The sequence below is a fragment of the Virgibacillus sp. MG-45 genome, assembly GCF_036409425.1.
In the GTDB taxonomy this organism is placed as follows: Bacteria; Bacillota; Bacilli; order Bacillales; family Amphibacillaceae; genus LDC-1.
This window is the reverse complement of the sequence record NZ_JAXOFU010000004.1, coordinates 57,672-173,014: the sequence shown is the minus strand read 5'-3', so window position 1 is coordinate 173,014 and position 115,343 is coordinate 57,672. Positions and strand designations below refer to the sequence as shown.

Below are 115,343 nucleotides of genomic sequence, written 5' to 3'. Positions count from 1 at the left end.
TCTTACGTTCTATGATTTCATTGTTTTCATTAAGTGTAATCGTATCTTTGATTGATCCACCCCAGGTATTAATGATTTCCCACAAGGACTCAATTCCATTAATCCAATAAAAGTTAGCTGTTGCTAAACCTAAATCAACAGTAACCTCTCCTACATAGCGAGTGCCTAACAATACACCATCTAATGCGTTCTGCGCCAACTTGTTTATGAATCGTCTATCCTCTATCAAGTGATCGTATAATTCCAAAAAGGATGGTTCACATATTGCTTGGATATTGTAGCTAACAAATCCTCCTCTAGACGAGCTGACCTCACGCAAACCTTTAATGCGCATTAAACGCAATTTGTTGTCGCGGTCGTGAAATGCTACTTGGTTTTCTTCAGCAATATGTTTTAGTAGAGGACTATTTTTTTTCACATTAAAAACAAAGGACTCTTCGGGTATATGGTTTTCATAATCTTTAAACCACGTACTTACGAGTCCAGTTTCTTTCGATAATATTGTTATAAAGTTATCGTCTTTATCAAAAATATACAGCACAGTTTATCACCACTTTTCATAGCAAAGAAAAAGCATCCTCGAAAGGATGCTTTATGTTGACTCTAAAGTCGATAATTCTTTTTGTAAATCATGAAAATATTTATCTTCGAAACGTTTTCTATTCATGTGAACCACTTTAATACGTATCCTAAATGGCTTTTTAGTATACCATTTTTTAAGGTTCATCATTAACTCTGAGTAAGATAGTTCTCCCAATCTATACAACATAAAAAACAATTTAGGTCTACTCTGAACATTTTTAATAATTAATTCTTGTTCTTGAATAGATAATTGTGATTTTTTTAACTTTCTAATTATCTTTTCTTTCTCCCCATATATTCTATTCACGGCTTTAAACGGCATTCTGAGGAAAAGATCAAAGAAAATTATTGTTAAGAATACACCGGTAAGAAAGTCTCTAGTATAAACTAAGATGTTCGCGAATGTAAACAATATGAAAAACAATACTGCGACAACCAATGCAATGAATACATTCTCAAGTATGAACACTTTTAGCCAACTCCTTTCCCGATTGTTTTTTCTCAATCTGATATGATTCATTTAAGTTATGCATCATAGTTATTGTTCCCGTAAACACCATAGCATAAACTATTGAGACCATCTTCAGATAATTACTCACTTCAAATTCTAATGAGAATACAGGAATGTAATTAGATGAAAAAGTAACGACTTCTTCATGATTAACTATAAGAATACCTGCTACACCTAATATATTCAACATTAGAACAATAATTCCTGCTATAAACACTGGAATTATGAAAAATTTTAAAAAAGTTTTTACAGATAACAACCGATGAAAATCTACTAAATAAGGAGCTACAAAAATTGTGTGAGTTATAAATAAGTTGCGGGCATCATGGGGAACACCACCAACATAATTTATTAAGAAAATCCCTATAAAAAAGATAATTATTTTGACTGTTTTCATGACTACCCACCTTCTATAAAGAAGAAGTTATATGTCTAAATATATCATACTATGGATTATTTTGGTAGTTAGCAATCAAGTAATCTTCTAATTAGTAAAATCTCTCATTATAATAAAATTCCGTATTATGATTCGCTGAAAATTCCACCTGGCCAATTGGTAGCTTCATAAAATTACTCTGTAATATCACCACTGCATTCGTAATGTCGCTTCCATTTACAGTTACTTTTCTTTTGGAATAGTCAATTTGAAGTACGTCTCCTGCAATAAAATTATAATTAAGTTTAATCTTTCCTATATCATGCAGTTCTGTTTTACCAGGAGACTTAAAAATAATTTCGTATCCACTTTGGTTCGTTGCGAATGTTGTTTTGGTTTTCCAATTAGTGCTTCGATAGCCACCGATTATATTGGTAGATGTTAAATTAACTAAAAGATATTTCTCTTTACTGTACTTTTCTTTACAAATAAACTCTATTTCACCTTCAGCCCAATATGAATACTCTTCAAGCCTCATCTCGCTTTCAACTTTTGCTAAATAAAGTCGATTAGGCTCATCATGGAATTCTAACTTCTTGTATTCTTCATGAATTAACCAACCAGCCATATCTTCCTTTTTTCTCTGTAAATCAGTAAAACCGTCATGTTTTATTAATACTGGAACTTTAACAAACTTTAATTCACCCTTAGATGTCCAAGCTGGTCTTGTCCTACCTCGTAAGACGGTAATATAATCTTTTTGTATTCCATTAAAAATCATTCTTACCGCCTCCTTTGTTTGAATTGACTATATTGATCTTCTTGGAATCGTTGCTTTATAGGTTGATAAACCGATTCAAAAGCAACTTCAGCTTTAAATTCTTTTTGCAATATCTGCATCAATATTTGATTCTGTTGTAAGACGGCTTCCAGTAACTCTTTACCATATTTATCTTCTTTGGGTCCTGCATCTTTTTTATTTACGTTTGTTCCACTCAAACCCTTTGCCAACAATGCCAACAACTTCATAAATCCATTAGCATTCTCTAAGTTAAAAAGGCTTTGCCAGTTGCGAGTTCCATTTGCATAATACCTTTTAGGCTTTAACAGTTGTTTGGTTGTCTTAGCAGGAACAACCTGTGTTCCTCTTGGCAAATTCGGATATAAAGTTGGCTTGTCAGAGCTTAAAAACATCTTTCCGCCAGGAAGCTTTACTAACTCTCTACCAGCATTTAACCCTTTCCCATCACCTAGAACAGCATTACCCCCTGGATGACCAGATGGCGGTGTGCCCTCAGCGTACGCGAGCATTTGACCGCCACGATGCAACTTAACACGCTTTGTTACGTCAGTTGCAATGCGCCTTTCTAGTTCGTCTATGGTTGGGGATGTTCGTAAACGTAAGTCTTTATAAACTGTTTTTCCCGCAACCTTATTCATTTCTTCTAACTTTTCTCTTGCTTGATCTAACTTTCTCTGTTGTTCTCTTATCTTATCGTTTTGCTCCTGGTACTCCGTGGTGTTTCCTTTTCCCGCTTCTTTCATTTCTTGTAGTTTCTTTTTAGCTGTATCGATGTTTTTCTGTTCTGCCAAAATAGCTTCGTTTGCTTTTCCTTTTTCAGAAACGATGCCTTGTTCATACAAAATCATTTGTGCATAGTCTGCTAACAAATCATCAAACGCTTCAAGCTCTTTGTTGGTTTCTTCAAGAGATTTTTGTTTCTCCTTAATCTCCTTTTCCGTTTTTGCGATGATGATGTCTTTGTCCTCAATAACGTTTTTTAAGCCTTGCCGTTCAATTCGAAGAAAATCTTCTTTTTCTTTGATGATTTCTAATTCTTCAGATGTTGCTCCGATTTTATTGGTTTGCAGGTCAGCGACTTCTAAATCGATTTCTCTAATTCGATCGTGGAAACCTAGCTTCTTTTCGATTTCTTTTGTTCTGTTCTTTTCGAGCGTGTCTAATTCTGACTGTAATTCTTTTTGTTCTGCTAGGTTCTCTTTTTGCTCTTTTAGTTCTTCGGTGATAGCTTGGTAAGTTTCATCTGTTAAACGTTCTCTTTCTAATCGATTCAGTTCTTTTAATTCGTCTAATTGGTCTGCGTATGCTTTTCCTTGTTCAGATACAGCTTTGACCACGTTAGGTGACTTCTCGATTATATAATCGTTGAGTTCTAAAAACTTTTCCATTTCTTTATTCGTCAATCCAGACTTTTTCAAGAGGTCTTCTTGTTCTGTTGTTAAGTTTTTGATAGCTTCGTCTGACTTTGCTTCTTTTAACTCAGCCAGCACATCCATGTAGCGTAGCATTTCATCTTTAGTGAGTTCGTTTTTATTCCTTAATTTCTCATACGCTTCAATGGTTTTGTCGAGCGAATCAATTTCTTCTCGGCGTTTTTCAATGCCTTTTTGTACCTCAACCACACTATCGCCAGTAGCTTTACTTAATGCGTAGATTCCAGCGCCTAATGTAGCGACTGTGCCAATGGCGATGCCAACGGGACCCGATGACACTCCCATTAATCCAATACGACCTAGCAATCCTTTTCCACTAGCAACTCCGATAGTTTTGGATAGCGCACCCATGCCCTGCATTAAACCGCCAATTCCAAATGTTAGCTTTCCGGTCAAGCTTAAAACGGGGCCTGCAGCTGCAGCTAATAATCCAAACTTAACAATATTCTCTTGTGTTTTTGGACTGAGTTTAGCAAACCAATCAGTTAAATCCTTAGCACCTTCAATTAAATTATCTAGTGTTGGTCTTAAATTTTTATAGCCGGTTATAAATAAATCTTCCATTTTGGATCGTAACTCTTTTAAACTACCAGCTAAATTATCCTGCATCGTATCTGCCATATCGCCGGCTACGCCTTCGCTATCTTTAATAGCTTTGGTCAGCTTTTTGTAATCCTTTTCAGATGCGTTTATAATAGCCAAAGCACCAGACATGGCTTCTTTACCGAATATTGTGGCCGCAGCTGAAGCTTGTTGTTGCTTATCTAATTTTCCTAGATTTTTACGTAAGTCCAGCATTACACTGTCAAATGCTTTCATGTTACCTTTGGAATCCGTTAGGGCAATGCCATACTTCTTCATTTCCTTATTCATAGATTTAGTAGGCTTGGATAAGTTGGTCATCATAGTACGTAAAGCTGTACCAGCTTTTTCGCCTTTTATACCAGCGTTAGCCATTAATCCAATAGCCTTTGACGTATCTTCAATGGTATAACCTAACGCACCAGCAACTGGAGCTGCATATTTAAATGCTGCACCTAAACCACGTACATCTGTGTTTGCATTACTTGATGCCGCAGCTAACACATCGGCCATTCGACCACTGTCTTTGGCGGCTAATCCAAACGCAGTAAGTCCATCTGTTAAAATATCAGAAACACTTGCTAAATCTTCACCGGATGCCGCAGCTAAATCCATCGTACCGCCGATTCCATCTACCATATCTTCAGCTTTCCAACCAGCTAATGACATATAATAGAATGCATCAGAAGCTTCTTTTGCACTGAATACAGTCGATGCTCCCATTTCACGCGCTTTAGCTTCAAGCACTTTCATTTGCTTAGCACTTGCTCCGGAAACTGCACCTACTTTAGACATGCCCGATTCAAAGTCAATGCCAGTTTTTACAGCTGCTCCACCTAACAAAGTTAATGGTAAGGTGACTTTTTGTGTTAACTGTCTTCCGGTGTTATCCATGCCTGTACCAAAAGCTTTCATCTTGGAGCCAGTATTATCGAGGACAGTGCCCATCTTTGTCCAATTAGAGTTGGCAATCCGTTGTTCTTCTTTTAATTTAGCGAGTTCATTTTTGGTACCTTCAATATAACGATCTAAATTATTCAAAGCTGCAGCTTGCTTGTTGTATTCAGTTGCTGCCTTTTCAGCTTCCTTAGAGCCTTCCCCGTGCGCCTCAACCATCTTGTCATAGGTTTTTCTAGCATTTTCGGTGACAGCTTTTTGTACTTCAAGCTTTTTGTTTAGGCCTTTTAATCGAGTCTCATATTTCCCTACTGATTTATCACCGCGATCAAAGGCAGACATATTGGCTTTCATTTCACTGTTAACCAGAGTTAACTTTGACTTTAAATCTTTCAAGCCACTGTCTACCTTCATTGTCTCTAAATCAAGACCGATCGACAGACCTTCTATTCTTTCCATTGGTTACCTCCTTTCTTGGAGATAATTAAAAATCCTTAACCACCACCAAACGCAGCGATTAAGGATTTTTCTTTTCTTGGTTTATTCTTTTCTTTCATTAATTCCATGACAAAATGGATTGGCATATCTAGTATTTCATTGATGTCCTTTCCATTTTTCATCATTTCTACGATGAGCTTATCCATATACTCCGCATGTTTGGCGACAGAAAAGTCCTCATCGCTTAACTCTTCTTCGCCAGGAATTTTTTTGTTTCATCTGACTGCTGACCTTGTGCAACGAAGATTAATTGATCCATTAATACATCTTTGCCTCCAGGTGCGTGAAGACGATTATAAATATCATCTTTCGTGATTTTACCTGCGTATATGTCATTGGCTACAAAATCTGCTATCTTATCAAATTTATCTGACTCAGACTTTTCAATGTCTACTTCAATTTCGTTGTACAGCTGGATAGCATCTCTTGCTACCCTCAAAGGGATAAAAGCAGGAGTCCATACCTTTTCAATTTCAGCTTCTTCACCTTTCATAGCAGCTTCTGGATTTTTAACAAGCTCCAACATGTTTCGTTTCAAATTTGCCATTCATATTCCTCCTAATATAAAAAGAGCAGGGAATTAATCCTGCTCTTCTACTTTTTCGATCAACGCTTTACCTTGTTTATTTTTAGCAGATGCTAGTTCATTAATCCGCTTCTTAGATACTTTCTTTCCTTCTACCGGAAAAACGTCTCCTACGTTATAAGGTCTGCTCTCATCTTGCAGATCTTCAAAATAATGTATCACTACATATTTCACATCGTACACCTCCTCAATAGCTTTGACATATTCGTATGATGCTTTACTTTTATCTACAGTTAAATCCTCATCAAAAGGAGTATGTGTAACGTATTTACCTTTGAAAAATAAGTGTTGGTTATCATCTATAACACCCGCGTTATGCAATATCTTGGTTTCCTGGCACCGATTTATATCATCTGTTGGCCAGCAAAAATCTAGCTCTTTTGGAGTTTCAACTTTTATTCCAAAGTGATAAACATTCCATAGTTGAGCCCACATTTCAGCTGTCCATTTTTGAATGTCGGTATTTGATTTACTTAGCAACTTATAAAGTGTATTTGAATCCTCGTAGACCTTTTTCCAATAATCATAAGTTGGGTTTTTAATAACCCATTGCGCTCCACCAATTGGATTGTTTTTTCTGATAAGAGTAGGATCGATTCCGATGGCATTGCACATATCATTCAGCAAGTTTTCATCCTTGCTGTCGATATAGTCATTGCCGATATACCAAGTGCAATCTGATGCATACCACGTTGTTTTTGTAGGTTTTACGTTAGGGATGTCTCGTAATATAACATCGCTGTCCAAATAAAAATATGTGTCCTTTTCTCTTGATGGATTTTCTTCTAAATACCGCATCCATAAATAAGGTTTAACAGATGGGATATAGCTTTTGTCTTGCCGTTTGTCATCATAGATATGGACTTCGACTTTATATTTTTCTTTTAAAAAACTCGGTACACGATCGTCTTCCCGAGTAAACAGTAGGACGATATCACGTATACCGAGTTTTTGTAATCTTGTTAAACAAACTTCTAATTCCCACTCAAACCGCTTTATAGCTGGTTGGCATAGAATATACTTCATATTTTATTATGCTCCAGCACCAGTTGTTGTGGTCGTTGTAGAGCTTGTTGTAGTTGTCGTGGTTGTTGTGCTTGGATGTGGTTTTCCAAAGATCTTCATAAATAGGGCATCCCGGTTTTTGGTTTGTCCCTTCGCATCTTCAGCGAAAATAACTGACTTCTCTTTAGAAAAGCCGTCCACTTGGCGATCCATAAATTGTGCTACTATTTCTTCGCTCGAAAATTCTACGCCCTCACCTTTTGTTTTTCCTGTAATATTTGGACGCGTAAACATCCCCTTAGGCAACCCCACATATTCGCTGGATCCGTCTTCAAAGGTCTTAGCGAAGATTACTGCTACATATGGTGAGTTATCGTCACTTCCGGCAGCAGTCAATCCATCTATCGTTTCCCATCCTAGTAATCGTTGCTTATCTTGAATAGGAATTTTATGAAATTGCGAGGTTACCGAAATGTCGCCGTTTGAAGTAGCCATTTCTGCTGTTTTATTACTTCCATAAGCTCTTACAATTTCCTGCGGCATTTCTACGTTAATATCTTGTAAAAAGTCAACATGTTCAATATATTGCGCTACAACGGCATCCCCTACTTCACCATAATAAAACTCATCTACACCAGTTGAAGCATGGTAATTTTTCTTTTCTTCTTGTGGCACTATAATCACTCCTTGTTATTTATCTTTAAAATCTGATCGATACAATTTTCCTCTATACCTACGCGCATCGCGAAATACACCTTTGTCATATTCCTTAGGTCCTGTCTTTTGAGCAAAACCAAATTGCTCCCACATAATATCTCTTACCTTATCCGCAACAGCATCTGTTAGCTTTCTATTTGGAGACCAAACTTCTACTTGTAAAAGGTAGTCTAATTTAGTCCACGTATTATCTGCATAGTCGGATGGCGTTGGAGGTCCAAGTGGGTCAATAATAATAAACGGTTTACTTACATCGCCAGTTTCAGGATACTCATAAAACTTAATCCGTCCCACTACATTCAGTTGGATGTATTCATCTGCAATCAAGGCGTTGTAAACTTCATCTAAAATGTCCATTACAATCCCTCTTTCAATGCCTTTCGAACTGCATTCCGGTATGCAGTTTCACTATTTCTCATCGCTCTAGCAATGGCACCTTTACCTGCTGGATTAGGATTATTAACAGTACCCCACTCGTTTAGGTGGATAATACGATAGCGCCCGTGTGGTCCTTTCCAATGTATCGCCACTGTACGGACACCATTCTTCCAAATAGGACCCTTTATTGTGATTTCCTCAATGCTATATCCTTGATCTTTAAATCGTTCAAACTCTGATTTTAAGGCTTTCACAAATTCATTCGCCGCATCCATCAAAGCTTTATCACTTATTCGTTGCATTTTATCTTTTCCAAACCTGGACTCCAGTTCGGTCAGTAACTTTTCAAGACCCGTAATTTTAACACTCATGATTTAATACCTCCCACAATTTTTATAAATGCATTGTTTTGTGGATCGGGAAAATCAGCTTTGACATTAAAATGCTTTCCGCGATATCCCCTGGCATCAATTTCAATATAGTGTTTATTCGATGGGATATAATCATCCAATGGATCACGAATAGTGATCGTGACGTCTTCAACAGTTCCATTGGTTTTTGCTTGTTCCAGATCTTTCATCCAAACATTATCCACCTTCGCAAAGCACTCATATAATACTTTTTCCGGTTTTTCACCAGGCTCTGGACTATTATTAGGTGCATACTCAAAAAACGTAACCGGAACTCGTAAATCACCTGTATTGACTCGTGGTGGTTTATATTTAAAGTCCCGCATCTTTCATACGCTCCATTTCAATAGCTAATCCTAAGCTAGTAATCTCACTCAAAAAGTTTTCTTTAAAATATTCAAGTGCATCATTGTAGGCGTATCTGGTTCGTTCGAAAACAAGTTCTCTTGCTTGGATATCAATATCCGTATTTCCACTAATCTCAAAAGGTCCACAACTCTTTTTGATAGCGATAACAGAAGAGGACAACAAACTCTTTAAGTTGTCGTCCTCATTATGCGAAATGTGCATCCGCTCTTTAAATTTGTTTAAAACTTCCGGTGTGATTGTCAATCACATCAGCCCCTTAAGCCCCAGCGCCAGTTGTTGTGGTCGTTGTAGAGCTTGTTGTAGTTGTTGTTGTATTGCCATTAAGATTTAGATCGTATACTTGTGATGCGTACTTATCCTTTGGCTTTCCAGTTGCGTATTGTTTTTGGATAAATAGTGTAGCATCTTCTAGTGCCATCGTTTGATCATACTTCTTTATTGGTTCACTTCCGCCAAGTGCAGCAATATACTCCCCTTTAACAAAGAAAAGCAATTTCCCTTGTGGCACAAAGACGGATTCAGATGTAATTGGATTAAAAGGTAAATTGGTTACGTAAGCACCAGATGCATTTTGAACAGTAGCATTTGCCTTGATATCAAACGTGTCAAATGGGTTGGAAACCATAACCACCTTACCTTCAATTAGCTTTGGTTCATCAGCTTCTGTTTTTCCATCTCCTTTTAACTTCTTAGCAAGAAGCTTCATAACGTCCTTCATTTCATTGATTGTTACACGACCTGGCTCGAATGTTAAAGTGCCTGCTGAATCCTTATCAGGATATACTCCATCAACTACACTACCGTTTGGATCTTTCAATAGCCCGATAGGTTGGTTTTTCCCTGTACCGGCAACAAAGCCACGCTCAAGTCCAACAGCCATTGCCTCTTTAATAATTGTTCGAACATAACGTTCAACCCACTCTGGTCCTAGCTTTAACATATCGTTTGCTAGTGGGATAAACGCAGTTAATTTAAGCTGCGTGATTGATTCTTTACGGAATGCCGCATTTAGTTGTCCTTTAATACCATCAAACAATGGTCCCCATACAGCCGCACCAGATGGATCAGAAAATATGAATTCGGTAACTGCACCCAAGTTTTCTAGTCCAAGATGTTGTAAAAGAGGATGCTCTTTTTTCAGTTCCTCAAAAATTCGCTCTTGCGTTGTTTTAGGCAGAGTTTCTGTTTCCTTAAATCCTCCAGTTTCCACAACTGCATTAAAGAACTTGTGCTCTTCACTGGTGAGTACGTTTTGACCGCGAGACTGCAGCACTGCATTATCAGCCATACGCGTATTTACTTCATTTAAAATATCTTTCTGTACATCGTTGGCTAATGCATTCAGCATTTTATTTAATGCTTCTGTTTGTTCTTCAGGAGTTCCTTCCTGTGTTGCTTTAGCAAATGCTAATTTTTCTTCTTCAAAATTTGTAAATGTAATTGGCATTGTCATTCTCCTTTATTTTAAATTTAAAAAGAGCTCTGATAGATTCTGCTTTGGAGCAGTTTCTTGATCAGGCTCTTTTGGTTTTTGATTATTCGATTGAGCTGCATATTTTGCAACTAGACTTTCTTTAATGTTTTCTGGTTCATTTTGTTCCTCTTCAAGCTCTTCGATTTCAATTTCATCTGCGATAACATCTGCAAAACCTAATGCAACTGCTTCATCAGCATTTAACCAGGTTTCTTCTTTTAGCAGTTCAGACAGTTCTTCCTCACTTCCTACAAATCGTTTTCGATAAGATGCGGTTACTGCCTTATCAACTTTTCGTAGGTCTTTCGCTGTCTTCTCGAATATGTCTGCATTGCCATACTCAAATGTACTTGCCTGGTGAATCATCATCATCGTATTACCTGGCATTATGACTTCATCTCCTGCCATAGCAATAATCGAAGCTGCACTTGCTGCCCAACCGTCAATATGAATAATAATCTTTGCTTTATGGTTCTTTAGGATATTTCCGATAGCAATTCCATCAAATGCAGAACCACCACCACTATTGATGTGCACGTGAATTTCTTCCACATCCGCATTTTCAATTTGTTGTAAGATATTCTCTGCACTATTTCTCCAACCGCCGATAAAGCCATAAATTGATATTTTCAAGCTGTGTTCTTCCTGGTTAACAATATCAAATCCTTGTTTGGTGTTAAGCACTTTGTTTAAGTCGAATTTACTCACTCATTCTCACCTCCTTCTAAGTCGTCTGTATAGTTTTTGGTAATGTAATATCTTTCGAGTATTGGATTATCAACTTCCTCCCAACCCAACTTGTCACGTAAATCATTACCATTTGCCACCCCAGATGCACGTAACTTATCAACTGCTGCCGCAACGTCAAATATGTCACGATACGACGGTCTGCGAATATCCATTTTCTTGCCATTGAAATATTCGGTACGAGTAAATAATTGCCCATTAAACTCATCACCAATAGATTTAATAAAAGGATCGATACAAAACAACATATAGTTACGAGTAGGTTTCTCTATATCAGCCATTTCTCCAAGTATTAAAGCTGGAGGTATATTTAAAGCTCTAGCAACTTGTTTTAAGAAACCATCTGCAACCTTGTCCACTTCTTCCACGGACTGTGCTTTTGTCTCTTTGGAATGTTCTTGGTAGGCGAATCCCTTTTGCTGTGGTACAACTGCAATGTCTTTCTTGGAAAAAGCATTATATAACTTATCAATAAACGTTTGTAGCCTTTCAGTGGTCTTTGGATCTTTACCCAAAACATCATTGACATCAACTGTACCTCGAATTTGATTCTTTCTTTTCTGAGCATCAACAATTCGACCAAACAATTCCCCATAATCCTTATAAAGTCCGTCTAGCAAAGGCGTTAATTTCTCATTGCTGTACTCCAGGTAAAGCACATCTTCTCGCTTAAATGATCGCTTAAACTCGTGATCTTTAATAATTACATCTTTAAACACATCTCCATAGACAGCATATTTAACCCTAGTAAACGAATCGGCAACCAACAGATCCTGCGTGTCAGATTGAATAATAAGACACTCGTTATCATAAATCAGCTTGTAAATCACTTGCTGCCAAAACGTTGCAGCTGATTGGTTTATGTTTGGTCTTACATTCAACCGGTAATAGAGTTCACCTTTTAGCGATTTATCGCCATCCCTTATGCGAAACTCTGACATACTAATTGTTCGTGAGATAAAATTAATACATGTTTGGATTGCTAACTTTTTCATTTGGATCCGATTCGATGTATCTTCTATCAAATTTATATCCAGCATTAAGTCTATTTCGCTATTTCGTTTGAGGATATTTCCTAGGAATCCCAAATTTTAATCACCTCCCTTTAAAGTTATTTGTGGAATACCTAATCGATCTCTATTTTCATTTATTCGACTCATCCCCTGTAAACAGTATTCTTTTTTTAGCTCAAATCCTATCCAGTTTCTTTTTGTATTATCACAAGCAACCGCGGTAGTAAAACCACCCATACAACTATCAAGAACAACCTCACCTTCATTAGTGTAAGTGCGAATTATATACTCAAATAATGATTCGGGTTTTTGTGTAGGATGAAACGTATTCCTATCCCTCGGAAAAGACACAACCGACTTTGGAAAATTGGTGTACCTTACAACATGGTATTTATTTAAGGTGTCGTTTTGTTTTCCCAATACCTGCATATTTGTTTTTCTTTTTACCTTTTTAGGTTTTATTTTTAATAACCCTTGAGGATTGTAAGTTGGTAATTTTTTATAAAACACACAAATATTTTCATGGTTTTTTAATGGCATCCTGTTTGCATTTGGAAAACCAGTTACATGATTCTTTTTCTTCCAAATCCACTCATAACGAAACCATTTTAAATTTGAATTAATCAACTTAGTTGTAAATGGTTGACTTGCAGTTAAAACAATTGCGCCATTTTCTTTAATAACTCGTTTATACTGTTCCCACAGTTTCTCAAAAGGGATAATTTCATCCCAGCTGCAGTTGGTTGTACCATAAGGTAAATCGCATAAAATTAAATCGACTGTCCCATCAGGAATATATTTCATTCCTTCTAAACAGTCCATGTTATAAATCGTATTTTGTTCTATGTTCATTTCTTTTCCCCTCTCGACATGATATAATTCTAAAGGGGAACGTTTGTTCTCTTTGTGTATAGAGATCTGTTAAAACAGGTCTCTTTTTAAAAATCAATCTCATCTAAGAAAAACCCTTCATCATCTACTAATTCATTCGCACGATATAATGCATGGATAAAGGCCTGGAAACCGTCAGTCTTTCGTTTTACTTCTTCTTTCTTCAAAAACTGCTTTCCAGCTTGTGTTTCTTTCACATAAACATTATTAGTAAACCAGCGCATTAAAGGATTATCTCCAAAAATAAACTTATGGTTTGCAAATCCATCTTCTACTCTTGGGGCTAATAACGGATGTATGCTGGAAGGTCTACGAATTGGTTCCACTTCAAAACCTTCTGCTTCTAGCAGTGGTCTTAATATGTCCAACTTATAATTATCAGCAATAATTTTCTCAACTCCATATTCTTCTCGCATTTCAATAAACCAATTAACGATATGCATTGGGTTTAATGACGGCTCATCTATCACCTTCATTAATTTTTGTTTTTCCCATTCTTTTATAGGTGCCTTTTTTCCTGTGCCGGAATTATTGGCAGTGTTTGAATATCCATAATGGATATCGCAAAAATGCTTAATCGCAAACGTGAATGATTTGAAAGCAAACTCTTCATCTTTTTTAAATAAAAGACCACACGTGGCAAAGTCTCTAACGCTTCCGAAGTCTAATGATCCAATTGGCTTTGAATCGAGTTTGAAAAATGGTCTATTAGTAGCTTCGATTTCTTCCCAGCTAGCAACAGAATGTTCCATGTCATCTTCTAAAAAGTTCATTCGTTTTGTTACAAACGAAGCCCGACCAGAAGGCTCTCTTGCTAATTTCTCATACTGTTTCATAACTTTGTTTAAGAGTCGTTTGCCTCGTTTATTTAAAGGTTCTTGTAATGCGGGATTAGCCTTAGCCCAGTTTTTAGGATCGTCCATTTCTTCAATTACATCTAATTCACAAATGTATGGGAATACTCCTTTAAAGGCTGTTGTTCCATTCAATATGTCTTCACATTCGCGATATTTTATATCAAAGTATCCGTCACGAACAAACCCTTTTGTACCAATAAAAAATTGCCTACCGCAATCAACTTTACCAAGTCCGCCAGAGAAGACGTCTACAATTTCAGTTGTCTCCATCTCATGGTATTCATCGTAAATGACTGCACCTTCTCTACCACCATCTTGGGATCCAGCATTGCTGGTCTTATATTCAAATACGCTTTGAGTAGTTACCCCCGTAATGCTACTCTTATAAGCTTCAAACTCTTCTTGTAAATCTTCGTTACCTTTTTTGGTGATGACACGGTAGCATTCTTGAAAACTACGTTTTGCCTGCTTTTCAGAGTTTGCCACAATAGATACATCATAGTAATCGATTCCGTGTAAGGGACTAATAAAATAATTAGCAAGCGTTGATATAAAACCGTTTTTCCCTCCGCCGCGTCCCATATTAATAACGAATTCATCAAAGACAGGTTCATCATCTTCTTTATAAAATAAAAAAATGAACGGGGCTATAAACTTCTCCCATTCATCTAATTCGAAGTACCATTTCTCGCTAAACTCGATGTAATTCTCAATCTGTTCTTCATCGAAATAATACAGTTCTTCATAAGGTAGAATATATTTTTCAATCAAGCAAATTAGTTGTATCCGCTTTTTATTAAGTAGAATCTTGCCACATTTCCATTTCTTTATATAATCCTCAACATATTCATTGTGCAGCATATGCTATCGACCTAATAATTTTGATTTCCTATCCGGCTTCGATTGTGGCAATAAGTCGGTTAGTTGCTTAATGATTGACTGGTATGTCTTATCCCGGTTGTCATAATTTTCAACGATAGGTCTTTTACGATCATAAGGAACCTGGTTTTCACTCTGCGAAAACTTTTCATATTCCCCATTTTCCAGGATATCTTTCCAATTGTCGTCTAGCAAAACTTTAAGTCGAGCAGCTTGGGTGATTAATCCTTCCGCAACATCAAGCTGGTTTTTAGGAATGCTTTTAAAGAGTTTCCTTAACCGATTTACTTCTTCTTCAACCCGATTTTCCATATCGTCAATTCTATCGTTTATCAAATAAAGTATAGATACATCCAACGCTTTTGCTATCTTGTGTAAAACTTCTAAACTTGGAGAGTTTTTTCCTTGTTCAATGCTGGCATAATAATTTGTCGAGATACCCGCTTTCTTTGCAAAATCAACCTGAGTCAGCTTTTTCTCTTTTCTTTTTTCCCGCATTCGAAACCCAACTTTTTGTTTATCCAAACTAATCACCTTCTTTCTAAATCCCACGGGGGTGGGAGGGGGTAATTTATTGCAGTGCATTTGCAGAGTTGAGCCCACGCCCCGGTCTCCCGGGAAAGAAAAATCACTGAAATATTTTGCCGGGGGGTAATGTTTTTTCTAATTCTGCTTTTTCTTTTTCCAGTTCTCTCAATGTATCTATTTCTTTTTGCGCTATTATTTCTAATTCGTCGAGTTGCTCTTTTGATATTTTAATTTGTCTATCAATGATGCTCAATCTTTGTTCAATTAAAACTTGTACGTATTTCATTCCTCTACCACCTTTCATCATCCCACCGTTTCTTCTTTGATCTCGGTCTAATCTTATCGAATGTTCTTCCTTCTTTTATGTTGTGATGGTTAATACATAGTGTCTCTAGGTTATCCAAGACAAGTGCAAGCTTGGGATAAAACTCAATAGGATACTTATGGTCAACGTTCAAGACGACTTCTTTCTTTTGTCCTGGGATCTTTACTGAATCAACCGTAACATTCCCTTCCTTCTTGCAGTGCTGGCATTCATAGTTGTCACGTTCCAATGCTTGTAATCTTAATAATTTCCATGCAGCAGAATTATAGAAAGATTTCTTTTGCTCAGGCGTTTTGTATTCTGTCAAAGCACCACCTCCAACAAAATCAAAAAGCACCCACTAAGTGAGTGCCTCGTATTCTAGTTTTAACTTTTGTGATCGTTCATCCAGGTCACTTGTTCGTTTATTAATTCGTTCCCAGAGTTTATCTGTCTGCTTTAATAAATGGTCAGCTTGTTGACCAGCTTTACTTAGCGCCATGTAACGTTTATTTAAGTTACCTATTTTAATTCGATCTTTCCTGTTCTCTTCCATCATCCTTCTTGAAGTTTTGTCCATTACTACAATCGTGTGTTTCTCATTGCAATGTGGACATTCCCATAGTCTTGCTTGTATTCCTGGCTTTAAATGTTTGTCATAGACTTTTATAGTATTTGAATTTATAAGTCTATCACATGAATCACAACGGATTAGATTCTTAATTTTAATCATCTCCTTTCTCAAAATAAAAAGGCATCCTGATTTAGGATACCTTTGTTTATAATTTATTTAGAAATTGCACCTTTAGAAATGACTAAATATTGTCCTTCTTTTACGTTTACAGAATACCTTCCGTTAAAATTTTCATTATCAACAATGTCACTGTTTCCAACAGGCCCGCTCATAACTGCAACGTACCCTTCTCCATAGCTTTCAATCACGTATTCTCCAGGATCTAAATCTGTCCCTACTTTATACCATCCTGATTCTGTATAATTTTCTGTTTCATTCAGTATTTCATAAAGTTCTTTTGCGCCAGATACTTCTAGCTGCTTCAATGATTCTACCTTTACTAATACGCCATCAGCCGTGACATTACCTGCTTCATGTACTTTTACATATCCAAAACTATCAAAGTTTTCATTGTCTATAATGTTTCCTGCTGAATCTTCTTCCGAGAAATAATGCCCACTACCTTCAAAAGTAACAAATGCGTAATCTCCTTTGGGAATATCTCCCTTCACGTATGATCCTGTATCAAATGCTTCTCCACTATCAATTAGTGCCGTTATAGCTATTATCATTTCTTCTCGAGGAGTGTATTCTATGGATTGTTCGACTTCTTCCGTTTCAGTTTCTGTTTCAGTATAGTCTGTTTCGCTTTGATAGCTTGAATCTTCTTCAATTTTACTTTCTTCTTCATCGTTGGTTGCACTTGCTTCTTGTGATGGTTCTTCGTTACTACAGGCTACCAGTGTAATTCCTAAGAAAAGAATAAATAATAACTTTTTCATATAATCTCCCCCTACACATTATGTATAGGTTCATTATGCCTAAACTGTTAATAATTTGCAACAAAGCATCCGACTATTGTCAGATGCTTTGTTGAAAAATTTATATTTATTTCACACTATCACTATAACACATAAATAGTTGCAATGTGGTTGCAGATTTATTGCAGGTCAATTTTCAAACTTAATTGCCTCTACTCCAAAAAATATAACGGGTAATTCTTCAATTGCTCTTTTTAAATATCGGTGCACTGTTGTTTTGTCAATACTTTCTCTTTCGGCAATATCTTGAATCGAATATTTTCGTGGTGTAATGTACTTCATTTCCAGAACACGGAAGTATTTCAACTCATCACTGTTGCAAGATCTCTTGTAAGCTTCCATTTTGCCCCTGACAAAGTACACCATGGCTAGTGATTTTGTCTTGCTTTTTTTAATAGACTCGATACTCTCAAGGTTTATCTCATCTATATCTAATGCTTGGATAGATGTATCTTCAAACTTTAATAAATCATCTTCTAGCTTTTCGCAATGTAGCACCAGTGCTCTGTAATGTTTCAACAACAGCTTAATATTCCGTAACCGCATATCATGTTTTGCTTTATTACGTTTGCTCTCATCCTCTTTGTATGCCTTAATTGCTTCACGGGAAGCGGTCTCAGTGATTATTTTTATTTGTTTTTCTGTCAGATGCATATGTCTAAGCCTCCTCATTTTCCCCCATCAACTGGGTTTATTCTCCTTTGACCTTTTCGATTCTTGCTTTTAATGCCGCTAGAAGTTGATCTTGAGTTGCTGCTTTATTATCAAGTGCTAGGTCTACGTTTTCATCCATTCCACCTTGTACGATTAATTTATGGACAAAAACTTTTTCCGTTTGTCCTTGCCTTGCTAGTCTCGCATTCGCTTGAAGATATAATTCTAGATTCCAATTTAAGCCGTACCAAATGACGTGATTTCCACCTTGTTGTAAATTTAATCCGTATCCAGCCGAAGCTGGATGTGCTAGTAAAATATCAATGTCGCCGTTATTCCAATCATTTTCATCTTCAGCTGTCTTTAACTCTCGTACCCTTAACTTAGTCTTTTCCAAAGCTTTTATTATCCTTGTTTTATCGTGTTGAAAGTTATAAAAAACTAAAGCTGGAGAACCGTTCAAGGCCTCAATCAACTCCGTAAAAGCTTCCGTCTTGTTGTTATGGATATCTATAATGTTTCTATCTTCATCGTAAACAGCTCCGTTACATAGTTGCAAAAGCTTGTTACCAAGTACAGCTGCAGAAGTCGCGGTAATCTCTGCCTCATCTACTTCCAAAAGCATTTCCTTTTCTAATTTCTCATATGCTTTCCTTGCCCTGTCATCTAGGATTACTGGAACTGAATTGTAAGTGACCGGTGGCAATTCGATATAATCACTGGCTTTCATGCTAACAACGATATCTCCAATTAATTCATGTATCCTTTTATCGGCACCATCTTTTGGCGCGTAAGAGAAAACTCGATCTCGGTTACGTTGATCCGGTTCAAAATATCTTTCACGAAAACCAGTAATTTTTTTTCCTAATCTTTCTCCGCCGTCCAATAGATATATTTGCGACCATATATCTATTAATCCATTCGGTGAAGGTGTTCCGGTTAATTGTACTTGTCGTTTGATGTGTGGCCGGATTCCCTTTAATGCTTTAAATCGTTTGGATTGGTGATTTTTAAAACTAGAAGATTCATCAATCACTACCATGTCAAATGGCCAACTGTTTCGATAATAGTCAACTAACCAAACAACGTTGTCTCGGTTGATAATATAAACATCTGCCGGTGTATTTAATGCTTTAATCCGTTTCGATTGAGATCCAAGCACAATGGAGAACCGTAACAGCTGTAGGTGTTCCCATTTCTTAGCTTCATTCGTCCATGTTCCTTGTGCTACTTTCTTAGGTGCTATTACTAATACTTTGTTAACAGCAAACCGGTTATATTTCAGATCATTGACAGCTGTTAGTGTAATTACTGTTTTCCCAAGTCCCATATCTAACCACAAGGCGATGTTTGGATTCGCTAGTATGCGGTTGATGTTGTATTTCTGATAACTGTGCGGTGTAAACTTCATAATCTTTTCATTAGATCAACAAACTGATCCACCCTTTTCTTGCTATCCAGTACAGAAACACTGCATCCAAAATTCGTTAAATCCCGCATTTGCTTAACCTGTAATGGCCTTGGCTTTTCACCTGGCGCCTTTAACTCAACAAAGAATATATTATTACCTGGGAAAATGACTATCCTGTCTGGTACGCCATCGTTTCCAGGAGATTCAAACTTATAAGCTTTTCCTCCGGCTTTTTTAACTTCTTTACGTAAGTACTCCTCTATATCTTTTTCTCTCATTCGGGCAACCTCCAAAACCATTCAGTAGTACCATTTTCGCTCCAATTTGCATTGCTGATAGTCTCAACCCCGATGTTTTTTCTTGCGGCTTTAAATTCAGATTTTTTAAAACCTTGTTTTTTAGCTTCTTCTCTTACTACGTCGCATAGGACGAAATCTTTACCTTTTAAAAATTCGTATAGCCAAACTTCACAAGAATTCATTTACGCAAACCTACCTTTCAATGCATACTTTTATCTCTATCATGTGTATATAGTTTAAAATTAGGCTATTTAGGCATATTAGATAATACTCTATATTATCTATTTACCTATATTTATACTTTATATAGTTATTAGGTTGACAAGGTTGACATAGTAGTATAAATATAGATATATCAAGGGTTTAGCTGTCAACCTTCCCCGTCAACCTTCTCAATTTTCAAAGTTGACAAGGTTGACATTTCCATTTTTTACAAGGTTGACAAAATGGACAAAGTTGACTTAGAAGGTTGACACTTTTTACTCTCGAAAATACCCACCTTTTACCCTTCCATAAGGTCCGAAACGAAACGCATTTGTTCTCTTTTGCCAACCTTCCATGTTGGCTAAAATATCATTTATTCGCATTGTTTCTGACCGTTTTATCCGGTTAACCTTCTCATTAAAACACTCCACCCATATTTCAGCTGCACAAATGCGGTCTCGCTCCACAGTGGCTACTAACTCGTTTCCAAACTCATTGGACCAATACAGCTTTCTGGAAGCTATGTCCTTCTTATTCCAGTCCACGGGAACTGGTCTTTCCACAAACTCCCGTACAACACTTTCCCATGGATCTTGTTCCGCATGGCCTTCCTGCTGTCGCTTTGCCTCTTCTAACAATTCCCCCGTTAGAAACAACGACTCGCCAAGCCGCCAATTCCACACTGCTTCCGCCCATAACTGATTTATTTCTGCATCTAAATGGATGAATACACTTTTACTTGGTTCCTGGACACCTACATCAACAGGCAAAAAACGTCTGCCTCCTGTTGTATCTCTTAAATAGTCACTTCTATTACTAGTACCAAAGAAAACACATCGTCTTGGGTGTTTCTCTGTTTTCCGTGCGTAGGCAGCTCGATATTGATCTTCTGTTCGACTTAAAAACCCTTTTATCGTTTGTACGTCACTTTTGTTGTAGGCACTCATTTCACCTATTTCGACAATCCATACACCCTGTAACAGTTCTGCAGCTTCTTTCCCTTCAAACGATTCAATACTATTCGTGAACCAATACTTCCCTAGCTTTTGTATTAACGTGGTTTTTCCTAAGCCCTGCGCTCCAGTAAGTACAGGCATGGTGTCATGTTTTATACCCGGCTCCATTGCCCGGGCAACAGCAGCTGTGAAAGACTTTCTAGTCACTGCTCTTGTGTAAGGTGTATCTGCAGCCCCAAGGTAATCAATAAATAAAGTATCTAATCGTTTAACACCATCCCATTGAAGGCTATTTAAATACTGCATTACCGGATTGTAACTGTTACGTGCTGCGCATTGATTTAATGCATGTGTAATTTTCTCACGTGATTGAAATCCTAGAATCTTTTCCATATAAATTGCCAAGCCAGAATCATCGTTTTCTGTCCATTTGAATTCGCCTTCTTCGTTCTCTCGTGGAGCCCAAGGCAATGGGGCAACACCGACAATCGCATCAGCAAATGCATCTAGCTTTATACGACCTTTCAAGTTTGCCTCGCCTTCCAAAGCAATCAATACGTTTTCGATTGTCTTTGTGGGCTGTCCAGTAGAAGGGCTTATCTTTAAATGTTGAATCCAGTTGTAATCTTCTTTAGTTGCAGGAGGACCCTCATCTGAAGGACCTCCAAAGTCTTCGACAGCCTTTTCATACCGCTCTTGGTTCAAAATAGCTGCCACTCCTGCATCGTTTAATGCAAAAGATGCCATTTGCATGAATGAAGGCAACTTATTCACCGGTGTATCTGCTTTTGCATCGTCGTCTTCTTCTCCATACTTGTGGAGCCTAACTAAATCAAAAGCATTTACTAATCGACCGCTACAAGGATCCGTTGCGTGGTGTGAGTACAGGAAAAGTCCATTATCATAAATGACAGCACCGCCCACCGTTGAACCGTCCACAAAGGTATAACGCCCATCATCAGTAGCTTCATACACTCCAGGTAAGAAAGCTCTAATCGCTTCATGTATATCGTATTGCCTACAAAAAGCTCCAACTACTCCGCGCTTTTCTAACGGATTACCTTGCTTAGCTGCAAGCCTTACATGCGATTGACTTGCACCAGGCACTTCTGGCCACTCTTGAATGTCACGCCAGTCATTGTATGTACCTAGCAAACCGTCCGCATCAAGAAAAGGCTTATCAGATGACTGAAACACATATTGGCTATCTGCTGAACAACTTGGCCAATACATTAATCGAGAAGCTTCAAAAGTTGTTGGATCAGCCAAACTCATACCAATAATAGAAGCGAGTTTTCGAGCTAACGGCTCATATTCATCAGCTGAAGCCGAACGGTTCAAAGGAGCTAATACACGTAACCTTGGAGCTCCTGGATGATGTTTCCGTGTGGAATACGTTACATAAGCACAACCTAAACCATCCAGCCGTCTGAGTACGTCCTCTGTTCCACCTGCAGGGATATTATCAAGATCAAGTGTTATAACATCCCTAGAAATGACGTTGTTTGCCTTTCTGCGGTTGTTCTTTAACTCCCCGGCTACAAACCCTCCAACGTCCTTCAACTCATCCTGCTGACGTTTTGGTAATTTCAGATAAGCCTCAAGTGTTTCCTTGCCTCTACTGGCTACCTTTAGCTTTTCAACAAGCTCAGACCAGTACATTGTTTGCGCTGGCCACAAGGTAGCTTTACGATTCCCAGCTGTAGATATAGTTATTTGTCTATCGTTTTGCATAGTTAGCACCTACTCAACTCTTGCATTTTTACTTCCACAACTTCTAGGAAGGACCCTATTTGATGTAAGTTTTGATTCCTCATTCCTAACACCCCTTTCCTCCGATAACTTTCCAGCCTTTACGCTTCCTTGCAATCAATTCGTATCTTTTCAACGGCTCATAAAGAAAAACCTTATCTCTGCCCTCTTTACGATAAAGAAGCATCCACCTAGCTTTACTCATCTACTATCACTGCTCTTGGAAAGAATTTCATGCCTTCTAACTTATAACTAATATTGTAGAGTTCTAGTTTTCCATTATGAGAATTGTTGCTATAATAGAGGGTAAGCTTATTGCCATTGAGAAAACATTCTACTTGATACCCTTTGAGTTTTTTCATAAAGCGTTGGTACAGCTTGTAATTAATGCATATGTCACCAACAAAGACTGGAGCCATCTCAGAGACTCTGAAAAAGTGAATAAAGCTTTCCCATTGATCCATCACTTCTTTATTCGCACCTGTTCTTTCAGATGGTTTTACAGTTCTTTTGTATTTGGATAGTCTAGCTTGAACAGTTTTTAATACTGATTTCATTTCTTCTTTCGCTTCTTCGAGAGAACCTTCTACAATTTGAAGCATTAATTTACCCCTCCCCTAATTTAATTGCGACTGTGCATTTATCAGGATTCTTCCTTGATGCAAGCCTTCTTTTTGCTGTAGGCATCGTTAGCCAATAGATATATTCTGGTTGAACTCGCATTTTTTCAGCACATTCTTCTTTCGTACCAATAACTATCAGGTCTTCACCTTTATAAACTGCGTATTCAGTTGACATCTCTAAGCCTCCTAATCTTTCATGTAATAGTCCGAGATAAATCCATCTGCATTTAAAGGAAGTCCTGGAGCCCAATCGATTAATTGCTTCATAATGTTTTCTACACGTTCAAGATCTGCGCTTTCATTAGGAACATCCAAAACAACTTCATCATGAATATGCATTACTGTTTGATAACCAGCTTTATCTAATCGGTTTAATGTTTCTGCCAAGCAATCTCGGGCAATAGCTTGTACTACGTTCTCCGTAAACTTTCCACCATAAGATGATATCTTCTCGAATTTTTTAGTAGTTTGATTCATTCCCCAGTAATGAACCGCTTCTTTTCCAAAATCATTCTCTGCAAGAAAAGGTTTTACGTAATATAATTTCCTACCGCTTGGAAGCGTGATAGTTAAGAAGTCTAGACCATTTACAATGTCACTTTCTCTTTGCAGTAATAAACCCTTCACTCCTTGCGGTTGTCCAGTACGAAGAACAGCTAATGCAGCATTTTCAATCGCATACCATAGATCTACAATTCGTCTATTTGACGATCTCCAACGCTTCACAATGTCAGGAAGTTCCTCTTCTGCTAGGCCCATGTTAAGAGCTCCCATACTAATCAATGCGCCAGTTGCCCCCTGGTAACCTAGAGCGAGTTCTGCAACCTTCCCTTTTTGCCTTAACTCATATTCCGGGTTACCTTTTTTAATTAGGTGAATATCTACCCCAAACATTTGCGATGCTGAAGCTTCATATATCTTTCCGTGCGTATTAAACACATCTAATCGCCACTGTTCACCTGCAAGCCAAGCAATTACTCTAGCTTCAATAGCCGAAAAATCCGAAATAACGAGACGATTTCCTTCACTTGGTATGAAAGCTGTTCGGATTAATTGAGAAAGTGTATCTGGAACATTTCCGTAAATAAGTTTTACTGCTTCTACCTTCTTCTCTTGCACGAGTCCCCTTGCATGCCCAAGCGTTTCAAGGTAGTTTCTCGGCAAGTTTTGGACTTGAACCAATCTGCCTGCCCATCTACCAGTACGGTTCGCCCCGTAAAACTGCAGTAATCCTCTCACTCTGCCATCCATACATTCTGCAGCTTTCATAGCCTCATATTTTTTAATACTTGTTTTGGACATCTCTTGCCTAAGTTCAAGCATTCGTTTCACATCACCAGAAGTTTTTTCAATTAGCTCTCCCACAGTTTCTTTTTGTAAATTTTCAACTTCCAAACCGTTTTCAGCCAGCCACTTTTTCAGTTGAGGTGCGCTATTAGGATTGTTAAGCCCTGTAATACGAATCGCTTCTTCGGTTAATTCACCTGTTGTAACTTTGTCTATATATAAAGCCCCTTCAATTAACTCTTGGTCCACATTCACGCCAAAAGCATTTATCCGTTGATCAAGCTCCCAAAGTTTCTGTTCGTGATTTGGTACAGGAAAGTTAGATAATTTTTGCTGGATAGCTTTTTCCACCTCTACATCCTGGATGCAATACTCTTTAAAAAGATCCCATTTTTCCGGCTCATGATGCGGAAGAGTCCTTGAACGGTTTCCATTCTTCTTTGTTGGTTTAGTCGGTGTACAGAATAACTTTATTAATGAGTTACCAACTGACATTTTGCGTTTATCTCGGGGCAATCCTAATGCTTTAGCTGTTGCGTCTAACCCTGCAGTATATCCACAATACAAACCTTGTAGCATTGTATCTCTCCATTGAGGTAACCAAGTATAAGGATGAGACTGCCATCCCAAATATTTATTAAGGCAATACCATTCAAATGCGGCATTGTATGCATATTTGATTACACTGTCACTAGCTAGTGCGATTCTGATGTCTTTAGGAATTTCCTCACCCTGTGCAATGTCTATGATTTGAGTAGGCTCCCCATTAACTGAGTAAGCAAATAGTAATACTTCAAAATCGGGAGACTGCACATATTTGTACAGTCCCGATTTTTTAATGTTTACACTACTAAACGTTTCAATGTCGATTGATAAAGAGTTGATCATATGCCATACACGCCACCATTGATTGGTTGACCTGTTATCGGATCAAACTGTTGGGGTTGACCTTGCGGCTGTTGACCATAATTAGGTTGTTGCACCGGCGGTTGTTGGTAGCCTTGTTGAGGTTGTTGGTATTGCGGTTGCTGACCATACCCCTGTTGCGGTGCTTGCTGTTGTCCATAAGCTGGTGGAGCAGTGGTACCAAGTGAAGCAAAGTCAGCACTTGCATCTGGTGCACTTGCTCCTAAAGGCTCGCCGTCCCGTGTTTTTTGAACATTCGTGCTTATATAGCACCCTACCCCCTTCTTACCTGCAAAAGAATAAGGGCTAAAATTAATCGCGATTTTACCATACATACCGCTATAAACCTCAGTTGCATCCATAATTGGATTTAGATCTGGACCAACAATTTTAGGTGGATAATCAATACCAGTCGAAGCTGTGAATACCCAATGACCTTTACACTCGGGACCAAAAGGCATTCCATCAGATGGCTTTACTCCATCCCCATCATGAATAGGTACAGAAACATTCGGAGGAACAACTCCGTTCCATTTCTCTGCTTTACCTTTTTGCTTTGCAGCTTCTACTGCAGCATCAATTTTTTGTTTGGTTGCCGTGTCTGACTTCGGAAGAAGAATTGTAACAGTATATTTCTCTTCTCCCCCGAATTGATTTGCTCTAGGCTTTAAAAGACTTACAAAACTAAACCTAACTTCCCCTGTTACAACTCTTGTATTTTGAACGTTTTGATTAGACATAATTTCATTTCTCCTTTGATGGTTTTTAGTTGATATTTTTCTTTTCCTTACTTCAAAACGCCATCTATAAGCGTCTTTTCCAATTTTATTATGAAGTGATTGCCATGCTTTTCGCTTAGAATATTCTCGAATTCCGAACACATCTTGTTTAGATACGGAACTGAATATAGTCCAATAATGGTCTCGAGGCATTTCTACTTAAAATCCTCTGCAGGATCTACTGCATTTGTAACTGCTTTACGTTTATCGCCGGCAGGTGCAAGTGTAGGTTTTCCTGGAGTCTTTTCAACCAGCTTCGATTCTTCTAACAGTTCACGGTACTGCTTTTTTCCAAGTTCCTTTTCTAGCTTTGGAACAGTCAATGGAACACGATCATACAGTACAGCTTCATCAATGCCGTTTTCCTTTAGATGTGCGAAGGCTTTATCAAGGTCTACATAGTTTCTGCTCCCTCTACCTTCTACGGCTTTCCATCCCTTTATTTCATTACCCTTCAAGCTTTCAGAAAGCGCATAATCCTTTAAAGCTTTAATCCATGATTCGATATGCTGCCCCTTTCCCAAAAACTCTCCTACCTCTTCATTTGTAATAAGGGGTGGCTTTAAATTTTTAAAATCATCTAATGCGGTAAACTGTTCTGCTCTCGCTCGACATACGGCTTTCGCCTTACAGAACTTACAGTGTTCTCCTGGAACGAAGTCACCTTCACCACTGAATGCTTTTTGAGCAATAGGCTTAATTTCTTCGCCCCAGGCAGTCAACTCTTCTGCAGATAAATCAAATTCCGAAATATTATCAAGCCTTGGTTGAATGATTGCTAGTTTGATAGTTTTAATTGGGTACAAGAAACTGTACTCCGAGTAAGCACCTAAGGCATAAAGTTTCATCTGCGGATTATCCTCTGCACTCACAGCAACACCTTTACCGTATTTAAAGTCCGTAACGTATAACGTATCACCCCCAATAATTAGGCAGTCCACTGTTCCAAAACTTTCTGGAACATATCTGCTAAGATCTAGTCGTTTTTCAACAGCTACATAAGGAGTTAAACCCATTCCAAGCGTAATTTCTTTCAAATAATCTAGATAAGTGTCCGTATGCTTTAACATTTCATCCTGATACAATTCATGCTTTTTCATTTTGTTCAGGCGTCTAGTGAACGTGCTTTGCGCCATAGGTTCTGTGTAATATTTTCGAAGCTTCAATTCGGCAATCTCATGAGCAAGAGTTCCTTCTGCAGCATAAGTTGAACCTTTATCTTCAAACTGCTCCTCTAACCTTGCTGACGGTGTGCAAGCGAGCCACCTATTGGCTCCGCTAGCCGAAAGAAGTGCATGAGCACGATCACTATGCTTAATCTCCTTTGGCATTAAATTTTCGCTCCCATCTCCCTAAGTTTTGTAGCAAACGCCCCATACTGTTCTTGTGGCAATGCAGTTAAGGCTTGTACATTAAATTGGCCAAGTAAAGACATTAAATCTTGTTGTTTACCTGCATCCATCAGCTGTGTTGCCGCAACAGCCAATTGGTCCATTGTATATGTTGTCGCGCTAGTAGGAACCCCCTGTTGAGGTTGAACCTGCGGTTGTTGCGTTGGCTGTTGAATAGGTTGCCCTGTAGGTACTGCGCTTGGTGCCTGCTGCATTGGCGCCTGTTGATCTGTAGTAGTCGAAACCTCCGAACCATTAGTATTAACTGGTAATTGGTAATTTGCTAAAACTTGTGCAAGTGTATGAATTGCCCCCTCTAATCCCGGAGCATTTATGTTAACTTTGATTTCCATTTTCTAAATTCATCCTTTCGTGATATGATAATTACAACGTGTTATACATCTGACTCACTGTTGCAGCAGTGGGTCTTTTTACATAATTAAAGCTAGGACTAAACCTAATAACAGTGGTAAAGATAGATTCATAATGAATGATTCTCTGTCGTACAATTTGATTCGCCCCCTTAAAGTTCTATTCCGCAATCATGGCAAATTGCTATGGCTTCATCAGTTCCGCAGATTTCAATAATTTCGTGGTTTTCATGTCCACACATGTTCATCACCCCCTTTCAAGCGTTTACTAACACCAAATATAGAAACACTAACACAGCTACAAACAACATCTGATACACTCTATCCAGTGTCATAATTTACCTCGTATCCGATGCAAAAACTCTTTTTGTTGTTGCTCTCCTTGTAGTTGTTTAAGTAGTAGCCAAGCTTCATCTTCCATTTTTTTTGAGTTTTTTAACTGCTGAAGTTGATCTAAGGTATGTGCCATGTTTTGGTGATACACAGATGCCTTATCAAAGTTACCTTGTAATACGTGATTAATTGCATTTTTCATGTTGTAGTCATAAGCATCTAATAGTTTCCTAGCTTCATCTTGATCAGACTTTTTAAACATTGATAAGTTGGTCAATTTAATTCTCCTCATCTTCGATTAGAATTTTGCAATCTTCCCATTCTGCTCCACAAGAACTACAAACTTTATCGCCACCTACTGAAACTGGAGGAAAAACATTGTCGCAATATCGACATTCCCAATGCATTTACATCACCTCTCAAAAGCTTCTCGCCATACTAACCTTCCTGTATAGATTCATCACTTCAGGATTGTTATGCTCGTACACTTCATTTCTAACTAGCGGAATATTATAAGCACACTCCATATCCTCCATCAGGATGACTAACCTTTTGTCGCGAATCTGCTCCGGTGCTTTTTTGATATCATTAAAGCGAACTTCAAAACCTTGCAGCTCTTCATGAGTCAATTTGACTCACCTCCCAAATAGATTATCTAATGAGGTATTAAAAATTATTGCTAACTTTTTTCCTTCGCTAATCGTAAATTCACGCTTTCCACTTTCTTTTAAGTGATAAGACTGTGGATGAATATGTAGCTTTTTAGCTACATCCTTCTGTTTCATTCGACTTTCTCGGCGTGCAGCATAAAGTTGATGATTCATGTGCATCCCCTCCTTGCTCAAATGCTTAATATTTTTTTGATATGTTCGATGTGCCCTTGAGCTTTAGGACCATCTTTTCTTCCGTTTATGATGTCTGATAAATAAGGTCCAGAAACACCAAGCATTTTAGCCAAATCTTTTTGCTTCATTTTTCTCTTAAAAAGCTCTGATCTCACCTGTGCTCCTAAATCGTTTGGCATAGGAATTCTCCTTTCTTTTGGTATAATCTCCTATCATTTGGAAAAATAAGCTATGAAGTTAGCTAATTTACTAAAATCAATTGACATATTTTAGTCTTTAATATAGAATACAGACATAGCTAAATAAGACTTATAAAAGCCTGTAATGAATACATTTTATCCGTTCCCCAACGCAATAATTGTATCTAGATAGGTCGTATTTTTTATTGTCTTTTAGCTAACTAAATAGCTTATGAACACAGTATATTAATCTTTTTACTAATTGTCAACTGTTTTTAGTAAATAGATTAAATAAGATTGTTTATAAGTAGCTAGGATGGTTGATATGACGACGTTTGATAGGTTGAAAAAACTTTGTGATGAACAGAAAATTTCTTTTGTTGAATTAGAGGAAAAGTTAGGTTTTGGAAGAAATTCTCTTTACAATTGGAAGAAAAAAACTCCCAATGGAGCTAGCCTTAAAAAAGTAGCTGACTACTTTAATGTATCTGTTGATTATCTTCTTGGCCGTACCGATAAAAAGTATCTAGAAGATACAGATACGATAGCAGCTCACCATGATGGAGAAGAATGGACTGAAGAAGAACTGGAGGAAATAAAACGATTTAAAGAATTTGTAAAGCTAAAGAGAAAACAGCAGGGGGATTAATTATGCATTTTGAAAGGCTTCTGAAAGACGCTACTTCTCAAGGGATTGATGTTAATGAAAGACCTTTAACTGGGCATATTAAAGGCCTTTATTGTGATAATGTCATATGGATCAATAAAAACCTTTCTACAACTAAAGAAAAATACTGCGTACTCGCTGAAGAACTTGGCCATTATCACACAACAGTAGGAGATATACTGGATCAATCAAAGTTAAGTAATCGCAAACAAGAGCAACGAGCTCGATCTTGGGCGTATGAACGTATTGTTCCATTAGCAAAAATTGTACAAGCCCATAAAGAACATATTAGAAACAGATTTGAGCTTGCAGAATTCTTAGGTATAACCGAAACGTTTCTCGATTTTGCTTTAGATAGATATAAAGACAAATACGGTAAGGCGGTTGACTTTCAAGGGTACACCATTTGTTTTGAACCGCTCGGAGTAATTGAGTGGTTCGATAAAAATTTTTAACCAAAAACAGAACATACATTCTTATTAAGGAGGAGAAAGTATGACCATTTACAAGGATAAAAAGCGCGGCACCTATTATTATAGCGTGTATGTAGATTTACCCAATGGAGAAACAAAGCGATATATGAAACGAGGTTTTAAATCTAGAAAAGAAGCAAGAAATGCAGAAATAGAATTTCTATTTCATTTTGATGTGGAAGATGAAGAAAATATCACATTCGGAAAAATCGCAGATATGTATCTAAATTGGTATGAGAAAAGAAGAAAAAAATCTTCTTACACAAAAATAGAAAGTGTGGTGCGCATACATTTGAAACCACGCTTCGAACATAAAAGAATAAAAGACATTCTAAAAAGGGACATCGTTCGGTTTCACGATGATCTATTAGATGTTTTATCTGCAGCAAGTGCAAAAAAAGTTCACACCGTATTATCTGCTATTTTAAATTATGCTATCAGCCTTGAATATTTAAGTATTAATGTTGCAAGAGAGGTTGGAAATATTGATGTGAAAGAAAAGAAGAAAATGGATTTCTGGACTATTCATGAGTTTAAAAAATTCATCCAAGTAGTAGATGATTTAATGTATCAATCGTTATTTATGGTCTTGTTTTACGGAGGATTAAGAAAAGGAGAAGCACTAGCTTTAACTTGGAAAGACATCGACTTTAACAATAACATCATTAATATCGAGAAAACAGTTTACCACAGAAGAGTTACATCACCTAAAAATGAATCATCTGTTCGAAAAATTAAAATGCCTCAACACACCATAAATTTATTAGGCGAGCTGAAGCTCCAGTCTAAAAATAAAAAAGACTATGTAGTATTCGGTGAATTTTATGATCATGTACCGGAAACCACCATAGATCGTTTCTATAATTATTATGTTGGCCAAGCAAAAGTAAAACGCATCAGAATACACGATTTTAGACACTCTCACGCATCTTATTTAATCAGCCAAGGTAATGACATTCAAATTGTAAGCAAACGTCTAGGACATGCAAATACGTCAACTACTTATGACATTTATAGTCATCTATATCCCAATGCTGAAGAAGAAGCAATTGCAAAAATGGAAGATGATTTTAAGCCTGCAGATGTAATCAAAATAAGTGACTATAAGTGATTTACAGTATCACAAATCGTATCACGAAATTACAAATACTTACACACCAACACTTAACTATGTATTGGTGGAGACGGTGGGAATCGAACCCACGTCCAGAGATATCGCCACTAAGGCATCTACGCGTGTAGTTGATATATTATCTTTCACTATCATGTCGGCCTATCAACAGGCTTTCATGCAGCTAGTCTGATTCATTTCAACCAACATCCTCAGACGGCGAATGGTGGTGTAGCCCGCTCTAGTTGAGACCCTTCAATCTGCACCACGGGCGAGCGCAGGAAGGATCCTTTAGCTAGTGCTTACGCAGCTGCTAAAGAAAGATTACGTTCTTTGCCAGTTATATTTAGGCGATTAACGTTTTACGAGCCGTAACCTCGACGCGCAACCAAAGCTCGATCTACCCCTGTCGAATCCGTAACGTCCCCATATAATAGGAGTACGTCGAAGGATATATCAGCTTTACTTTCCTTCTGACTTCTCCTATTATAACATATTAGTCGATGAAATCAACCAACCACACGGCTGGTACATAATGGAGACGACAACTAAAAGTAGAGCGCTTTATTTCTGCAATACATATTGAATAACACGATTCGTTAAATTAGGAACAATTTCAAGTGAATACGTCATTTCCATCCGCTCCAGCTTTTTATGGCCATCCATTCCATATGGACCAACATTAATGACTGGAATATTTAAATCCTGGATATCTTCATAATTCGCATATAGCTTTGTACCCCAGGCAGGATTATTTTTTGTTGTCCAAGCAATATCCTCCATCGCATCACTCATGGCGATAAAGCTCATATCTGAAATATGCGGAAAAAAATTACGCATTTTAATCGGAAAACGATAATGGTCTTGCATATCCGAAACCGCTTGATCGAGTGCTTGTATCAAATTCGTCTCTGCTTTATCCTTTCCTGTTAACGCAACTCTTGGTGAGTACAAGGAAGAATAAAAAACAAAAATAGCCGGACTTTTATCCTCCATCCAACGCCAAGCTTCTTCAATTACGCGCGCAGCAAACATGCGTATATCCAATGTCTCATCATATAATAAATCTTGTTTAAACTGCTCCATATGCGTGCTATACGATTCTCCGTATTTCGAAACGAGCATTGTATCCATCTCTTCATACGTAAAGACTCGCGGCTTCCACGGTAGTGGACGACACACCTGCCCATTTGCCGAACAATATTGCTCATAACGTGCTTGAAATAATTCCAGTGCATTTTGAAAGGCTATCTCTGCCTGATCTTTTAGTAAAGCTAATACTTTTTCTGGTGTCCAAGAATGGACAAAAAAATTATAATAAACGAAAGCAGATAATGCGGTTTGCACCGTATAGGTTGGCTTTAAATCGGTTTGCTTTAAGGATACAGGTGGAACTGTCCGTTCTCCTAAGCTAACATCACATAAATCAGGATTATAATTAATTTGTCGCGTTAGCTCAGAAGCAATAAAATTCGGATCAAGCCCATCAAAGCAGGAGCCTACATGTGTTTCATCGCCAGTTATAAAAAATGACGGAAGGAGCTTACCTACCGTTCCTTTGTATACATAGCGATTTTCGTCTCCTTCAAACGCAGGTGCAACAAAATCACTGTTAATTGCTGCTACATAGTCAAAGTCATGGTCCTCACGCCAATGCTTTAACGTTTTTAAAGAAGACAGAATACCATTCGAGCTATCCTCTTCATCACATTCTGCTAAAAATACGATATTGCCATCTAATTGCTCTGGGTGGGTTGCGTAGTGGGATAGTAAGTATAAGTTACTGGCAATGCCACTCTTCATGTCTAGCACGCCTCTTCCAAAAAGCCAATCACCTGATTCTAACTGGTCTTTCACTGACCCGGATAGCTCTTCTTTGCGTAAAAACTCCATCCAAGCATCTGGATCAAAAGCGAAGTCCTGTTGCTGATTAAAATCATCGACACCAACTGTATCCATGTGCCCCATTAAAACAACGGTTCGATTACTTGTTCCTTTTGTTCCTTTTACAAAAGCTAGAACATTGTATCGTTCTAATTCATCGCCAATTGTTTGTTCAATCGTAAGGTGTGTTGGATTCTCGGTATAATAAGGTAAAGCAGATAAGTACGTGAATATCGAATGTGCAATTACTTTTTCCCCTTCTGTATTCACAATACTGTTAATGCGAACAAGCTGTTTCGTTAAAGCTAATAACTCCTCGCGACAATCAAACCACTCGTGCTTCTCATCCATACCGTCTTCCTCCCTTTACGCTTATTACATGTAAACAAAAACCATCAGCATGATAAAGTCTGCTGATGGTGTATTCCCTGATGTGTGTCTATCGAACCTAAACGAAATCATTTTTACGAATATTATTGCATGCGATCCTTAATCGCTCTGTCGATATCTCGTTTCATTTGTTTTTGTTTTAAATCCTCACGTTTATCGTATTTCTTCTTTCCTTTTCCAAGGCCAATTAAAACTTTAGCAAATCCATTTTTTATATAAACCTTTAGTGGCACGAGTGCATATCCTTGCTGCTGTGTTAAACCAATTAACCGATCAATTTCCTTGCGATGTAATAAAAGCTTACGAGTCCGTGTTGGATCATGATTAAATCGGTTTCCTTGTTCATAAGGCGCAATGTGCATGTTAATGAGCTGTACTTCACCACGATGATTTATTCGAGCGTGGGCATCTTTTAAATTGATCCTTCCTGCTCGAATGGATTTAATCTCGGTTCCTTGCAACACAATGCCAGCCTCATATGTATCTTCAATAAAATAGTCATGTGATGCTTTTTTATTTTGTGCAATTACTTTTCCAAGTCCTTTAGGCATAAACGTATTCCTCCAACTTCATGCGTGCCATAATTTTAGCAAATAATCAGGAGAAAGCCAACCCATATTCCATGATAAATGCAAAGTCGAAGTCACCCTCACTTTTATTAGAGGAGACTTCGACTCGTAAATTACTTATTTTCCCCCAAGTCCATCCGTTATCATATCTAAATTCCATTCAATCATTTTAATATACGTATCTCCGTCCTCACCAGACTTTCCAATCGAATCGGTAAAAATCTTTCCAGCAATCTCAACACCTGTTTCATTGGATACCGTCTCCATGCTACGTGGATCTACACTTGTTTCCACAAACAGCGCAGGTACTTTCTTTTCATGGATTAAGTCGACAATCGTCTTTATTTGCTCTGGTGTACCTTCGTTATGTGCATTTATTTCCCAAATATAGGCGGCATGAAAGCCGTATGCCGCTGAAAAATACTTAAAGGCGCCTTCACTTGTTACAAGAATTCGTTTTTCTTCAGGTAATGCGGCAACTTCCTTTTTAATTTTCGCGTCGAGCTCCTCTAGTTTCTTTATATATTCGGCAGCATTTTTTTCATAGTCTGCTTTATGATCAGGATCTACTTGAATGAGCGCATCCCTCGCATTCTCTGCATACGTTATTCCGTTTTGTACATCTAGCCATGCATGTGGGTCTTCTTCTCCCTCATGACCACCAGAGGTTAGGTATTGAGGTGTCACGCCTTCACTAATTCGGAATACCGGCGCATCTTTTCCATCCTTACCAGCCGTTTCGATCATTTTCTGAAACCACGAATTTCCGGTTTCTAAATTCAATCCATTATAAAATACAAGGTCAGCATCCGTAGTAGCTTGAACGTCTGCTGGTAATGGCTCATAGGAATGAGGGTCTTGCCCAATCGGTACAAGACTTTTTACATTCGCGTGTTCTCCAGCAATGTTTGAAACGATATCGTAGACGATAGAATACGTTGTAACAACTTGCAGCTTCCCATCCTCCGTACTCGTGCCTTCTTTGCTATCGTTGGAACAGCCCGCAGCAACGAACAAACCAATAGCTATAAAACCAAGTAACCATTTTTTCATATTTATAGTCCTCCACAATCATTTGTTTTAAGAATAAGTCGTACGCTTTTGACGGGTACGAATCGCTCTCCATAGCACACCTTGCTTTGGTGAAAAGATTAACGTTAGCAAAAATAACGTTGTTGCTACTAGAACAATCGTTGCACCTGAAGCAAGATTCGCGCGAAAGCTAATATAAAGTCCTAACACACTCGACAAGCTACCAAAGCACGCAGCTAAAAATATCATGCTTGATAAACGGTTCGTTAATAAATATGCGGTCGCAGCTGGCGTAATCAGCATTGCTACAACAAGAATTATCCCTACTGTTTGTAATGAAGCTACCGTTACCATCGTCAACAACGTCATCAAGAAATAATGGATCAATTTATTTGGTAACCCGTAAGCCTGTGCCATCGTTGGATCAAAAGAAGTGATTAATAGCTCCTTATAAAAAGCAAATACACTAATCAACACAATTACTCCAATGATCATCGTCATCCACATATCTGATGGTCGAACAGCAAGCACATTCCCAAATAAAATATGGTAAAGATCTGTACTACTCTTTAAGAGCGTAATTAATATAATCCCTAAGGCAAATGCTGCCGTAAACATAATACCAATTGAAGAATCATTCTTTATCCGACTGTTTTGACTAATATAACCAATACCAACCGCAGTGAGCACACCAGTTACTACTGCTCCGAAGAAAAAGTTAATTCCGAGAAAATATGATACAGCAACACCAGGTAAAACCGCATGAGAAATCGCATCTCCCATTAACGCTAGCCCTCGTAGAACAATAAAGCTTCCGATGACACCGCTTATAATACCGACCATAATCGACGTCAATAACGCTTTTTGTAAATATTCATACTGCATTAACGCTTCTAAAAACATCATGGTTTCACCGCCAATTCTTTTAGAAAGGAAAGCTGCCCCTGGTATGCTTTAGCAATTTGCTCTGGTTGAAGCACATCCTCGACCTTCCCAAATTCAATCAATTCCTGATTAAGCAAAATTAATTCCTGAAAGTATTCTCTTGCTTTGCTTAAATCGTGGTGAACAACGAGTATTGTTTTTCCTTGATCTCTAATTTCCTTTAAAATCCGGACAATCGTTTCTTCACTGCCAATATCAATTCCAACAAATGGTTCATCGAGAAAAAACATATCCGCTTTTTGCGCGAGGGCTCTAGCAAGAAAGACCCGTTGCTGCTGCCCACCTGATAATTCACCAATTTGCTTTTTACTATATGCTTCCATACCTACTCGCTGAAGGCATTCCATTGCCCATTGCTTATGTTCCTTTTTCGGTCTGTGAAAAAATCCAAGCTTTGGATACGTACCTAACAGCACCGTATCTAATACATTAATCGGGAAATCCCAATCTAAATTATTCCGTTGTGGAACATAGGCAATTTGTTTCCGTACTTCTTTTAACGGTCTTCCATTAATGATTACCGTTCCTTTATCCTTTGGTATTAATCCGAGCATGGCCTTCATTAATGTGGATTTACCAGCTCCATTTGGACCGATAACACCAATTAATTTTCCAGTATCAAAGGAAAACGAAATGTTTCGAACAACTTCTTTTCCATAATACGAAACGTGTAGGTCCTTGACAGATAACGCTTTTTCCATTCTATTGTCACCTTCCTGCCTAATATTACATATATTATTTACTTAACCTATAATAGTTTCCTTAATGCAACTTTTAAATTAAAAAAATAGCTTTTATAAAAATATAATCATTCACCTATAAAAATGTACCAACTACATTTAAATTAGGCGTATATCTTTCCCTTTACTTAATAAGTAGTATAACGGTCAAATAATTACCTGTCAACAATTAATTTTCCCTAATGCAACTTTTGTTTTTTACGTTTCTTGCACCATAAAAAAAACCGAAGTTCATTGCTATCGCAATAAACTCGGTTTCCTTTTTATTTTGATTTCTTTTTTTCTTTTTTTGCTTTCAGTTTTTTTCCGTTCCCATTCTTTGCTGAGGCAGTTACAAGTTCAAAATCAACGATATGCTCTTCTTTATTCACACTAATTACTCTTACATCGACTGGCTCGCCAATCCGATACACCTTTCCTGTTCGCTCACCAATTAAAGCATAGCTACGCTCATCAAAGTGGTAATAGTCATCGGTTAAATAACTTACATGAACTAATCCCTCAACTGTATTTTCAAGTTCTACAAATAATCCAAAGCTTGTTACGGAGCTAATAACCCCTGAGAAGATTTCACCAATTTTATCTTCCATATATTCCGCTTTTTTCAAATCATCTGTATCTCGCTCTGCATCAACAGCTCGTCTTTCTCTTTCAGAGGTATGGCGAGCAATTTCTGGTAGCGTATCCTTCCAAGCTTTGATTGTCTTGCCCTGAAGGTTATTTTCAATTAAATACGTTCGAATTAACCGATGGACAATCAAATCCGGATAACGACGAATCGGTGAAGTAAAATGGGTATAAAATTCAGTAGCAAGTCCAAAATGCCCGACACTTTGCGGATCATATTTTGCCTGCTTCATCGACCGTAGCATGAGCTTTGACAAAATCATTTCCTCTCGTGTTCCCTTTGCTTCCTCCAATACTTTCTGTAATGCTTGTGGATGAATGTCATTAGCAGTCCCTTTCACGATATAACCAAGTCCCGCTAAAAATTCAAAGAAATGCCCCAGCTTGCCTTGATCAGGGTCTTCATGGATACGATGTATAAAAGGAACATCCATCCAATGAAAATGCTCTGCTACCGTTTCATTGGCGGCCAGCATGAATTCTTCTATTAGTTTTTCGGCAACTGAGCGCTCTCGTAACACCACATCAATCGCTTTTCCTTCATCATCAACGAGGACCTTTGCTTCTTTGAAATCAAAATCAATTGCTCCTCGACCCATTCGCTTTCCTCTTAAGATAGCAGCTAATTTCTCCATCCGCTCAAACATTGGTACAAGCCTATCGTATTTGTCTCGAAGTGCTTGATCTTGATCAACTAAAATTTTATTTACATCTTGGTAGGTCATTCTCTCTGTTGTTTTTATAACGCTTTGAAAAATTTCATGATGCACTACTTTTCCACTCGGATCAATTTCCATTTCACAGCTTAAGGTCAATCGATCTACTTGTGGGTTTAACGAACAAATTCCATTCGATAGTCGATGAGGAATCATCGGTATGACCCGATCAACAAGATAGACGCTTGTCCCACGCTCAAATGCCTCTTTATCAAGCGGACTTCCCGCTTTTACATAATAGCTTACATCAGCAATGTGAACCCCAAGCTTATAGTTGCCATTTTCAAGCTGTTGAACTGTTACCGCATCATCTAAATCCTTCGCATCTGCACCATCAATCGTGACGATCGTTTGGTCACGTAAATCACGTCGATCTTCCATATCAGCTTCTGAGATTGTTTCTGGTGTTTCTGAGGCCTGCTGTAACACTTCATTCGGAAAATCAATTTGAATGCCATGCTTATAAATAATTGAAAGAATATCTATTCCTGGATCATTTTTATGACCAAGAATTTGTACGATTTCTCCTTCTGCACTCATCCGCCCCTCAGGATATTTCGTAATTCTAGCAATGACCTTATGTCCACCGACAGCGCCATTTACATTTCCTTTTGGGATGAAAATATCATTTGGGATACGTTTATCATCTGCAATAACAAAGCCAAAAGAGCGATTATCCTCATATGTACCGACAACCTCGGTTACTGCACGCTCTAAAATGCGGATAACTGTTCCTTCTGGTCTGCTATCTTTTTCATCCTTCTTTTCAATCCGAACAAGGACCTTATCATTATTCATTGCAGATGCTAAGTCCGAATGATGAATATAAATATCAGATTGCCCTTCTTCATCCGGTATTAAAAAAGCAAACCCTTTCGCATGCATCTGAATACGTCCTCGGATAAGGTTCATTTTTTGCGGCAAGCCAAACCGGTTTTTTCTCGTTCGCACGAGTTCACCTGCTAATTCCAATTCATTTAAAGCCTTTACTAATGCTTTAAATTGAACTGCATCCTCTAACTGAAGCTCTTCTTCTAGTTCATTAACGGCAAGTGGTTTTGTTCCATTTTCTTTAAAATAATTGCGTATCGTTTCTTTCATTTGTTCTGTCATCCATTACACCTTCTTTCTATTTATATCATCGGTATCCATCTATTCTTTTTTATTCTTCCCAATTTAGCGATTCTAAAAACTGAAAAATATCCTCATGAAGCTTGTCTTTTTCTTTATCTAATGTAATCACATGTCCTGATTCTTCATACCAGGTTATTTGCTTTGTATCTGTTTCGACATGGTCATAAATATAGTTTGCACTTTCCGGATTAATCATTTCGTCTTTTTGAGCTTGAACGACGAATGTCGGCGTATAGATTGTATCTACTTGCTTTTGTACCGTTTGAATAAATGCTCCAAGCGCTTTAAACATATTCGCTGAATCTGAAAGTAATGCTTCTACCTCGGTTTTAATCGTTTCTTCCTCTTTACCCTCTAGCTGCTTGTATTCTTTAGCAAAAAGTTTAAACCCTGCTGTTAATTGTGCTTCATTATCAAAAAACATCGGTGCACACATTGGAATAACTGCTTTCACCTGCTCGGAATAAGCAAGCTTTAATCCTAATACACCACCTAATGATAAGCCGGCTACTGCTATTTCATTATGCCCTTCATCTTGCAAAAAACGATACGCCGTTAACACATCCTCCCACCATTCATCAGGATTAGCTTTAATTAATTCTTCTGGTGGAAGTCCATGCCCGCGATAAATTGGCGCATGAGTTGTGTAGCCTTTTTTTTCTAAAAATCGTCCTAGCATTCTTACATCTGCTGAATGGCCTGTAAATCCATGGAGAAGTAATACTGCGCGCGGACCTGCTTTGAATGTAAAAGGTTGGGGTTGTTTTATTTTCATGATTGTTCACCTTCACTTTTAATCTAGATCATTTATTCTATTAATCGATTTTTATTCAAAAGAAAAACCCTCATCATTAACTATGATAAGGGTTGTCTCTATTATATTACATATGCACCAACAAATGCCAATATAAAGAATAACGTTCCTGTAATAACCGTTCCACGGTGTAACACTAAGTCTATTCCACGGGCCTTTTGCTTACCGAATAGCTGCTCTGCACCACCCGAGATTGCTCCTGAAAGACCTTCACTTTTACCACTTTGTAACAATACTAGAACAATTAAAATGATTACATCAATGACTAATAACGCATTAATTACAGTAGCCATTATTCAAACACCCCCACTAAAATAACCACATACTTTAAGCTCGAATTCCGAATAACACCTCGAAGCTTGTCACGTATATATCTAATCTTTACTTTAGCATAATCTTTATTTGTATAGCAAGTCTTATTTATAAATGGATGTTTCTCGTTGTTGGATTTATACTGGAGTTGAATCTTAACTTGATTTCATCAGCTTATGTTGAATGAAACCATAGAGCGAGAAACTCATTAAAAAGGGGATCGGTTAACCATGAAAAAATCATATTGGCTCTCCATGAAAGATGGCGTAGACGTCCATGTTGTAAGCTGGACAAATCCACAGGAACAACCAAAGGCAATTGTTCAGCTCTCACACGGAATGGTAGAACACATTGAACGCTATGATGAATTTGCTAATTTTTTACTAAACGAACGTATTTTTGTTTTTGGAAATGACCATCGCGGACATGGAAAAACTGGTCAAAAACAAGGAATTCTTGGTTATTTTGCGGCTGAGGATGGTTTTACCAAGACTGCTTCAGACTTATTTACCATTACAACGGATATTAAATCAACCTATCCGAATATACCGCTCTTTTTATTAGGTCATAGCATGGGCTCTTTTCTAGCACGTAAGTATATTCAAACGCATAGCCATGCCATTAAAGGCGTTATTTTAGCTGGAACAGGCTATTATCCAACATCACTTACAATGGTAGGAAAACAAATGGCAAGCATTCTTCCCCCAACAAAAAAATCAAAACTTATGAACCAACTCGCTTTTGGCTCGAACAACAACCGCATCAAAGGTAAAATTACGAAATTTGATTGGTTAACACAGGATAAAGAAGCTGTAAAAGCATATATCGAGGATCCATTAACCGGTTTTGTTCCTACAGCACGTTTTTTTTACGACCTAATGTCAGGCTTACAGGATATTCATCAAAAACAAGCCAATGGGTCAATCAGAAAGGACTTACCTATGCTTCTCATAAGTGGAGATGCTGATCCAGTCGGAAGCTATGGAAAAGGCGTGTGGAAAACCGCACAGCTTTACGAAGAAGCAGGACTAGAAAAAGTTACAACGATGTTATACGAAAATGGTAGACATGAGTTACTAAATGAGTTAAATAAAAAGGAAGTTTATCAAGCAATAAGCGGCTGGATTTCACATATTTTGGAATAGGTGTGTCGAAAATGATAACATTGTAGTCCAAGTGACCAACAATCTTTGAACTATGATCAGAAAAAGCTTAAAATAGAAAGTATACGAACAGGGACACCTGGTATCGGTAGCAAGCTTTCGTAATACTAATTTCTTATTCAACTGAAGACAGAAAGGTGGACAACAAATGAACTCTATGGAAGGAATTGCAGCTTCATCAGGCATTGCAATTGCAAAAGCGTATCAGCTCATTACACCAGATTTATCGTATGAGAAAGTAAAAAGCGAGGACCCAGAATTAGAATTAAAACGATTGGATAATGCACTAGCAGTTTCAAAGGAAGAGCTTGAAAAGATTAAAGCTCATACAAAAGAAGTACTAGGTGACGAGCACGCAGAAATATTTTCTGCACACCTGCTTGTGCTTAGTGATCCAGAGCTAGTCAATCCAATGAAAGATAAAATTAACAATGAAAATAAAACGGCAGAAGCAGCACTAGAAGAAATCGCCAACATGTTTATTGACATGTTTAAAAACATGGATAATGAATATATGCGTGAACGTGCAGCCGACATATCTGACGTAACCAAAAGAGTGATGGCACATTTACTTGGCGTTAAGTTTCCTGATCCAGCCTTAATCGATGAGGAGGTTATCGTGATTGCCCATGATTTAACTCCTTCTGATACAGCACAGTTAAATCGACAGTTTGTAAAAGGCTTTGCAACAGATATCGGAGGCAGAACCTCTCATTCCGCTATTATGGCTAGATCCTTAGAAATACCAGCAGTAGTAGGAACAAAAGATATTACATCAAAAATCACACATGGAGATACCATTATTGTCGATGGAATTGAAGGCTTCGTCCTTATTAACCCAAGTGAGAACGAGCTACAAACCTATCGCAAAAAACAAGAAGCATTTGCAAATCAGAAAAAAGAATGGGAAAAACTAAAGGATGAACCGACATTTACAAAAGATGGGGAACAAGTAGAGCTTGTTGGTAATATCGGGACACCTGAAGATGTTGCCGGTGTAATTAATAATGGTGGTGAAGGTGTCGGGCTTTACCGCACAGAGTTTTTATATATGGGAAAAAGCGAGCTTCCAAGCGAAGAAGAACAGTTTAAAGCTTATAAATCTGTTCTTGAGCAAATGGGGGACAAGCCTGTTGTCGTCCGCACACTTGATGTCGGTGGCGATAAAGAATTAAGCTATTTAAGCTTACCAAAAGAGTTAAATCCATTTTTAGGATTTCGGGCAATCCGTTTTTGTTTAGAGAATGAAGACGTATTTCGTCCACAGCTACGAGCGTTGTTACGAGCAAGTGTTTATGGAAATCTAAAGATTATGTTCCCGATGATCGCAACCCTTGAGGAATTTCGCCAAGCAAAAGCGATTTTATTGGATGAAAAAGAAAATCTTCTAAAAGAAGGAATTGCCGTTTCCGATTCAATTGAAGTTGGGATTATGGTTGAAATTCCAGCTACTGCAGTACTTGCAAAGCAATTCGCCAAAGAGGTTGACTTTTTCAGTATCGGAACAAACGATCTGATCCAGTACACAATGGCAGCAGATCGAATGAATGAGCGCGTTTCTTACTTGTATCAGCCATATCACCCTGCTATTTTAAACTTAGTAAACAACGTCATTGAAGCAGCCCACAGTGAAGGTAAATGGGCTGGAATGTGTGGCGAAATGGCTGGGGACCCACTTGCTATTCCATTACTACTTGCTTTAGGTTTAGATGAATTCAGTATGAGCGCAACATCCATTCTTCCAGCACGTACACAGTTCCGTACACTTTCAAAAGAAAAGCTTGCTTCCTATAAGGACAAGCTACTCTCCATGGGAACAGCAGAGGAAGTAATTGAATTTATTAAAGAAAAGACCGAATAGAAGCATTAAAAAAGCGTCTGCAACGGATATTTCCGCTAGCAGGCGCTTTTATTTCACAATAAAGTCCAGCTTATGCTGAATGGGAGTTCGGCCTTTACTTATTGGCGTCTTTTCCGGATAGCCAATTTGCAGCACTGCCGCTATTTTAATCGTTTCATCCTGCAACCCAAGACTAGCCGGAAATTCAGGGTCATGCATATACGGTGTAATCGTCCATAGCATTCCGACTCCATAAGCCCATGCAGCAAGCTGCGCATTTTGAATAAAGGCGCAAATGGAAGCATACTCCTCCTCATAACGAATCGGATCTTCCTCTTTATGAAAATAGATTAATGCATGGTGTGGGATGTGTGTTAAAAATTGGCGCATTGACTGCATCATTTTCATTGTTTTCATTTCTTTATTTTGCGGAATCATACCAATCCGTTGGTAGCTTTCTAGGATCTCGTCTACTAGCCTCTCTTTTCCAGCTCCCTGATACACCTTAATATTCCATGCCTCTTTCATATAGTGGGTCGGTGCCCAAGATGCATGCTCAAAAATCGCTTCAAGCACCTCCTGTTCTACTTCCTCTCCTTTAAAGGAATTAATCGATCTTCTATTACGAATCACATCCAAAATATCCACTGACATCTCCACCCTATGTTTCATTTTAAGTCATCGCATTTATATACTTTATTTTTTAGTATACTATGTTTATATTTAGAGTTAAAATCCAACTACATTTGCCTATTACCTGTTCATGAAAAGAAAGAGGGATATCTATGATTAGAAATCGCCAATTAGAAATTTTACTTTACTTACTAAAAGTTAAAAAATCAACTCATCGAGAGCTTGCCAATCAATTTGAAGTAAGCGTCAAAACCATTCAACGCGATATCGATCAGCTTTCAATCATGGGTATCCCTGTAACGTGTAAACAAGGAAACCAAGGTGGCATCTACATTGATGAGCAGTATAAATTATCGAGAAGTTTATTAAGTGATGCTGATCTTCAAAGCATCATCTTCGCCTTATCGCTGTATGATAGTATATCTGCCAAAAAGCATAAAGAAAGCGTATTAAAAAAGCTCGTACTGCTTTCTCCTGATTTAATCTATTTGCTCGAAAATGATGCAAATGAATATTTTGTCGTGGACATGCCATTCGACAAAATAAACATGAAGGAAGAACGGTATGCAAAAATTAATGCCTGCTTAGACGAAGAATACTATTTACAAATCGACCATCTTGGAAAGCAAAAGACCATTGCACCAATCAGCTATGTACTTCGCCCTGATGGACTTTATCTTTATGCATTTTCAACAACATATGAACTGATTAAGACGGATGAAATAGAAAATGCTGTTGTCACAAATCTTCCTTTTGAAAGAAATTTCATCCCTTATAAAGAAAATAAAACAATAGCATTCAAATAAGACATACTGTGTCTTGTTTTGAATGCTATGCTTTCTTTTGGAGGGATAGACATGAATGAACTTATTTATGATCGCTATTCGATCAATCGTCTTATTTTCACATTTTCATTACCAGCGATCGCGTCTTTAATTATTGAAACAATGACATCGATTGTTGATACATCCTTTGCTGGACATTTAGGAGAACAAAGTGCGGACGCATTAACCGCAATGGGACTTATCGCTCCATTACTAGCCGGATTTATAGCATTGCAAACACTGTACGCTTTTTCTACATCGATTATGATTTCGACCTTCTTAGGCGAAAACAAAACAACAACATTAAACAACTATTTTCAAACCGGATTTCTCATGACGGTCGTATTAAGTGCTAGTACGTCCTTCCTTATCTGGTTATTCATCGATCCAATTCTCCTATTCTTAGGTGCAAAAGGAGCTGTCTATTCACTAGCATATGATTACTTAATGATTATTCTTATTTCCAATATTTTTAGTTCTATCGGTTATACATTAACAAGTTCGATTCGAGCGTTTGGAAAACCAAATGTGGAAGCAATTATTATTTCGCTTTCAGTCGTTAGCAACATTGTGCTCAACGCGCTGTTAACGTTTGGCTTACAATTAGGCATTACAGGCATTGCACTTGGAACACTAATTAGCGAAATTGTTTGTGCGGTATTGTCCGTAATGTATCTCATAAAAATGAAGCGCTGGTTTCCGCTGCAACCACTATCATTAAAATCAAATCTTTCCATCGCTTATCAATTGTTTAAATTAGGACTCGCCCAAACCATCATTCAATTATTGGCAGGGATCACTGCATTTATTGTAAACCACCAGCTTATTAACATCGGCGGAAACAACTATGTTGCCAATTGGAATATTGCAAACAAACTATATATGCTCATGCTGATGCCGATCATTGGAATAACGCAAGCAATTCAAACAATTATTGCCTTCTTTAATGGAAAAAAGGAGAGGGAGAAACAACATATTACGGTAAAGAAAACCATTAAGTTCTGTTTTATATATGGAATTGGAAGTATGCTTGTCGTCTTTGCTTTTGGAGAATCGATTCTCCGTTTATTCACTCTCGATCCTGCAATTATTACGGCTACATTAGCGATTACAAAGGTTATTTTCATTACCTTTCCACTGCTTGGAATTACGTATACCATTATGACGGTATTACAAGTTACAGGTGGGGAAATGTATGCCGTCCTGCTTGGCGTCATGCGGCAAGTTATTACAGTAATACCGCTTGTCATCCTCTTACCACTTGTATTCGAGAAACAGTCTAGTTTAGGGGTAGAACCAGCATTTACAATTTTCTTTGCAATTCCATTAGCCGATCTTTTAACACTCATAATTGCGATCATTATTCATCAGAAAAAGCGAAGATCAATTCAATAACTGCCTATAAAAAACACCTCCAAATCTTCTACGATTTGGAGGTGTTGTTGCATACACACTTACTATTTTTTCAAGTTATAAAAAGCACTTAGACCAGCATATTCGCCCATACCAGCTAATTCGTCTTCAATACGAAGTAATTGGTTGTATTTCGCTACACGGTCTGTACGTGACGGTGCTCCTGTTTTAATTTGACCTGCGTTTGTAGCAACAGCAATATCAGCAATGGTTGCATCTTCTGTTTCACCAGAACGGTGAGAAATAACAGCCGTATAACCTGCACGTTTTGCCATTTCAATTGCTTCAAATGTTTCAGTCAGTGTACCAATTTGGTTTACTTTTACTAAAATAGAGTTACTAACTCCTTGCTCGATTCCTTGGGCAAGACGCTTCGTATTCGTAACGAATAAATCATCCCCTACGAGCTGTACACGATCGCCAAGACGTTCAGTTAGTAGCTTATGTCCTTCCCAGTCATTCTCATCTAATCCATCTTCAATGGAAATTATCGGATACTTGTTCACCATTTCTTCATACCAAGTAACCATTTCCTCAGAAGTACGAACAACGCCCTCTCCTTTTAGATGGTATTTACCATCTTCGTACATTTCAGAGGAAGCAACGTCCATAGCTAGTTTTACTTCTTCTCCTGGCTTATAGCCTGCTGCTTCGATTGCTTCAACAATCGTTTGAAGCGCTTCTTCATTTGAGCCAAGGTTTGGCGCAAATCCACCTTCATCTCCAACAGCAGTATTGTAGCCTTTATTTTTCAGTACATTTTTTAAGGAATGGAAAATTTCTGTTCCTGTACGTAATGCTTCTTGGAATGTAGGTGCAGCAACTGGCATAATCATGAATTCCTGAATATCCACATTATTATCCGCATGCTCTCCACCATTTACGATATTCATCATTGGTGTTGGCAATGTTTTTGCATTGAATCCACCAAGATAATTGTAAAGTGGGATCTCGAGATAGCTTGCTGCTGCATGTGCGACCGCCATGGAAACACCTAATATCGCATTTGCACCAAGCTTTCCTTTATTTTCTGTGCCATCTAGCTCAAGCATAATTTGATCAATGATGTTTTGGCGTGTAACATCAATGCCTAATAGCTCAGGTGCAATAACCTCGTTTACATTTTGTACTGCTTTAAGCACACCTTTTCCATTGTAGCGTGCTTTATCTCCGTCACGAAGCTCTACTGCTTCATATTCCCCAGTGGATGCACCACTTGGAACTAATGCTGCGCCAAAAGCGCCAGATTCTGTAAAAACTTCTACTTCAACTGTTGGGTTTCCTCTTGAATCTAAAACTTCACGTGCGTAAACATCTGTAATATAAGGCATATTAATTCTCTCCTTTTTGTTTGATTAAGCTTGTGCCAGTCATTTCTTCTGGTTTATCAACATGCAGTAAATCCAATAAGGTCGGTGCTAAGTCTGCTAGCTTTCCGCCATCGCGCAGTTCAATAGCCTCTTTTGTTACAATCACAGGAACTGGGTTCGTTGTATGTGCTGTCATCGGTTTTCCGTCTAATGTTAATACTTCATCGGAATTCCCATGATCTGCAGTAATAATCGCATGGCCACCTAGCTCCAAAATCTTATCTACAATTTTACCAAGACATTCATCAACCGCTTCTATCGCTTTAATTGTCGGTTCTAGCATACCTGAATGTCCAACCATATCTGGATTGGCAAAATTTAATATAATCGCATTGTGTGCTTTTGCATCTAATTCCTTCAATAATGCATCCGTTACTTCATATGCACTCATCTCTGGCTTTAAATCATACGTTGCTACTTTCGGTGAGTTGATTAATATGCGCTTTTCACCAGGAAATTCGGCTTCTCGACCACCACTCATAAAGAACGTAACATGTGGATACTTTTCTGTCTCTGCAATACGTAATTGCTTTAAATGATGTTGTGACAGAACTTCTCCAATTGTATTGTCCAGATTAACTGGTTCATAAGCAACATAGCCATCAACGGTTTCGCTAAAATTCGTCAGCATGACAAAATCAAGATTTTTAGGTGGATGCTCGCCACGATCAAAATCGCGAAAATCTGCATCGGTAAATGTTCTCGAAATTTGAATCGCTCGGTCAGGTCTAAAGTTATAAAAAATAATCGAGTCTTCATCTTGAACTTTTCCTACTGGATTACCTTCTTTATCTAGAATAACAGAAGGAAGGACGAATTCATCATATACGCCGTTTTTATAGGAATCCGCAACAACATCCAATGGATTTTTATATTGAGGTCCCTCTCCATAAACCATTGCATCATATGCCTTTTCTACGCGATCCCAGCGTTTATCACGATCCATCGAATAATAACGTCCAGAAATTGTCGCAATCTCTCCGACACCATATTCTTTAATTTTGGCTTCCGTTTGCTCTATATAATTTTTAGCTGTTTGTGGACCAACATCGCGTCCGTCTAAAAATGCATGGATATATACCTTTTCCAAATTTTCATTTTTCGCCAGCTTTAATAAGGCAAATAAATGGTTTATATGGCTGTGCACGCCACCATCGGAAAGTAATCCAAATAGATGCAGGGCTTTCCGTTTTTCCTTTGCATGTCTCATCGCCTGCAGAAATGCTTCTTTTTCAAAGAACTCTCCGTTTTCAATCGATAGGTTTACTCTGGATAGACTTTGATATACCACTCTACCTGCACCAATGTTTAAATGACCAACTTCTGAATTACCAATTTGTCCTTCAGGAAGACCAACTGCATTCCCACTTGCTTGTAATTGACTATGTGGATACGTATTCCAATAGCGGTCAAAGTTTGGCTTTTTTGCTTGCTTTACTGCATTTCCTGATACTTCATCTCGTATAGCGAATCCGTCCAGTATAATTAATGCAGCAAGTTTTGACTCCGTCATTTTGCACCAGCCTCCACTAATTTGACAAATGAAGCCGCTTCTAAGCTTGCTCCGCCAACAAGTGCACCATCAATATCTGATTGGGACAGCAATTCATCAACATTTGCTGGCTTGACACTACCACCATATTGAATGACGACTTTCTCTGCTGTTTCTGCATTGGTTACTTTTTCTACGACTTTACGGATATGAGAACAAACCTCATTCGCATCCGCACTGGAAGCAGTCTTTCCTGTTCCAATTGCCCAGATTGGTTCATATGCAATAATTGTTTCCGCAACTTGCTTCTCATCAAGACCACCTAGTGCAAGTTCAACTTGCTTTTCTACATGTGCTTTTGTTTCATTTGCCTCACGCTGTGCTAGCGTTTCACCAACACAAACAATTGGTGTCAAGCCATGCTTGAATGCGGCATGAATTTTTTTGTTTACGGTCTCATCAGTTTCTGCAAAATATTCACGGCGCTCTGAATGTCCAATAATTACATGAGTAACGCCAATATCCTTTAACATAACAGGACTAACTTCTCCTGTGTAGGCTCCATCATCCGCAAAGTGCATATTTTGCGCACTCACTTTTAATGTTGTTCCCTTTGTTTTTTCGACAAGCAACGTCAAGTATGGAAAAGGTGCACAAACAATTGCTTCCACTGCTTCTGAATTTGGAAGGCTTGCAACGGCTTCCTCCACAAATTGCACGACATCCGTCGTTTCCTTATTCATTTTCCAGTTACCAGCAATAACCTTTTTTCGCATATGATCACCTCTCTGTTTTATTTCTGTCCATTTCTTGCTCGTTTTTATTTGTCATCCAGTGCTTGCAAGCCCGGAAGTAGCTTACCTTCCATGAACTCTAGGGAAGCACCGCCACCAGTTGACACATGATCCATTGCAGCCGCAAAACCAAACTTTTCAACCGCTGCTGCAGAATCTCCGCCACCGATGATTGTATAGCCTTCCGTTTCCGATAACGCTTCTGCTACAGCTTTCGTTCCACCTGCAAAAGGTTCCATTTCAAACACACCCATTGGACCATTCCAAATAATGAGCTTCGAAGCTTTTACAATGTCACGATACGTTTCACGAGTTTTAGGACCGATATCAAGTGCCTCCCAATCTGCTGGGATTTGATCAATATCAACTGTTTTAATCGAAGCTTCCTCAGAAAAGGCATCTGCTACTATAGCATCCTCTGGAAGTACAAAACGAACGCCCTTTTCTTTTGCCTTCTCGATAAATTCTTTTGCAAGTGAAATCTTATCTTCTTCAAGTAGTGAATTACCGATTTCATATCCTTGCGCTTTTACAAACGTATATGCTAATCCGCCACCAATAATTAAATTGTCCACTTTATCTAACAGGTTATCAATGACACCAATTTTGTCCTTTACTTTAGCACCGCCAATAATGGCCGTGAATGGTCGTTCTGGATTTTCTAACGCCTTGCCGAGAACTTCAATCTCTTTTTGCATCAAAAAGCCAGCAGCAGCAGGGAGCTTCTCAGCGACACCAGTTGTCGATGCATGTGCACGATGTGCCGCGCCAAAAGCATCATTTACATACAGGTCTGCCATTTGGGCAAAAGCATCCGCTAAAGCAGGATCGTTTTTCGTTTCGCCTGGCTCAAAGCGAACATTTTCGATAAGCAATATGTCACCATTCGACATTTGGGCAATTGCGTTGTTTACTTCTTCCCCATAGACGGCATCTGTTTTTAGCACGCTTTTCCCAATAAGATCACTTAGTCGTTCCGCAACAGGATCAAGTCGGAGTTCTTCTACTACTTGTCCTTTTGGTCTTCCTAAGTGACTCGCTAAAATAACTATGGCTCCATTATCTGATAAATATTTAATCGTTGGTAAAGCAGCTTTTATTCGCGTATCATCCGTTACTTTACCATCCTTCATTGGGACATTAAAATCAACTCTACAAAAAACTTTTTTTCCACTTACATTTACATCTTGAAGTGTTTTTTTATTCACGAGAAACCCTCCCAATTAAAGTATGTACCAACATCATTATAGTCGGTTTCTTTCTTAATTGCTTTTAATATCATGTGAATTTGCGGAAAAATCATGAGTCTAAACTATTTTAACGCATAAACGTTTAAAAAAGGAGGAGGAATACCCCCTCCTTTTCGAAGATAGCATGTCTACTATATTATAAACCTTTTTCCTCCATATAAACCGCTAAATCAATACAACGAGCAGAATAACCCATCTCATTATCATACCAAGAAACAACCTTTACTAAGTTGTCTTCCAGTACCATTGTTGATAAAGCATCAAGAATAGATGAATGTGTATTTCCAATGATATCTCTTGAGACTAATGGCTCTTCCGTATATTCAAGAATTCCTTTTAGTTCTCCTTCTGCTGCTGTTTTAAATGCTTTATTTAACTCCTCAACCGTTGTATTTTTCTCTAATTCCACAGTTAAGTCGACGATCGAACCGTCTGGAGTTGGAACACGCATTGCCATTCCGTTTAATTTCCCATTTAATTCAGGTAATACTTTACCTACTGCTTTAGCTGCTCCAGTTGTTGTTGGAATAATGCTTTCAGCAGCCGCACGTGCACGACGATAATCTTTATGTGGTAAATCCAATATTTGCTGATCATTAGTATATGCGTGAACAGTTGTCATTAACCCGCGCTTGATGCCGAAGTTATCTTGTAGTACTTTTGCAAACGGTGCTAAACAGTTTGTTGTACATGAAGCATTGGATACAACATGGTGGTTTGCAGCTTCATATTCATTTTCGTTAACTCCCATAACTACTGTTACATCTTCATTTTTACCTGGTGCAGAAATAATTACCTTTTTAGCACCTGCATCAAGATGCTTTTGACAAGATTCGCGATCTACGAAACGACCAGTGGATTCAATTACGATGTCAACACCTAATTCACCCCATGGAAGCTTTGCAGGCTCACGTTCTGCTAGAACCTTAATTTCTTTTCCACCTACTATTAACGCAGTATCAGTTACCGTTACTTCTTCTTCTAATTTTCCGTGAACAGAATCGTACTTCAATAAATGTGCTAGCATTTTGGCATCTGTTAAATCATTGATTGCTACTACTTCTACCTTATCATTCTTTAATGATTGACGGAATACATTACGTCCTATACGCCCAAATCCATTAATACCAATTTTTACTGCCATTTTATACTCCTCCTGTTTTGTGTATTTATATATTTAAAGGGATAAATCCCTTAAAATCTCTTCTGCTGCTGCTTCATCAGTAATAAGTAAATCACTTTTTCCTCTTTGAAAATAAGAGGATATCGCTTGTCCTTTTGATTTACCTCCTGCAACTGTAATAACCGTTTTCGCAGCATCTAAATCCTCCAAATGGATACCTACTGTGTTTACTTTGTGAACGATTTGTCCAGCTTGATCAAAGTAATACCCAAATGCTTCACTTACCGCATTGGTTTCTTGTAACAATGTAATAACTTCACTTGCTGTTTTCCTACGATAAGCCATTTTTAATGCGTTCCCTACTCCATGTAACACAATGTCTGCTTGTTTTATTTGCTTTAAAATTTCATCAATAGAAGGCTCGCTAATGATCGATTGGTAGGAGGCATCACTAAGTAAGTCGGGTACATATAATAGTCGATAATTTCCGTTTGCCTTTTTCGCCATTTCTGAAACAATGGTGTTTGCTTGGTTTTCCATTTTTTCACCAATACCACCGCGGGCGGGGACAAACAATAAATTTCCCTGTTTATCAAAAGGCGTCATTACTGCCGCTATCGCTGCCATTGTTGTACCACCTGTTACAGCGATTGTTGAATTAGGATTAACAATAGATTTTAGATAAGCGACACAGGCCTTTCCCATTTCCTGCTTTACCCAAGCATTTTCATCACTATTACCAGGAATAATGATGACATTACTTAATTTAAGCTTATCCTTAATCTTATTTTCTAAAACACTTAAACCCATTACTTCACCCATGAGCTCTGCTAATTGTTCCAAAATTATTTTACCCTCATTTGCAATAAGCATCCCTTTTGCGGTTACATGGATAAGCCCTTGCTCCTGCAAAAAATCAACTTCACTTCGAATCGTCCGTTCTGTCAAATTAGAATTATCAGCCAATGCTCTTCTTCCGATTGGTTGAAAGCGGGCAATATTGTGAAGAACCGCATATCGTTGCTGCATAACTGCTAACACTTCAGGGTATAATCTCTTTTGTAGCTCAATTAAATGTCTCACAGGTATTGCTCCTTTTCTTTTGGACATTTTTAGTCCCAGCCGGATAATTATCGTCCCACTAAGTGTAAAAAAATATGAAGCTTCTTTACACTTAGATTATACCACACTACTAAAAATATACAATAAAAATCACTTTTCTCTTTGTACTGTATTTTCCTGACAAAAGAAAAATGATAACTTCATTTGTCAGGATCCCTTTGAAACGATAGCGCTTCTTAAGTTTTTAACAATGCTTCTTCCATCACATCAAGCTGGATAGAGCGACAATCGAATTCAGTTTCCCCAATAACAATATGTGGAATTGTTAATTGGTAGGTTTCTAACCATGAATCATTGCTATAAATATCCCGTTCTTCGATAGAAAATGAATAGTCCGTTTGAAGTAGCTCTAAAAGAGTTTTTGCTTCATCGCATAATGGACAATTCGCTTTTGTATATAATATAACCTGCTTCATCATGTTCTTCCTCCCTGTCTTCTTTTTGTTGATGCACGTATGTGTAACAGCTCACGATATTTCGCAATCGTTCTTCGAGCAACCTGGATTCCATAAGCCGATTCTATCTCCTTTTTTATTGCTTCATCTGAAAATGGTTTATGTTTATCTTCAAGTTGAACAACCTCTCGGATAAAGTATTTTAACGCAAAGGCTGAAATCGCACTCCCATTCTTTTGCTTTATTCCCGGTTGAAAAAAGAACTTTAGCTCGATAATTCCCTGTGGTGTTTGTACATATTTACCTTGAATTGTTCGACTTACGGTGGAAATACTTACACGGATACGTTCAGCAACTTCTTTTAATGTAAGTGGCTTTAGCCATGTAGCTCCATGCTCAAAGTACATCATTTGTTTTTCTATAATCGTCTGGATAATACGCTGAATAAGGGTAGATCGATAGCCGATTGCTTGGTTAATCCGTTCAATTTGCTTCTTTTTTTCTTCTATGAATGCCAACGTTGGTGCATCATACCCGTCGAGCTGTTTATATGTCTTGTTTAAGGAAATGGTAGGCGTGCTCCAATGAAAGAATTTAATCTTCCAAGCTCCCTTTTCCTTTATAATGGAGGCTTCAGGAATAATATAGGTTGCCCTTTTTGATGACAATAGTTGTCCAGGCTTGGGATGACTGGCTTTAATCTGTTCGATAATATTTTCGGCATCCGACTTTGCTATTGCGTACGTTTCAGATATTGCGCTCGTATTTTCATCCGCAATCCAATCTAAGTGTTCGTTTAAAAGGATATGAATTGCTTTTTCTTCGTGGGACTTCACTGTTAACTGTAATAAAATACATTCCTGAAACGATCTCGCTCCGATACCAGGTGGATCTAGCTGTTGAATATAATCGAGTGCTTGCTCTACAATTTCAACAGAAGTATTACATGCAGAAGCCCAATCCTCAAGACTGATTTCTAGATACCCATCCTCATTTAATGAATCAATTCCGAATAATACAACCGGCAATATTTCCTGGGGAATATCTAATGTATAAAGCTGTTTTTTCAATTGTTCATACATAGAAATGGCGCTTTCTTTTGTTTCCCCAATCGGTAAATGATTGATTGCTGTATCTTTATATGCCGAGAAATCAAAATTATATTCAACATCTTCTATTAATGGATTCTCTTTGGAAAGCTGCTTCAAGTAATCGACTAATTCCACACTTGAAAGCTGCAAGATGTGAATCGCCTGCAGCAAAGACTGATTCATCTTCCATTGAAGTGATTGTTCTTGAATAAGCTTTGGCTTCATCTAATCCTCTCCAAGTAAACCATGCTTTTTTTCTATTTTGCCATAACTAACTGGAAAACGCACGAGACTGTAATTGGTAAATATATAAAATTAAAACCTATCCACCTATTTTGTTATTTCAAAAATTTATAATACAATGACATAAAGATTATAAAAAGGTAATTTAATGTTTTAAGGGGGATATGAAATGGAAGGAAGCTATTATGTTGGCTGGGGTACACTTGCGTTGATCAATGCAGGATTGGCACAAGGAAAAAACAGAACCGCTTTCAATTGGTTTTTACTCTCATTGTTTTTGGGGCCTATTGCTACATTAATACTCCTATTTGCTGAAAAGCGGTAAAAGCAGTGATAGAAAAGAAAGACAGACTTATCTTATCTATATAAAAAAGTCAGATTGCCCATCGAAAAATGAACGATCTGACTTTTTTACATTCCTGGGTTTCCGCCATACTTCTTCTTAAAGTAAATCCTTATAAATTTCAGCACTTGATTTATTCGTCATAACTGACAAAGGAATATCAAATGCCGTTTTTGCTCCCGTTTCGCCTCTTTTGTTTAAATGATAGGCTGCTCTTGCATATGCAACTAATACACTAGCCGTAAATTCTGGGTTACTATCCAACGCTAAAGCGAACTCAACCGTTGCTTGATTATCATCACTTGTATTTCCAGAACGAATCACAAAGCCTCCATGCTTCATCTTGCTATGATTTTGCTTTAGCTCTTCTTCACTTATAAAATGAACCGTCGTATCATATGGTGCAAAATAGTCTGGCATTGTTTTAATTTCGTTTTCAATCCGCGTTTGATCCTTTTCATCAGCTACCACATAACAAACTCTTTTATGGCGATCTGCGCCAGTTAGTTCCGCACCTTCACCAGCTCTTGCTTTTTCAAGAATTAGATCAATTGGCACCGTATATTGCACTCCAGCTTTTACACCTTCAATACGTCTCACTGCCTCAGAATGCCCTTGGCTTAGTCCTTCTCCCCAAAAAGTATGTGTGCCACCTGTTGGAAGTACGATTTCTCCTAGTAAACGATTCATGGAGAAGAGTCCTGGATCCCAGCCTACCGAAACAACACCGACTTTTCCACTTTCCTTTGCAACACGATCTACTTTTTCGATATGTGCTGGAATTTTTGAATGATTATCAAAGCTATCTACGATATTAAACTTGGCTACAATTTCTGGACTCATCGTAGGTAAATCACTTGCTGAACCACCACAAAGTACCATAACATCAATTTTATCTGTAAACTTTTCCATTTCATCATATGTGAACACTTCAACACCAGGAAATACAGTTTGAATAGTTGAAGGATCTCTTCTAGTAAATACTCCTACTAATTTCAAATCTGGATTTCGATGGATTGCGATTTCTACACCTTTTCCTAAATTACCATAGCCTACTATTCCTACTCGGATGCTATTTTCCACTTTCTCCACTTCCTTTATCCAAAATTTCTATCTTTCGAGTATAAGGGTTTTCCTAAAATTGTTCAAAAGTTTTCTACTCTGGTGGTACTAATTTTATTCATCATTAATGAATAGGGTCGTCTTCATTAAGGAGCTTCATATGTTATAATAATGCAAACATTGCACGCCAGATAGAAACTGTTATCAACAAAATGCTGAAGGAGGTTATTAGGATGAAACATTCATTTTCTGTACTTATTATTGGGGGAGATGACCGTTACCTAGAAGTCATTCATCAATTAATAAAACAAAATGGGACCATTTATTTAGCCGGCTTTGAAAATGTTCAGGTACAGCTTCAGCACAATCGGATTCATCATGTCAAACTGGATAAGATGGATGTTAGCCAATTGGACGGATTGCTCCTTCCAGTAAGTGGAACAAGCGCACAGGGAAGAGTTGAACATGCTCGTTTTACAAATGAGCCCTTGATTGTGACTGAAGAGTTAATCAAAAATACGCCAAGTCATTGTAAAATCTTTACGGGAATATCAAATGGGTATTTAAATGCAGTGATTCAACGAACAGATCGAACATTAGTGGAGATATTCAAACGAGATGATGTTGCCATCTTAAATGCTATTCCAACGGCAGAAGGTATATTAGCTCTAGCGATAAAACATACAAACTATACAATCCATGGTGCGCGTGTTATGATTCTTGGATTTGGACGTGTCGGGATGACAGTAGCCCGACTGTTTGCTGCGATTGGAGCCTCTGTTTACGTTGGAGCACGTAACCCTACAGCGTTTGCTCGAGCAAAAGAAATGGGACTAATACCTTTTTCTATCCTAAACGAAATGGACAAAGCAAAAGAGATGGACATTATAATTAATACCATTCCTACTGAAATCCTAAATACAACAGTGCTTTCCACTTTATCAGACTCGACACTTATAATTGATATCGCATCCAATCCCGGAGGCACAAATTTTCAATTTGCGAAAGAGAAAGGAATAACAGCAATCCATACTCTTGGGCTTCCTGGAAAGGTAGCACCAAAAACTGCTGGTACCATTATTGCAGATGTTATCATTAAAAATTTAATTGAGCAGTAGAAATATAGAACTTCCTTATTTCGCTTTTCGACCCCCTGATTATTATTTTTTTCTTCGTACTAATTAAATAGCCGTTACGTATTTCCCCTAATCCCCACGTAACGGCTGGGGAGTTCTGCGCTCCCCTTTTTTAGTTTATGAACTATCCCAATATCTTTCCTTCAACTGAAACAAATCCTATTTTTTGCTAGGTTTTAGAACAACCAAAAAGGACTTTCCATCACAAAAAAAGAGATACAAAGATTGTATCCCTTGCTAAAACGATATTATAGCGCGCTCGAGAGGAATCGAACCCCCGACACATGGCACCGGAAACCATTGCTCTATCCGACTGAGCTACGAGCGCATTTAATAAAATGTAATTAACACACATAGGCTATTATAACGCGACAATAACAACAAAACAAGTATTTTTTCTACCTGTGTTTATGTTTTATTCCATTAGGGAATGCTTGAAATGTGCTATGTTGGTGCGTATATTTAATATAGAAACCGATTAAAATTAAATGTTGTACATAAGAACTTTTTGTTTGACCTTTATTGACCTTTTCGTTATGATAAATTTACAACCTAATAAAAGGGTTATGGCAATCGAAAAAAGGAGGATTTTTATGAATTTAATTCCAACAGTTATTGAACAAACAAACCGCGGTGAACGTGCATATGATATTTACTCTCGTCTATTAAAGGACCGTATTATTATGCTTGGCAGTGCAATTGATGACAATGTTGCAAATTCCATTGTAGCTCAATTGCTTTTCCTAGAAGCAGAAGATCCAGGTAAGGACATTTCGCTTTATATTAACTCCCCTGGTGGTTCGATTACTGCAGGTATGGCTATTTACGATACGATGCAATTTATCAAATCTGATGTATCGACGATTTGTACTGGAATGGCTGCTTCGATGGGTGCATTTTTACTCGCAGCGGGCGAAAAAGGAAAGCGTTATGCATTACCAAACAGTGAAGTAATGATTCACCAGCCGCTTGGAGGTACACAAGGCCAAGCAACAGATATCGAAATTCATGCTAGAAGAATTATTGAAATGAAAAAGAAAATGAATCAAATCCTTTCTGAACGTACTGGACAGCCGCTAGAAGTTGTCGAGCAAGATACAGAACGCGATAACTTTATGACTGCTGAAAGAGCAGTAGACTATGGATTAATTGATAAAATCCTAGAGCGCAAACCAGATACAAAGTAATCCAAAAAAACATAAAAAGCTACCTTCTAAACGTCTCAGCCATTTGGCAAATCGTTTAAGGTAGCTTTTTTATTTGCAGTTCAATTATGTACGCGAAACATATGCTACAAGATGATTTAATGCCGCTTCTTCATCTAATCCATCTGCAAGTAGTAAGATTGTTTCTCCATGACTAACCGCTAAACTCATTAATCCCATAATACTTTTCGCATTAATACGTTTTTTGTCCTTTTCAATAAATAAATGCGCTGCATAACGATTTGCTTCTTGTACAAATTGTGCAGCTGGTCTTGCTTGGAGTCCTGTTTCTAGTTCTACTCTTACCGTTCGTTCAAGCAACCTATTCACCCTCCCCATATTCACCGAAATATAAAAAACGCGTTCCAACTAAAATACCTCTTTTTACCCAGATTCGTCTCTGTTTGTAAATTATCGATATTATAACATGGAACACGCTTTATGAAAATGAAATTTTCCAGAATATTTAAATGTTTTCTCCGCGTCTTATCTTATCGGCAAATTCATCGATTTTCTTTAACCGATGATTTACACCAGATTTAGAAATTTTACCTGAAGCACAAAGTTCCCCTAGCTCCTTTAATGTAACATCATCATGCTGAACACGTAATACAGCAATTTCACGAAGCTTTTCAGGTAATGCATCCAAGCCAACTGTGTTTTCAATTAACTGGATATTTTCAATTTGTCGATAGGCTGCTCCAATCGTTTTATTTAAATTTGCTGTTTCACAATTCACAAGACGATTTACCGAGTTGCGCATATCTCGTACAATGCGAACATCCTCAAATTTAAACAACGCGTTGTGGGCACCAATAATACTTAAAAATGCCGTGATTTTTTCCGCTTCTTTAATATAGACGATATAACCATTTCTTCGTTCTAGCTTTCTCGCATGTAATTGAAATGCATTGAATAACTCACATAATGCATTATTATGCTCCTCATAAAAATTAAAGATTTCTAAATGATAGGAGGAAGTTTCCGGATTATTAATCGATCCACCAGCTAAAAAAGCTCCTCGCAAATATGACTTTTTGCAGCAGGATTTCTTTAGATACGTATCGGATATCGTACGAATGAAAGAATATGGTTCTTCTAAGATATTAAGATCTGCTAGCATCTTTCGGACGCCATCCTTTAATCGAACGATATATACATTGTTTTTTTTCAGCTTCATTTTCCTGCGAACTAAAAGCTCAACAGGCATCGCGTATCTCGATTTGATTAACATATAGATTCTCCGAGCAATCGCAGCATTTTCTGTTTGCACATCAAGCATGTATGCCTGCTGTGAAAAAGAAATCGTCCCATTCATTCGGATTAATGCAGCTAGCTCTGCCTGTGCACAGCACGTATCTACTTCAATACTTGTTAGTTCTTTTTTTATTTCTGATGCGAAGGACATGATGATCCCTCCTTTACCAAAAAACTACGTTTAACTAATTTAATACAATAGAATGTAGTAATTTGGATATTTTATGTGTGTCATGTCGTAATGTAAAGTGGTGCTGTGTAATGATATCTCCCTCAATAATCTGTAGACCCATTTCTAACAGTTTTTCGATATCATATTGCACTGGAACAGCATTTTCTTCTGCATAAACATGGAGAATTCTTTCATTGATTGGTTCATTATGAACGACAACTGCATCCACACAGTCTTCTCCGATATGGTTCCAAATTGCTTTCACATGATCGGATGCCGCATATCCCGTTGTTTCTCCTGCTTGTGTCATTACATTACAAACATAAATTACTTTTGCTTTTGTTTGTCTTATCGCCGCATCAATACCTGGAATAATTAAATTCGGAAGAATACTCGTGTATAGACTTCCAGGTGAAATAACGACAAGATCCGCTTCATTTATTGCTTGAATTGCATTAGGCAACGGTTGAACTGGTTCAGGACGCAAAAAAACACGCTTTATTTGCTTGTTTGCAAGCGGAATATTTGATTCACCTGAAACAATGGTACCATCTTCCATTTCTGCATGAAGCGAGATCATTTCGTTCGATATTGGTAAAATATCCCCTTTTACGTTTAGCACACGAGATATTTCCTTAATTCCTGTATAAAAATCACCTGTAATGGATGTCATTGCTGCTAACAATAAGTTCCCCATCGAATGTCCAGAAAGTCCATTTCCACTTGAAAAGCGGTGCTGAAAAAGCTCTACAAGCATCGGCTCTACATCTGATAAAGCTGCAATTACATTCCTTATATCCCCTGGAGCGGGAATATCCATTTCTGATCGTAATCTTCCAGTACTGCCTCCATCATCTGCTACAGTTACCAGTGCTGTTAAATGGACTGGTAAATGCTTTAAACCACGAAGCAAAACAGGCATTCCTGTTCCTCCACCAATGACAACAACACGTGGCTCATGATTTTCTGTCATCGCTAATGTCCCTTTCTCTTGTCGATATCACGATGGCTCACATGCGTAATATAATTGTTCGTTAATTGCTTTGCAAAGAATTCAGCCAACGCTACAGACCGATGCTGTCCACCAGTACAGCCAATCGCTACAACAAGCTGTGATTTTCCTTCTTTTTTATATAATGGAAGCATAAATTGCAATAGCTCAAGAACCTTTTCTTGAAACTTTTGCGTATCGGACCATTTGAACACATAAGAAGAAACATCCGGATTTAAACCGGTTAATGGCTGCAAATTAGATACATAATGCGGATTTGGGAGAAAACGAACATCAAATACAAGATCCGCATCAATTGGCAATCCATATTTAAAGCCAAAGGATACCATATGAACGGAAAATATTTCTTGCTTTTCTTCTTGATAAGCTCGAAGGATTTTTTCTCGTAAATCCTTTGGTTTTAAATTCGTTGTATCAATGATTCGTTGCGCCCTACCTCGCAATTCATCTAGTATTTCTCTCTCCTGCTTAATCCCCTTTAAAGGTAAATCACCGATTGCAAGTGGATGTGAGCGGCGTGTCTCCTTATAGCGACTCACAAGCTGCTCGTCCTTTGCATCCAAAAATAATATATGCTCATCAAGCCATTCCTCATCACCGAGTATATCCAAGGCTTCAAATAATGAATCAAAAAATTCTCTTCCTCGCAAATCCATGACAAGTGCAACTTTGTGAATATTGTTCGTTGAATCTCGCATTAGCTCTAAAAATTTTGGCAGTAGCATTGGTGGTAAATTATCCACACAATAGTAGCCAAGATCTTCAAAGCTTTGAATAGCTACCGTTTTACCTGCTCCAGACATCCCCGTAATAATGACAAGCTTTGTTTCTTGTTCTTTTTCTAACATTGTCATGGTGTGCTCCCCTTTCAACCTCTTATCACAGTACTTCTATTAATCAGTAGATGGATCAAAGCGATATGCTAAAAGATCAAAATCTTTTGTGTATGAAAAAGCGCCGTAAAGCAATTCATCCGATGAAAGAATGTGGGCAAAGATTTTTCGATCTCCCTCTGCCATTGGAAGAGAAGCAATCGTATCAATTGGTATCCATTCCAATTCTCCCTCTTTACAATTGTCTGTCAGCTCTCCAGTAAACGTATCACAAACAAACGTAAACATCATCCATTCCTGCTGTAAATTCTCTTCTTCAAAAATAGAAAAGGTAAAAACCCCAGCTAAGGAAGGGTTTTTAACATGTAATGCTGTTTCTTCTCGATATTCACGAATTGCTGCTTCTTTGATGGTCTCTCCATGCTCCATTTTTCCCCCTGGAATTGCATACCATCCTCGTCTTGGTTTCTTTATCATTAAAATATGATTATTATTTATTAATATGCAGTTTGCAACACGCTGCATAAATCATCACCTCTATTTCTCTCTAAACATTAAAGCTCGTAATTTATTAAATGAATACAGTGGTGTGAATTCTAGTTTCAAGTTAAATCTTCCTAGGCAAAGACCTCCCTTTATTATACATTGAATTATATGAACATACCAGCCAAGAAAGCTCGCTCAAAAAGAAACAAAAAAAGGCACAGATGCTTTTGACATCTGTGCAAAAATAATCTATTTATTAAAAAAGGGGGTCAATTAGTTAACTCTATTGTACCCCTTAATTGTTTCGTGCGTGTTACAGCAACGTTAAAATGAAATTACTTTATCGTTTCCTTCTTTTTATCTTTCAATTCTTCAATATATGCTTGTGCTTCTTCAGCAGCTATACTACCGTCTCCAGTAGCTGTAACGATTTGACGAAGCTTTTTCTCGCGAACATCTCCCGCAGCATAAATTCCGGGAATACGCGTTTCCATATTTTCATTCGTTACGATATAGCCTTCTTCATTTGTAATACCTAATGATTTAAATGGATCACTCAATGGGAACATCCCAATATAAATAAATACACCGTCTGTTGGGAAATCATATTCCTCGCCAGTATTTCTATTCTTTAAGGTTACACTACTTACTTTTCCATCAGGACCATTTATTGTTTTTGCCTCAGTATCCCAAATGAATTCGATTTTTTCATTATTGAATGCACGCGTTTGAATAATTTTTTGGGCACGTAATTCATCACGACGATGAATAATCGTTACCTTGCGAGCGAATTTCGTTAAATAGATGCCTTCCTCAACAGCAGAGTCTCCCCCACCAATAACGACAAGATCTTTATCTCTGAAAAAAGCACCATCACAAACAGCGCAATAAGATACACCACGGCCTGATAATTCTTCCTCACCAGGAATACCGAGCTTTTTATGTTCAGCTCCTGTTGAAATAATTAACGTTTTTGTTTTGTATTCTTTGTTGCCCACTTTTACAATTTTAACATCGCCTTCGTCAACTACTTCTTTAATATCTCCGTACGCATATTCTGCACCGAATTTTTTCGCATGCTCAAACATCTTGTTTGATAGATCAGGCCCTAGAATATAATCAAAACCAGGAAAATTCTCTACTTCCTCTGTATTAGCCATCTGTCCACCAGGAATACCTCGTTCTATCATTAAGGTTTCTAGGTTAGCACGTGATGCATAAACAGCAGCGGTCATACCTGCTGGACCTGCACCTGCGATAATAACATCATATATCATTTCTTCGGACATTTTATTTCGCCCCTTTTTATCCTTTTTATTCGTTAGTAATAGCGTATAAGATTAGACTATTTTCGTCTAATTATTTGCTCACACATACACTTCCCAAGGAAATTTTTCTTGTAACAACAATTGGTGCTTTTTACATCCTTCTTCCCATAAGGCAATCGCTTTTTCTTCAAAACCAGTCATATACAATGTAAGACTATACCATCTATAAAACGATATATGGCTCCGAACGATTCCTTTATCCACCAGCTTAAAACGTTGTAGGGCTTCTGAATAACATGCTGTTCTAGCAAATGTTACCGCTATTTTTAATTTTTGCTGCTCGTGTATAGGATATACATTTAGTAATGCACGCTTATGCTTTTCATATTCACTAATATCATTCATTTCATAAAAGAATAAAGCCAAATTAGCATGCGGAAACAACGCATTCGGCTCTTCTTTCAGATGCGCTTGTTCCATTTGAATAGCATCTTCTTGATAACCAGCAAAAAAGAGGGCATGAGCATATTCGTGCTTTGTCGTTTTATGCTCTGGAAATAGATGAAGCATTTCTTCTAGCGTAGCAATTGCATTATCCCAATCCATCGTTTCCATATAATAAAAAGCAGACTCTTGATAAATGATTAATTCATCTTCGTCTTCTACATCCCAATCGTCATCCTGTTCCTCATCAATTTCGATAAAGTAGAGTAAGTCCTCTGCCTCTTCTCGAAAATCACCTTTAGGAGCTAAATTAAGATAAGACAATGCGTATTTTTTGGCATCATGTAACAAGCCTAGGTGGGCATAATTGTTTGCAAGCAAATAATAACAATCAATATATTTATCACCAGAGGTTTGCAAAACATTCGTCAATAACTGATTTGCCTTATGAAAAGAACCAATTTCGGTATATATTATTGACATTTGACATTTATAAAGTGGTTCATCAGGTGTTGCTTCAATTGCTTTCGTTAGCCACTTAATCGCAATCTCAAACTTCCGTTTCTGAAAGGCTTTAACACCCTTCATGTAATAAAAATCTCCTTCAGGAATAAAAGGAATAATCTTATTGGAAGCCTCCACCTTATTCTTCGTTTGTTGCATGTATATTCCCCATTTGTTATGTTGACATCATTTATTCGAAAACGTCGCATAAGCTACGTTTCACCAGAACAAAGTATACCATATCTACTATGGAAATAATAGTTGCCGACATCAGTTGCATACACCCAATCATGTTATGGGATTTATGGAAGACAAATTTATGTAAAAAAAGCGGTGGGACAAAAGAGAAGTATCTCACCGCAGTTTGAAAATGGGTTCGCTTTCACCATAGGAACAAGTGCAACATCTGCTCAAAATAACTTTAGCAGAGTCTTCTTTGCCCAAGAAACGGTCTTAACTATTTCAATCGAATCTTTTCTTTCGGCCGCCCTCTTCTATTTTCTTATTCATAAACAGTTTCAGTTGGACGTGTTGCTTCATAAATCTCCCTATCCAATTCAGATTGATAAGATGCCGCTTCTTCCTCTTCCCAATTTAGTGCTTTTTTCATATAATTCATTACCGCTTCTTGATGTTCCTTTACCCAGTTTATTTCAAAAAATAAGGCGCCAGTTCTTCGGATGAAGAAGTCTACTGGTTTATAGACAAGCTCATATTGTAATCCATATTCAAGCTCAGCAAGTACAACTGTATCCATTTGTTCCTTTTTAGCTTCTTCTTGTAAATCTTGATATAACTGGAATACACGCTCAACATTTGCCCCATATCGCTCGATTAACCGAAGCGTTGTTCTTTCATCTAATCCTAATGCGATCCCTTCTTTTGACTTTTTCCTTACATATGTTGAAAAGCCTTTTGACCCACCAACTTCTCCTCCTGCTATTGGCAGGTGCTTTGTGGTTGATTCGGAATAAAGGATACCTTCCTCTTGCTTAAGCATAGCAACAACCTTATCAACTGCTTGCTCTGCCATTTTACGATACCCCGTCAATTTTCCTCCTGCCATTGAGATAAGTCCAGAATTAGAGATAAAAATCTCGTCCTTTCGCGAAATTTCTCCAGGCTTTTTTCCTTCCTCTGCGATTAATGGGCGAATTCCTGCCCAGCTTGACTCAACATGTTCTGCATTAATTTGCAATGAAGGGAACATGTCATTCACCGCGTTAATAATATAATCACGATCTGCCTCTGTTACGGTCGGGTGTTCGATAGCTCCGTCGTAAAATGTATCCGTTGTTCCTACATATGTTTTATTCTCACGCGGTATAGCAAAAATCATGCGTCCATCTGGCACATCAAAATAAACCGCCTGCTGAAGCGGAAAATCCTTCTTCGAAAAGACGAGGTGAATACCTTTCGATAGGTGCAAATGCTTCCCTTGTTTTGATCCATCTATTTCACGGAGCTCATCTACCCATGGTCCACCAGCATTTACAATTTTTTTTGCATAGATTTGCTTCGTTTCATTTGTTAGTTGATCCTCCACAACCACACCAGCTAGCTGCCCTTGATCTGAATAAATAAAGTCAATTACCTTTGCATAGTTTATTGCATGCGCACCTTTTTGCACTGCTTTTTTCATTACTTCTATCGTTAGCCGTGCATCATCTGTTTTATATTCAACATAATAGCCAGCTCCTTTTAAATTCTCTTTTTTTATGAGTGGCTCTTTTGTTAATGCTTCTTCTACATTTAACATTTTCCGTCGTTCTGATTTTTTAACACCGGCCAAAAAATCGTAGACACGAAGTCCGATGTTCGTTGAGAACGGTCCAAATGTACCTCCTTTATGAAAGGGAAGCATCATCCATTCTGGTGTTGTGACATGTGGTCCATTTTCATAAACAATTTCTCGTTCTTTTCCTACTTCTGCAACGAGTTTTACTTCAAATTGCTTTAAATAACGTAAACCCCCATGTACTAGCTTTGTCGACCGTGATGAAGTCCCAGCAGCAAAGTCCTGCATTTCAACAACACCTGTATTCAAGCCTCTCGTAGCGGCATCTAATGCAATTCCTGCTCCTGTTATTCCACCTCCAATAACTAATAGATCAAGTTTTTCCTTTGTTAAACTACTCCATATATCCTTACGCTGTCTACTAGAAAATGTCGTCATACAATTCACTCCCACTTATTATTTTCCCTCTACCTATCCATACCCGAAACACGATAGGTTCATGTCATACAATAGGTTCTAATTCATACTTATGGCGAAACATAGAGACTAGTCCTAAAAAAAGAAAAAAACCACAAAAACATCCCAACACAAAAATAATTGTATTAGAAGTTTGCGGTTTCTCCATATCTCCGTCCATTTATTCACTTTTCAACATTAATCTTATCATAGCAATGGTACAAAGACAATATATAGTTTATTCTTTCTGTTGTCTTTGCTCCATTTCTTCCTTCGAATAAATTAGCTGCATCGGGTTTCCCCCTACAAAAGCACCTGCTGGAACATCTTTATGCACAAGCGTACCAGCAGAAACAATTGCATGGTCCCCAATCGTAACTCCGGGCAATATCGTTGAGTTTGCTCCGACCATTACTTCATTTCCTATCTTGACTTCCCCTATGCGATATTCCTTTAATAAATATTCGTGGGCAAGAATGGTTGTATTATACCCAATAATACTGTTTGTACCAACAGATATTTTTTCCGGAAACATAATATCAGGCATTACCATAAGCGCAAAGGCTGTTTTATCTCCGACTTTCATTCGCAAACATACACGATACAACCAGTTTTTCATACGTAAAAAAGGCGTATAACGGGCAATTTGAATAATAATAAAATTTTTTACAACCTTCCAAAAAGAAACCGTTTGATATATTTGCCACAGTGAATTCGCATTTTTGACCTGATATCGTTCCGTTTTCCTCATTTATCGCACCTCAATTATTCGCAATAAATCACGCATATCTTCAAGCATATAGGTTGGGTGATAGGATTGTAGAAATTCCTTCCCTTTATGTGACCATGAAACGCCAGCGGTTTGAACGCCTGCTCGATGTCCTGCCTCAATATCATGGTAATTATCCCCTACCATTAATGTCGATTCTGGCTGTCCAGCTAGAAGTTCCATTCCTTTTAACACAGGCTCTGGATTCGGCTTAGCATTGGTCACGTCATCTAATGTGACAATTGCATCAAACATCTTTTCGAGCCCACAAACCTGAAGTCCCTTTAGAACGCCTTTCTGCATCTTCGTAGAAACAATCCCAATTTGAATCTGCTTATTTTTTAGTTCAATAAGTGTCTCAATAACATGTGGAAACGGCTTTACATAAGCATCATGATGTAAAAAGTTATGGGCACGATATGTTTCCACCATCTCCTCTACTTTATTTGGATCAATAGAAGCGAATGTGTCCTTTAATGGTGGACCATTAAATTCCTTTAGCTCTGCCCGTGTATATTCTCTTCCATACTGCTTAAAGGTATGAATAAACGATGCTATTATTAATTCATTGGTATCAATTAGTGTTCCATCTAAATCAAAGAGTATTGTACGAATGCTCATCTTTCATTTCCTTTCCTTTTCGTTCATCCAACCGTTTCCATATATGCGCAACGAGCATTGTCAGTATAATCGCTGTAATGAGACGAATAACAAGTAACGGCCATACAGGTATGCCAAGCGGAATAAAAATTAACGTATCTTCAACTACAGCGTGACAGGATACAAGAAAAATAAGTGCAAGCATCATATCTTTTCTTGATACGCCATCTTCCTTTACAGCCTGTATCATTACACCAGCACCATAAGCAAGACCAATGGTAAGTCCGGCAACTAAGGTCATGGAAGTATTGCGCTTCATTCCTAGAAGCTGTGTAACAGGCGCAAACATATTGGAAAATTTCGTTAGCCATCCTTTTTCACGCAAAAACTGCATTACTATCATTAACGGGATAACAATTAAAGCAAGCTGTACAATCGCCATGAAGGCAGTTTGTACTGCTTGAAACCCAATTTCTTGCCACCCCGAAAGCACTGCCTGCTCTGTGGAAATAAAACCGTATTGTGCAAGCTCCTGGCCGCCATTCCAAATCAGATGAATGAGCGAACCAGCTAGCAACGCAAGTCCTATTCGAATTCCAGAAATAAGCCACCAGCTTACCCCAACTTTTGCTGCTACCGAGGACTCAATAAATAAATTATGGGAGAACGATAGCATCATTGCCATAATAAATACTTCTTTCACGGTAAAGTCAAAAGAAATAATAGCTGCAATCCCAGCATATAAATTTAGTGCATTCCCTAATACTAGTGGTACAGCTGCTTCTCCTGATAAACCGAACAGCCCCATAATTGGACTAATTTTATCAATTAACCATGGCAAAATAGGTGTGTGTTGCAAAATTGTAACAATAAGTGTAATTGGAAAGATTACCTTTCCTAACGTCCAGGTTGTGTCTAATCCTTGGCGTAAGCCTCTAAAAATTATTCCCGCCAATCTCCCATCCCTCTTCTTTCTATCCAATAAACATGTTTATTTTCTATTTACCTTTTTTCCATCATAATGTTTATCTGCTATTCCAGATTTTCGGCGATAGATCATCAACCCTATAGAGCCTATAATCAGAATAATTGACATCACTTGTGCAGCACGTAGGCCGCCTCCGTACAGACTATCCGTCCGCATACCCTCTATAAAGAAGCGTCCAACAGAATAAGCAATAATATACGTAAGGAACACATTTCCTCGTAATGGATTCTTCCGTCGCAAAACAAGTAGCAAGATAAGTACGAGTATATTCCACACGGATTCATATAAGAATGTTGGATGGTACATCACACCGTCAATACACATTTGATTCATAATAAAATCAGGTAAATATTGATGAAAGCTTTGATAAGCAGACTCAGATATTGGACCACCATGGGCCTCTTGATTCATAAAGTTACCCCAGCGACCAATTGCTTGCCCAAGTATTAAGCTTGGAGCAGCTATGTCTGCTAGCTGCCAAAAGGATACTTTTTTAACTCGTGCATAAATGATGGCTGTTAACACCGAACCAATTAACGCACCATGAATAGCTATTCCGCCTTCCCATACTGCAAAAATCTTCCACCATGGCTGTCCTACATAGTTTTCCCATTCAAATATTACATAGTATATACGCGCAGAAATAATGGCGATTGGAATAGCAAAAACGACAAGATCGACCATCAAGTCTTTTTTTAATCCAAGTCGATCTGATTCCTTCGTCGCTAAATATAATCCTAAAAAAGCGCCGGTTGCAATAATAACGCCATACCAATAGATGGTGAACGGGCCAACTTCAAAAAATACGCGATCCAACGCAGGTGCATTACAAGTCATAACATCACTCCTATTCCATAACATCCTTTTCATGCTCAATCATTTTCGTTAATCGTTCTGAGAATTCTTCTGCTGCATTAACACCCATTCGTTTTAAACGGAAATTCATTGCAGCAACTTCAATAATAACTGCTAAGTTCCGTCCTGGGCGAACAGGAATTGTTGCTTTTGGAAGGTTTACATCCATAATTTTCATCGTTTCTTCATCTAATCCTAAACGATCATACTGCTTTTGCTGATCCCATAGCTCTAAATTTATAATAAAAGAGATTTTTTTATAATTGCGAACGGCACCTGCTCCAAATAATGTCATTACATTAATAATTCCTAACCCACGTATTTCTAATAAATGTTCAATCAGGGGTGGAGAATTACCAATTAATGTATCATAGTCTTCTTGCCGTATTTCCACACTATCATCGGCAACTAGACGATGCCCTCTTTTTACGAGTTCTAATGCTGTTTCACTTTTACCAACGCCACTTTCACCCGTTATTAGTACACCAACACCGTAAACATCAACTAGCACACCATGAATGGCGGTAAATGGTGCAAATTTAACTTCAAGGAAATTCGTTAGTCTACTAATGACCCGTGTTGTTTTTCGCGGAGAGTGTAGAATAGGAACCCCTGCATTATTCGCTGCCTCTATTAAAATTTGCGGAATCTCCATACCTCGAGAAACAACAATGCCTGGGGTGATATCCGTGCATAATCGTTCACATCGATCTTTTTTTTCTTCGTCAGAAAGGTCTAGAAAATAAGCCATTTCTGTTTTACCGATAAGTTGTAGCCTTTCACTTGGATAATATGTAAAAAAACCTGCCATTTCAATTCCAGGTCGATAAATATCACTTGTCGTGATTTCCCTATGTATGCCTTCTTCTCCGGCTACTAAGGTTAAATTAAAATTTTCAAGTAAATCCTTTGTTCGCACAACTGTCATGACGTATCTCCTCCAGATCTAACTGCTCTTTATTGTAGCACATTTTAACATGTCGTAGGAATGATTAAGAAAGCAGAGTACGTAAAGGTAATCTGTTCGTTTCTATCATCATAGAAACTTCATAACGGCGTCTTTCTCTATAAAAAATAGCGCAGACATATCGTCTACGCTCGAAGCGTATCCTTCACAAGTCGATTTAAAACGAGATTGATGATGGAAATGATAATAGCTGCAATAATTGCTGTACCAAATCCTGAAATTTCAAAGGAATCCCCCATCAGTCCTTGTGTTAGCATCAATGTAATTGCATTGATGACAAATAAAAAGAACCCAAGTGAAACAATCGTAATCGGCAAGGTGAGAATAATTAAAATAGGCTTTACGATTATATTTAATATCGCAAGGATAACACTCGCAAGTAACGCTGTTCCAAACCCATCCAAATAAAAGGAATCAAATAACTCTGCTACCGCTATTAACGCTACAGCATTTAAAAAAATAGATAAAAAACCCCGTAATAGCATTAGTAATCCACTCCTCCATCTGGGATGATAAATATAGCAATTACATAAATAATCGCCAAAGTAAACGCACTGAAAAACAATGCAATGATGAACAATAAGCGTAAAATAGTAGGGTCGATACGTGTATATTCTCCTAGACCGCCTAGTACACCAGCTAGCATGCGGTTTTGAGTTGAACGATAAAGCTTTTTCATCCTTATTCCTCCCATCTTTATTTACTCTAGCTTATGGTTTTCTTTCATTTTGGTACAAATTTAATGTATTGCTACTGCTTAAAAGCCACAATTTACGTTGCTACATGCTTAATCAAAACTCCCAAATATAAAATCTTTCGATACCGAGGCGTTGTTTTGCAGCGTCTTGCACATCTTTTGCTAGCTTATTCGCCTTTTTAAAGTTGCCTAATATACCATCTGCCTGAGATTTATGTGCTTTAATTGTATCCATCTTCTTCTCAAAGTATGGGGAAATATCATTGATAATATCCGGTTTTCCCAAATCCTCCATAAAGGAATTCGTAATCGCTTGTGCCCAAACCGTTGGTCGAATCGAAGGATCCATTAATCCAACTGCTTCTACTGCGGCCGCACCAAGTGCATTATGATCCGGATGGACTGCATGTCCAGGATAATGTGTAATAACCAAACTTGGTTTTATTTCTTCGAGCATTGTCTTTAAACGTTTTGCAATTTCCTGCCTGTCTTCAAATTCTAACGTTTTATCCCGATAACCTAACATTTTCAAATCGATATCTAACACGTTACACGCATTTTGTAATTCTTGCTTGCGAATCATAGGCAATGATTCTCTATTTGCGAATGGAGGTGCTCCCATATTTCTCCCCATTTCACCAAGTGTTCCACATAGGTAAGTAACAGGAACACCTTCTGCACGAAACTGAGCAATGGTTCCAGCCGCACCAAACGCTTCATCATCTGGATGCGGATAAATAACAACCACATGTTTTTCCATTTTATTCACCATTCCTTTAAAGTCAAAATTCTAATAGTCAATAACGTAATTTTTGTACGACAAATCCTTCACTAATTGAAGCATTATTTTATCGCTGAACACAACTTTCAATTTAATCTACAAAAATCGAATTAATAATCAAAAGGTGTTTCACTAATTTGCATTGCGACCATTAAGCGACCTTCACGGTCATGGCCGGCTAAAAGTAATTTATCATATTCGTAAATTTCCCAATCAGTTAGACCTTCCGCATATATCCAGCCCATCGGCATTTTCAAACCTGCGCGATAAACATTGCCATCCCTTACAATCTTTGCTTGCGAGAAAGTAACCTTAGCGTTTCTTACAAATACACCTACATTATATGCCTTTTCATTAAAGTGGCTTGCATAGGCTCCATTGGTTGTTTCAACATGGACATATACTTCTTTGTTAATAAAGCTTTCTAGCATTTGCTGCACGTTTTCTATATCTATTGGTTTCATGTCATTGTTCCTCCCAACATCTTCTCTTTTTACATTACCGAAATAGACGGGTGTCGTCAAAACATACAATCTATCCAAGCTAAAAAACTCATTCAATGTATTGTAAATCTACATTGAATGAGTTTTTATTCGAAATTTTATTTGTTTTTCGCAATTACTTCTTCATTTCCAAGGATTAAATAATTTAATTCTTTCGTAGGTATTTGTTTAAGTTCTGTGCGCTTTGCTAAGTAAAATATCACACCAAGTATAATCCATACTGTGAGTGCAATTCGCGATTCAATACCTAGAAAAGCTGGCGATCCAGGTACTAATAATAATCCTAAAAACACTAGACTAGCAATCATACCGATTGCTGCAATTGATTTTTTAAGTGGTGATACAACATGCTTCGATGGATTAAAATCTTTATCCTTTGACCATTTAAATAGAGAAAATGCGGTGAAGCATGTATAGAAGTAAGCGATCGTCACTCCAACTGAGGACATATCGACTACCCATAGTAATGCCTGTCTACCAAACCACGGTGCAATCATAGCAAGTATCACTGTAAAAGCGATGCCAAAGTAAGGTGTCTTATAGGTTGGATGGAGCTTTGAAAACGACTCTGGGATAATTTTCGCGCGTGACATGGCGAACAATAAGCGGCTAGATGAAATAATAAAACCATTTAGCCCGGTGAATATTCCCATCGTTAAAGCGACAACAAGAATAAGCAGGCCAATCGTTCCTAGTAAATCATTAATTGCAGCTGCTGTTCCCCAAGCATGACTTGCACCAGCTAATGTTTCCCAAGGCTGAATCATTGCTGTAGAAATAATCATTAAGCTATATAAAATCGCTGCAAAGAAGATTGCTAGAATAATTAACAGAAATGCCTTCTTTGAAGAAAAATGGAATTCTTCTGCAGCTTGTGGAACGTTATCAAAGCCTACAAATGCCCATGGAGCTATAGCAACAATGGAAATAATTGCTGCGAATGCAGTTTTATCTGTTGAAAATAATGGCTGCACATTACTTAATTCTGTACTCGGATGGAACCCAACCATTGCCGTGATCGCGAGCACACTTATAATCATAATACTGCAAAAAACAAACTGCATACGTCCAGATAATCCTGTCCCTTTGACATTAAAATAACCAAATATAGCTAAAACGAATGTAGATATAACAATCTCCATCGCATAGATATCCCAACCAGCAATTTGATAAAGTTTAAGATTTTCAATTATTTTTGGAAAAATAAATTTGAACATTAAAGCAAAAGCAGAGGCATTAAGAGCAACGATACAAATATAGCCGAGGGTTAAAAACCATCCACAAATAAATGCATGCGTTCGTCCAAGACTGATAAATGAATAAGCAAATTCTCCTCCTGAAACTGGAAAGCTTTTAATGAGAAATCCATAGCTTACAGCGATGAGCATCATAAGAAAAGCACCAATGATAAAACCGAGAATAACACCTATAGGCCCTGCAGTTTCAAGCCAATTCGTCGGCTGTACAAATGCTCCCCAACCAATTGATGAGCCTAGAGCTATTGCCCATACCCAGTGTGCTTTTAACGACTTTTTCAGCGTCGTTCGTTCTTCATACTGGTAATTTGTCTGTCGTTTATTAATCATAATTCGACTCCTTTTCTTTCTCTACACTCTATTATTTCAAAACAGGAATATCTTTACAATTTAGCTTTCCACAATGATATTGGCGTATTTTTGCTTAATTAATCGTATGAGGATACTGATATCGTGCAGAAAGAGAAATATGCGTTTATTTGCTCTAAAATGGCGAACTACGTATGTTAACACCATATTTTGTTTTATCTACCCCTTCTTCTCCTTTTCAAAACAAACAAAGAAGGGCTTGACAAAAATCTAGTAAATAAAAAAAGTCAGTTAGTTCATCGAATAATTGATGATCTAACTGACCTATTTATTTGCATTCTGTTATGTTTAATTAAATTTCTGGTGGTTACGACTACCAGTTTATTTACTTACGAGCTTTTCTTTTTCAGAAAGACTTTCTTCCATACGTTTTAAATCACGTTCTAAAACCGACTTTAAATAACGTCCTGTATGTGATTTTTTTACGTTTGCAATCTGCTCTGGGGTTCCTGTTGCAATAATTTGTCCTCCACGATCCCCGCCTTCTGGACCAAGATCAATAATATGATCAGCAATTTTTATTACATCGAGATTATGTTCAATGATTAATACGGTATCTCCATTATCTACTAAGCGTTCTAGTACAGCTATTAAACGTTTAATATCGTCAACATGTAAGCCTGTCGTAGGCTCATCAAGAATATAAAATGACTTTCCGTTAGAGCGACGATGCAATTCACTAGCAAGCTTCACGCGTTGTGCTTCTCCACCAGATAATGTCGTTGCCGGCTGTCCTAACGTGATATACCCTAATCCTACATCATAAATCGTTTGGAGCTTTCGTTTAATCTTTGGAATGTTTGCGAAGAACTCTAATGCTTCTTCAATCGTCATGGCAAGCACATCTGCAATGTTCTTCCCTTTATATTTTACTTCTAACGTTTCACGGTTATAGCGTTTGCCATGACAAACCTCACAAGGTACATAAACATCTGGAAGAAAGTGCATTTCAATTTTAATAATACCATCACCATGGCACGCTTCACAGCGACCGCCCTTCACATTAAAGCTAAAACGTCCTTTTTTATATCCGCGAACCTTTGCTTCATTTGTTTGCGCATAAACGTCACGAACATCATCAAACACGCCTGTATAGGTAGCTGGATTAGAACGCGGCGTTCTCCCAATTGGCGATTGATCTATATCAATTACTTTTTCAATATGCTCTAAACCGTTTATTGTTTCATGCTTTCCAGGCTTTTGCTTTCCACGATAAAGATGTTTTGCTAATGATTTATATAATATCTCATTCACGAGCGTACTTTTACCTGACCCGGAAACCCCTGTTACAACCGTCATCAATCCTATTGGGAATTGAACGGATACATTCTTTAAGTTATTCTCTGATGCTCCAACAACCTCAATATGACGATCATCTGCTTTTCTTCGCTTTGCTGGTAATGGAATATATTTCTGTCCAGATAAATATTGACCGGTTAGTGATTTCTTCGTTTTCATTACTTTTGCAGGCGTACCACTTGCAACAATTTCTCCACCATGCTCTCCAGCTCCTGGACCAATATCAATAAGCCAATCGGCTGCAAGCATCGTATCTTCATCATGCTCTACTACAATTAGTGTATTGTCCAGATCACGCATACTTTGTAATGTTCCGATTAATCGATCATTGTCACGCTGGTGAAGTCCAATTGACGGTTCATCTAATACATATAAAACACCGGTTAGTGCTGAACCGATTTGTGTAGCAAGTCTAATTCGCTGTGCCTCACCACCTGAAAGTGTTCCAGCTGCACGAGATAACGTTAAATAGTCTAATCCGACATTATTTAAAAAGTCCAACCGATTACTAATTTCTTTTAGGATTAATCGTGCAATTTGCGTTTCCTTTTCAGTAAGCTCCAATTGTTGAAAAAAGGACTTCGCTTCTGTTATAGATAAATCCGTAATTTTACTAATATGCTTTCCATCAATGCGTACCGCTAATGCTTCTTCTTTTAATCGATATCCTTTACATGATGGACAATTTTTCTGTGCCATATATTTTTCTAATGTTTCACGAATGTAGTCAGAAGAAGTCTCTCGATACCGTCTCGCGATATTTTTTAGCACACCTTCGAATTCAATTGTGTTGTCTCGCACATTACCAAAATCATTCACATAATAGAACCGGATTTTGTCTTTACCACTTCCATGCAAAATTTTATCCATTTGTGTTTTAGGAATATCCTTTACCGGAATATTCATGTCAATCCCGTAATGCTCACAAACACTTTTTAATAGCTGTGGATAATATTTTGAACTAATTGGTTCCCACGCGGCAATGGCGTGCTCATTTAAGGTTTTATCCCAATCTGGTATCACTAAATCCAAATCAACTTCCAGCTTTGTACCAAGTCCATCACAGGTTGGACATGCCCCGTACGGACTATTAAAAGAAAAGAGACGAGGCTCTAGTTCCCCAATTGAAAACCCACAAATGGGACAAGCGTGGTTTTCACTAAATGTAAGCTCTTCTTCTCCAATAATGTCGACGATTACTTTACCTTCTCCTAGCTCAAGCGCTGTTTCCAATGAGTCACTTAGCCGTCCAGTTACGCCTTCCTTCACGACAATGCGGTCCACAACAACTTCAATCGAATGCTTTTTATTTTTTTCGAGGTTAATCTCCTCTGTTACCTCACGCATTTCCTTGTCTACACGGATACGAACATAACCCTCCTGCTTTAGCTTTTCAATCGTTTTAATATGCTCACCTTTTCGGCCAGAAACGACTGGGGCAAGAATTTGGATCCGTGTACGCTCTGGATAATCCATAATTCGATCCACCATTTGCTGCACCGTTTGTGAGCTTATTTCAATTCCATGCTTTGGACATGTCGGTCGACCAACACGAGCATAAAGCAAACGTAAGTAGTCGTATATTTCGGTTACTGTTCCTACCGTAGAGCGTGGATTACGACTCGTAGTTTTTTGATCTATTGAAATCGCTGGGGATAGTCCTTCAATTGTATCAACATCCGGCTTATCCATTTGCCCTAAAAATTGGCGCGCATAAGCAGAAAGTGATTCTACATATCTACGTTGTCCTTCAGCATAAATTGTATCAAAAGCTAAGGAGGATTTTCCTGACCCTGATAGTCCGGTTAATACGACCAATTTATTTTTGGGAATGGTAATATCAATGTTCTTTAAGTTATGAGCCCTAGCGCCTTGAATTTTTATTGATTTACTTGGCATGCAACCGTCATCCTTCCGCTTTTAGTTCCAATATGATATCACGAAGCTCTGCTGCTTTTTCAAAATCTAATGCCTTTGCAGCTGCTCGCATTTCTTTTTCCATGTTTTGAATCACTTTTTGACGTTCTTTCTTCGTCAGCTTCGTTAGCTCTTTTGCTTTAGATTCATACTGGATAGTATCCTCTGCAGCAACGGTAGCACGAATAACATCCCGCACTTCTTTTTTAATAGTTTGTGGTGTGATGCCATGTGCTTCGTTATAAGCAATTTGTTTTTCTCTCCGGCGATTTGTCTCATCAATTGCATATTGCATGGATTTCGTAATCTTATCTGCATACATAATTACGCGCCCATTTTCATTACGGGCAGCACGTCCCATTGTTTGAATTAGGGAACGATCTGAGCGCAAAAAGCCTTCTTTATCAGCGTCTAAAATTGCTACTAAAGATACTTCGGGAATGTCTAAGCCTTCTCGAAGTAAATTAATACCGATAAGCACATCATATTTTCCGACCCGAAGCTCCCGAATAATTTCAATTCGTTCTAACGTTTTGATTTCAGAATGGAGATAGGCAACTTTAATACCAATTTCCTTTAGATAATCAGTCAAGTCTTCCGCCATTTTTTTCGTTAACGTCGTGACAAGTACACGCTCATTCTTTTTAGATCGTTTGTTAATTTCACCGATTAAATTATCAATCTGTCCTTCAATTGGACGAACTTCTACTTGCGGATCCAATAGACCAGTTGGACGAATGATTTGCTCGGTCATTACTGGACAATGCTCTAGCTCATATGGACCAGGTGTTGCCGATACATAGATGAGTTGATTAGTTGCTTTTTCAAACTCCGCAAATGTCAATGGGCGATTATCCAGAGCAGAAGGTAAGCGGAAGCCATGATCAACTAATACTTGTTTTCTAGCTTGGTCACCATTATACATTCCTCTAATCTGCGGCAGAGTAACATGTGATTCATCTACAACAACTAGAAAATCATCCGGAAAATAGTCTAACAGTGTATATGGTGTAGAACCTTGTTCGCGAAAAGCAAGATGCCTAGAATAATTCTCTATACCCGAACAAAAGCCCATTTCATTCATCATTTCAATATCGTAATTTGTTCGCTGTTCAAGTCGCTGTGCCTCTAAAAGCTTATTTTGTTCGCGCAGCTCTTTTAGTCTATCTTCTAATTCCTTCTCAATATTAGTAATCGCTTTTTTCAGCTTTTCCTCACGCGTAACAAAGTGGGAAGCTGGAAAAATAGCTACGTGCTCCCGATCACCAATAATTTCCCCTGTTAAAGCATCTACCTCACGAATTCGATCAATTTCATCGCCAAAAAACTCAATTCGAATACAATGCTCCTCACGTGAAGCTGGAATAACTTCAACAGAATCACCACGGACGCGAAACGTTCCACGTTGAAAGTCAATATCATTTCTAGCATATTGAATATCAACTAGGTCTCGTAGGAGTTGATCACGATCTTTTTCCATACCCATTCGTAATGAAAGCACTTGACTTCCATATTCTTCTGGAGACCCTAAACCATATATACAAGAGACGCTGGCAACAATCAATACATCACTTCGTTCAAATAATGACGATGTTGCCGAGTGTCTTAGTTTATCAATTTCATCATTGATGCTCGCATCCTTTTCAATAAACGTATCTGTAGAAGGAACGTATGCCTCTGGCTGGTAATAATCATAATAGCTCACAAAATATTCCACCGCATTATTCGGGAAAAATTCCTTGAACTCACTATATAATTGGCCTGCCAACGTTTTATTATGTGCGATTACTAATGTTGGTCGATTAATTTCTTTCACTACATTTGATACAGTAAATGTTTTTCCTGTACCTGTTGCTCCAAGTAAGGTTTGATGTCGTTGTCCTGCTAAAATTTTATCCACAAGCTCCTTGATTGCTTTTGGTTGATCTCCTTGTGGTTTATATGCAGATACGAGTTCAAATGTATTTTCCAAAAATCGTCCCTCCGATCACCTGAATAATATCAGCTTATCATAGATGCATTTCTATTTTAACATAAAAGACGAACAAATATTCGTTTTTTATGTTAATTTTAATTTTATTTGTATCCATGAGCATAAAATCTTATTTTGTCCATTTCAACTAAAAAGCATTAGCCTATATTAGGCTAACGCTAGTATAATTCTCATTTTATTGGGTGAATCTAGTCTGATTCTGTTCGATAAACAAGCAACAAGATGAAAATCTTGCTTATTAATTCATTATTATCCGACAACCTGTTGAATGCTTTTCTGATGATGTGGGGCTGTTACAAAAAGTAAACCAAGCTCATGATGCTCCCCTTCATACAACACGCTTTGCACAAAACGTAATTCGCCATTTTCATCAAGCACATCTAATTTAAAGGAAGCCCTGCTTTCCTGAAGCGCTTCATAGAATTGATCTGCTGAATTTATTTTAATTCCATTCACTTTCGAAATTATTTCACCTACTTGAATATCAAGACGTGAAGCAGGAGTACCTGGAATAACACTCAAAACCGTTATTCCTTTTTCAGTTTGACAAAAATACGGCTTTTTATTTTGCTCATCCGAACGATATCGAAAATTGATAAACTCTTTACCTGCAACAGCAAAGACAATTGCAAGAAGTGTTAGCCACGTCACATACATACTTAAAAATCCTAGCACAAGAACGATAGACGCAAGTAAAAAGAGAGGCTTAGCCATCCTTTTTGCTGCTAATTCCGGGAGTGTTCCTCTTACAACTTGTTCGATTCCTAAGACAAATGGGAGAATAATAATGCTAAATGTCTGTTCATCTCCTACTGAAAAATAAGGCCAGAAGGAAGCGAATGGTGTGATCATTCCTGTTGGTACAACAAGCAAAAAAGGAAGAAACAGGATTTTCTTCATTCGAAGCTGTCCAATCCACCCTCCTCTACTGCTCAAAGAGAGCTCTGGAAAGGTTTCATTTCTACGAACACGAAAGTATAAGAAGCCTTCTATAAAAAGAAGGAGACCAAGTAAAATAACAATGCCTGTAAAGTTAACCTCGGAAAATAAATCAGCTGTAAAAAAGGTTTGGTACTCCATAATAAATGGCGCCAGCCATAGAATGAAAAAAAGCACACCAATTGTATAAGCAGGAGAAAGCAGCGTTAAGCCAGCAATTAATGAAAATAAAATAATAATTCCACTTAGTACAAGCACAGTTTCATATGAAAATACGACTCCAATCCCAACCATCACTATGGATAGAATCATCCCAAAGCAAACAGAAAGTATCCATGTATTCTTAAACTCTGAAAAAACATCGAATACTTTTGTGCCAAAATGGTTCCGCTCTTTTTTTATTCGTTTGAATCCTAATATCATCCCTAACAATAGAAGCCAATAAGACAGAGGGTTTAAAAATACGCTTCCAATTGTTTTCCCAGCTTCAATTAATCCTGTTTCAAACATATGATCACCTTCCGTGAAGTAGCAATGGAAAACATCGTTTATTCGCTAGTCAAACGAATATTTCCTACTTAATTGTAACCTTTATTATATCATAGTACTGGGAAAAAATAGCTGTCCCAAAGTGATTATCCTTAAAAGTTAAATGAGAAACCATCTTTCTTTCAAGGAAAGCCTTCACCTTGGAACAGCTATATTAATTATTTATATAAAGAATCTAAAGCCTTCTCCAATTGCATATCATTCTCTCCGTTACGAATGCTTTCAACTACTTTTGCCTCGACCATTCCAGCTGTCTTTGAATCAACATCGCCTGTCACTTTTAAATCGTTGTCTTTTTGAAAGGCTTTCACTGCTTCTACTGTCTTTTGGCTAAAATAACCATCTGTACGTGCTGTGTCATAGCCTAAACCCGTTAGCATTCTTTGAATGTTTTCAATGGCTTCTCCAGTATGGTTATAAGTTAACGTTTTCTCTAGCTGCACTGGATTTGCATAATAATAATCTGGCTGTTTTACTTCAATTGTAGGTTCGACGCCTTTTTCATGAATCCAATTTCCTTTTGGTGAAAGCCATTTATAAAACGTTAGTTTTATTGTACTGCCATCTCCAAGTGGAACTGCTTGCTGAACTGTTCCTTTCCCAAAACTCGTCGCTCCAACAACGTCATAGCCAATCTCTTTCATCGCAACTGCTAATATTTCTGAAGCTGATGCACTTCCTTCATTGATCATCACTCGAATTGGGTAATCTTTCTTCTGATTTAATTCAGTATAATATTTTTCCTTTTTTCCGTTTTTATCTTCGATTTGCACGTAAGGCGTGTCCTTTGGTATAAAATTTCGTAAAATATCTTCAACGGAATTTAATAAACCACCTGGATTTCCTCGAACATCTAAAATTAATCCTTCCATACCATCTTTTTCTAGCTTTTCTAATGCAGTGCGAAATTCATCTGCAGTTCGTTCGGAAAAATTAGTGATTTCAATAATTCCTGTTTTTTTATTATCGATTGTTTTCATGTCCGCGTAGATTGTTTCTAAAGGAATAGTATCCCGTATAATTGGCACGTCAAATGGTTTGGAAGCTCCAGTCCGTTGAACCTGTAACACCACTTCAGATCCTTTTTCACCACGTATCTTGGATACAGCTTCATTTAAGTCAAGCCCTTCTAGGCTTTCACCATCTACACTTAATACTTGGTCATTTGGTCTTAATCCAGCTTTTTCTGCTGGTGAATCTTTAATCGGAGCAACAATCGTTACTTTTCCATTCACCATACTTACTTCTGCACCGATACCTTCAAAGGAAGATTCAATTTGCTCATTGAACTGCTCCATCATTTCAACATCCATATAAGCGCTATAAGGATCTTCTAATGAAGCAAGCATTCCCTGTATAGCTCCTTCGATTAATTGCTTCTCATCTACGTCCTGTACATAATTCTTTTTAATTAAATCATAGGCCTGCCCTACTTTATCTATATCAGTAGCTGGCTTAGACGATTCTCCCGAAATACTTGCCGAAGGGTCATTATGTGCTTCTTCACTTTCCTTTTGTGCATATGAAACGCCAAAGTATGCGCCGACAAACCCTAAGAAAAGTGCTGCAACCAATATTAGGACAACATGGCTCTTTTTAAAGTTCATTATCTCACCTCTATATGTAAAGTTAATGGAAACCGCTTAATAATTTGGTTTGCATCGATACTAAAATTCATTTTACCACTATTATTATGTATATTCTAATACAAAAAGACATCACAAAAATTTTATGTGATGTCTTTTTCAATCAAACGTCATGTCATTCCAGTGCTTAATTTAAGTAAGATAATGGGTTAACGGCATTTGATTTACTCATATTCCAACTCGGATTATGCAGCTCAAAATGAAGATGTGTACCAAATGAATCACCAGTGTTACCCATGATGCCAATTTGCTGTCCTTTTGAAACCGTTTGTAGCGTCCGAACCATTGGTGTATATTTCATGTGAGCATAAACGCTCTCATATTGCACACCATTTACAATATGTGTAATAAAAACGACATTACCATAGGATTGAGAATAATATGCTTTTGTAACAACACCTGATGCAACTGAAAAAATTGGAACATTTCCGCCAGCTTTTGCAGTTGCATTCCCTATATCCAGTCCTTTATGAGTCCCACCACGCGTTCCAAAGTGATCGGTAATGTATCCTGATACTGGCCATGTAAATGCTCCATTGCCAGAAGGCTTTGTTACAGTGCCCCCACCTGAGTTGTTATTCTTATTATCAGAAAGCTGTTCTAATTCTTCTTTTTCTTTTTTCGCTAATTCTAAGGCTTTCTTAACGGCAGCTTCTTGGGAACGTATTATTTCTTGTTCCTCAGCAATACTCATTTTATGATTCTCCAAAATGGCATGCTCTTTTTCTAGCTTTTGTTGTAATTTTTCCTTTTCTGCCATCTGGCTATCTAGTTCACCTTTTAAGGATAAGAGTTCTTTCTTTTGGCCTTCCAATGAAGCTTTCTTTGCTTCCACTTCCTGCTTATTATCTTCTATCTTTGTTTTCTTTTTTTCCACATCTTTTTTCATCTGTTCCATCGCTTTTTTATCCGCTGCAAGCTGATCCATTATCGATCTATCCTGATCCATAATCGTATTTACTGCAGAGGAACGACTAATAAAATCACTAAAACTTCTTGACCCGAGAATTACTTCCATATACTTCATCTGTCCACCGTTCTTTTGAATGGCACGCAACCGATCCTTTAAAATTGCTTCTCGTTTTTTTATGCTCTCCTGAAGTTCTTTAATTTCTTCTTTTAATTTTTTTATTTGCTTCTCTAAATCTTTAATTTGTTGCTCAAGGCGATTAATTTCCTCGTTTGTTTCATTAATTTCATTTTCCTTTGTACTAATTTTAGACTTTGTATTAGCTAGCTTTTCGTCAATGGATGCCATTTCGTTTTTCACAGAATCCTGCTTATCTAGATTCTCATCTATTTTTTTCTGTGTTTTAGACTTATCACTATTTAGTGCACCGTCTTTTTTATCTAGCTCTTGTTGTTTTTTTTCAAGATCGCTAAGCTTGTTTTGAATATCACTTATTGATTCTGCTTGTACAGTATGTACTCCAATACCACCTGAGCTGATGAGAAGCGCGGCTACTGCAACATATGTAATCGTTTTTTTCAATTTAATTACTCCTTTCTCGAAATCTATGTATGTTCGTACAAGGATCAAGCATCTATTTTATTAGTGACTCTCATCGAGAATGAAGCATTCCCGATGAGAGACTTACTAGATTAAAAGATTATACTTTGAGGAATTTCCGAACACTCATAACGCTTCCCCAAATTCCGATTAATGCTCCGATAAGTAAAATTAGTAAGGATAGCTGCCATGCAAACGGATTAAATGGTAGCAACTCTACAAATCGAATCGTTATCTTACTAGCGAGATTTGATAAAATATAATGGTATCCTGTTAATAAAGCTGTAATAGGGATAACGGATCCTAGTACACCTAAAAGCATCCCTTCAATAAAGAATGGCCATCTAATAAAACCATTTGTTGCTCCAACTAGCTTCATAATTCCAATTTCTTTGCTTCGTGCCATGATGGTAAGCTTAATCGTATTGGAAATGAGAAAGATAGCTGTAAACACTAAACCAACAATTAATGCTAATCCAATTAATCTAGCATAGTTATTAAATTCAAATAAGCGTTGTACAACATCCTCGCCGTAGGTAATGTTTTCTACGCTTTTCATTTGTTGAATTTGTTCTGCAATAAGCTTTGTATCAGTTGGATTTTTGGCTTTTACGATGTATGCATGATTTAATGGATTATCCTGCTGGAACATTTTCCATGTTTTTCCTTCTTCACCCATACTGTCAATTAGCGCTTTTAATTCATCATCCTTTGAGGAGAAAGAAACAGCATCGACTTGATCTATTTCGTCAATTTGATCGCCGAGAGTTTTAATTTGCGCATCATCAGCTGTTACATCAATAAATACCTTTATCACTACATCTTCTTCTACTTTATCAGCCATGTGGTTTAAGTTAAGCATCAGAGCTAGAAACGCAGCAACTAAGATTAGTGTAACGGTCACTGCCCCAACCGAGGCTATCGTCATCCAACCATTTCTAAAGATGTTTTTTACTCCTTCACGCAAATGACGTTTCATTGTTCTAACTTTCATAGCCGTATTCACCTCGGTCTTCATCTCTTACTATTAAGCCATTTTCAATAGCAATAACCCGTTTTTTAATCGTATTTACAATTTCTTTACTATGGGTTGCCATGATAATTGTTGTGCCACGAGAGTTGATTTCATCAAAAACACGCATTATTTCTCTAGAGGTTTCTGGATCTAAGTTCCCGGTAGGTTCATCCGCAATCACAATTTTAGGATGATTAACAATAGCACGGGCAATAGACACGCGCTGTTGTTCTCCACCAGAAAGCTCATCTGGGAGAAAGCGTGCCTTATTTTTCAATCCTACTAGATCTAGTACTTCCATGACACGCTTGCGAATATTTCGAGGTGTTTCCTCAATTACTTCTAAAGCAAATGCAATATTTTCATAGACTGATAGCTTTGGAAGCAGTTTAAAATCCTGAAACACGACACCGATATTTCGGCGTAGTTGCGGAACCTTTCGCTCAGTTAAATCACTCATATCTGTATCATTAATAATAATAGAACCACTAGTCGGCTTTACTTCACGATACATAAGCTTGATAAATGTTGACTTACCGGCCCCACTTGGTCCAACTATGTACGCAAATTCGCCTTGGTCTATATTAATAGAAATTCCATTTAGTGCAGTTACTCCATTGGCATATGTTTTATAAACATCATTCATTAATATCATTCATTCTCACCTTTACTTCATTTAATTAGGACAAAAGAATGTCGAAACTAATCATAAAGTCCCTATTTTTATGTATAAGTTATTCTTTTATACAATTTCTTACTTTAATGATAACATTTCCACTATATTATAACATCTTTCGCCATGTTTTTTAGACATAAAATTATTACATTTGTATTTCAAACCAACAATTTTCTGTTATTTTTTTGAAATTGACTGGAAATTCGTGTAATATTTTCTATCAACAAAGAGGTTTGATAGGTATAAAGCCCCTGTTAATTCGCACAAAAAAAACGTTTATCCAATTAGATTGGATAAACGTTTTAACACTTTTACCTGTTACTTCTTTTCAGCGAGCCAGTTAGCAAGGGTTGTTGCATCCTGATCAGAAACACCCTTTTGTGCAGGCATGCTGCCGATTCCGTTATGGATAATATCGGTAATTTCTTCAGCACTATACTTAGATCCGATATTTGCTAGCTCTGGACCAGCACCTCCTGAAAGATCAGAACCGTGACACGCGGAACAATTACTTTGATAAATCTCTTCTGCCGCTGCAGTATCAACTGTTCCACCATTTTCATTTTCCTTCGCATTATCATCGGCGTTATCATCCCCACCACCGCATGCACCAAGCACAAGTACTGCTCCAAAAAGCACTGCTAATAACGACTTTTTCATGCTAAAATCCCCCTAACAAAATATTATAATTCTCTACATAATTATAACCTATTTCCAGATTTTTAAAACCTTACTTTCTACTATTAAAATAGTGTAAATCATAGGAAAATGCTGGTATCGTAAGGGTTTTAGCAAATTGTGGCAATTTGATGAAAACGCCGCTACGATGTGTTCTTGAAATAGGAGATCGCTTATTCTACCTGCGATCTTTTGTTTGAGAACATGCTACAGTTTTAGCTCTGCATCTTTAGCTCATAGTTGCTCGTAAATAGGCATCAATAAATGGATCAATCTCTCCATCCATTACACTTTGCGTATTTCCAATTTCAATATTGGTTCGATGATCCTTCACCATAGAATAAGGGTGGAAAACATATGAGCGAATTTGACTTCCCCAACCAATTTCTTTTTGCTCACCGCGAATCGAAGCTAATTCAGCTTGCTGTCTTTCGATTTCTGCTTGATAGAGCTTTGATTTCAACATTTTCATAGCAGCTTCACGGTTTTTAATTTGCGAGCGTTCGTTTTGACAGGTGACAATCGTATTCGTTGGAATATGCGTAATCCGAACCGCCGAATCAGTTGTATTTACATGCTGTCCTCCAGCCCCACTTGCTCGGTACGTATCAACTTTAATATCCTCTGTTCTAATTTCAATATCAACATCATCTGACATCTCTGGTGTTACATCACAGGATACAAAAGAAGTATGTCTACGACCAGAGGAATCAAATGGAGAAATGCGTACAAGTCGATGAACTCCTTTTTCAGCTTTTAAATATCCATACGCGTTATGGCCTTTAATTAACAATGTAACACTTTTTACACCAGCTTCATCTCCTGGTAAGTAATCAAGTGTTTCTACTGAGAAATTCTTTGCTTCTCCCCAGCGTTGATACATGCGTAAAAGCATACTTGCCCAATCCTGAGATTCTGTTCCACCTGCTCCTGGATGCAGCTCAAGTATGGCATTATTTGCATCGTATGGCTCATTTAACAACATTTCCAACTCAAAATTATTAATCGATTCCTGTAGTGCAATGATTTCTTGATTTAGCTCTGCAAACAAGTCATCATCATTTTCTTCTTTTACTAGCTCATAAGAAACCTCTAAATCATCGAACTTAGCCGCAATCGCTTCAAAGCTATTCACATACTGCTTTAAACCGTTTACCTCCTGAATTACTGTCTGTGCTTCGTCTTGATTATCCCAAAAACCTGGCTCCGTCATTAAGAGCTCTAGCTCATTGATTCGTTCTTTCTTTTGATCTAAGTCAAAGAGACCCCCTAAATTGTGTGATTCTTACTTTCATTTGTTCTAATTCATTTCTTATTTCTGCTAATTCCATTCTCTTCACCTCTACACATTTCATTCCATGCCTACTTTTGATAAAGAAATCGGCCATACAGCCGATTTCAGTTTTTATTGCTATGATCTTCCATGACAGTTTTTATATTTCTTTCCGCTACCGCACGGACAAGGGTCATTTCTTCCAACATCTTCTTTTTTAATATACGGCTGTCGCTTTTTTTGTTTCTCATCCTGTCCACCGGAAACAGCTTGCGTATTTTTCGCGACCTCTTGTCGCTGCAAGTTATCTTTAATTTGTGCTTTCATAATATATTTAGCAACTTCGTCTTCTATACTTGCGATCATCGCTTCAAACATTGCAAATCCTTCAAATTGATATTCTCGAAGTGGATCATTTTGACCATATGCTCGTAAGTGGATACCTTGTCGTAGCTGTTCCATTTGATCAATGTGATCCATCCATTTTGTATCGACAGTGCGTAATAAAATGACTTTTTCAAATTCACGCATCTGCTCTGGAGAGAGCTCTTCTTCTTTTTGATCATATTGACTCTTTACTTTTTGCATTATTAAATCGGTTATTTCTTCTGGTTCTTTTTCTTTTAATTCTTCTTCGGTAATTTCTTCTGTAGTTAGCAGATTCCCTTGAGCAAATTCTACGATTGATTTATAATCCCAGTTATCTTCGTCATCGTCCTGAGTATGCGTATGAACAACACGCTCAATCGAGGATTTGATCATGTTTTCTATAATCTCTCGCAACTCTTCGCCATCAGAATCAATTACTTCAAATCGTTGTTTATAAATAATTTCACGTTGTTCACGTAATACATCATCATACGAAAGCAGCGTTTTACGTGCATCAAAGTTATTTCCTTCCACTCGTTTTTGCGCCGACTCTACAGCTCTAGAAACCATTTTACTTTCAATCGGTTGGTTGTCATCCATTCCTAATCGTTCCATCATCGACTTCAAATTATCCGAGCCGAAACGACGCATCAATTCATCTTCCATAGAAAGATAGAACTGCGATAATCCTGGATCACCTTGACGACCTGAACGTCCACGAAGCTGATTATCAATACGCCGTGATTCGTGTCTCTCTGTACCAATAACTGCAAGTCCTCCGAGTTCTTTTACACCTTCACCAAGTTTTATATCTGTACCACGCCCAGCCATATTCGTAGCGATTGTTACTGCACCCTTTTGCCCTGCCTGTTCAATGATCTCGGCTTCACGGAAATGGTTTTTTGCGTTTAACACGTTATGCTTAACGCCTGCTTTTTTAAGCAACTTAGAAATAAGCTCTGATGTTTCTACTGCAACTGTACCTACTAGAACAGGTTGCCCAGCTGAATAACGTTCCTTAATATCACTTACAACGGCCTGAAATTTTCCTTCCATTGATTTGTAAATCATATCTGCTCTATCATCTCGGACAATCGGACGGTTCGTAGGGATCGCAATAACATCCATGTTATAAATGTTACGAAATTCCTCTGCCTCTGTTTTCGCTGTTCCAGTCATACCTGCAAGCTTATTATACATCCGGAAGTAATTTTGAAACGTAATGGAAGCTAATGTCATGCTTTCATTTTGAATGTTTAACCCTTCTTTTGCTTCAATTGCTTGATGAAGCCCGTCACTATAACGACGTCCTTTCATCAATCTTCCGGTAAATTGGTCAACAATGACAACCTCTCCATCATCGACAACATAATCATCATCTCGGTGCATGGAAGCATGCGCTTTTAAAGCTTGATTAATATGGTGTGTCAATGATACGTTCGCTAGATCAAATAAATTATCTATGGCGAAAAAGCGTTCAGCTTTGTTTATTCCTTCCTCTGTAAGCTGAACCCCTTTTGTTTTTTCATCATATGTGTAATCTTCCTCGCGTTTTAAGGTGCTTACAAAAGAATTTGCCTGTAAATAAGCTGAAGCTGATTTTTGGGCCGATCCGGAAATAATTAATGGCGTACGTGCTTCATCAATTAAAATAGAGTCAACCTCATCAATGATTGCAAAGTTCAACGGACGCTGTACCATTTGCTCTTTATAAAGAACCATATTGTCACGCAAATAGTCGAAGCCGAACTCATTGTTTGTACCATAAGTAATATCTGCTAGATAAGCTTCTTTCTTTTCTTCCTTAGATAATCCATTTGAATTTAGTCCTACCGACAAGCCTAAGAAATTAAATAACTGACCCATTTCATTTGCATCACGGTCAGCTAAGTAATCATTTACCGTAATAATATGCACTCCTTTACCAGAAATAGCATTTAAATAAGCAGGCATAGTGGAAGCAAGTGTTTTACCTTCCCCTGTTTTCATTTCTGCAATATTTCCTTCATGAAGTGCGATTGCTCCAGTAAGCTGTACTGGAAACGGACGCATTTGCAACACACGTTTTGATGCCTCGCGAACAACAGCATATGCTTCTACTAAAAGATCGTCTAATGTTTCACCATCTGAATAACGTTGCTTAAACACCGCTGTTTTTTCGGTTAGTTGTTGGTCTGTTAGTTTTTCCATTTCAGGCTCTAATGCTTCAATTTGATCAACAATCTTTTGCATTCGATTTAGTTGCTTCTGATTTCCATCACCAAAAATCTTCTTTAATATTCCAGCCATGAATAAACGCTCCTCTATCTATAAAAAAATGACATACTTAAGTGTAATATTAGCAATATATGTTAAATCACATTGAAAAAATTGAAATGAATCCACCATTAATAATAACACTTCTACTTCTATTATGACAACCAGTAACGGGTAGAGTCGGTTTCAACAAGCTCGACCTGAAAAGTGAAAAGAGTAGTTCGGGGATAAACTACTCCTTTCGGTGAGGATATAGCGGGGACATTTCGAGGAAATCGACCAACGGAGTCAAATCGTTATTCTAGGGATGGTAGTAGAAGGGGATCACACGTATTGTGCGTATTGTTTATTCGGGTAAAATTGTGTTCCATTTTTGAATTTTTCTCTAAATCAAGAGCAATGTGTTCCCCCTATTTCCGTTACGATCTTCTCCATACTAGTTATAGCATAAAGTGGTTCTAATTTCCTAATGGCTATTTTCCTATTATCAACGGTATTTCGACAGGATTATTTAGCGAAAATCAATCTTTTCGACATCTATTGGCAATAATTTTATTGTTTTCAATCTTTTTTTTATGCATTTTAATATAAAAACAATCGTTAGACAACATTCGACATTACCGGATTCAGATATACAAAAAATTAGAGCACAACATATGTATAGATGTAATTACGTAAAATTAAAACCGGCGTCCCAAACTATGTGGGACACCGGTTCATTCATCTTATATTTTAACTGTTTGGTTCGATTAATCCATACTTTCCATCTTTACGGCGATAAACAACATTTGTATCTCCAGACACCGCATTCGTAAAGACAAAGAACGCATGGCCGAGCATATCCATTTGTAATACAGCCTCTTCTGAATCCATCGGTTTTAAATTAAAACGCTTTGTTCTTACAATCTCTATATCATCTGTTTCAGTTGCTACAGCGCTTGCTTCTTTTTCAAGCTCTGCAAAAACATGCTTTGGAGAACCTTCTTGACGGAACTTGCGATTTACCTTTGTTTTATACTTACGTATTTGTCTTTCTAGTTTGTCTACAACTAAATCAATCGCTGCATATAGATCAATGTGCTCTTCCTCTGCACGTAATAATAAATCGGTCATTGGAATAGTAACCTCTATACGCTGTTCATCATTATAGACACTCAAATTCACATGTACATCGGAGGTTGGTGGAGTATCAAAATAGCGTTCTAGCTTACTAATTTTCTTTTCCACATATTCCCGCATTGCTCCAGTAACCTCAATGTTCTCGCCACGAATGTTAAACTTCATGAAAGTGTCCTCCTTTTAAAATCATTTATCTTTCTATATATTATTATACTATGTTTCCCATTAAAAATCCTGCTTAAACGCACTTTCTTTTCTTTCATTCGATTATTAATCTATGTGTGGCACATAATTGAACTACTTATTTTTTTTTGTCCATAAACATACCATCAAAGGATTGAACACTTGAATAAGGGTTAATATAAGAATGATTTGATTTTTTTTGTTTTTTAACCTGCTTCATTTCTGATTTTAACGCATCAAATAAAATCTGCATTTGCTGTTGTATTAGATTATTTAATTGAATCAGTTCTTGACCAATGCGTTGATCTTCATCTGAAAAAGGATGTTGAATCATTTCCATCATCATGCCTCTTTTTTCGATTAACGCATTAACTTCCTCAATTACAGCTGGACGATTTTTTGCAGTGATATGTTGATCCAACACTTGCTTCAATTCTAATGTAACATCATATACCTGTTTCACACTACTCATCAGATTTGTGCACCTTGTGCGTGTGTGTTTTGCCTATTTGAAAGTAAAACTTGCTTCCAAACATCTCGAAATTCAGTTACAAGACCAAGCGCTTCTTCGAAAGCAGCTGGATCATTTTTAATATTTCCTTCCGTTAGTCGATGATTCATATATTCATATAACGGGAGCATTTGATTTGATAGTTCGATTTTTTGATCTAAGGTTAACATCAATTCCCGAATGATATTCTGTGCTTTTTGGATGTTCGTATTTTTTGCTTCATAGTTGTTAGTTTCTAAATCCTTTATTGCTTGTTTAATAAATTTAATGCACCCATTGTAAAGCATTAACGTTAATTCACCGCTTGAAGCTGTAGTGACTGCATTATTTTGATAGGTTTGAAATGCTTTATTTTGCATCGTTCCATATCACTCCTTTGAACCTAATGCTAGCTTACATTCCTCCACCGAACTGAGACATAAGCTGCATAGACTGCTGATTCATTCGTTGAATCGCTTTTTCCATCGTCGTAAACTGTCTCCAATATCGGGCTTCAATGTCTACTAGACGATTCTCAAACTTCGAGATATGTTCATTTAAATCTTTCATACGTTTCCCAAGTGTGTAAGTATCTAACGTACTGGTAGATCTTCCAGCACGCTCTTCTATTTTCTTAAGTGTGGTATTTATAGAATCATCTAATCGATTCATAAGCCCACGACTATCTCCTTCAGCACCGTTCGCAAACAGCTGCTGCACACTTGTTGGATCTTCATTTAGTGCTTTCTTTAATTTTTCCTCATCGATGACTAGCTTTCCACCATCTAGGTAGTTACTCGAAGTTACAATACCAATTTGTGTTAAAGAAGTAACTTCTCTTCCTGTATTTACATTCGCATACCAATTTTGGCGCATGGAATACATGCCATCTTGAATAATAGCCTCTCCACGAAGCACACCACTCTTTGCCTTTTCTTCCCAGAGCTTAATTTCATTTTCAGACATATCCTTTTTCTGCTCTTCTGTTAATGGCTTATAATCTCGATAGCGTTCTTCTTGCTGTGTTCCGTTCATCATTTCGACTATTTCGTTATACTTATCAACAAACTTAACAATTGCATCAAAGGTAGTATCCACATTGTTTGTAACTGACAATGTCGCTGTTGCACCATTTGTCACATCATTGAATTGAAAAGTGATACCATTTAACGTGTAGTTATTATCCTTTGACGTAAGTGTCATATTATCATTATACGTAAAAACAGCATCCTCTCCACCTTTTTCATTTACAGGATCTAAATTCAAAAAAGAGCTAAAAAAAGAATTATCGGTTGCATTAAACGAAATCTCTGCGCCATTCGTATTATAATTACCAGTACGTGTTGTTTCCATCACTACTTTTTTTGTACCTTCATCAAAAAACATGCGAACGTTATTGTTTCCATCTGTTATACGCTTTAATACATCCTCAAGTTTATCCTCTGCTTTAATTTCAAACTGATGTACCTCTTCAACACCATCCTTATTATACGTGCTGAAGCTATAAGTTTGAGCTTGTACTCCTTGTTCAACTAACGTTTTGGATGGATCTAAAGATACTTCTGCTCCACTTATGTTCATCGCAGATGAAGCTAATTTCGAAACAGAAATTCTATATGAACCATTTGTTGCTTTTGAGTTTGCCGTAGCAGTAACAGCGCTTGTTAAAGAAGAACTAACGTTTTTCGAGTTATATGTAGGACTTAAACGCATGTCACGTGTCATTTCTTTTAGTTCAAAAAGTGACTTATAAATATCTCGAAATCCATCTCGTTTCCATGTTAAGGTTGTTCTATCTTGTTCCATTCGATTTAATGGCAAGCGTTCTGCTGTCATAAGTTTATTTACTAATTCATCAATATCCATGCCTGATGCTAGTCCACCAATACGCATCCTCATTCACTCCTTTATCTAACTATAAGTTATATTTTTTCGTCGATTAATATTCCCATATACTCTGCCATTGCAGCATACATATCTAGGAACTTCTTTGGAGGAATTTCTTTAACAACCTCTTTTGTAATAGGATCTACTACTTCAACATAGTATTCATTAAGCTTTTCATGAAGTTGAAACTTTAGATCCGTTCGAAGTGGCTGCACAAATTCATTCAACTTCGATACAACCATCTCTACCTCTTCTTGATTTGCAACATGATTCTCTTGTAATACGTTGTCTTTCTCTCTTAAACCTTGTGATACCGTGCGTATAGGTTCAGAATACTTAATACCTTCATTTGATAATGAATTTGTCACTAAATTTTCCAATCGCATGGTTCATGCAACTCCTCTTACCGTATAGTTTCCTTTTATATCGGTAGAATTTGGTAAAATGTTTAGCGATATTTATTCTTCATCCACTTCATCTGATAGTAATTGAATAACATCTAATGAAACATTGGCTGCTTCACTATTTTGTTTTTGAATATCCATATATATCTCCATGCGATAAATATCCGTCGTTTTAGGAGCTGAAATGCCAAGCTTGACTTGATCTCCTTCAATTGCAAGCACTTGAATTTCGATGTTATCGTCGATTTGGATCGCTTCATTTTTTTTTCTGGATAGTACAAGCATGGCTATTCTCCTTTCTTTTTGGACGGGATAAGTGTTGCCTTAATTGGATAATCTTGATTATTTAATACATATTGCTTTCCTACACGTAATTCCTTTTGAATAATGAGGGGTGCTTTTAAATTAATCGTACTTTCAGAGAATGGTTGTTTCACTGTTACAATCGCCAGCACAATGATATCCTGTTCTTTTGTAATGTGTAAGGCACTTAAAATCGCATCATCTAAATCAAATGAATAATCTTCATAAAATTGATAGGGATTGGTTGCAATAAATGCAAGATTGGGTGTGACTATAGATTGTAATACTTGAAAAGCAGGATTTCCTGGAAAATCAAGTAGGATAAATTCTTTTTCTTCTGCAAAGCCTGGGAGTCCCGATTGAAAATGAATCGCATTTGAACGATCAATTTCCAGTTCTCCAAAATATTTCGTCATTATTTGCATGAATTGCACATCCTCTCCTATTTATTGTCAACAGAAGCATGAACAAAATCAATGGAAAGAGCTGCTTGCTGCTTCATCGAGATGTCTACCTCTCCATTTTCGTATCGATGCTCAACTTTTCTTGGCATAATCTCAATTTGAGGCTTATGTGGTGTGACATCAATATCTAACATACCAGGTTGGAAATCAATTTTTACAGCAAATCGAGATGGAATAAAGTCAATTCCAATTGGTTTTTGTGCTTTATGTCCATTTACAATCGCTTGATTTATAATTGGATTACCTTTGTTTTCAATTTTCATTAATTCTTGTCCTTGTTGCGCCCTTCGTCCAGTTCCTTCTAAAGCACCTTGTTTCCCCTCAGCAGCAACAATGTCATTTCTCCTCAAAATAGACATCAAATTCATATCTTCCCATGCCTTCGTCTGATCGATTTGTAATTTAGAAGGCGTTCTTGTTATAGTTAATTCCGCTCGTGGTTGTTGAATAGATACATCGGCTTTAGGCTGCTTGATTTCCTGTTTTCCAGGTTGCTGTTGAAGCGCTATTTTTGCCATTTGTGTTTCAATCCGGATTTGAGGAAGTTTCATTACCATCATTTCCTTTTTAAGGTATATTTTCAAATATAAAACTACGATACAGCCCTCACCATTCTCCGCGGTAAGGGCTGTATGATAAATGATTCAATAAGATCATCTTAAAAAGTCTAATAGCGATGGCTGCATCGTTCTAGACCCCGCAGACAACGAAGCACGAAGTATGCTTTCCTGTGTAATTAGTTGCGTGATCGTTTTTTCATAATCGGCGTCTTCATTTTCAGACATCATTTTCTTCGCAATGACTTCTTGTTCTCCAAGTCGATTTTCGATAAGTTCCAAACGATTCATTCGTGCACCTAAATTAGCACGGGAATTTACAACATCATCAATTCTAGTTTGCATTTTTCCGATACTGGCATCAATCTCTGCTTGATTATTGGTATCTAATGCATTAATAAAGAAATCAATATCCTCAAATAATTCAGCGACATCATTTGCACCTGTTCCGCCAAATACTGTTGTAGGATCCACATTTGCTTCAAGCTTTGTTCCATTTGCAACTTCAATTTTCACATCAGATATTTGTGTTAAATCCGGATTATTCCACTTCCCGTTATCATCAAATGGCTTTTCAGTAGTATTTGTTCCATTAAAAATATATTTCCCATTTACATTCGTATTGGAAATCTCTACTAAATGCTTTTTTAATTGTTCTACTTCTTCTTTAATGTTTTGTCGTTGCGCTTCATCATACGTATCATTGCTTGCTTGGACTGCTAATTCTCGAATCTTTTGTAAAGCTTTTGTCGCTTTATCCAACGCAGCATCTGAATTATCCATCCAATTGTTCACTTCACTCGTATTTCGAGCAAATTGCTCAATTTCAATTACCTGTGTGCGATAATTCATCCCTTGCATTGCTACAACAGGATCGTCTGAAGGACGAGTTATCTTTTTCCCAGTATGAAGCTGTTCCATTATCATATCTAGTTTAGAGTAATTATTGGACAAATTTCGTAACATATTATTCGACAACATGTTTTGGGTAATACGCATTAACTCAACCTACCTTCCAACTAAGCCCATATTATTAATTATTCGATCAATCATTTCATCAATTGTCGTCATACTTCTTGCTGCTGCATTATATGCATGTTGAAACTTAATCATATTTGCTACTTCTTCATCTAATGAAACCGAGCTTACAGACATTCGTTCATTTTCTACTCTGGAACGGAGAATATTTGTATTTTCCAGCATTCTTATCGCTTCTTGTGCATTTACACCTAGTTCTCCGATCATTGGCTCATACATGTCACGAAACGTATCAAACGCAGCCGAAAGATCTAATGCGTTTTCTCCATTTCCGGGTTGACCATTTTCGCTTGCTCCTATCATGTCTCCATCGGTAATAACAACACTAATAAGCGCAGCTGCGTTATTTTTATCTGCTAAAGGAGCAAAAAAGTTTCCTGCTTGTGTTCCATCTAAAGCAAATCCTTGTTCATGAATAGAATTAAATGCGTTTACGAATTCATAAGCAATTTCGTTTAATTTATCGATCTTTTCTGGATAGACTCCTTCGACCGCGCCATTAAAGGTGTGGCCGTAAGAATCAATAAGTCCACTGAATGATCCATCAATATCCGAAATTGGTAAACTTCCAGCGTAGCCTTGAACTGTTATTTGTTTGACTGCATTTGCTTTGTCGTCACCTTCGTATTCAATTTCAAATATCTTTTCATCCTTCGCAAATGGGCCGCCAGGTAATGTATGTACTTTGTTCCCATTATCATCGACAAGCGAAATTTCAACGACCCCTTGTCCCATTTTACCTTCTGGGATATGACTTGTGTCGTAATCAACGGATATATTTACAATCCCAGATAATTGATCCAAAAGCTGGTCTCGCTTATCATAAAGATCATTTGTTGTGTAACCGTGTGTTTCTAATTCCTTAATTTGTTCGTTTATATTACTTATTTGTCGAACAATGGAATTAGCTGTGCTCTCTGTATGGTCTAACTTTGATTTTAAATCACTTCGAATTGAATTTAGCGATTTATTTAAATAATTAAACGTTTCAGCTACTGCTTTTCCACGCTCAAGCACAACAGAACGAGCACCATCTTTTTCAGGATGTGTTGCAAGATCCTGTAATGATTGCCAAAAACGGTCCATTGTTTTTGAAAGTCCACTGTCAGAAGGCTCATTTAACAATTGTTCCATTCTACTTAATGCATTCGATTTTGTTTCCCAGTATCCTGCTTTACTATTTTCTGAGCGAAACTGAAAATCTAAAAATTTATCACGAATGCGTTGAACTGAACCAACTTCTACACCAGTTCCTAATTGCCCCGGAATCTGCGGACGATTTCTTGAAGCAGAAGGGTACGGATTCATTGTTTGAAAATTAACCCGTTGTCTTGTATATCCATCTGTATTCGCATTTGATATATTATGACCTGTTGTATAAAGCGCTGACTGCTGAGCAAACAATGCTTGCTTAGCCATTTCTAATCCATGGAATGTACTCATCTCTTTTACTCCTTTTACAACGAAAGTTTCAATCTATAATTCTATTATTAGGCTTTAGAATCAAACACGGATCGATTGGTAGTTCCCGCACTTTGATTATTTCCATAGTTCATGTTTTTCAGTGTAGGGCTAAGCATATCTAATGAAAGCTGAACAAATTGAACAGACTGCTGTACTAATGCTTGGTTTAACTGTTCTTGTTGCTTTAACTCGAGCATGACTTGTGTTAATGCTACCGTTAAATTAGTCAGCTTTTCTTTCTCACTTACATCTTTTATCTTTTCTAGTAAATTTGAGATTGTTTGCTCTTCTGTCATCGCATCGTTATTTTGAAACCAATTATTTACTGCTTCTACACGATTCGTTTCCATCTTTTGTAAAACTTGAATTTGCTTTCTTTCTTGAACTAGTAACGTCTGTAATTGATCAAGATTGCCGTTTTTTAGAACAACGGTTTTTTCTTGTGATAAATTTAAAAGCGTTTGGTGTACGTTAATTAGTTTTTCAAGTGCAGTATTAATAGATTGAACGGACAAAATGATGTCCTCCTTTTTCTAGAATTGCACCTCTTATCGATTTGACCAGAATGCAATCATTTTCTGTGCAGTTTTTTCATAATTAATGTTATATTCACCGGCTTCAACCGCTTTTTTAATTTCATTCACATATGCTTCACGCTGACCATTTCCTTGCTCAGCTTTTTGTAAATGCTTCGCCTCTTTGGAAATTTGTAATTGATCCTTTTGATTACCCGCATGCTTATGCTCTGTTAGCTTTTGAAGCTGTTTATTATACGGATTAAAGTTTGTTTGATTTGATCCGTGTATCTTCATCGTTCCACCTCGCTTTAATCTAAAACAAACGCATTTTACGCTTTATATCTATTTATTATATCGGCAACATCTTGCTGATTATGAAGTTATTTTTTATATTTATCCATAACAAAATAGGTGTGTACTTTTTGCTTCTCTGCATTCTTACGTTCTTCAGATAATTGCTCTAATTTATCATGTTGTTCTAAATCCTTTTTTAGCTCAGCTGCACATTGATTACAAAGCTTCCCACTCCTTATATCCTTTCCACATCGATCGCAAGGATAACCAAGTTTTGGGAATTGCGATTTCCGCAATCGGTTTTCTTTGATAAATTTAATAATTAACTCTTTCTCGACGCCTGTAGCTTCTACGATTTCCAATAACGTTGCTTCACGATTTTTTTGAACTCTTAAAAAATCATAAACAATTTGAAATGCCTTCTCTTCTTCTTTATAACATGCTTGACATATTTCGCGGATTCCTTTGACAAAAACCGCACCGCAGTGAGGGCAATTAGCTAGTTCTGCCATCGCAATCATTCTCCTTATTTTTCCTTTATTATAACATAAATGGTTAACCCCTAATTAACGTATAAGAATATACTGCTGGGCACCCACTATCTATTAGCAGTCGAGCTGCTTGATGAAGTGTGGCACCTGTTGTATATATATCATCGACAAGAATAACCTGTTTTTTAATAGTTTCTTTAAGTTTAAATGGATTTCCACCAGTGATTCGTTCCTTTTTTGTTTTCTTCGATTGCTTTTCACCATGTAATCGTTCTAGTGGAGAACAACTTTCAATTGGAAGGAACTCTGTTAACATCTGTGCTTGATTAAATCCTCTCTCTTTTAGCCTCTCATGACTTAAGGGAATTGGAACGGCAATGGCACTTTTTCGTAGATGGTTAAAGTGTACCTTAAAATGTTCTTGAAAGATAGATTGAAAAGAAACTCCTAACGTATAGTCCCCGCGATATTTCCATTTCGCTACGAGCTCCTTCATAAAATAATTATATTTATAGATTGAATAATTCCATTGCAATGAAGACGGATGTGTTAAGGATTGCCACCTTTTACAATCTGAACAAAGCTTTTCCATGGAGACTCTACTACACATGTTACAGCGTTCCCCTTGCAAAAGTTCTAACTTTCCACGACAAGAGCTACATAGCACCTTTTCTCTTGATGGAATCAAGAGACTTTTCCACGTGAGAGAAAATTCCACCTCATTTTCGCACCATAAACAATGCATTCATTTCACTCCTGTTTATATAATAGTTAGGCATTTATTTGAATCATATTTCATTTGACCCTAAATGATATAACTCCGTTACCTTTCATCCAAGTGGACGCTCTTCGCTCAAGCACCTCTTTATGTGTGTCCATTTCAATAATCTGCAATCCGTTTATTCATCTCCTTAATCATCTCGACGGCTTTAATCATTGCTTCTGTTTTCCCATCATGAAAAAACACAACTTCCCCTTTGGGATCTTCAGCACTTCGTCCTGCGCGTCCTGCAATTTGTACAAGAGCAGCTTCATCAAACACATCATGACCTGCATCAAAAATAGCAACATCAACAGATGGAAAAGTGACCCCTCTTTCTAAAATCGTTGTCGTCATTATAGCGACTAATTTCTTGTCGCGGAACGCCTGTACTTTTTCTACTCTAGCACCGTCGTTAGCGTAAACAGAAGCTATTTCAAACTTGTTTTTAATCATTTGTTCTTGTAATAAAAGCTTTGTTACAGAAGCTAATAAGCTTTCCACTAAGGAAATAGTTGGGACAAAAATGAGTAGTTGCCTATTCGGGTTCTTCCTCTTTTTCAACCAGGAAACAAAGGAAACTGGGGGATGATTGTTTTGTACATCCTTTTTTAAGGAAATTGACATCTTCATATATGGGACAGGTAGCGGATGACCATGATACCGAACAGGAACGAAAAAATGAGGAAGTTGCTTCAGCAAAATTTGCATTTGTTGTTGTTTTCGTGGGGTAGCGGTTAAGTAGATAGAAGTACTCTTTAATTTTCTAGACCGCTGTACTGCAAACAATAACGATGGATCGCTATGAAATGGAAATGCATCAATTTCATCAATTATCATAATGTCAAATGCTTCTTGAAATCGGAGCAATTGATGTGTAGTTGAAATAATTAGTTGTGCTTTTGCTTCTGTACCGTTACTTCCACCATATAATGCTTCGATGGGAATAGAGGAAAAAGCTTGTTGAATACGTGGTTTTAACTCTTGTACTACATCCGTTCTCGGAGTTGCAATACAAACGCGCAATCCTTTCTTTAATCCTTCCGAAATTCCTGCAAACAACATTTCCGTTTTACCTGATCCACACACTGCCCAAATGAGCAGCTCTTTCTCCTGTAATTGAATTGCTTTAACAATCCGATTTGCCGCCTTTTCCTGCGTAGAGGTAAGCGTTCCTTCCCATGTACATGGTTCATACTGCAATAATGTACGCTCTATTACTGGACCATTCCAATAATAGAGAAAATCACAAGCCAATACCCTACCCATCATGATACATTTCCGGCAATATACATGCGTTTCTCCACATGATGCACATGGAATATCACCAAATAAAGACCGCCTACTATTTCCACACCGTTGACAAGTATAATGAAAAAATTTTCTTTTAATAGCGGGGACGGGAATAAAATATTGCTTAGAAAGTAGCCATTGAAAATACGCTTCCTGGATATGAATTTCATTTCGAAGTAATCGTTTACCTGAATAATAAGCGGAAAGTTGATCGGGGGATAACTGATCTGAGGAAAGGTGGGGGAGCTCCTTATCATCTTGCAATTGCGTCAAATAATCACGACCTTTCTTTAAATATAGGCTGGGACAAAACAATTTTTACATGGAAACAATTATTCGGATTTTAATTTAAATACGCTTCTTTTGTCCCAGTCTCCTTCTGTATTCGTTACTTTTTATACCAACAAACTCCGAGTGCACCCTCTCCAAGGTGGGTACCAATAACCGGCCCAAAATAACTTAACGATGTCTCTGCTGATGGATATCGCGCTTTAAAAGACGCCTGTAAATCCAAAGCTGCTTCTTCTGCATTACCATGAATAAAAACGACCTTTATTTCATTGTTATCTTGAGCATCTTCCTCAAGCATTCCGACGATTCGATTAATTGCTTTTTTTCGTGTGCGAATCTTTTCAAACGGTACAATTATCTTGTCAACAAAATGCAAAATGGGCTTCACTTGAAGTAAGCTTCCAACTAATGCTTGTGCCCCACTCAGTCTACCACCGCGTTGTAAATTAGTTAAATCATCTACCATAAAATAAGCCCTTAAGGACTTTTTCATCTCATCAAGGCGGGCAAGAATTTCAGCTGGATTTTTATTGTTCTTCGCCATTTCTGCAGCTTCCAGCACATAAAATCCTTGTGCCATACAGCTTATTTCCGAATCATAGGCATATACATCGATACCCTCTACCATCTTACCTGCACTTACCACCGCTTGATATGTACCACTAATTCCACTTGATAAGTGGATAGAAACAACCGCATCATATTCTTTTGCAAGCTCCTCTAATTTAGCTGTCACATATCCAATAGAAGGTTGAGATGTTTTTGGAAGCTCCTTTGCTTCCTTTATTTTTTGATAAAATTCCTCTGTTGTTATATCAATTTCTTCTTGATATACATCATCTCCGAATACGACACTTAAGGGAACCATATGAATTGCTTTCTCTTCCCTAATTTCAGCTGGTATATATGCCGTACTATCCGTCATTATAGCAACTTTCATCTAAGCCATTCCTCTCCAATATTTCTAGCCTCTATGTAAAAAAATATTTTCAACTAGTATTGCTCTTATTTTACATGAACAACGTAAAAAATGCATTATTATTTCCTTTCCAATAAACTAGAGTAAAATCCATTCGTATTTTTTTGATATCCATAGTTTTTATATGATGAGACGTATTTTAGACCCTTCTAATATACTTTTTTACGCCTATGAAAAAACTCTGATACAATCATGTATCAGAGCGAAGAGTATTATACTAGTTACGTAACGAATCTAGGAACAGATTACGAGAATATTGAACATTAAATCAGATAACTTCTACCCATCCTTTGCGGATTGCTGATACAACAGCTTGGGTACGATCATTCACATTCATTTTTTGTAAAATATTACTTACATGGTTCTTTACTGTTTTTTCACTAATATATAATGATTCCGCAACAGAACGATTGCTTTTCCCTTCTGCAATCAATTGTAAAACCTGACATTCACGCTTTGTTAAAATATGCAGTGGCTTTTGGAATTTAATTTCATTACCCGCTACATTTGGCTTACTTTCTTTTGCTAACCGACGATATTCCTTTACCAAATTGTGGGTAACCTTAGGATGTAGGTAAGAACCACCCTCGCTCACAACTTTAATCGCTTCGATGAGTGAATTGGAATCCATTTCTTTTAACAAATAGCCTTGTGCTCCTGTTTTTAAAGCGTGTGTCACATAGCTCTCATCATCGTGAATAGATAAAATAATTACACTCGTTTTTGGAAAGAAGCGAACTAAATCCGCAGTTGCTTGTACACCATTAATATTCGGCATATTGATATCCATTAAAACAACATCTGGACCATAATGTTTAACAAGCTTCGGCGCTTCAGATCCATCATCTCCTTCAGCTACCACATTAAAAGATGGTTCAAATTCAAGTATTCTTTTTACGCCTTCACGGAACAGCTTGTGATCATCAATCAAAACAATATTTACTTGTTTACCAGTATTCATCGTCTTGTTCCTCCTAAGTCTATTTCTACAATGTTAACTCTCCCATTACTATGATAGATAAACTACGTTTCTTTTTCTATAATTTCGACATACCTTTAACTATATAAAAGCCCATCATGTTTGTAGGACTAGTTACATTAATTATACGGTACTTGAATTAATATTCTAGTACCTTTTCCAATTTCTGATTCTATTTTTATCTTACCATCAAACATTTCAACACGCTCTCTCATGCCAATTAATCCAAATGACTTATCGCGCTTAACACTTTGATCAAAGCCAATCCCATTGTCTTTAATAACGACAGTCAACGTATTGTTTCGAATTTCCATCCTTACTTCGATTAAACTCGCCTGTGCATGCTTCACTGCATTTTGAACAGCCTCTTGTATTAAACGGAAAAACGCAACTTCATATTTACTATTTAAACGATCTTCTTCTCCAAAGGATTTAAAATCAATCGTTACATCGTTATATTCTGAAACAGTAGACAGATATTTTTTTAAAGTTGGGATTAATCCTAAATCATCTAATGCCATAGGACGAAGATCATAAATAATTCGACGGACCTCATATAATGAAGAGCGAATCATCTTCCGGACGCTTTTTATTTCCTCTAATCCCTTATCAAGCGTTCCCTCTCGAAATGTTCGGTCCACCAGCTCAGACCGTAACAATATATTGGCAAGCATTTGCGCTGGACCATCATGTATTTCACGAGAAATTTTGCGGCGCTCTTCCTCTTGAGCCTCAATAATTTTCAATCCAAATTCCTGTTTTTCCTTTGCCTCTTCAATCAATTCATTTACTTGACGAAAATCATCGGTTAAGTAATTTAGTACGACAGAAATTTTACCAGCTAAACCTTGAGCGCGTTCAATCGTCTGTTCCAACGCAACAATTCTTCGCTCTAGTTCATCGCGTTTTTCACGCAACACCTGCTCTTCCTGTCGCATTACTGCTAATTGCGTTTGCATCGCATGTGTTTTTTCGTAAACCTCACGAATTTCCGTTTCAGAATAACGATCAAAGTATTTACTCACTTCAGATAGCCGTTGTCTTGAATACCTTACTTTATGCTCGAGTTTGTCGCCATTCTCAATATGATCGATTACTTTATTCTTCGTTTCTCTTAACTCCCGTACGAGTACCTCGTGTTCAGTGCGTGCTTCTTCACTAATGTTAAAAATTTCATCCTTGCTATTTTCTACAACATCAATCATCTCATGAATGATATTGTCTAGATCTTTTTCACTTGTTTTTATCGCCATAATCAACACCAACCTATGATATAATCATACGGAGTCTTCGTACTTTTTAAAAGGGTCTTTTTTCTTAGTTCTAGTAATTTTTTCCTTGAACACCACGAAAAAGCTAATTTTTACAATAAATATTAGAATTTTTCTAGTACGATATGTAGTAAAAGCACATGAAAGCACTGGCAACAAGAATAATTTATTGAAAAAGTATATATCTATGCTACTTCATTATATACTATCTTTTATCAGATTTGGAGGTTAACATGTTATCAAATTACTTAACAGTAAAAAAAGAAGGTTCAAATGAAATCACAATTCAAAAATCACGATTTATTGGCTATGTTCGTAGAGTAGAATCTGAAAAAGACGCGCAAACGTTTATTCAGGAAATTAAAAAAAAGCATCATGATGCAACTCATAATTGCTCCGCATACATGATTGGTGAGCATGATCAAATCCAAAAGGCAAATGATGATGGAGAACCAAGTGGAACTGCTGGAATACCAATTCTGGAAGTTATAAAAAAACAGCACCTAAAGGATACCGTGGTAGTTGTTACAAGATATTTCGGCGGCATAAAATTGGGCGCAGGTGGATTAATCCGTGCATATGGAACTGCCACTTCGCAAGCAATTCAAGCAACAGGTGTTGTGAACAGACAATTGATGCAAGGATTTTCACTTACTATTGATTACCCATTACTCGGAAAAATCGAAAATGCTTTACGATCCTCCAATTATATTTTAGAAACCATCCACTATTTAGAACAAGTTGAATGTATTGTTTACGTAAAAGCCGATGAAGAGGATACATTCCAAGCTTGGATAACAGATTTTACAAACGGCCAAGCCTCCATAAAGAAAGTCGATAAAAAATATGTAGAAGTCGATGTTTCAAATTAATAAGGAGAAGACGCTAGGACAAAACAAGAGCGTTTGCCTCAAAATACGAACAATGGGATCGCTTTTACCACGGGCATAAGCGCGTAGAAAAAGCGATCTTCTTTTCAAGATGTCTCACCCTTCACAACCACTCGATCAATTCATCTAGTTAAAGTCTTAAACATCTCATTTGATTTTCATAAAAAATTCTTTTGTCCCAGTCCATTAAAATTCTACTTTAGATAAAGCTGCTTCATCAGCAATCAATGTTACGTTTCCGTGCTTTTGTAAAATGGAAGCTGGAAATTCCTCACTAATCTCTCCCTCAACTAAACGTGCAACCGCATCCGCTTTATTTTCTCCAGAGACGAGTAAAATAATTGCTTTACTTTCCATTATCGTTTCAATTCCCATTGTAATTGCCTGTGTTGGAACAGCGTCTAACGAGGAAAAAAAGCGCGCATTCGCTTCACGAGTTGAAGCATCTAACTCTATCACATGCGTTCTGCTTTCAAATGAAGTGCCTGGTTCATTAAAGCCGATATGACCATTTAAACCTAATCCCAGAATTTGTACATCAATATTCCCTGCTTGTTTTATTTTCTGTTCATAGTCATTACATTCCTGCTCTAAATCCTGTGCAGAACCATTTGGCAAATGGCTCTGCCCTTTTTGGATATCAATGTGTTGAAATAATTTGTCATTCATATAATAACGATAACTATTTGGATCCGCTGCATCTAATCCTACATATTCATCTAAATTAAACGTTGTTGCTTTTTTCAAAGTCAGATTTCCTTGATTATATTGTTCAATCATATGCTGATAAAGCCCTTCGGGGGTAGAACCTGTCGCTAATCCTAATACAGGATTTTCCACTGAATTAATGATTTCTACTATTTCTGCATACGCTTTTTCACTCATTGCTTCGTAATTTGCTGTTTTTATTATTTGCATTTTTATTTTTCCTCCTCGTAAGCTACCACACCGCGACATACCGCAAGCTTAATATTTATTTGGTTATCAACTAACAATACATCTGCATCTTTACCTACTGAAATGCTTCCTTTTCTATCAAACACACCAAGCTGCTTAGCTGGATTCATAGAAGCCATCTCGACAACATTTTGAATGGTGACGTCCCGAAGACGCAACATTTGCTGCACACCCTCATTCATTTTTAAAATACTTCCAGCCAATGTACCATCCTGAAGTACTGCTCGATCCTCTGTAACCGTAACTGGCTGACCGCCAAGCTCATAATCACCAGCATGTAAGCATTTAGCCCGCATTGCATCTGTTATAAGGATCAATCGTTCACTTCCCATATTTTGATAAATTATTTGCATCATTTCCGGAGAAACATGAATGCCATCAGCAATTAGTTCTGCTCGTAATGCTTCCAGCTGAAACGCTGCCCCGACAGCTCCAATATCTCTGTGATGGATGCCATTCATTGCATTGCAAATGTGTGTTACTTGTCGAACACCATTCGCTACTGCTTTTTTCATCTCCTCTATTCCTGCGTCAGTGTGACCAGCAGACACATTTACCCCAGTCTCAGCAAGATATCGAATAAAAGATCCATCTTCGTCAAGCTCAGGTGCCATTGTAATAGTTTTTATTGAACCCTGTGCAACTTGTTGCCACTTTTTGAATTGTTCAATGCTTGGCTTCATAATGTATTCTAAGGGCTGCGCACCTTTTTTACTTGCTTCAATAAATGGTCCTTCTAAATGAACCCCAATTATCTCGGCTTGTCCAGATTTACTCGTATATTGTGCAACATTTTTCAATGCACGCGTAATATTTTCTGGAGATTGCGTGATCGTTGTTGCCAAAAAGCTTGTCGTTCCTTCCCTTGGTAATACAAGAGCCATTTTGTCTAGTGCTTCCTCTGTAGCATCCATGACATCTGCTCCGTTTGCCCCATGAATATGGCCATCAATAAAACCTGGAATTGCATTTAACCCTGTTCCATCAATAATTTTAAAGGAGGGCGGGTAGCTTTCTGGCTTCCTTCCATCAGAATATATTTGCTTTATTTGTCCATTTTCCAAAAGTAATGAACCATTCTCTATTACTCCATCTTCCGTATAAACCGTAACATTTGTAAGATACAATGATGTCTGATTAGGCATGGATATTCCGTCCTTTCATAGTCCTTTACAAATATAAAGCTAGCATAGTACTTCATAAAAGTCTATTGCGATTACTATCCTATTCATCAAGCTGTCATCTTTTAATGGATGCTGCCATCCGAGTATACGTATGACGCTTTCCACGTATTGCGATAGAATAATTCATTATGTTTTCAGGTGGTGCAATTCCATGTAGTCCCGCGTCTCCAATATGGTGTACGTCTGCACCAGCCATTTTATTATATAATGCGATATTTTGAATCGTTTCAACAGTAGAACCTTCTTGACTTGTTCCTATTGTCGTAAGAGCTAGTGCTCCTTCATTATGAATAGCTTGGATTAGACGCTCTGTTTTAGATAAAGTGGCACCTGGCACTGTTCCAACACCAGGAACCAGTACAATGTCTGCTCCGGCTTGAACAAATCGTTGAACGGAAACATTGTCCGCCAATCCTTCAGCTGTATCTATTTTTGTACCAGCACCGTGCATTTTACCAGCAATAATTAGGATTTTATCCCCTGCGATATTCTTCACCATTTTAATCGCCTTCTCAATGGCATCATTAGATACACCTGTTTTCGGATTACCAGTCAGACAAATAAAATCAACACCAAGGCCTATTGCTTTTTGAATCGTATTATCTGTCGCCCGTCGTCCTGCCGGCAATTGCTCTAATGTTTCTAACTCATTAGCGTGAATATCTACTGGCTCTAAATTAATTCCAACAGGTCGCCCAACTAGTTCCTTTACCGTTTGGATAATATCGTTTGTTTCTACTTTCTTCTCTAAAAGCTCTAAACCTTCAACGCTAGGCTTGTCAACATCAAATACATTTAACAAAACAAGATCCGCCCCAAATGCTGCTACATATTCTGCATTTGTTAAGCCTGGATATAATGGCGTAGTGGAGCACACGACTTCTGCAAGCATGGTTCTTCCCTCTGAAGCCTGAATAGATTGCAAGAGTTCATCTTTATTCATTGAAGCGAAATCAGAAGCAGTACAATTTAACAATCGTTTCATAATTATATTCCTCCTCGTATATTACGTTTAGGCACTATTTTTCGTGATAACTTTTATTTCCACTTGACACAGCTCCAGTGGTCTCTAATTACAAAGAGGCTAATGCCTATGTGCTCATAAGCATTAGCCTGCATTATTCATTTAAAAATCATCAAATTTGGATTTTTAAACGTATCCATACTATCTTCCCACCTAAAATCAATAGTATAAGGAAAAAACTTACTATCCGTTCCATCAATTTCGCAAACAGTTTGTCCAATGTTACGCTGTTATTATACAGCAATAAACTTTGATAATCATCCATTCCAACGTAGCATTTCTAATCTGTTGCTGTTCGTCTTAATTCAGTAAGCTCAAATATAAGTGCTTGAATTAGTTCTTCAGACGTCTTTATCTTTTCATTTTCTGTCTCTGCAATTACCTTTTGTAATACATGCTTATAATATTCCCGTTCACTCATTTCTTCACCCTCTTAAAAAGTATCCCAATATTAGATTATTTTAACCGTACGGATTGACAAATTCTTTTAGTAGTCGGCAAAAAATGCAACGTAACCGAAGAATAACATATATAACTATAGAATACTGTCGATTTTTGACGTTCTATCTATATAATTTTCGAAAGCTTTATGATGTTTTTGTCTTTACCTATCTTTGTGCTATTAAAAAAGACATCATGTAGCATCACCTTATTGTTTTTGTCCTTGCACAAAACTTGTTTCAACTATCTTATGCACGGAAACAGTTTAAGGTTACTAAAGATACGATAACGAAAAATGCTACCCTACCATAATGATATTAGAAGAGTATGTAAATTTAGGATGTTATGCGATACAACATAAGAATAATCATGAAAGGGATTATGCTTAATTCATTACCGAATGACAATTAGTTCCATCGTACTACGTATTGGAACAAAAATCCATATTTAAATTTATGGAAAGGTTAATTTTATGTATTGTTGTCAACTTTTATACACAATCAATGTTCATTAGGTTAAGAAAGAAGCTTGTTGCTGACGCAGGTAAGACAGAGCACCTCCAGTTTACGTGGGATGAATCTTCAAATGTTGGAGGAGAGCAAACCTACACATGTAAAAAACACAAGAAAAAATACTACAGTATCATCTCCGTAGTATGCAAAAATATATTATTTAATTAGGGTAATCGCATTTCAAATCAAGAGTGGTTCTCTTGCTTGTTTTTCCACTTGCTAAATTCCAAAAACTCCTTGAACTGTTCTTTTGTAATGCCTGAATCCATTGCCTCTTTGACAATTTGCAGCCATTCATGATCAAGCACTTCCTCTTGTGAATCATGGTTGTCATCAAGCAACTCATTAACAGTTACCCCTAACACACTACTGATTTTTTCCATAAAATGGATTGATGGATTCCGTTGCAAGTTGCGCTCAATGGAACTTAGATAGGATTTTGCTACATTTGCTCGCTCAGCCAATTCAGATATAGACAGGTTCTTTTCTGTCCGTAATTGTTTGATTTTTTCACCTATCAAGCATCTCACCTTCTTTCATTGCGAATTATACCACAAAATAGGTGAGCAGTTCTATATATAGTACGTTTTTCAATTCGCTATGTACATGATTTATTTTCTTCTATAAATAAACGTACATCTTCCACTGATAGCCCTACAGCCTTCGCCTCCTTTATTAGCATAATCCATTCCTCATCCAATACAACTTTTCCCATTATACTTTCCATTTCCCCCATCCCCCAATATAACGCTCAGGCAATCCAGCCGTCCTAGCAATTACGTTAGACCTGTGATTTTGCGTCCTTACCTTTCAATAAGTTTGCCTTTATTCTGAGGAAGTTTTTTCTCTATATGTCTAATATACTATACGAGTAAGGACTTTTGGTTGACTTGTTTTGTCATATTAAAACTAGTTTTGTATAATGCCTCACATCATTTTGTCTATATTTGCAGGAAAATTATGATTCGATATCTAATTTCTTTTTCCTGAACAATGTCTTTCGTACTTGTAGGAGATAAACCGCAGTTCCAACACTTAATAAGATGATACCAATTAAAATATACTGAAACATAGCTGTTGCCGTGTTTGGTAATTTACTTCCTGATGGCAAAGCACTATTTATTGACCCTTCTGCATAAATTTCTAGTTCAAATGCTGTTCTCAACCCTTGAAAATCATTTCCTAACTCACTTGGCATGGACACTGTAAAAGTAATTACATCTGAATCTTTCTCTTTTAATTCGCGACTTTCGAGCTGTTGAAAGTCTTTCACCAACCCATCATATAAAGTCGAGTGTTCATCTGAAATTCTTAATGTTAGATGGTCATACAGCTTCTCAGATCCATCTACAAACCTTTCATTAACGATATAACCAACCATTCCTGTGCTATTACTTGTAACCGTTAATGTTTTACTTGCATAGTCTCCTGGTTTCATTTCTTCAATATGAAAAAGAATAGTGCTGGGATTCGTAGAAAGTTCAACATTAAATTCTTCTTCAGCATGCACCAAAGAAATACTGGAAAACACCATTATTACAATGGTGAAAAAAATTGTTTCTTTTAGTTTCATTCTATCCACCCCTCCCAGCTTTAGTAGATAGCTGCAGGGGAATCGTCAAATTCCCCTGCAGCTCTTCCCTTAATAATTAATTGCCATTATTAGCCTGTTCATTGGATTCTACATAGCCTTCTTCGTCGGAAACATCCTGCCCATCCCATTGTCTCGCTTCAAACATAAATTCGATTGCAGCAGCATCTCCTTGATATTTGTTCTGTACATATGTGCCATCTTCATTTTTTGTTTGGTCATCTTTAAAAGCAATTTTGATAAGCACATTGTCTGGATCATACGGATCGACTGGAAGTCCCGTCCATTGATCAGGATTTACTGTTGACACATTCAATCGATTTGAAGCTACATCAATATATGCTTGATCGACACTATTCCAGACACGTTCTCTAGCAGCTTGGATAGAAGCTGGATCCTCCCCTGGACGATCGCCATGGATCGTACCAGATGCTAAATAAAAATCGCCTAAAGATACATTCTCAAGAATAATATTCTTCGGGAATTCCCCATCCCCACTGCCTTCATTTCCTACATTCATGATGGTAACTTCAAACTGGTTTAAGTAGTCAACAACGGTATTTTCTCCCCACGTATCCTCATCCTCATAGCCTGGCATTCCTGGCTCATTTGGCGCATAGTCTTGAAAGTCAACGGTCTCTATAGACAAGAGCACATCTTTTATCGCTAGTGAGCCATCATTTTTAAGCTGAAGCTGTCTTGTCATATGGTCACCAGGCTTTAAGTTAGAAATATCAAAGTTTACCGGCTGTCCATTCAGTTCATTTAAAGAAAGTTCCAAGGTTCCTGCCGCAACGCCACCTTCTACATTTTCCACATCATTAAACGCTGCCCATGTTCCTACTCCAATTAATGAGATTCCGAGTGTGGCAGCAATAGCTCCACTTGTTAATCGTTTTTTAATACCCATCTTTTACGCTCCCCCATTCAATTTTTTAGTCGTTGCTGCGATCTTCACCAGGCATTTGTGTAGCTTCAAAGCGTAAATTAATCGCTGCACCTTCTCCTTGGTATTTGTTTTGCTCAAAGAAGCGAGAGCCATCATAGCGAGTATCGTCCTCTACAAACGTAATTTTTACATCAAAATCATGAGAATCTCCCGGTTCTAATGAAGCCACACCCGCTCCTTCAAAGGTAACGCTTTGATTAGCATGAGCTACTAATTCATCTAATGTAAATGTCTCTCCCATCACTTCAACTTGAAATTGGCGGAGAAAATCTACTTCGTTATTAACACCATCATCAGGTAATTGGTTATGGAGCACATCTTCCCATCCTGAAGCAAAACTCGTTAATAAGATCTCATCAATCGCTAGCGACCCGTTATTCGTTAAGGTCAATGTTTTTTCAAACCAATCGCCTGGCTTTAAATTGCTTAGATCAAACAACACATCTGTATTTGTTTCTAAATCTAGTGTTCCTGCTGCAAAGCTGTTGTCGACAGTTTCTACATCATTAAATGCAGCATACGTTCCGCCAGCAACAAGTGACAATCCAAGCGCGCCTGCTAGAATACCTGTTGTCATTTTTTTCTTCATACTCATTTCCCATTCCTCCTAAATAGTTTTCACCCAATTGGGTATGTATATTGAACCCTTGTTCAAGGGGAACAATTATTAAGCAATTGTCTGTTCCTCTGTTTTCGAGTCTTTTGTTGTTTGTTCGATTTCTTTTAATGCACGGTGAATCGTAAATATTGAATACGCCAGTAGCATGATTCCGGGAACAATGAGAAGTAATGCTACACCTAAAGGTGTGCTCGCGTATCCAAGCAAATATCCGATAAATGGCACCGTAATTCCGGTATACTTTGCAGTAACATTTTGAGGGAGAACTAGATTCATATCTGGATTTTTATTATTGTCACCCTTTGTTCGAAACTGTGTTGCCTCCCCCTGATTTATTACTTCAATAACGCGATGGGTAACAAGCTGACTATTACTTTGCTTATAAGTAATCACATCACCTTTTGAAATCGCATTTGGATTCTCCATTTGCTTGACGATAATGACCGATCCTGTATCAAAGGCAGGCTCCATCGATCCAGAGAGGACAGTTTTCACTTGATAGCCAAACAGTTCTGGCTCGCCTCCTGATGCACGTGCAGAGAGTACCAAAATTGTCATTCCAAGTAACACAACAATTAATAATGTAGACATTGTATTGCTAATCATTGTCCAAGCTTTTTTCTTCCGGTCCTGTTGATGGCTTTCTTTTCTACTTTCATAGCTTGTTGTTGTCATGTATCATCCCCTCCAATATTCGAAGCTTCTTCCTTCCCTTCCTGTTCATTTCCATCTTTGGTATTCGGTTCTTTTTCAGCAGGACTCTCCTGACTTTCAGTCTCTTTTATTTGCCCTTCCTCCGGAACAACTACTTCCTCATTAGCCTCGTTCTTTTTTGTTTTAGGTTCAGATTCCTTTTGCTTTTCGTTCTTTTCTTCAAACTGTTCCTTATCAGGCGTATTGACCGTCGTCTGATTTCCTAGACAATTATTCAAATCCTCTACCGTAAGTTCAATCATTCCTCCCCAAGGTGTACTATTCCCGGGATGTCCTGGTCGCTGATATGCCTTAAATTTATATTTT

At 37.5% G+C, this 115,343-nt stretch carries 124 protein-coding genes, 1 tRNA gene, 1 other RNA gene, 1 pseudogene and 1 riboswitch (2 of these 128 cut by a window edge); of the genes and pseudogenes, 11 read left to right on the top strand and 116 right to left on the bottom strand.

All coding sequences use genetic code 11. The features are described from left to right. From SPK86_RS06295 to SPK86_RS06105, 39 genes and pseudogenes are all read right to left on the bottom strand, one after another. Nucleotides 1–541, bottom strand: the start of a protein-coding gene (locus SPK86_RS06295) for a phage tail spike protein (RefSeq protein ID WP_330948904.1). 2,447 nt of this gene lie to the left of the window's left edge; the window shows 541 of its 2,988 coding nt (coding positions 1–541); it begins with the start codon at nucleotides 539–541; its stop codon lies beyond the left edge, outside the window. 51 nt (nucleotides 542–592) lie between these two features. Further along, entirely contained in the window at nucleotides 593–1,051 is a 459-nt protein-coding gene (locus SPK86_RS06290; RefSeq protein WP_330948903.1) for a hypothetical protein, read from the bottom strand. Beyond that, the gene (locus SPK86_RS06285) at nucleotides 1,038–1,490 is read right to left on the bottom strand and encodes a hypothetical protein (RefSeq protein WP_330948902.1); all 453 of its coding nucleotides are present in this window, start codon (nucleotides 1,488–1,490) and stop codon (nucleotides 1,038–1,040) included. The genes SPK86_RS06290 and SPK86_RS06285 overlap by 14 nt, the downstream gene beginning before the upstream one ends. A 91-nt stretch (nucleotides 1,491–1,581) precedes the next feature. Then, entirely contained in the window at nucleotides 1,582–2,250 is a 669-nt protein-coding gene (locus tag SPK86_RS06280) for a distal tail protein Dit (protein WP_330948901.1), read from the bottom strand. Between the two features lie 2 nt (nucleotides 2,251–2,252). Next, on the bottom strand, nucleotides 2,253–5,642 hold the full coding sequence (locus SPK86_RS06275) for a phage tail tape measure protein (protein WP_330948900.1): 3,390 nt from the start codon (nucleotides 5,640–5,642) through the stop codon (nucleotides 2,253–2,255). Between the two features lie 35 nt (nucleotides 5,643–5,677). After that, on the bottom strand, nucleotides 5,678–5,827 hold the full coding sequence (gene gpGT / locus SPK86_RS06270) for a phage tail assembly chaperone GT (RefSeq protein ID WP_330948899.1): 150 nt from the start codon (nucleotides 5,825–5,827) through the stop codon (nucleotides 5,678–5,680). Between the two features lie 38 nt (nucleotides 5,828–5,865). Beyond that, a complete protein-coding gene (gene gpG, locus SPK86_RS06265) occupies nucleotides 5,866–6,228 on the bottom strand; it encodes a phage tail assembly chaperone G (protein WP_330948898.1) in 363 nt (120 codons plus the stop codon). Between the two features lie 33 nt (nucleotides 6,229–6,261). After that, complete coding sequence (locus SPK86_RS06260; protein WP_330948897.1) at nucleotides 6,262–7,293, bottom strand: hypothetical protein; 1,032 nt, start codon at nucleotides 7,291–7,293, stop codon at nucleotides 6,262–6,264. Between the two features lie 6 nt (nucleotides 7,294–7,299). Then, complete coding sequence (locus SPK86_RS06255; RefSeq protein ID WP_330948896.1) at nucleotides 7,300–7,947, bottom strand: major tail protein; 648 nt, start codon at nucleotides 7,945–7,947, stop codon at nucleotides 7,300–7,302. 15 nt (nucleotides 7,948–7,962) lie between these two features. After that, complete coding sequence (locus SPK86_RS06250; protein WP_330948895.1) at nucleotides 7,963–8,346, bottom strand: hypothetical protein; 384 nt, start codon at nucleotides 8,344–8,346, stop codon at nucleotides 7,963–7,965. Continuing rightward, nucleotides 8,346–8,738 carry a hypothetical protein gene (locus SPK86_RS06245; RefSeq protein WP_330948894.1) on the bottom strand — a complete coding sequence of 131 codons (393 nt, stop codon included), beginning with the start codon at nucleotides 8,736–8,738 and terminating at the stop codon, nucleotides 8,346–8,348. The genes SPK86_RS06250 and SPK86_RS06245 overlap by 1 nt, the downstream gene beginning before the upstream one ends. Beyond that, entirely contained in the window at nucleotides 8,735–9,103 is a 369-nt protein-coding gene (locus tag SPK86_RS06240) for a phage head-tail adapter protein (protein WP_330948893.1), read from the bottom strand. Before SPK86_RS06240 ends, SPK86_RS06245 begins: the two co-directional genes overlap by 4 nt. Then, on the bottom strand, nucleotides 9,090–9,389 hold the full coding sequence (locus SPK86_RS06235) for a phage gp6-like head-tail connector protein (RefSeq protein WP_330948892.1): 300 nt from the start codon (nucleotides 9,387–9,389) through the stop codon (nucleotides 9,090–9,092). The genes SPK86_RS06240 and SPK86_RS06235 overlap by 14 nt, the downstream gene beginning before the upstream one ends. Before the next feature lie 13 nt (nucleotides 9,390–9,402). Beyond that, nucleotides 9,403–10,593: a phage major capsid protein gene (locus SPK86_RS06230; RefSeq protein ID WP_330948891.1), complete on the bottom strand. Its 1,191-nt coding sequence runs from the start codon at nucleotides 10,591–10,593 to the stop codon at nucleotides 9,403–9,405. Nucleotides 10,594–10,605: 12 nt separating this feature from the next. After that, nucleotides 10,606–11,328, bottom strand: a complete 723-nt coding sequence (locus SPK86_RS06225) for a head maturation protease, ClpP-related (RefSeq protein ID WP_330948890.1) — start codon at nucleotides 11,326–11,328, stop codon at nucleotides 10,606–10,608. Further along, the gene (locus tag SPK86_RS06220; RefSeq protein WP_330948889.1) at nucleotides 11,325–12,455 is read right to left on the bottom strand and encodes a phage portal protein; all 1,131 of its coding nucleotides are present in this window, start codon (nucleotides 12,453–12,455) and stop codon (nucleotides 11,325–11,327) included. Before SPK86_RS06220 ends, SPK86_RS06225 begins: the two co-directional genes overlap by 4 nt. Before the next feature lie 3 nt (nucleotides 12,456–12,458). Next, on the bottom strand, nucleotides 12,459–13,232 hold the full coding sequence (locus SPK86_RS06215; protein ID WP_330948888.1) for a DNA-methyltransferase: 774 nt from the start codon (nucleotides 13,230–13,232) through the stop codon (nucleotides 12,459–12,461). Between the two features lie 86 nt (nucleotides 13,233–13,318). Then, the gene (locus SPK86_RS06210) at nucleotides 13,319–14,989 is read right to left on the bottom strand and encodes a terminase large subunit domain-containing protein (RefSeq protein WP_330948887.1); all 1,671 of its coding nucleotides are present in this window, start codon (nucleotides 14,987–14,989) and stop codon (nucleotides 13,319–13,321) included. Nucleotides 14,990–14,992: 3 nt separating this feature from the next. Then, a complete protein-coding gene (locus SPK86_RS06205) occupies nucleotides 14,993–15,319 on the bottom strand; it encodes a hypothetical protein (RefSeq protein WP_330948961.1) in 327 nt (108 codons plus the stop codon). Nucleotides 15,320–15,346: 27 nt separating this feature from the next. Continuing rightward, a pseudogene (locus SPK86_RS06200) lies at nucleotides 15,347–15,505 on the bottom strand (helix-turn-helix domain-containing protein); the annotation flags it as partial. A gap of 130 nt (nucleotides 15,506–15,635) precedes the next feature. Further along, nucleotides 15,636–15,821: a hypothetical protein gene (locus SPK86_RS06195; protein WP_330948886.1), complete on the bottom strand. Its 186-nt coding sequence runs from the start codon at nucleotides 15,819–15,821 to the stop codon at nucleotides 15,636–15,638. 4 nt (nucleotides 15,822–15,825) lie between these two features. Continuing rightward, nucleotides 15,826–16,167, bottom strand: a complete 342-nt coding sequence (locus SPK86_RS06190; RefSeq protein ID WP_330948885.1) for an HNH endonuclease — start codon at nucleotides 16,165–16,167, stop codon at nucleotides 15,826–15,828. A 33-nt stretch (nucleotides 16,168–16,200) separates the two neighbouring features. Next, on the bottom strand, nucleotides 16,201–16,398 hold the full coding sequence (locus SPK86_RS06185) for a hypothetical protein (protein ID WP_330948884.1): 198 nt from the start codon (nucleotides 16,396–16,398) through the stop codon (nucleotides 16,201–16,203). Between the two features lie 227 nt (nucleotides 16,399–16,625). Then, nucleotides 16,626–17,354, bottom strand: coding sequence for a hypothetical protein (locus SPK86_RS06180; protein ID WP_330948883.1), 729 nt, complete (start codon nucleotides 17,352–17,354; stop codon nucleotides 16,626–16,628). Between the two features lie 168 nt (nucleotides 17,355–17,522). Beyond that, complete coding sequence (locus SPK86_RS06175; protein WP_330948882.1) at nucleotides 17,523–18,047, bottom strand: hypothetical protein; 525 nt, start codon at nucleotides 18,045–18,047, stop codon at nucleotides 17,523–17,525. 37 nt (nucleotides 18,048–18,084) lie between these two features. Next, nucleotides 18,085–19,458: a DEAD/DEAH box helicase gene (locus SPK86_RS06170; protein ID WP_330948881.1), complete on the bottom strand. Its 1,374-nt coding sequence runs from the start codon at nucleotides 19,456–19,458 to the stop codon at nucleotides 18,085–18,087. After that, on the bottom strand, nucleotides 19,455–19,736 hold the full coding sequence (locus tag SPK86_RS06165; RefSeq protein ID WP_330948880.1) for a VRR-NUC domain-containing protein: 282 nt from the start codon (nucleotides 19,734–19,736) through the stop codon (nucleotides 19,455–19,457). Before SPK86_RS06165 ends, SPK86_RS06170 begins: the two co-directional genes overlap by 4 nt. Then, the gene (locus SPK86_RS06160; protein ID WP_330948879.1) at nucleotides 19,733–19,939 is read right to left on the bottom strand and encodes a hypothetical protein; all 207 of its coding nucleotides are present in this window, start codon (nucleotides 19,937–19,939) and stop codon (nucleotides 19,733–19,735) included. Before SPK86_RS06160 ends, SPK86_RS06165 begins: the two co-directional genes overlap by 4 nt. A gap of 297 nt (nucleotides 19,940–20,236) precedes the next feature. Further along, on the bottom strand, nucleotides 20,237–22,651 hold the full coding sequence (locus SPK86_RS06155) for a virulence-associated E family protein (RefSeq protein WP_330948960.1): 2,415 nt from the start codon (nucleotides 22,649–22,651) through the stop codon (nucleotides 20,237–20,239). Between the two features lie 215 nt (nucleotides 22,652–22,866). Continuing rightward, nucleotides 22,867–23,271, bottom strand: coding sequence for a hypothetical protein (locus SPK86_RS06150; protein ID WP_330948878.1), 405 nt, complete (start codon nucleotides 23,269–23,271; stop codon nucleotides 22,867–22,869). Nucleotides 23,272–23,275: 4 nt separating this feature from the next. Then, a complete protein-coding gene (locus SPK86_RS06145) occupies nucleotides 23,276–23,467 on the bottom strand; it encodes a hypothetical protein (protein ID WP_330948877.1) in 192 nt (63 codons plus the stop codon). An 11-nt stretch (nucleotides 23,468–23,478) separates the two neighbouring features. Further along, nucleotides 23,479–25,464: a DNA polymerase gene (locus SPK86_RS06140; protein WP_330948959.1), complete on the bottom strand. Its 1,986-nt coding sequence runs from the start codon at nucleotides 25,462–25,464 to the stop codon at nucleotides 23,479–23,481. After that, nucleotides 25,464–26,225 (bottom strand): DUF2815 family protein, encoded by a 762-nt coding sequence (locus tag SPK86_RS06135; protein ID WP_330948876.1) that lies wholly within the window; start codon nucleotides 26,223–26,225, stop codon nucleotides 25,464–25,466. Before SPK86_RS06135 ends, SPK86_RS06140 begins: the two co-directional genes overlap by 1 nt. A 194-nt stretch (nucleotides 26,226–26,419) precedes the next feature. After that, a complete protein-coding gene (locus tag SPK86_RS06130; protein WP_330948875.1) occupies nucleotides 26,420–27,595 on the bottom strand; it encodes a DUF2800 domain-containing protein in 1,176 nt (391 codons plus the stop codon). Then, complete coding sequence (locus SPK86_RS06125; protein ID WP_330948874.1) at nucleotides 27,595–28,008, bottom strand: hypothetical protein; 414 nt, start codon at nucleotides 28,006–28,008, stop codon at nucleotides 27,595–27,597. Before SPK86_RS06125 ends, SPK86_RS06130 begins: the two co-directional genes overlap by 1 nt. A 349-nt stretch (nucleotides 28,009–28,357) precedes the next feature. Next, nucleotides 28,358–28,636, bottom strand: coding sequence for a hypothetical protein (locus SPK86_RS06120; protein WP_330948873.1), 279 nt, complete (start codon nucleotides 28,634–28,636; stop codon nucleotides 28,358–28,360). 142 nt (nucleotides 28,637–28,778) lie between these two features. Further along, complete coding sequence (locus SPK86_RS06115) at nucleotides 28,779–28,988, bottom strand: hypothetical protein (RefSeq protein ID WP_330948872.1); 210 nt, start codon at nucleotides 28,986–28,988, stop codon at nucleotides 28,779–28,781. A gap of 6 nt (nucleotides 28,989–28,994) precedes the next feature. Further along, a complete protein-coding gene (locus SPK86_RS06110) occupies nucleotides 28,995–29,183 on the bottom strand; it encodes a helix-turn-helix transcriptional regulator (protein ID WP_330948871.1) in 189 nt (62 codons plus the stop codon). 17 nt (nucleotides 29,184–29,200) lie between these two features. Further along, nucleotides 29,201–29,383, bottom strand: a complete 183-nt coding sequence (locus SPK86_RS06105) for a helix-turn-helix transcriptional regulator (protein WP_330948870.1) — start codon at nucleotides 29,381–29,383, stop codon at nucleotides 29,201–29,203. 325 nt (nucleotides 29,384–29,708) lie between these two features. Between SPK86_RS06105 and SPK86_RS06100 the strand changes: the two genes are divergently transcribed. The 3 genes from SPK86_RS06100 to SPK86_RS06090 are packed head-to-tail and all read left to right on the top strand — an operon-like array spanning nucleotide 29,709 to nucleotide 31,634. Further along, nucleotides 29,709–30,032 (top strand): helix-turn-helix domain-containing protein, encoded by a 324-nt coding sequence (locus SPK86_RS06100; RefSeq protein ID WP_330948869.1) that lies wholly within the window; start codon nucleotides 29,709–29,711, stop codon nucleotides 30,030–30,032. Between the two features lie 2 nt (nucleotides 30,033–30,034). Further along, a complete protein-coding gene (locus SPK86_RS06095) occupies nucleotides 30,035–30,505 on the top strand; it encodes an ImmA/IrrE family metallo-endopeptidase (RefSeq protein ID WP_330948868.1) in 471 nt (156 codons plus the stop codon). A 40-nt stretch (nucleotides 30,506–30,545) separates the two neighbouring features. After that, the gene (locus tag SPK86_RS06090; protein ID WP_330948867.1) at nucleotides 30,546–31,634 is read left to right on the top strand and encodes a site-specific integrase; all 1,089 of its coding nucleotides are present in this window, start codon (nucleotides 30,546–30,548) and stop codon (nucleotides 31,632–31,634) included. Between the two features lie 65 nt (nucleotides 31,635–31,699). On the opposite strand, the gene ssrA is transcribed toward SPK86_RS06090, so the two are convergent. The 9 genes from ssrA to secG all read right to left on the bottom strand — a co-directional run bounded on the left by ssrA (nucleotide 31,700) and on the right by secG (nucleotide 40,778). Then, nucleotides 31,700–32,062: a transfer-messenger RNA gene (ssrA, locus tag SPK86_RS06085) on the bottom strand. A gap of 136 nt (nucleotides 32,063–32,198) precedes the next feature. Continuing rightward, nucleotides 32,199–33,869: a M20/M25/M40 family metallo-hydrolase gene (locus SPK86_RS06080; RefSeq protein WP_330948866.1), complete on the bottom strand. Its 1,671-nt coding sequence runs from the start codon at nucleotides 33,867–33,869 to the stop codon at nucleotides 32,199–32,201. A 122-nt stretch (nucleotides 33,870–33,991) separates the two neighbouring features. Continuing rightward, nucleotides 33,992–34,459 carry an SsrA-binding protein SmpB gene (smpB, locus tag SPK86_RS06075; protein WP_284141132.1) on the bottom strand — a complete coding sequence of 156 codons (468 nt, stop codon included), beginning with the start codon at nucleotides 34,457–34,459 and terminating at the stop codon, nucleotides 33,992–33,994. Nucleotides 34,460–34,594: 135 nt separating this feature from the next. Next, nucleotides 34,595–35,530 carry a metal ABC transporter substrate-binding protein gene (locus SPK86_RS06070; protein ID WP_330948865.1) on the bottom strand — a complete coding sequence of 312 codons (936 nt, stop codon included), beginning with the start codon at nucleotides 35,528–35,530 and terminating at the stop codon, nucleotides 34,595–34,597. Nucleotides 35,531–35,557: 27 nt separating this feature from the next. Next, on the bottom strand, nucleotides 35,558–36,415 hold the full coding sequence (locus SPK86_RS06065; protein ID WP_330948864.1) for a metal ABC transporter permease: 858 nt from the start codon (nucleotides 36,413–36,415) through the stop codon (nucleotides 35,558–35,560). Further along, nucleotides 36,412–37,155, bottom strand: a complete 744-nt coding sequence (locus SPK86_RS06060) for a metal ABC transporter ATP-binding protein (RefSeq protein WP_284141129.1) — start codon at nucleotides 37,153–37,155, stop codon at nucleotides 36,412–36,414. Before SPK86_RS06060 ends, SPK86_RS06065 begins: the two co-directional genes overlap by 4 nt. Before the next feature lie 302 nt (nucleotides 37,156–37,457). Continuing rightward, entirely contained in the window at nucleotides 37,458–39,650 is a 2,193-nt protein-coding gene (gene rnr / locus SPK86_RS06055; RefSeq protein ID WP_284141128.1) for a ribonuclease R, read from the bottom strand. Between the two features lie 49 nt (nucleotides 39,651–39,699). Continuing rightward, nucleotides 39,700–40,446 carry an alpha/beta hydrolase gene (locus tag SPK86_RS06050; RefSeq protein WP_284141127.1) on the bottom strand — a complete coding sequence of 249 codons (747 nt, stop codon included), beginning with the start codon at nucleotides 40,444–40,446 and terminating at the stop codon, nucleotides 39,700–39,702. A gap of 101 nt (nucleotides 40,447–40,547) precedes the next feature. Then, nucleotides 40,548–40,778 carry a preprotein translocase subunit SecG gene (secG, locus tag SPK86_RS06045; RefSeq protein WP_284141126.1) on the bottom strand — a complete coding sequence of 77 codons (231 nt, stop codon included), beginning with the start codon at nucleotides 40,776–40,778 and terminating at the stop codon, nucleotides 40,548–40,550. Nucleotides 40,779–41,027: 249 nt separating this feature from the next. On the opposite strand from secG, the gene SPK86_RS06040 reads away from it, so the two are divergent. Both SPK86_RS06040 and ptsP read left to right on the top strand, forming a co-directional pair. Continuing rightward, on the top strand, nucleotides 41,028–41,942 hold the full coding sequence (locus SPK86_RS06040) for an alpha/beta hydrolase (protein WP_330948863.1): 915 nt from the start codon (nucleotides 41,028–41,030) through the stop codon (nucleotides 41,940–41,942). A 166-nt stretch (nucleotides 41,943–42,108) separates the two neighbouring features. Next, entirely contained in the window at nucleotides 42,109–43,821 is a 1,713-nt protein-coding gene (ptsP, locus tag SPK86_RS06035) for a phosphoenolpyruvate--protein phosphotransferase (RefSeq protein ID WP_284141124.1), read from the top strand. A 48-nt stretch (nucleotides 43,822–43,869) separates the two neighbouring features. Here ptsP and SPK86_RS06030 read toward each other — a convergent pair whose 3' ends face one another. Further along, nucleotides 43,870–44,454, bottom strand: coding sequence for a nitroreductase family protein (locus SPK86_RS06030; protein WP_330948862.1), 585 nt, complete (start codon nucleotides 44,452–44,454; stop codon nucleotides 43,870–43,872). Between the two features lie 131 nt (nucleotides 44,455–44,585). On the opposite strand from SPK86_RS06030, the gene SPK86_RS06025 reads away from it, so the two are divergent. Further along, nucleotides 44,586–45,239: a helix-turn-helix transcriptional regulator gene (locus SPK86_RS06025; protein WP_330948861.1), complete on the top strand. Its 654-nt coding sequence runs from the start codon at nucleotides 44,586–44,588 to the stop codon at nucleotides 45,237–45,239. 51 nt (nucleotides 45,240–45,290) lie between these two features. Beyond that, complete coding sequence (locus SPK86_RS06020; RefSeq protein ID WP_330948860.1) at nucleotides 45,291–46,652, top strand: MATE family efflux transporter; 1,362 nt, start codon at nucleotides 45,291–45,293, stop codon at nucleotides 46,650–46,652. A 62-nt stretch (nucleotides 46,653–46,714) separates the two neighbouring features. Here SPK86_RS06020 and eno read toward each other — a convergent pair whose 3' ends face one another. The 8 genes from eno to rpoN all read right to left on the bottom strand — a co-directional run bounded on the left by eno (nucleotide 46,715) and on the right by rpoN (nucleotide 55,532). Next, nucleotides 46,715–48,001, bottom strand: a complete 1,287-nt coding sequence (gene eno / locus SPK86_RS06015; RefSeq protein WP_284141122.1) for a phosphopyruvate hydratase — start codon at nucleotides 47,999–48,001, stop codon at nucleotides 46,715–46,717. A gap of 1 nt (nucleotide 48,002) precedes the next feature. Continuing rightward, nucleotides 48,003–49,553 carry a 2,3-bisphosphoglycerate-independent phosphoglycerate mutase gene (gpmI, locus tag SPK86_RS06010; RefSeq protein WP_330948859.1) on the bottom strand — a complete coding sequence of 517 codons (1,551 nt, stop codon included), beginning with the start codon at nucleotides 49,551–49,553 and terminating at the stop codon, nucleotides 48,003–48,005. Beyond that, nucleotides 49,550–50,308, bottom strand: a complete 759-nt coding sequence (tpiA, locus tag SPK86_RS06005; protein WP_330948858.1) for a triose-phosphate isomerase — start codon at nucleotides 50,306–50,308, stop codon at nucleotides 49,550–49,552. The genes gpmI and tpiA overlap by 4 nt, the downstream gene beginning before the upstream one ends. 44 nt (nucleotides 50,309–50,352) lie before the next feature. Beyond that, nucleotides 50,353–51,534 carry a phosphoglycerate kinase gene (locus tag SPK86_RS06000; RefSeq protein ID WP_284141119.1) on the bottom strand — a complete coding sequence of 394 codons (1,182 nt, stop codon included), beginning with the start codon at nucleotides 51,532–51,534 and terminating at the stop codon, nucleotides 50,353–50,355. A 178-nt stretch (nucleotides 51,535–51,712) separates the two neighbouring features. Beyond that, nucleotides 51,713–52,720: a type I glyceraldehyde-3-phosphate dehydrogenase gene (gene gap, locus SPK86_RS05995; protein WP_284141118.1), complete on the bottom strand. Its 1,008-nt coding sequence runs from the start codon at nucleotides 52,718–52,720 to the stop codon at nucleotides 51,713–51,715. Between the two features lie 33 nt (nucleotides 52,721–52,753). Further along, nucleotides 52,754–53,782, bottom strand: coding sequence for a sugar-binding transcriptional regulator (locus tag SPK86_RS05990; protein WP_284141117.1), 1,029 nt, complete (start codon nucleotides 53,780–53,782; stop codon nucleotides 52,754–52,756). A gap of 215 nt (nucleotides 53,783–53,997) precedes the next feature. Next, nucleotides 53,998–54,240 carry a glutaredoxin family protein gene (locus tag SPK86_RS05985; protein WP_284141116.1) on the bottom strand — a complete coding sequence of 81 codons (243 nt, stop codon included), beginning with the start codon at nucleotides 54,238–54,240 and terminating at the stop codon, nucleotides 53,998–54,000. Continuing rightward, on the bottom strand, nucleotides 54,237–55,532 hold the full coding sequence (rpoN, locus tag SPK86_RS05980) for an RNA polymerase factor sigma-54 (RefSeq protein ID WP_330948857.1): 1,296 nt from the start codon (nucleotides 55,530–55,532) through the stop codon (nucleotides 54,237–54,239). Before rpoN ends, SPK86_RS05985 begins: the two co-directional genes overlap by 4 nt. Before the next feature lie 187 nt (nucleotides 55,533–55,719). Between rpoN and SPK86_RS05975 the strand changes: the two genes are divergently transcribed. Then, the gene (locus SPK86_RS05975) at nucleotides 55,720–55,875 is read left to right on the top strand and encodes a hypothetical protein (protein WP_284141114.1); all 156 of its coding nucleotides are present in this window, start codon (nucleotides 55,720–55,722) and stop codon (nucleotides 55,873–55,875) included. A gap of 117 nt (nucleotides 55,876–55,992) precedes the next feature. Here the strand turns inward: SPK86_RS05975 and SPK86_RS05970 are convergent, their stop codons facing one another. Next, nucleotides 55,993–56,976, bottom strand: a complete 984-nt coding sequence (locus tag SPK86_RS05970; protein WP_284141113.1) for a diaminopimelate dehydrogenase — start codon at nucleotides 56,974–56,976, stop codon at nucleotides 55,993–55,995. Between the two features lie 212 nt (nucleotides 56,977–57,188). Between SPK86_RS05970 and dpsA the strand changes: the two genes are divergently transcribed. Further along, nucleotides 57,189–58,073, top strand: a complete 885-nt coding sequence (gene dpsA / locus SPK86_RS05965; protein ID WP_330948856.1) for a dipicolinate synthase subunit DpsA — start codon at nucleotides 57,189–57,191, stop codon at nucleotides 58,071–58,073. A gap of 272 nt (nucleotides 58,074–58,345) precedes the next feature. Here the strand turns inward: dpsA and SPK86_RS05960 are convergent. Next, a tRNA-Arg gene (locus SPK86_RS05960) sits at nucleotides 58,346–58,419 on the bottom strand. A gap of 265 nt (nucleotides 58,420–58,684) precedes the next feature. Here SPK86_RS05960 and clpP point away from each other — a divergent pair. After that, entirely contained in the window at nucleotides 58,685–59,278 is a 594-nt protein-coding gene (gene clpP / locus SPK86_RS05955; RefSeq protein ID WP_284141111.1) for an ATP-dependent Clp endopeptidase proteolytic subunit ClpP, read from the top strand. A gap of 84 nt (nucleotides 59,279–59,362) precedes the next feature. Here clpP and SPK86_RS05950 read toward each other — a convergent pair whose 3' ends face one another. From SPK86_RS05950 to SPK86_RS05725, 46 genes are all read right to left on the bottom strand, one after another. Beyond that, a complete protein-coding gene (locus SPK86_RS05950; RefSeq protein WP_330948855.1) occupies nucleotides 59,363–59,617 on the bottom strand; it encodes an HPr family phosphocarrier protein in 255 nt (84 codons plus the stop codon). 145 nt (nucleotides 59,618–59,762) lie between these two features. Next, nucleotides 59,763–60,704, bottom strand: a complete 942-nt coding sequence (gene whiA, locus SPK86_RS05945) for a DNA-binding protein WhiA (protein ID WP_284141109.1) — start codon at nucleotides 60,702–60,704, stop codon at nucleotides 59,763–59,765. Nucleotides 60,705–60,738: 34 nt separating this feature from the next. Then, nucleotides 60,739–61,698, bottom strand: a complete 960-nt coding sequence (locus tag SPK86_RS05940) for a gluconeogenesis factor YvcK family protein (protein WP_284141108.1) — start codon at nucleotides 61,696–61,698, stop codon at nucleotides 60,739–60,741. A gap of 2 nt (nucleotides 61,699–61,700) precedes the next feature. After that, nucleotides 61,701–62,585: an RNase adapter RapZ gene (rapZ, locus tag SPK86_RS05935; RefSeq protein ID WP_284141161.1), complete on the bottom strand. Its 885-nt coding sequence runs from the start codon at nucleotides 62,583–62,585 to the stop codon at nucleotides 61,701–61,703. 45 nt (nucleotides 62,586–62,630) lie between these two features. Then, on the bottom strand, nucleotides 62,631–63,095 hold the full coding sequence (locus SPK86_RS05930) for an NUDIX hydrolase (protein ID WP_284141107.1): 465 nt from the start codon (nucleotides 63,093–63,095) through the stop codon (nucleotides 62,631–62,633). A 296-nt stretch (nucleotides 63,096–63,391) separates the two neighbouring features. After that, entirely contained in the window at nucleotides 63,392–64,345 is a 954-nt protein-coding gene (trxB, locus tag SPK86_RS05925) for a thioredoxin-disulfide reductase (RefSeq protein WP_284141106.1), read from the bottom strand. Between the two features lie 78 nt (nucleotides 64,346–64,423). Next, nucleotides 64,424–65,431: a tetratricopeptide repeat protein gene (locus SPK86_RS05920; protein WP_330948854.1), complete on the bottom strand. Its 1,008-nt coding sequence runs from the start codon at nucleotides 65,429–65,431 to the stop codon at nucleotides 64,424–64,426. Nucleotides 65,432–65,774: 343 nt separating this feature from the next. Further along, entirely contained in the window at nucleotides 65,775–67,448 is a 1,674-nt protein-coding gene (locus SPK86_RS05915) for a glycerol-3-phosphate dehydrogenase/oxidase (RefSeq protein WP_330948853.1), read from the bottom strand. A 256-nt stretch (nucleotides 67,449–67,704) separates the two neighbouring features. Beyond that, complete coding sequence (locus SPK86_RS05910; protein ID WP_284141103.1) at nucleotides 67,705–68,217, bottom strand: acyltransferase; 513 nt, start codon at nucleotides 68,215–68,217, stop codon at nucleotides 67,705–67,707. Then, nucleotides 68,218–68,856, bottom strand: a complete 639-nt coding sequence (gene ppaX, locus SPK86_RS05905) for a pyrophosphatase PpaX (protein ID WP_284141102.1) — start codon at nucleotides 68,854–68,856, stop codon at nucleotides 68,218–68,220. Then, entirely contained in the window at nucleotides 68,831–69,790 is a 960-nt protein-coding gene (locus SPK86_RS05900; RefSeq protein ID WP_284141101.1) for a nucleoside recognition domain-containing protein, read from the bottom strand. Before SPK86_RS05900 ends, ppaX begins: the two co-directional genes overlap by 26 nt. A gap of 36 nt (nucleotides 69,791–69,826) precedes the next feature. Beyond that, nucleotides 69,827–70,660: a prolipoprotein diacylglyceryl transferase gene (gene lgt, locus SPK86_RS05895; protein ID WP_330948852.1), complete on the bottom strand. Its 834-nt coding sequence runs from the start codon at nucleotides 70,658–70,660 to the stop codon at nucleotides 69,827–69,829. 10 nt (nucleotides 70,661–70,670) lie between these two features. After that, on the bottom strand, nucleotides 70,671–71,606 hold the full coding sequence (gene hprK / locus SPK86_RS05890) for an HPr(Ser) kinase/phosphatase (RefSeq protein WP_284141099.1): 936 nt from the start codon (nucleotides 71,604–71,606) through the stop codon (nucleotides 70,671–70,673). Nucleotides 71,607–71,770: 164 nt separating this feature from the next. Beyond that, on the bottom strand, nucleotides 71,771–72,130 hold the full coding sequence (locus SPK86_RS05885; RefSeq protein ID WP_284141098.1) for a phage holin family protein: 360 nt from the start codon (nucleotides 72,128–72,130) through the stop codon (nucleotides 71,771–71,773). Further along, nucleotides 72,130–72,324: a PspC domain-containing protein gene (locus SPK86_RS05880; RefSeq protein WP_284141097.1), complete on the bottom strand. Its 195-nt coding sequence runs from the start codon at nucleotides 72,322–72,324 to the stop codon at nucleotides 72,130–72,132. The genes SPK86_RS05885 and SPK86_RS05880 overlap by 1 nt, the downstream gene beginning before the upstream one ends. 112 nt (nucleotides 72,325–72,436) lie before the next feature. Continuing rightward, nucleotides 72,437–73,102: a bacillithiol biosynthesis deacetylase BshB2 gene (gene bshB2, locus SPK86_RS05875; protein WP_284141096.1), complete on the bottom strand. Its 666-nt coding sequence runs from the start codon at nucleotides 73,100–73,102 to the stop codon at nucleotides 72,437–72,439. A gap of 131 nt (nucleotides 73,103–73,233) precedes the next feature. After that, nucleotides 73,234–73,587 (bottom strand): YojF family protein, encoded by a 354-nt coding sequence (locus SPK86_RS05870; RefSeq protein WP_330948851.1) that lies wholly within the window; start codon nucleotides 73,585–73,587, stop codon nucleotides 73,234–73,236. A gap of 137 nt (nucleotides 73,588–73,724) precedes the next feature. Then, nucleotides 73,725–75,212, bottom strand: a complete 1,488-nt coding sequence (locus SPK86_RS05865; RefSeq protein WP_284141094.1) for an APC family permease — start codon at nucleotides 75,210–75,212, stop codon at nucleotides 73,725–73,727. Nucleotides 75,213–75,572: 360 nt separating this feature from the next. Beyond that, nucleotides 75,573–78,449, bottom strand: coding sequence for an excinuclease ABC subunit UvrA (gene uvrA / locus SPK86_RS05860; RefSeq protein ID WP_284141093.1), 2,877 nt, complete (start codon nucleotides 78,447–78,449; stop codon nucleotides 75,573–75,575). A gap of 7 nt (nucleotides 78,450–78,456) precedes the next feature. Continuing rightward, entirely contained in the window at nucleotides 78,457–80,439 is a 1,983-nt protein-coding gene (gene uvrB / locus SPK86_RS05855; RefSeq protein WP_284141092.1) for an excinuclease ABC subunit UvrB, read from the bottom strand. A 270-nt stretch (nucleotides 80,440–80,709) separates the two neighbouring features. After that, nucleotides 80,710–81,909, bottom strand: coding sequence for a PDZ domain-containing protein (locus SPK86_RS05850; RefSeq protein WP_330948850.1), 1,200 nt, complete (start codon nucleotides 81,907–81,909; stop codon nucleotides 80,710–80,712). Nucleotides 81,910–82,106: 197 nt separating this feature from the next. Further along, complete coding sequence (locus SPK86_RS05845) at nucleotides 82,107–83,555, bottom strand: S41 family peptidase (RefSeq protein ID WP_330948849.1); 1,449 nt, start codon at nucleotides 83,553–83,555, stop codon at nucleotides 82,107–82,109. A gap of 166 nt (nucleotides 83,556–83,721) precedes the next feature. Beyond that, nucleotides 83,722–85,086, bottom strand: coding sequence for a murein hydrolase activator EnvC family protein (locus SPK86_RS05840; RefSeq protein ID WP_330948848.1), 1,365 nt, complete (start codon nucleotides 85,084–85,086; stop codon nucleotides 83,722–83,724). Between the two features lie 118 nt (nucleotides 85,087–85,204). Beyond that, nucleotides 85,205–86,098 carry a permease-like cell division protein FtsX gene (gene ftsX, locus SPK86_RS05835; RefSeq protein ID WP_284141088.1) on the bottom strand — a complete coding sequence of 298 codons (894 nt, stop codon included), beginning with the start codon at nucleotides 86,096–86,098 and terminating at the stop codon, nucleotides 85,205–85,207. Further along, nucleotides 86,088–86,774: a cell division ATP-binding protein FtsE gene (ftsE, locus tag SPK86_RS05830; protein ID WP_330948847.1), complete on the bottom strand. Its 687-nt coding sequence runs from the start codon at nucleotides 86,772–86,774 to the stop codon at nucleotides 86,088–86,090. The genes ftsX and ftsE overlap by 11 nt, the downstream gene beginning before the upstream one ends. A gap of 339 nt (nucleotides 86,775–87,113) precedes the next feature. Beyond that, a complete protein-coding gene (gene cccB, locus SPK86_RS05825; protein ID WP_330948846.1) occupies nucleotides 87,114–87,455 on the bottom strand; it encodes a cytochrome c551 in 342 nt (113 codons plus the stop codon). A gap of 247 nt (nucleotides 87,456–87,702) precedes the next feature. Continuing rightward, a protein-coding gene (gene prfB / locus SPK86_RS05820; protein WP_284141085.1) for a peptide chain release factor 2 occupies nucleotides 87,703–88,804 on the bottom strand; the annotation gives its coding sequence in 2 pieces (ribosomal slippage) (nucleotides 87,703–88,731 and nucleotides 88,733–88,804; 1,101 coding nt in all). Nucleotides 88,805–88,884: 80 nt separating this feature from the next. Further along, nucleotides 88,885–91,404 carry a preprotein translocase subunit SecA gene (gene secA, locus SPK86_RS05815; RefSeq protein WP_284141084.1) on the bottom strand — a complete coding sequence of 840 codons (2,520 nt, stop codon included), beginning with the start codon at nucleotides 91,402–91,404 and terminating at the stop codon, nucleotides 88,885–88,887. A gap of 699 nt (nucleotides 91,405–92,103) precedes the next feature. Further along, entirely contained in the window at nucleotides 92,104–92,655 is a 552-nt protein-coding gene (gene hpf, locus SPK86_RS05810) for a ribosome hibernation-promoting factor, HPF/YfiA family (protein WP_284139274.1), read from the bottom strand. Nucleotides 92,656–92,791: 136 nt separating this feature from the next. Then, nucleotides 92,792–93,145: a flagellar protein FliT gene (locus tag SPK86_RS05805; RefSeq protein ID WP_284139273.1), complete on the bottom strand. Its 354-nt coding sequence runs from the start codon at nucleotides 93,143–93,145 to the stop codon at nucleotides 92,792–92,794. Next, a complete protein-coding gene (fliS, locus tag SPK86_RS05800) occupies nucleotides 93,145–93,543 on the bottom strand; it encodes a flagellar export chaperone FliS (RefSeq protein ID WP_284139272.1) in 399 nt (132 codons plus the stop codon). The genes SPK86_RS05805 and fliS overlap by 1 nt, the downstream gene beginning before the upstream one ends. A gap of 34 nt (nucleotides 93,544–93,577) precedes the next feature. Further along, complete coding sequence (locus tag SPK86_RS05795) at nucleotides 93,578–95,056, bottom strand: flagellar hook-associated protein 2 (RefSeq protein WP_284139271.1); 1,479 nt, start codon at nucleotides 95,054–95,056, stop codon at nucleotides 93,578–93,580. Nucleotides 95,057–95,085: 29 nt separating this feature from the next. Beyond that, the gene (gene flaG / locus SPK86_RS05790; RefSeq protein WP_284139270.1) at nucleotides 95,086–95,436 is read right to left on the bottom strand and encodes a flagellar protein FlaG; all 351 of its coding nucleotides are present in this window, start codon (nucleotides 95,434–95,436) and stop codon (nucleotides 95,086–95,088) included. Nucleotides 95,437–95,508: 72 nt separating this feature from the next. Further along, nucleotides 95,509–95,739, bottom strand: coding sequence for a carbon storage regulator CsrA (csrA, locus tag SPK86_RS05785; RefSeq protein WP_284139269.1), 231 nt, complete (start codon nucleotides 95,737–95,739; stop codon nucleotides 95,509–95,511). 2 nt (nucleotides 95,740–95,741) lie between these two features. Then, entirely contained in the window at nucleotides 95,742–96,182 is a 441-nt protein-coding gene (gene fliW / locus SPK86_RS05780; protein WP_284139268.1) for a flagellar assembly protein FliW, read from the bottom strand. Nucleotides 96,183–96,199: 17 nt separating this feature from the next. Beyond that, entirely contained in the window at nucleotides 96,200–96,772 is a 573-nt protein-coding gene (locus tag SPK86_RS05775) for a DUF6470 family protein (RefSeq protein ID WP_284139267.1), read from the bottom strand. Nucleotides 96,773–96,874: 102 nt separating this feature from the next. Further along, nucleotides 96,875–97,777: a flagellar hook-associated protein FlgL gene (gene flgL, locus SPK86_RS05770; RefSeq protein WP_330948845.1), complete on the bottom strand. Its 903-nt coding sequence runs from the start codon at nucleotides 97,775–97,777 to the stop codon at nucleotides 96,875–96,877. A 9-nt stretch (nucleotides 97,778–97,786) separates the two neighbouring features. Continuing rightward, a complete protein-coding gene (flgK, locus tag SPK86_RS05765) occupies nucleotides 97,787–99,259 on the bottom strand; it encodes a flagellar hook-associated protein FlgK (RefSeq protein ID WP_284139265.1) in 1,473 nt (490 codons plus the stop codon). Between the two features lie 47 nt (nucleotides 99,260–99,306). Continuing rightward, entirely contained in the window at nucleotides 99,307–99,795 is a 489-nt protein-coding gene (locus tag SPK86_RS05760) for a flagellar protein FlgN (protein WP_330948844.1), read from the bottom strand. Between the two features lie 33 nt (nucleotides 99,796–99,828). Continuing rightward, nucleotides 99,829–100,092 (bottom strand): flagellar biosynthesis anti-sigma factor FlgM, encoded by a 264-nt coding sequence (flgM, locus tag SPK86_RS05755; protein WP_284139263.1) that lies wholly within the window; start codon nucleotides 100,090–100,092, stop codon nucleotides 99,829–99,831. 86 nt (nucleotides 100,093–100,178) lie between these two features. Then, nucleotides 100,179–100,613, bottom strand: a complete 435-nt coding sequence (locus SPK86_RS05750) for a TIGR03826 family flagellar region protein (protein WP_330948843.1) — start codon at nucleotides 100,611–100,613, stop codon at nucleotides 100,179–100,181. 34 nt (nucleotides 100,614–100,647) lie between these two features. Further along, complete coding sequence (locus SPK86_RS05745) at nucleotides 100,648–101,193, bottom strand: ComF family protein (RefSeq protein ID WP_284139261.1); 546 nt, start codon at nucleotides 101,191–101,193, stop codon at nucleotides 100,648–100,650. A gap of 270 nt (nucleotides 101,194–101,463) precedes the next feature. Further along, entirely contained in the window at nucleotides 101,464–102,909 is a 1,446-nt protein-coding gene (locus SPK86_RS05740; RefSeq protein ID WP_330948842.1) for a DEAD/DEAH box helicase, read from the bottom strand. A gap of 115 nt (nucleotides 102,910–103,024) precedes the next feature. Continuing rightward, on the bottom strand, nucleotides 103,025–103,867 hold the full coding sequence (locus SPK86_RS05735) for a DegV family protein (RefSeq protein WP_284139259.1): 843 nt from the start codon (nucleotides 103,865–103,867) through the stop codon (nucleotides 103,025–103,027). 307 nt (nucleotides 103,868–104,174) lie between these two features. Beyond that, nucleotides 104,175–104,867, bottom strand: a complete 693-nt coding sequence (locus tag SPK86_RS05730; RefSeq protein WP_284139258.1) for a response regulator — start codon at nucleotides 104,865–104,867, stop codon at nucleotides 104,175–104,177. A gap of 137 nt (nucleotides 104,868–105,004) precedes the next feature. Continuing rightward, the gene (locus SPK86_RS05725) at nucleotides 105,005–106,138 is read right to left on the bottom strand and encodes a sensor histidine kinase (RefSeq protein WP_284139257.1); all 1,134 of its coding nucleotides are present in this window, start codon (nucleotides 106,136–106,138) and stop codon (nucleotides 105,005–105,007) included. A 251-nt stretch (nucleotides 106,139–106,389) separates the two neighbouring features. Here SPK86_RS05725 and SPK86_RS05720 point away from each other — a divergent pair, with 251 nt between their 5' ends. Continuing rightward, on the top strand, nucleotides 106,390–107,028 hold the full coding sequence (locus tag SPK86_RS05720; RefSeq protein ID WP_284139256.1) for a YigZ family protein: 639 nt from the start codon (nucleotides 106,390–106,392) through the stop codon (nucleotides 107,026–107,028). 204 nt (nucleotides 107,029–107,232) lie between these two features. Here the strand turns inward: SPK86_RS05720 and nagB are convergent, their stop codons facing one another. The 11 genes from nagB to tapA form a co-directional block, all read right to left on the bottom strand. Continuing rightward, nucleotides 107,233–107,964, bottom strand: a complete 732-nt coding sequence (gene nagB, locus SPK86_RS05715; RefSeq protein WP_284139255.1) for a glucosamine-6-phosphate deaminase — start codon at nucleotides 107,962–107,964, stop codon at nucleotides 107,233–107,235. A 2-nt stretch (nucleotides 107,965–107,966) separates the two neighbouring features. Next, complete coding sequence (nagA, locus tag SPK86_RS05710) at nucleotides 107,967–109,148, bottom strand: N-acetylglucosamine-6-phosphate deacetylase (RefSeq protein ID WP_284139254.1); 1,182 nt, start codon at nucleotides 109,146–109,148, stop codon at nucleotides 107,967–107,969. Nucleotides 109,149–109,242: 94 nt separating this feature from the next. Beyond that, nucleotides 109,243–110,172, bottom strand: a complete 930-nt coding sequence (locus SPK86_RS05705) for a DUF7916 family protein (protein ID WP_330948841.1) — start codon at nucleotides 110,170–110,172, stop codon at nucleotides 109,243–109,245. A gap of 319 nt (nucleotides 110,173–110,491) precedes the next feature. Further along, nucleotides 110,492–110,632 (bottom strand): hypothetical protein, encoded by a 141-nt coding sequence (locus tag SPK86_RS05700; protein WP_284139252.1) that lies wholly within the window; start codon nucleotides 110,630–110,632, stop codon nucleotides 110,492–110,494. Nucleotides 110,633–111,349: 717 nt separating this feature from the next. Beyond that, complete coding sequence (locus SPK86_RS05695) at nucleotides 111,350–111,685, bottom strand: helix-turn-helix domain-containing protein (RefSeq protein WP_284139251.1); 336 nt, start codon at nucleotides 111,683–111,685, stop codon at nucleotides 111,350–111,352. Nucleotides 111,686–111,762: 77 nt separating this feature from the next. Then, a complete protein-coding gene (locus tag SPK86_RS05690; RefSeq protein ID WP_284139250.1) occupies nucleotides 111,763–111,891 on the bottom strand; it encodes an anti-repressor SinI family protein in 129 nt (42 codons plus the stop codon). Nucleotides 111,892–111,915: 24 nt separating this feature from the next. Further along, a riboswitch (cyclic di-GMP riboswitch) is annotated at nucleotides 111,916–111,998 on the bottom strand. Between the two features lie 124 nt (nucleotides 111,999–112,122). Further along, on the bottom strand, nucleotides 112,123–112,737 hold the full coding sequence (locus SPK86_RS05685; protein ID WP_330948840.1) for a hypothetical protein: 615 nt from the start codon (nucleotides 112,735–112,737) through the stop codon (nucleotides 112,123–112,125). 76 nt (nucleotides 112,738–112,813) lie between these two features. Further along, the gene (locus tag SPK86_RS05680; RefSeq protein WP_284139248.1) at nucleotides 112,814–113,665 is read right to left on the bottom strand and encodes a TasA family protein; all 852 of its coding nucleotides are present in this window, start codon (nucleotides 113,663–113,665) and stop codon (nucleotides 112,814–112,816) included. A gap of 25 nt (nucleotides 113,666–113,690) precedes the next feature. Then, nucleotides 113,691–114,299: a TasA family protein gene (locus SPK86_RS05675; RefSeq protein WP_284139247.1), complete on the bottom strand. Its 609-nt coding sequence runs from the start codon at nucleotides 114,297–114,299 to the stop codon at nucleotides 113,691–113,693. Between the two features lie 72 nt (nucleotides 114,300–114,371). Next, nucleotides 114,372–114,998 carry a signal peptidase I SipW gene (sipW, locus tag SPK86_RS05670; RefSeq protein ID WP_330948839.1) on the bottom strand — a complete coding sequence of 209 codons (627 nt, stop codon included), beginning with the start codon at nucleotides 114,996–114,998 and terminating at the stop codon, nucleotides 114,372–114,374. Next, on the bottom strand, nucleotides 114,995–115,343 hold the final stretch of the coding sequence (gene tapA / locus SPK86_RS05665) for an amyloid fiber anchoring/assembly protein TapA (protein WP_330948838.1). The gene runs 485 nt beyond the window's last position; only the last 349 of its 834 coding nucleotides appear in the window; the start codon falls outside the window, past its right edge; its stop codon occupies nucleotides 114,995–114,997. The genes sipW and tapA overlap by 4 nt, the downstream gene beginning before the upstream one ends.

Coding starts and splice junctions, on each gene's coding strand:
- SPK86_RS05915 (WP_330948853.1), bottom strand. CDS start 67,448: ATGACGACATTTTCTAGTAGACAGCGTAAGGATATATGGAGTAGTTTA.
- SPK86_RS05735 (WP_284139259.1), bottom strand. CDS start 103,867: ATGAAAGTTGCTATAATGACGGATAGTACGGCATATATACCAGCTGAA.
- gpmI (WP_330948859.1), bottom strand. CDS start 49,553: ATGACGGAGTCAAAACTTGCTGCATTAATTATACTGGACGGATTCGCT.
- SPK86_RS06105 (WP_330948870.1), bottom strand. CDS start 29,383: ATGCCAAACGATTTAGGAGCACAGGTGAGATCAGAGCTTTTTAAGAGA.
- SPK86_RS06135 (WP_330948876.1), bottom strand. CDS start 26,225: ATGTCTAATCAAAACGTTCAAAATACAAGAGTTGTAACAGGGGAAGTT.
- hprK (WP_284141099.1), bottom strand. CDS start 71,606: ATGACAGTTGTGCGAACAAAGGATTTACTTGAAAATTTTAATTTAACC.
- secA (WP_284141084.1), bottom strand. CDS start 91,404: ATGGCTGGAATATTAAAGAAGATTTTTGGTGATGGAAATCAGAAGCAA.
- gap (WP_284141118.1), bottom strand. CDS start 52,720: ATGGCAGTAAAAATTGGTATTAATGGATTTGGGCGTATAGGACGTAAT.
- SPK86_RS05680 (WP_284139248.1), bottom strand. CDS start 113,665: ATGGGTATTAAAAAACGATTAACAAGTGGAGCTATTGCTGCCACACTC.
- SPK86_RS06040 (WP_330948863.1), top strand. CDS start 41,028: ATGAAAAAATCATATTGGCTCTCCATGAAAGATGGCGTAGACGTCCAT.
- SPK86_RS05700 (WP_284139252.1), bottom strand. CDS start 110,632: ATGAGTGAACGGGAATATTATAAGCATGTATTACAAAAGGTAATTGCA.
- SPK86_RS06100 (WP_330948869.1), top strand. CDS start 29,709: ATGACGACGTTTGATAGGTTGAAAAAACTTTGTGATGAACAGAAAATT.
- SPK86_RS05885 (WP_284141098.1), bottom strand. CDS start 72,130: ATGCTATTACGGGGTTTTTTATCTATTTTTTTAAATGCTGTAGCGTTA.
- SPK86_RS06245 (WP_330948894.1), bottom strand. CDS start 8,738: ATGAGTGTTAAAATTACGGGTCTTGAAAAGTTACTGACCGAACTGGAG.
- fliW (WP_284139268.1), bottom strand. CDS start 96,182: ATGCAAATAATGACGAAATATTTTGGAGAACTGGAAATTGATCGTTCA.
- SPK86_RS06130 (WP_330948875.1), bottom strand. CDS start 27,595: ATGCCAAAGGAGATTAAGCATAGTGATCGTGCTCATGCACTTCTTTCG.
- SPK86_RS06215 (WP_330948888.1), bottom strand. CDS start 13,232: ATGAACATAGAACAAAATACGATTTATAACATGGACTGTTTAGAAGGA.
- SPK86_RS05870 (WP_330948851.1), bottom strand. CDS start 73,587: ATGAAACCAATAGATATAGAAAACGTGCAGCAAATGCTAGAAAGCTTT.
- SPK86_RS06030 (WP_330948862.1), bottom strand. CDS start 44,454: ATGTCAGTGGATATTTTGGATGTGATTCGTAATAGAAGATCGATTAAT.
- SPK86_RS06060 (WP_284141129.1), bottom strand. CDS start 37,155: ATGGAAAAAGCGTTATCTGTCAAGGACCTACACGTTTCGTATTATGGA.
- SPK86_RS05750 (WP_330948843.1), bottom strand. CDS start 100,613: ATGATTGCGATGGCAGAACTAGCTAATTGCCCTCACTGCGGTGCGGTT.
- SPK86_RS05805 (WP_284139273.1), bottom strand. CDS start 93,145: ATGAGTAGTGTGAAACAGGTATATGATGTTACATTAGAATTGAAGCAA.
- SPK86_RS05880 (WP_284141097.1), bottom strand. CDS start 72,324: ATGAAAAAGCTTTATCGTTCAACTCAAAACCGCATGCTAGCTGGTGTA.
- SPK86_RS06170 (WP_330948881.1), bottom strand. CDS start 19,458: ATGAAGTTTACACCGCACAGTTATCAGAAATACAACATCAACCGCATA.
- eno (WP_284141122.1), bottom strand. CDS start 48,001: ATGCCTTATATTACAGATGTTTACGCACGTGAAGTTTTAGATTCAAGA.
- SPK86_RS05865 (WP_284141094.1), bottom strand. CDS start 75,212: ATGATTAATAAACGACAGACAAATTACCAGTATGAAGAACGAACGACG.
- SPK86_RS06285 (WP_330948902.1), bottom strand. CDS start 1,490: ATGAAAACAGTCAAAATAATTATCTTTTTTATAGGGATTTTCTTAATA.
- SPK86_RS05745 (WP_284139261.1), bottom strand. CDS start 101,193: ATGTGTAGTAGAGTCTCCATGGAAAAGCTTTGTTCAGATTGTAAAAGG.
- nagA (WP_284139254.1), bottom strand. CDS start 109,148: ATGCCTAATCAGACATCATTGTATCTTACAAATGTTACGGTTTATACG.
- SPK86_RS06150 (WP_330948878.1), bottom strand. CDS start 23,271: ATGCTTCAAATTGTAGAAGGTTCTCTCGAAGAAGCGAAAGAAGAAATG.
- SPK86_RS06205 (WP_330948961.1), bottom strand. CDS start 15,319: ATGGAAAATCGGGTTGAAGAAGAAGTAAATCGGTTAAGGAAACTCTTT.
- SPK86_RS05725 (WP_284139257.1), bottom strand. CDS start 106,138: ATGGCGATAAAAACAAGTGAAAAAGATCTAGACAATATCATTCATGAG.
- SPK86_RS06280 (WP_330948901.1), bottom strand. CDS start 2,250: ATGATTTTTAATGGAATACAAAAAGATTATATTACCGTCTTACGAGGT.
- rapZ (WP_284141161.1), bottom strand. CDS start 62,585: ATGTTAGAAAAAGAACAAGAAACAAAGCTTGTCATTATTACGGGGATG.
- lgt (WP_330948852.1), bottom strand. CDS start 70,660: ATGACTTGTAATGCACCTGCGTTGGATCGCGTATTTTTTGAAGTTGGC.
- SPK86_RS06275 (WP_330948900.1), bottom strand. CDS start 5,642: ATGGAAAGAATAGAAGGTCTGTCGATCGGTCTTGATTTAGAGACAATG.
- SPK86_RS06180 (WP_330948883.1), bottom strand. CDS start 17,354: ATGAAAAAGTTATTATTTATTCTTTTCTTAGGAATTACACTGGTAGCC.
- flgK (WP_284139265.1), bottom strand. CDS start 99,259: ATGAGTACATTCCATGGATTAGAAATGGCTAAGCAAGCATTGTTTGCT.
- SPK86_RS06155 (WP_330948960.1), bottom strand. CDS start 22,651: ATGCAAAACGATAGACAAATAACTATATCTACAGCTGGGAATCGTAAA.
- SPK86_RS06230 (WP_330948891.1), bottom strand. CDS start 10,593: ATGCCAATTACATTTACAAATTTTGAAGAAGAAAAATTAGCATTTGCT.
- SPK86_RS06145 (WP_330948877.1), bottom strand. CDS start 23,467: ATGTCAACTGAATACGCAGTTTATAAAGGTGAAGACCTGATAGTTATT.
- SPK86_RS05775 (WP_284139267.1), bottom strand. CDS start 96,772: ATGAAACTTCCTCAAATCCGGATTGAAACACAAATGGCAAAAATAGCG.
- SPK86_RS06195 (WP_330948886.1), bottom strand. CDS start 15,821: ATGAAATACGTACAAGTTTTAATTGAACAAAGATTGAGCATCATTGAT.
- SPK86_RS06185 (WP_330948884.1), bottom strand. CDS start 16,398: ATGATGGAAGAGAACAGGAAAGATCGAATTAAAATAGGTAACTTAAAT.
- ppaX (WP_284141102.1), bottom strand. CDS start 68,856: ATGAGCATTCGTACAATACTCTTTGATTTAGATGGAACACTAATTGAT.
- SPK86_RS05795 (WP_284139271.1), bottom strand. CDS start 95,056: ATGCGTATTGGTGGACTAGCATCAGGCATGGATATTGATGAATTAGTA.
- SPK86_RS06025 (WP_330948861.1), top strand. CDS start 44,586: ATGATTAGAAATCGCCAATTAGAAATTTTACTTTACTTACTAAAAGTT.
- SPK86_RS06110 (WP_330948871.1), bottom strand. CDS start 29,183: ATGAATCATCAACTTTATGCTGCACGCCGAGAAAGTCGAATGAAACAG.
- SPK86_RS06260 (WP_330948897.1), bottom strand. CDS start 7,293: ATGAAGTATATTCTATGCCAACCAGCTATAAAGCGGTTTGAGTGGGAA.
- nagB (WP_284139255.1), bottom strand. CDS start 107,964: ATGCAAATAATAAAAACAGCAAATTACGAAGCAATGAGTGAAAAAGCG.
- fliS (WP_284139272.1), bottom strand. CDS start 93,543: ATGCAAAATAAAGCATTTCAAACCTATCAAAATAATGCAGTCACTACA.
- rpoN (WP_330948857.1), bottom strand. CDS start 55,532: ATGAAGCCAAAGCTTATTCAAGAACAATCACTTCAATGGAAGATGAAT.
- sipW (WP_330948839.1), bottom strand. CDS start 114,998: ATGACAACAACAAGCTATGAAAGTAGAAAAGAAAGCCATCAACAGGAC.
- SPK86_RS06095 (WP_330948868.1), top strand. CDS start 30,035: ATGCATTTTGAAAGGCTTCTGAAAGACGCTACTTCTCAAGGGATTGAT.
- SPK86_RS05720 (WP_284139256.1), top strand. CDS start 106,390: ATGTTATCAAATTACTTAACAGTAAAAAAAGAAGGTTCAAATGAAATC.
- whiA (WP_284141109.1), bottom strand. CDS start 60,704: ATGTCCTTCGCATCAGAAATAAAAAAAGAACTAACAAGTATTGAAGTA.
- SPK86_RS05920 (WP_330948854.1), bottom strand. CDS start 65,431: ATGCAACAAACGAAGAATAAGGTGGAGGCTTCCAATAAGATTATTCCT.
- SPK86_RS05850 (WP_330948850.1), bottom strand. CDS start 81,909: ATGTTTGAAACAGGATTAATTGAAGCTGGGAAAACAATTGGAAGCGTA.
- hpf (WP_284139274.1), bottom strand. CDS start 92,655: ATGAAGTTTAACATTCGTGGCGAGAACATTGAGGTTACTGGAGCAATG.
- SPK86_RS05985 (WP_284141116.1), bottom strand. CDS start 54,240: ATGATGAAGCAGGTTATATTATATACAAAAGCGAATTGTCCATTATGC.
- SPK86_RS06020 (WP_330948860.1), top strand. CDS start 45,291: ATGAATGAACTTATTTATGATCGCTATTCGATCAATCGTCTTATTTTC.
- SPK86_RS05845 (WP_330948849.1), bottom strand. CDS start 83,555: ATGAACTTTAAAAAGAGCCATGTTGTCCTAATATTGGTTGCAGCACTT.
- SPK86_RS06125 (WP_330948874.1), bottom strand. CDS start 28,008: ATGGAAATCAAAGTTAACATAAATGCTCCGGGATTAGAGGGGGCAATT.
- SPK86_RS05685 (WP_330948840.1), bottom strand. CDS start 112,737: ATGAAACTAAAAGAAACAATTTTTTTCACCATTGTAATAATGGTGTTT.
- SPK86_RS05910 (WP_284141103.1), bottom strand. CDS start 68,217: ATGAGGAAAACGGAACGATATCAGGTCAAAAATGCGAATTCACTGTGG.
- SPK86_RS05705 (WP_330948841.1), bottom strand. CDS start 110,172: ATGAAACGATTGTTAAATTGTACTGCTTCTGATTTCGCTTCAATGAAT.
- smpB (WP_284141132.1), bottom strand. CDS start 34,459: ATGCCTAAAGGACTTGGAAAAGTAATTGCACAAAATAAAAAAGCATCA.
- tpiA (WP_330948858.1), bottom strand. CDS start 50,308: ATGCGAAAAAAGGTTATTGCTGGTAACTGGAAAATGAATAAGGAAACG.
- SPK86_RS05940 (WP_284141108.1), bottom strand. CDS start 61,698: ATGACAGAAAATCATGAGCCACGTGTTGTTGTCATTGGTGGAGGAACA.
- SPK86_RS05975 (WP_284141114.1), top strand. CDS start 55,720: ATGGAAGGAAGCTATTATGTTGGCTGGGGTACACTTGCGTTGATCAAT.
- ftsX (WP_284141088.1), bottom strand. CDS start 86,098: ATGAAAGTTAGAACAATGAAACGTCATTTGCGTGAAGGAGTAAAAAAC.
- ftsE (WP_330948847.1), bottom strand. CDS start 86,774: ATGATATTAATGAATGATGTTTATAAAACATATGCCAATGGAGTAACT.
- SPK86_RS05675 (WP_284139247.1), bottom strand. CDS start 114,299: ATGAGTATGAAGAAAAAAATGACAACAGGTATTCTAGCAGGCGCGCTT.
- SPK86_RS06175 (WP_330948882.1), bottom strand. CDS start 18,047: ATGCATCTGACAGAAAAACAAATAAAAATAATCACTGAGACCGCTTCC.
- flgL (WP_330948845.1), bottom strand. CDS start 97,777: ATGCGTATTACCCAAAACATGTTGTCGAATAATATGTTACGAAATTTG.
- gpG (WP_330948898.1), bottom strand. CDS start 6,228: ATGGCAAATTTGAAACGAAACATGTTGGAGCTTGTTAAAAATCCAGAA.
- SPK86_RS06090 (WP_330948867.1), top strand. CDS start 30,546: ATGACCATTTACAAGGATAAAAAGCGCGGCACCTATTATTATAGCGTG.
- csrA (WP_284139269.1), bottom strand. CDS start 95,739: ATGCTTGTACTATCCAGAAAAAAAAATGAAGCGATCCAAATCGACGAT.
- secG (WP_284141126.1), bottom strand. CDS start 40,778: ATGGCTACTGTAATTAATGCGTTATTAGTCATTGATGTAATCATTTTA.
- SPK86_RS06160 (WP_330948879.1), bottom strand. CDS start 19,939: ATGAATTCTTGTGAAGTTTGGCTATACGAATTTTTAAAAGGTAAAGAT.
- bshB2 (WP_284141096.1), bottom strand. CDS start 73,102: ATGGAAAAACATGTGGTTGTTATTTATCCGCATCCAGATGATGAAGCG.
- SPK86_RS06240 (WP_330948893.1), bottom strand. CDS start 9,103: ATGCGGGACTTTAAATATAAACCACCACGAGTCAATACAGGTGATTTA.
- gpGT (WP_330948899.1), bottom strand. CDS start 5,827: ATGGATAAGCTCATCGTAGAAATGATGAAAAATGGAAAGGACATCAAT.
- clpP (WP_284141111.1), top strand. CDS start 58,685: ATGAATTTAATTCCAACAGTTATTGAACAAACAAACCGCGGTGAACGT.
- SPK86_RS05730 (WP_284139258.1), bottom strand. CDS start 104,867: ATGAATACTGGTAAACAAGTAAATATTGTTTTGATTGATGATCACAAG.
- flgM (WP_284139263.1), bottom strand. CDS start 100,092: ATGAAGATACACGGATCAAATCAAACAAACTTTAATCCGTATAATAAA.
- cccB (WP_330948846.1), bottom strand. CDS start 87,455: ATGAAAAAGTCGTTATTAGCAGTGCTTTTTGGAGCAGTACTTGTGCTT.
- ptsP (WP_284141124.1), top strand. CDS start 42,109: ATGAACTCTATGGAAGGAATTGCAGCTTCATCAGGCATTGCAATTGCA.
- SPK86_RS06050 (WP_284141127.1), bottom strand. CDS start 40,446: ATGAAAATAAAACAACCCCAACCTTTTACATTCAAAGCAGGTCCGCGC.
- SPK86_RS06065 (WP_330948864.1), bottom strand. CDS start 36,415: ATGATGTTTTTAGAAGCGTTAATGCAGTATGAATATTTACAAAAAGCG.
- trxB (WP_284141106.1), bottom strand. CDS start 64,345: ATGTCCGAAGAAATGATATATGATGTTATTATCGCAGGTGCAGGTCCA.
- SPK86_RS06070 (WP_330948865.1), bottom strand. CDS start 35,530: ATGAAAAAATGGTTACTTGGTTTTATAGCTATTGGTTTGTTCGTTGCT.
- dpsA (WP_330948856.1), top strand. CDS start 57,189: ATGAAACATTCATTTTCTGTACTTATTATTGGGGGAGATGACCGTTAC.
- SPK86_RS06250 (WP_330948895.1), bottom strand. CDS start 8,346: ATGGACATTTTAGATGAAGTTTACAACGCCTTGATTGCAGATGAATAC.
- SPK86_RS06210 (WP_330948887.1), bottom strand. CDS start 14,989: ATGCTGCACAATGAATATGTTGAGGATTATATAAAGAAATGGAAATGT.
- SPK86_RS05690 (WP_284139250.1), bottom strand. CDS start 111,891: ATGGAAAGTATAATGGGAAAAGTTGTATTGGATGAGGAATGGATTATG.
- SPK86_RS06080 (WP_330948866.1), bottom strand. CDS start 33,869: ATGGATGAGAAGCACGAGTGGTTTGATTGTCGCGAGGAGTTATTAGCT.
- rnr (WP_284141128.1), bottom strand. CDS start 39,650: ATGACAGAACAAATGAAAGAAACGATACGCAATTATTTTAAAGAAAAT.
- SPK86_RS06165 (WP_330948880.1), bottom strand. CDS start 19,736: ATGAGAGAAAAAGATATAGAGGAGTACTTACGTAAAGAAGTTAAAAAA.
- uvrA (WP_284141093.1), bottom strand. CDS start 78,449: ATGCCAAGTAAATCAATAAAAATTCAAGGCGCTAGGGCTCATAACTTA.
- SPK86_RS05930 (WP_284141107.1), bottom strand. CDS start 63,095: ATGCAGCGTGTTGCAAACTGCATATTAATAAATAATAATCATATTTTA.
- flaG (WP_284139270.1), bottom strand. CDS start 95,436: ATGCGATTGGAAAATTTAGTGACAAATTCATTATCAAATGAAGGTATT.